The organism is Streptomyces sp. NPDC052910 (genome assembly GCF_055585605.1).
In genome coordinates, this window is the sequence record NZ_JBVJJR010000009.1 from 1 (window position 1) to 114,646 (window position 114,646).

The window sequence follows — 114,646 nt, forward strand, 5'->3', positions numbered from 1 at the left end:
TCAAGGAACGGACGCTTCCTTTGTACTCACCCGAGAGACTCTCTCAGGCTTTCCTCCGGGCGCTTCCCTTCGGTGTTTCCAACCTTACCAGATCCTTTTCCGTTCCGTTTCCGGCCCGGATTCGAAATCCGATCCCCGTTGGAGGGGGGTTCCCGCCGTGGTGCGGCTATTTGTTACTGCCGCGCCTTCCGGCGTGATCACTACTTTACCGGATTTCCCCCGCGGCTCCTAATCGGAGCCCCGGGCTCGAATGGAACCGAATTCCGGCATGCCGAAATCGATCCCGTTCAAGGGCCGTGCAGTAGAGGATCCCGCCGAGTGGCGTGAAGTGCCGCCTGAAACCGTATGGCTTCGCGGCAGCTCGGAGTACATTACGGATCCCCCGCACCCGTGTCAACCCTCGTCCCGCGCCGCGTGGCTGACGGGTCAGTCGAGGTCCCTGAGGCGTCCGCCGGCGTCCGGCTGGGCCGTTTCGACGCGGCGGAGCAGCCGGATCAGGAGCTCGCCGAGCTTGCCGCGGTCCTCGCCGGAGAGGTCCTGGAGGAGTTCCTCCTCGAAGACGGAGGCGAGCCGCATCGCCGCGAGCCACTTCTCCCGGCCGTCCTCCGTGATGCCGACGATGACGCGGACCCGGTTGCTGCCGTCACGCTCCCGGGTGACGAGGCCCTCCGCGACCATGCGGTCGATGCGGTGGGTCATGGCGGCGGGGGTCAGGCCCAGCCGCTTCGCCAGGTCGCCCGGACCGAGCCGGTAGGGATGGCCGGCGAGGACGAGTGCCTTGAGGACCTCCCACTCCGCGTTGCTGATGCCCAGCTCGGCGGTTTGCCGGCCATAGGCGACGTTCATGCGTCGGTTGAGCCGGCTGAGGGCCGAGACGACCTTCTCCACCTGGGGATCAAGGTCCTGGAACTCGCGCTGGTAAGCGGCGATCTGCTCTTCGAGGCTCGGCTCGGCGGAGCCGGGGGTGTCGGCCATGGGCCGCAGTATGACACGGCCCCTTGCCGCTAAAGCCCTTTGATGTGTACTCTTTAGCTTCGAAGTTTACGTCTGAAGTCTTCAGGCCTGGACTGTTGCCCCTTGGGTCATCAGGACCGTCCGGTCCCCGGCCCAAGGGGCTTGGTCTGGGCCCGTTTCACGTGATCAAGGAAAAGGAAGGTGAGTGTGACCACCGCGATGGGCGCGGCACTGCGCCGGATCCAGTTGGGCAACGCGCTGAGCGCGTTCGGCAACGGCTTCACGGTCCCGTTTCTCTTCATCTATGTGTCGCAGGTGAAGAACCTCGGTGCGAGTACGGCGGGTGTCGTGCTCGCGACGTTCGCCGTGGCCGCGTTGTTCGTGCTGCCCTTCGTCGGGCGGGTGATCGACCGACGGGGCCCCCTGCCCGTCGCCGTCGCGGGTACGGTGTCGGCCGCCATCGGCTCCATGGGGCTCGGTCTGGCCGACGGCGAGTTCCTCGTGGTCGCGGCCGCCGCCGCGCTCGGTGCCGGTATAGCGGTCGTCCAGCCGTCGCTGGCCACGATGATCGTCTGGTGCTCGACGACGACCACCCGTTCGCGGGCGTTCGCCACGCAGTTCTTCCTCAACAACCTCGGCCTCGGCGTCGGCGGTCTACTGGGCGGTCAGCTCGTGGACACCTCCGACCCGTCCAGCTTCGTGCGGCTGTTCGCCATCGAGGCCGTGATGTTCCTGGTGCTGGGCGCCACCGTGGCCACCGTGCGGCTGCCGAAGGCGCCGCGGGTGGAGGACGCGGTCCCGACGGACGGATCCGCGCGGAACGGCTGGCGGGCACTGCTCGCCGACCGGGCGATGGTGCAGCTTTGCGTGCTGGGCTTCGTGATGTTCTTCGCCTGCTACGGACAGTTCGAGTCGGGCCTGTCGGCGTTCGCCGTGGAGGTCACGCGGATCTCGCCCGCGACGCTCGGCATGGCCCTCGCGGCGAACACGATGGCGATCGTGCTGACGCAGTTCGTGGTGTTGCGCCTGGTCGAGCGGCGCCGGCGGAGCCGGGTCATCGCCCTGGTGGGTGTCATATGGACGGTGGCCTGGGTGGCCGCCGGGATCTCCGGTCTCGTACCGGGGGCGCACGCGGTCGCGATCACGCTGCTGATCTCGACGTACGCCCTCTTCGGCATCGGTGAGTCGATGCTGGCGCCGACGATGGCCCCGCTGGTCGCGGATCTGGCCGCGCCGGGGCTCGTGGGTCAGTACAACTCGGCCTTCGCCCTGGTGAAGCAGTTGGCGCTGGCCGCGGGGCCGGCCGCCGGCGGGTTGATGGCCGGCTCTGCCCTCTACGCGCCGTACATCGTGCTGCTGGTCGCCTGCTCGCTGGGCATCTCGGTGCTGGCACTGCGGCTGGGGCGGCGGCTCACGCCCGCGCAGGAGAACCCGCTGCGGGCCCACGAGCGGACGCTTGAGCAGCGCGCGGTGGCCGCGCGCGTCGTCCCGCAGGAAGAGCGGGCCACGGTCGGGGCCTGACGGCGGGCAAGGGGTACCGGCGGCGGAGCGGTGCGGCGGAGCGGTGAGCTCCGGCCGTGCCGCTCCGCCGTTGTGGTCGGGGCACCCGGCTCGTCGTGTGGCGGCGTGTGAGCCGGCCTTTCGTGGGTCGCCCTGGTGGTTCGTGAGTCGCCCTCGTTGATCGGCCGGCGGCCGGTCGCGGTCACACGTGCGCGTGCTTCGTGGGCAGCGCGAATTCGCACCAGACGGCCTTGCCGCCGCCGGGGGTGCGGCGGGAGCCCCAGGACGAGGCGATGGTGGCGATGATCGAGATGCCGCGGCCGGCCTCGTCGGCGGGTTCCGCGCGGCGGCGGCGCGGGAGGTGGTCGTCCCCGTCGGTGACCTCGATGATCAGGCGGCGGTCGGTACGGCGCAGTCTCAGCTTCATCGGGGGCGTGCCGTGCTGGAGGGAGTTGGCGACGAGCTCGCTCGCGGCGAGGACGCCCAGGTCACGCAGGTCCGGTGGGAAGCGCCAACTGGCGAGGACGCCGGAGGCGAAGGCGCGGGCGCGGGGGGCGGCCTCGACGCCGCCGAGGAGTTCGAGCGCCGCGTTGTGGAACAGCTCGGCGTCGTGGCCGGTGCGGGCGGGGTGCTGGAGGACGAGGACGGCGACGTCGTCGTCGTGTTCGTCCGTGATGCCGAGGGAGCGGATGAGGCGGTCGCACATGACCTGGGGCGTGCCGGTGGCGCCGGCGAAGGCGCGTTCCAGGGCGGCGACGCCGTCGTCGATGTCCTCGTCGCGGCGTTCGACCAGGCCGTCGGTGTAGAGGACGGCGCTGCAGCCGGGGCCGAGCGGGACGCTGCCCGAGGTGTGCACCCAGCCGCCGGTGCCGAGGGGTGGGCCGGTGGGTTCGGCGGCGCGGTGGACGGTGCCCTCGGGGTCGCGGACGAGGATGGGCAGGTGGCCGGCGGACGCGTAGACCAGGCGGCCCTCGTTGGGGTCGTGGACGGCGTAGACGCAGGTCGCGATCTGGGTGGCGTCGATCTCGGCGGCCAGGCCGTCGAGGAGCTGGAGGACCTCGTGGGGCGGCAGGTCGAGGCGGGCGTAGGCGCGGACGGCGGTGCGGAGCTGGCCCATGACGGCCGCGGCGCGCACCCCGCGTCCCATGACGTCGCCGATGACCAGGGCGGTACGGCCGGCGCCGAGGGTGATGACGTCGTACCAGTCGCCGCCGACGGCGGTGTCCTGGCCGCCCGGCTGGTAGGTGGCGGCGACGCGGAGGTCGTCCGGTTGTTCGAGCTCCTGGGGGAGCAGGCTGCGCTGGAGGGTGACGGCGGCCTCGCGCTGGCGGCGTTCGCTGGTGCGCAGGCGCTCGGCGGCTTCCACCTGGTCGGTGACGTCGGCGGCGAAGACGAGGACGCCCGGCTGGGTGGTGGCGGCCGGCTGCGGTCCGTCGTCACCGGGGGCGCCTGCGCCGGGGACGCCGACGCGGAGCGGGGTGCAGGTGAAGGTGTAGTAACCGTGCCGGGGGCGGGTGGCGGTGCCGGCCGGGTCCGCGGGGGCGTCGGGGGTGGTCACGCGACGGGACTTGACGGTGCGGGGTTTGCCGCTGCGCAGCACCTGGTCCATGAGGGCGAGGAGACCGAGCCCTTCCAGCTCGGTGAGGGCCTCACGGGCGGGGGCGCCGGGAGTGCGGGGGCCGAAGAGGGCGGCGTAGGCGTCGTTCACATACGCGATGCGGTGGTCGGGGCCGTAGACGACCGCGACGAGGGCCGGGAGCTGGCCGAGGACGTCGTGCACGGAGAGCCCGTCGAGGGTGGCGACCGGGCCGTCGGGCGCGGGAGGCATGCCGGAGCCGGCGCGCGCGGCGGGGACGGATCCCGTGGCGGGCGTCGCCGCGGCGGGGGCGGCCGGGGCGTTGCGGTCGGCGCGCGTCGCGGCCCGGCGCTGTGTGCCGGGGAGCCGGGCGCTCCAGCGGGTGAAGTTCACTGAGGATTACCTCGCGGAGTCGGTCCGGATCGGCTCGGCGACGCGTGGTGGCCGAGCCGCGCGCCCTGCGCGGGGGCGCGGTGGTCGGTGCGGGGGCCGGCCCCCGAGGGAATGCGACAAACGTCTGAATCCTTTGAATCCTCGCGATCGTTCGAATCCGCGCGATCGTCACTCTTCGGAAGTGCGAACCCACCCATGGTCACACGACCAGTGTGGCCGACCGGACTGACATCCGTGAGACGTCGGGGCCGGCGGCGGGAGTTCCCCGCTCCGGCACCGGCGTGGCGCGTGCGTCACCCGGCCTCCGGATGGCGTCCGGTGCCCGCGGCGAGTTCGAACTCGGCGCGCGGGTTCTCCAGCGAGCCGAGCGAGACGATCTCCCGCTTGAAGAGCCCGGCGAGGGTCCACTCGGCGAGGACGCGGGCCTTGCGGTTGAAGGTGGGGATGCGGCTCAGGTGGTAGGCGCGGTGCATGAGCCAGGCGGGGTAGCCCTTGAGCTTCTGCCCATAGACATGCGCGACGCCCTTGTGCAGCCCGAGCGAGGCCACCGAGCCGACGTATTTGTGCCGGTAGTCGGTGAGGGAGTGGCCGCGGAGGGAGCAGAGGACGTTGCCGGCGAGGACCTTGGCCTGGCGGACGGCGTGTTGCGCGTTGGGGGCGCATTCGACGCCCGGTTCGTGCGCCGTGAGGTCGGGGACGGCGGCGGCGTCGCCGGCGGCCCAGGCGTGGTCGACCCCTTCGACGCGCAGGTCGGGTCGGCACTTCAGCCGCCCGCGGGCGTTCAGCGGCAGGCCGGTGACGGCGAGGAACGGGTGCGGTTTGACGCCCGCGGTCCACACGAGGGTCCGGGCGGGGTGGCGGGAGCCGTCGCTGAGCACCACCACGCGGTTCTCGCAGGATTCGAGGCGGGTGTCGAGGCGGACGTCGATGTTCCGGCCGCGCAGCTCGCGGACGGCGTAGCGGCCCATCTCCGGGCCGACCTCGGGGAGGATGCGCCCGGTGGCCTCGACGAGGATGAAGCGCAGGTCGTCCTGGGTGATGTTGTGGTAGTAGCGGGCGGCGTAGCGGGCCATGTCCTCGAGCTCTGCCAGGGCCTCCACACCGGCGTAACCGCCGCCGACGAAGACGAAGGTGAGGGCGGCGTCGCGGACCTCCGGATCACGGGTGGAGGAGGCGATGTCCAGTTGCTCCAGGACGTGGTTCCGCAGGCCGATGGCCTCCTCGACGGTCTTGAAGCCGATGCCGTGCTCGGCGAGGCCGGGAACCGGGAGGGTGCGGGAGACGGAGCCCGGGGCGATGACCAGCTCGTCGTAGGGGACGGTGAGGGCACCCGCGCCGGACTCCTCGGTGGCGGCCGTCCGGACGGTGGCGGACCGGCCCGCGTGGTCGAGGGCGGTCACCTCGCCCACGAGGAGCCGGCAGCCCTTGAGGACGCTGCGGAGCGGGACGACGACGTGCCGGGGCGAGATGGAGCCGGCCGCGGCCTCGGGGAGGAAGGGCTGGTAGGTCATGTAGGGGTCGGGGCTGACGACCAGGACCTCGGCCTCGCCCTTCCGCAGCTTGCGCTGGAGGTGCAGTGCGGCGTACATGCCCACGTAGCCGCCCCCGACGACCAGAATGCGCGTCGCTTCCTTCACCGCCGGTTCTTTGGCCAAGGCTGTCCCTTCGCATCCTCGTGGTCACACGACTCTCTTCCATGACGCACCGGGACTCGGGGTTTGTCCACAGGGCCGGGCGAAACGTATGACCGGAGGCGTAGCCGGAAGGCGGACCTTCCGCTTGCCCCGCCTGGGCCGAGGTATGCAGGTCAGCGCGGATCCGCCGGGGTGGTGAGGTGGTGCGTAATCAACCGCGGACCGGCGCGTACTCCTATTGGGGGTGGGCTGTGCGGAACTACCCTCTTCTTTCTTGACCTGGGCTCAACTATGTTCGTACTTCGTCGGGGTTCAGGCAGCGGCCTGCTCCGGCAGTCAGGGCGGGGAGTCTCCGGGGGGAGACGTCATAACCGGGGGAACGTATGCACATTCAGGGCTCTCATTGGTCTACCGCTGTCGCGCCCTCCGACGGGAGCGGCGGCCGTAGTACGCCGCTGCGCGTGGACGCTCAGCGCAATCTCGAACATGTGCTGCGGGCGGCTCGCGAGGTCTTCGGCGAGCTGGGGTACGGAGCGCCGATGGAGGACGTGGCGCGCCGGGCCCGGGTCGGCGTGGGAACGGTCTACCGACGGTTCCCGAGCAAGGACGTGCTGGTCAGGCGGATAGCCGAGGAAGAGACGGCACGGCTGACCGAGCAGGCGCGGACGGCGCTGGGCCAGGAGGAGGAGCCGTGGTCGGCGCTCTCCCGGTTCCTCCGCACCTCGGTCGCCTCGGGCGCCGGGCGGCTGCTGCCGCCGCAGGTGCTGCGGGTCGGCGTCGAGGGCGAGTCGTCTCCGGAGCCGGTGGCGCCCGTGGCGCCCTCGCAGGCCCGGGTGCCGCAGCAGCGGCAGCCGGGAGCGGCCGGAGGCCAGCTCCACGAGCTGCGCCTCGTCGAGCAGCGGCCGGTACCGGGGTCCGAGGGACAGCGGGACGGCTCGGGCGCGGCGGCGCTGCTGGAGGTCGTCGGGCGCCTGGTGGACCGGGCCCGGGCGGCGGGCGAGCTGCGGCCGGACGTGACCGTGGCGGACGTACTGCTGGTCATCGCCACGGCGGCGCCTTCGCTGCCGGACGCGGCGCAGCAGGCGGCGGCGTCCTCGCGGCTGCTGGACATCCTGCTGGAAGGGCTGCGCTCGCGGCCGGCGGCCTGAGGGCGGACGGCTCGGTGCTCGCCTGAGGGCGGGGGCTCGGTGCCTGCTTGAGGGCGGGGGCTCGGTGTTCGTCTGAGGGCGGAGGCCCGGTGTTCGTCTGAGGCGAGGCCGGTGCTCGCCGAGACGGGGCCGGTGCCCGCCCTGCGGGTGGGGCGGCGGGGCCGGTGGGGGTGGTGCGCGAGAAGTCGTGCCTGCTCGGGTCGGCTCCGTCCACTCGGTCGGTTGCTGCGAGTTGGCCGGCTTCGGCGAGTTGGCCGGTTTCTGGGAGTCGGTCGGCTTCGGCGAGTCGGTCGGCTCCTTCGGACTCAACCGGCCCGTTCGGCTGGTGGCGGCTTGACCGGCCGGTGGCGGCTCGGCCGGCTCGGGTTTGATTCGGCCGACTCGTGGGCCGGCCGACTTCGAGCGGCCGTGGTGTGCCACTCCGCGTCGACTCCGAGTGCACCCGAACGGGGGGTGGGGCTTCGGGAGGTTGTTCCCGTTCACGTAGCCCCGAGGACGGCGAAAGCCGGTGCGGGGCCCGGGTTTTCCGGCGCTCCGGTGTGCGAAGGCTCCTCGGACGAGTGGTTGCCGTTCGTGCGTCTGCCAACGCCGTGCGCGTCTGTGCCACGCTGACCCCTGTTTTGTTCGGTGTCCGGCGTGCACGGGAGCTTCCGCTATGGGTCGTGACGGGCGGGAAGAGCCGTACGGGAACGAGGAGGCGGGCGCGGGGGCGTCGCACCGGACGCCGCCCGGGGTGCCCGGGCAGGGCGGGCCGCACGGTCGCGGCCGCGGGCGGCGCGGAGGGTCCAGGGCGAGCGTTCCCCAGCAGCGCGGTGGCGCGTGGGGCGGCGCGTTCGACGCGGCCATCGCGCATCCCACGGCCGGGAAGCCTCTCTCGCGGCCGTCGACTCCCGCCGCGCTGCCCGGGCCCGCCCGCCCCGTCGATCCCGTGGGCGCGCCTGACGCGGTCGACGCGACCGGTGGACCTGATGCCGGTGGGCCGGACGCCGGTGGACCTGACACATCCGCCGCGTCCGTCGGGGCGGGGGAAGCGGGAGGGCCCGCGGAGGGTTCCGGTGCCGCGCCGGGTGCGGACGTCGAGAGGACCGTCGAGCTTCCGGCCGTCCTCGCGGACGGCGGGGAGGCGGACGCTGCCGACGGCGCCGAAGACGGTTCGCCGCTCTCGGACACGGAGTTGGTGGCGCGGCTGCGGGACGGGGAGGACGCCGGCGGGGAGGCGTACGCCCTGCTGTACCGGCGGCACGCCGCCGCGGTCCGGGGCTACGCTCGGAGCTGCTGTCGCGACGTCCACACCGCCGAGGACCTTACCAACGAGGTCTTCGCCGCCACGCTGCAGGCGGTGCGTCGGGGCTCGGGGCCCGACACGGCCGTACGCGCCTACCTGCTCACCACCGTGCGGCGGGTGGCCGCGGCCTGGACGAAGACCGCGCGTCGGGAGCAACTGGTCGAGGACTTCGCGGTGTTCGCCGTGTCCGCGGCCGGGGCCGCCGTGGCGCCGGAGGACGCTCCGGTCGATCCGGGCGCGGACGTGCGCGCGATGCGGCAGGCCGAGACGTCCCTCGCCGTCCAGGCGTTCCGCAGCCTGCCCGAGCGCTGGCAGATGGTGCTCTGGCACACCACCGTCGAGGAGGAGTCGCCCAGTCAGGTCGCCCCGCTGCTGGGGCTGAGCCCGAACGCCACCGCCGTCCTGGCCCACCGGGCCCGCGAGGGGCTGCGCCAGGCGTATCTGCAGGCGCATGTCAGCGCGTCGCTGACGTCGGCCGGGAGCTGCGCACAGTACGCCGACCGGCTCGGGGCGTACGCGCGCGGCGGGTTGCGGACGCGGGCCGAGCGCGGGCTGCGCAAGCACCTGTCGGAGTGCGCCCGGTGTCGTACCGCGGCGCTGGAGCTGGCGGACGTCAACGCGCGACTGCGGGCGGTGCTGCCGGTGGCGGTCGTCGGGTGGTTCACCGCCGGCGCCTCGGTCAAGGCCGTCATCGGCCTGGCGGCCGGTACGGGGGCCGCCGCGGGCACCGGGGCGGCGGTGACCGGTGGAGCCGTGACCGGTGGAGCGGTGACCGGTGGCGGGGCGGCGGGTGGCGGCGGCGCGGCGGGAGCGGCCGGAGCCTCAGGGGCCGCCGGGTCGGCCGGAGCGTCCGGTTCCGGTGGGGGCGCCGCGGTGGGCGAGGGCCTGGGGGCGCCCGCGAAGGTGGCGCTCGGGGTGGGGGCGGCGGTCGTCGCCGCGGGAGTCGCCCTCGCCTGCGTCCTGTCGGGCGGTTCCGCCGAACCGCCTGCCACACCGCGGGCCATGCGTTCGGCGCCGCCTGTCGTCCCGTCCCATCCGGCCCGGTCGTCCCCGCCGGCCCACTCCCCCGCACCGCCCGTGGGGGCGAAGGTGGAGCACACCGCGAAGCGCGCGGTCGTGCCGACGTCGCACCCGCCGGCGTCGCCCACCCCCCGGCCGACGCCGTCGCCGGTCCGGCGGCCGACGCCTCCACCCACGTCCCGGCCCGCCCGGCCGCCCGCGCCCCCGTCGCGAAAGCCGTCGCCCGTCCCGCCGCCGGCGTCGCCGGTCCCCGCCGTCTACTCGCTCGACGCCCTGGACTTCGACGTGTTCGGGGACGCGCACGAGCCGCGCGTGCGGATCGACGAGGGCAGCCTGGTGTGGCAGCGGGACGGCCTGCGGATCGGTGGCGTCGCCTACCGCCACGGTGTGAGCGTCGGCCCGACGTCGTCCGTCGCCATCGATCTGAACCGCTCCTGTACCGCCTTCGACGCGGTGGTGGGCGTCGACGACCTGTCGCTCGGGCATCCGTCGCTGCGGTTCTCGGTGCTCGCGGACGGGCAGCCCGTATGGCGGTCGGGCGTGGTCCGCGGGGACGGTCCGGCCGTGCCCGTCCACGCGGCGCTGACCGGCCACCGGTCGCTGCGACTGGAGGTACGGACGGTGGCGCCGCCCGAGGACGCGGCGTGGACGCCGACGGAAGCGGCCGAGGCGGCCGGCCACGGGCCGAACCGGTGGTGGGGCCGCCGGCCGCTCGGACGGCCGGGGGGTGTGGGCCTGGTGCCCGCGGCCCGGCGGGCGGCGCTCGCACCGGTCGCGGAACTGGCGCTCGCGGACTGGGCCGCGACACGTATCACCTGCTAGCGGTCACCCGCCAACGGCCGGCGCTGTCGCCGGGCGGGCGTCGGTGACCGCCGGGCCGGCACGACCGCCGAGCCGCCGAGGCGTCGGGCTTGCGCGACCGGGCCGTCCCCACCCCACCGCCGAAGCGCCTCTCATGACACCGCGTCGCCGAACCGGCGCTCGCCGGGGGCCGTCGACAACCGGCCGCCCCCGCGGCGGTCGTGCCCGGACGGCCGGCCCGCGCGGGAAGGGCCCCTCACCGGCGGACCGGCTCTCGCCGCCCCCGGTGGCACACACCGGTCGAGCCGCCCACCCACCCGGGCAGCGGCGCCTCGGCCCGTCCGGACGGGCCGTGGACCAGCCCCGCTAAAGACTCGGCCGCGGCACCACTCCCCCCGCCACCGCCCGCATCCGCGGTGCCGCCGGGCCCGTCCAGCAGGTGCCGCGGCGGGCGAGCAGGCGGCGGAGCCACACCTCCGTGGCGATGAGTTCGGCGAGGCCGTCCAGGGGCAGGGCCGCGCCCTCGGCCGCGGACCGGACGGCGTCGCGGACGACGCCGGCCTCGATGAGGCCGGCGTCCGCGAGCAGGGGCGCGTCGAAGAGGCGGAGGAGGAGCGCGGCGTACCCGCGCAGGCCCGCGCGGGCCGCTGCCGCGTGGGCCGCGTGGGTGGGCGCGCCCCAGCCCGGCGGCAGTTCGCGGATGCCCGCTCCCGCGAGGACGGAGCACAGGACGGTGGCGCGCGCCCCGGGTTGGACGCGGAGCGCCTGGGGAAGCGCGCGGCAGGCCCGGACGACCTGGTTGTCGAGGAAGGGGGCGTGCAGGCGTTGGCCGCGGATCTCCGAGGCCTGTTCGAGGACGCGGTGGTCCGCCGCGTGCCGGGCGAGGGCGGCGGCGGCCCTGCGTTCCCCGGGGCGCTGTGGGGCCCCGGTCGGCCGGACGGCGGCGGCCTGGAGCCGGACGGAGACCTCCGCGAGCGCCGCTCCGGTGAGCCAGCGGGCGGCGGGGCCGGGCCGGCACCAGGTGAGGGCGGCGAGGGAGGCGTCCACGGCGCCGGTCGCGCCGGTGAGGTGCTCGGCCGTGACGAAGTCCGGGGCCAGGAAGCGCGCCGCCGCGCCTTCCAGGCCCTCCCGGTAGGAGGTGCGGGCGAGCCGGCGTGCCGCCCGGTAGACGGTGAAGGGGACGGAGGCCGAGAACCCGGCGAGTGCCGGCGTGCCGTCCGCGCGGGCCAGGGCGGAGACCGGACGGAGGAGGTGGCGGCGCCGCCGGCCCAGCAGGAGGTCGGCGAGGCGTGCCGGGTGGGCGTCGAGCACCTGGCGGGCGCCGTGTCCGGTGAAGTGGTCGGCGCTGCCCGCCGCGAGCCGGTGGCGGTGGCGGACGGCGGTGACGAGGGCGGGCGAGGGTTCGTCGGTGAGCGGTCCGTCGAGGAGGTCGGCGTAGGGCAGGGCCTCCTCGCCCGCGGCGACGACGACGTGGTGCAGGCGCGGGTCGGCGGCGAGCGCCCGGGCGCGTTCCAGCTCGGCCTCGCGGGCGCCGCCGCGGTCGGCCACCAGGTCGTTGAAGGTGACGACGAGCAGTCGTTCGCCGGCGCCGGTGCCGTGGCCGAGGGGGGTGCCCGGTGGGCCGGGGAGGCCGGCGGCGAGCAGCGCCAGGGTGGCGGAGGCGCTGCCTCCGGAGAGGTCGGCGCCGATGCCGGGGGCGGGGCCGCCGCGGGCGGCGCGCCGGAAGGCGGGACCCATGCCGGGTACGGGGCCCGGGTCGGGTTCCGGGGTGCGGGAGAAGCCGTTCGGGGCGTGGCGGGGGGCGGCGAAGCGGGTACGGACCGCCTCCACGAGAGCCTCGCGGATGCCGTCCACGGCTTGGGCGGGGTCCGGTTCGGGGGCGGCGACGACGAGCGAGGCCGTCGGCTCGTAGCTCGTCACGTCCCGCGCGCCGTCGCGCACCACCAACGCGTGCCCGGGCGGGACGCGCCGTACGCCGGTGTAGGGCGTGCTGTCGCCCAGTGCCTCCGGGGAGTCGGGGCAGGCGAGGAGGGCCGCGAGGTGACCGATGTCGAGCTCCGCCTCGACGAGGTCGGCGAGGGGCAGGGCGGCGGTGGCGTAGGCGGTGCCGCCGGCCCACGCGGCGTGGAAGACGGGCCGGGCGCCGGCCAGGTCTCCGGTGACGGTGATGCGGCGGCCGATCTGGGCGACGGCGGTGTAGCTGCCCGGCCAGGCGGTCAGGGGGCGCAGGGCGCCACCGCGGGTGGCGAGGAGGCCGGTGCGCAACTGCTGGTCGTCGGCGCCGCAGCGGCCGAGGACGGCGAGGCGGGCGACGGGCGGCGGCGCGGTGGTGTGCCGGGTGCCGCCGGAATGCGGGCCGGCGTGGGGTGACCCGCTGTGGTGCGGTCCGGCGTGATGCGGTCCGGCGTGGATGACGCGTACCTCGTCGGGGCGCCAGTCGCCGACCGCCCACAGCGGGTCCGGGTCCTCCCACAGAAGCCGGGCGCCGACGGGCTGGACCGCGGGCGCGGCGGGGACGCCGGGCCGGGAGCCGGCGCGGCTCCACCCCACCAACCAGCGCATCGCCGCCTCCACAGGCTGTGGACAACCATCGGGTAGCAGTCATCATGCACAGCGGGACGGGCGGTGTGACATCGATCGGGCCACTCGGGGCCGTCGACTTGGTCACCGAGAACCGCCGGCAGGCGGCTCAACCGACGGGAAAACAGGGCCTATAGGGCATTGGCGACGTCACACCGTGGCGCATGCGCACCCCATGCTGCCACGGCCCCACCGGACTTGGCCGTTCCGGGCGGCTCTCCGGCCATGCGGCACCTTCGCCCTACGGCGGGTTTCGGCCGTTTCCCGCACGCCCCGCGTGCGACCCCGGACGGCGCGCCCCGGCAGCGACGTTCCCGCTCGCGAACGCTTCGGAAGCCGGCCTCCGGCGCGATCCCGGCCGTCGCCAACGCCACCGGGCGGACGGGGCGTTCGGCTCCGAACGACCGGGAACCCGCCGCGGCCGGCCCCGTCGCGGCACCCCGATACGCGAGTTCGCGCAGCCCGGGAGGCACGAGCCGTGCCCCCCGGGCCGGTCCGCCGCCCGCGGGGAATGGGGCGACGGCTTCCCCCAGCCCACTGGATCCAGTACAGCGGGCCAACCCACGCAGAACCATGGAACCGCCCCGCCGATGGCGTGTACAAGGCGCACAGCAGGCGCACGGCCACACTCTGCCGGAGCACGTGCCCCTCCGTGCACGCGCATGCGGACCAGAATCCCGCCATCCGGGACAACGCCCCTTAACGGTCGGGATGTGGGGAACTACGCTGGGTTTACGAATGCCCCGCGCCTATGCCGGGGCGGGCATCGTTGTTGCCGAGGGGTGCGCATGTCCAGGGAGCCACGCGGACCGAACGAGAAGCTGGGCACGGTCCTCGCTCTCGCGGGGATCAGCAACGCCGGTCTGGCGCGGAGGGTCAACGACCTCGGTGCACAGCGGGGATTGACGCTTCGGTACGACAAGACGTCGGTCGCCCGGTGGGTCAGCAAGGGCATGGTGCCGCAGGGCGCCGCGCCCCACCTGATCGCCGCCGCGATAGCGGGCAAGCTGGGCCGGCCGGTGCCGTTGCACGAGATCGGCCTCGCCGAGTCGGATCCGGCGCCGGAGGTGGGCCTCGCGTTCCCGCGCGATGTCGGCCAGGCGGTGCGGTCGGCGACGGAGCTGTACCGGCTGGATTCCGCCGGTCGCCGCGGTGGCGGCGGGATCTGGCAGAGTCTCGCGGGGTCGTTTTCCGTCAGCGCGTACTCCACGCCCGCCTCGCGGTGGCTGATCACGCCCGCCGACAGCTCGGTGGCGCGCGAGCCGCAGCAGGCGGCCCGGGAACGCGAGGCCGGTGCGGTACCCGACTGCGGTTTACCGCAACGGGTCGGCCACAGCGACGTGGCCAAACTGCGGGAGGCGGCGGAGGACGCGCGCCGCTGGGACTCCAAGTACGGCGGCGGGGACTGGCGTTCGTCCATGGTGCCGGAGTGCCTGCGCGTCGACGCGGCGCCACTGCTGCTGGGGGCGTACAGCGACGAGGTGGGGCGCGCGCTGTTCGGCGCGACCGCCGAACTCACCCGGCTCGCCGGGTGGATGGCCTTCGACACCGGCCAACAGGAGGCGGCACAGCGCTACTACATCCAGGCGTTGCGTCTGGCCCGCGCGGCGGCCGACGTACCGCTGGGCGGCTACGTGCTCGCCTCGATGAGCCTCCAGGCCACCTACCGCGGCTACGCGGACGACGGCGTCGACCTCGCCCAGGCCGCGCTGGAGCGCAACCGCGGGCTGGCCACCGCGCGGACGATGAGCTTCTTCCGGCTCGTCGAGGCGCGAGCCCAGGCCAAGGCCGGCGACCAGCCGGCCTGCGGGGCGGCGCTCAAGGCCGCCGAAGGCTGGCTGGAGCGGGCACGGCCGGGCGACCCGGACCCGTCCTGGCTGGACTTCTACACCCAGGAGCGGTTCGCCGCCGACGCCGCCGAGTGCTACCGCGACCTGGGCATGCCGCGCCAGGTCCAGCGCTTCACCGAGCAGGCGCTGTCCCGGCCGACGGAGGAGTTCGTGCGCTCCCACGGGCTGCGGCTGGTGGTGTCGGCGGTCGCGGAGCTGGAGTCGGGCAACCTCGACGCGGCCTGCGCGGCCGGCGTGCGGGCGGTGGAGGTCGCGGGACGGATCTCGTCCGCGCGGACGACGGAGTACGTCCGCGACCTGCTGCACCGCCTGGAGCCGTACGGGAACGAGCCGCGAGTGGTGGAGCTGCGTGAGCGGGCGCGGCCGTTATTGGTGGCCACGACGGCGTGAGGGGGCGGGAGCGGACGACGGGCGCTTCGTCGTCCGCTCCCGCCGCGACGGGTGTGGCGGCTGCGTGGGGGCGGGCGGGGTGGCCGGGGTGAGGACGCCTGTCGCTCGTGCGGTGCGTCTTGTGCGGTGCGTCGCGGTGTTGTCTCGTGCGGTGTGTCTTCGGTGCGTCGCGGTGCGTACCGTGCGTGGGAGGGGTGCCGGACGGGTGCTGTCGCCGGGGTGTCCGTCACGGCGCTCGGCCGCCGTCCGCTGAGACTTTCCGGGGCGCTCGGCCGCCGACCTCCCGCTTTTCTCGCAACGCTCGGCCGGAGCCCTCCCGGCCTTCCCGCAACGCTCGGCCGCCGTCCTCCCGGCCTTCACGTGGCGTTCGCCCGTACTTCTCGCGCCGGTTTCCCGGCTCCTCGCGGCGCCCGCCCGGCCGCCCGCTCCGGCCGTCTCACGGGACGCGCCCGGCCGCGTCACCGGCTCGGTCCCCGGAGATCGTTCCGGCCTTTCCCCCTGGTCCGACGATGTTTCGGCCCATTGTCAGTGGCGCACGACATGATAGGAGCCGTTGAGCCGGCCGCAGCGGAGACGGCCGGTGGTGCGGGAGGGCGGGGAGGTGAGCCCATGGGGACGTACGACTGCGACGTGCTGGTGATCGGCGGCGGCATCGTGGGCCTGTCGACGGCCTACGCGGTCACGCGCGCCGCGCCGGGTACGAGCGTGGTCGTGCTGGAGAAGGAGCCCGGCCCCGCGCGGCACCAGACGGGACGCAACAGCGGAGTGATCCACAGCGGGATCTACTACCGACCTGGTTCGTTGAAGGCCGAGTTCGCGGTGCGGGGCGCGGCGGAGATGGTCAAGTTCTGCACGGAGCACGGCCTGCCGCACGAGGTCACCGGAAAGCTGATCGTCGCCACCGACCGGGCCGAACTGCCGCGGCTGCACGCCCTGGTGCAGCGCGGGCGGCAGCACGGCATTCCCGTTCGCGAACTGGGCCCGGCCCAGATAGCCGAGTTCGAGCCGGACGTACGGGGGGTGGGGGCGATCCACGTCGCCACCACGGGCGTCTGCGACTTCGGCGCGGTCGCCGCCCACCTGGCCCGGCTCGCCGAGGACGCGGGGGCGTCGGTGCGGTACGGCGCGGAGGTCCGGGTGGTGGGCCGGCGCGGCGAGGCCGTCGCCGTACGGACGGCGGACGGCACGGTCGTACGGGCCCGGGCCCTGGTCAACTGCGCGGGGCTGTACAGCGATCGGCTGGCCCGGCTCGCGGGGGACGACCCCGGCGTGCGGATCGTCCCCTTCCGCGGCGAGTACCACGCCCTGGCACCCACCGCCGGGGCGCGGGTACGCGGCCTGGTCTACCCGGTGCCGGACCCGGCCTTCCCGTTCCTGGGCGTCCACCTCACGCGAGGTGTCGACGGCACGGTGCACGTGGGCCCCAACGCGGTGCCGGCCCTGGCGCGCGAGGGGTACGCGTGGCGCACCGTACGGCCGTCGGAGCTCGCCGCCACGGCCGCGTTCCCCGGCACGTGGCGGCTGGCGCGCCGGCACTGGAGGTACGGGGTGGACGAGGCACGCCGCTCCCTGTCGAAGGCGGCTTTCACCGCGGCCGTCCGCCGTCTGCTGCCGGGCATCACGGAGGACGACCTGATACCCGCGCCGTCGGGCGTCCGCGCCCAGGCGGTGCTGCGTGACGGCACGCTGGCGGACGACTTCCTGTTCGCGAGCTCACGGCGGATGGTGCACGTCCTCAACGCGCCGTCGCCGGCGGCGACGGCCTCGCTGCCGATCGGACGGGAGGTGGCGCGGAGGGTGCTCGCGGAGTTGCGCTGAAGGCTCGGGGGCCGGGCCGGGCCGGGCCGTGGACGGGCGGGTGAGGGCGAGCGGGTGGTGGCCGAGCGGGTGAGGGCGGGCCGGACGGTGGGCGGACGGACACGTCCGCACCGCTCGGCTGACATGTACGGATCCAGCCGCCGCGGGCCTCGCCCGTACTATGGAAGAACTGTGTCCGAGAAGTCCGTGAACCCCGCACGCCACGCCGTCCCCGCCGCGCCCGCGGCCGAGGACGCCCTGGTCACCGAGCCCACCGCCGATCGAGCCGCCGAGCCGGCCACCGAGCCGATGGTCGGAGAAGCCGCCGCGCCGGTCCCGGCCGGGACGCGTGACCGCGTTCGTGCCCGGGACCGCCGGGAGCCGATGTTCCCTGACGGCCCCGCTCCGGACCCGGCGGGCTCGCACCACGAGCGGCGTATCCGCTCGTTCCAGCCGCGTCGCAGCCGCGTCACGACCGGGCAGGGCGAGGCGCTGCGCCGGCTGTGGCCGGTGTGGGGCCTCGACATCGACGGTCTGCGCCGGATCGATCTCGGTGAGCTCTTCGGCGATCCCGGGCTGCCGGTGGTCCTGGAGATCGGCTTCGGCATGGGCGAGGCCACGGCGGAGATGGCCGCCGCGGACCCGGGAACGGGCATCCTCGCGTGCGACGTGCACACCCCGGGCCAGGGCAACCTGCTCGCGCTGGCGGAGCGGAAGGGCCTGAAGAACGTCCGGGTCGCCAACGGGGACGCGATCATCCTGCTCCGCGAGATGCTGGCGCCCGACGCGCTGGCCGGCATGCGCGTGTACTTCCCGGACCCGTGGCCCAAGAAGCGGCATCACAAGCGGCGGCTGATCCAGCCCGAGTTCCTGTCCCTGGCGGCGACGCGGCTGGCGCCGGGCGCCGTGCTGCACTGCGCGACGGACTGGGAACCGTACGCGGAGCAGATGCTGGAGGTCCTGACCGCCAGCCCGGACTTCGAGAACACCCAGGCGGACGGCGGCTTCGCCCCGCGCCCCGACTTCCGCCCGCTGACCCGCTTCGAGGGCCAAGGGCTGGACAAGGGGCACGCGGTGCGCGACCTCCTCTTCCGCCGCCGCGGCTAGCGACACGGGACAGGGCGGGACGGAACGGGACGGCGGAAGCCGGCCCCCGCGCGCCCCTCCCCCGCTCCCCTCCTCGCCCGCGAGGCAAACCGCTCCGCCCACGCCGCCGGCTTGGCTAGGGTCGTCAAGTGCATGAGTCCCAGCCTCACTCGTCCCCGTCCGCCGACCCGGGCCCGATACCCGCTCCCGGGGCCCCTGGGGTGCCCGGGATCGCGCCGGGCTTCGGCGCCCTGTCCGCACCGGCCCGCCGGCACTACCGGCCGCGTCGCGCTCTCTGGGACAACAAGGTGGTCCGCGCGGGCACGGTCGTCCTCCTCCTGGCCCTCTGCGGCCTGCTGATCCTCGCCCTCGTCCGGGAGCAGACCGGCACCCAGGGCTTCCTGGTGGGCCTGGGGCTGGCGGTGCTGCCGGTGCCGCTGCTCATCGCCGCGTTCCGCTGGATGGACCGCGTCGAGCCGAAACCCTGGAAGGACTTGGTCTTCGCCTTCGCGTGGGGCGCCTGCGCGGCCACTCTGGTGGCGCTCGTCGCCAACAGCTACGCGACCGAGTGGATCATGAACAGCGTCGACACGGCCCACCGTGAGGACGCCGGCACCTTCGGCGCCGCGTTCGTCGCCCCGGTGGTCGAGGAGAGCGCCAAGGGGGTGGCCCTGCTGCTCCTCTTCCTCTTCCGGCGCCGGGACTTCAACGGCATCGTGGACGGCGTCGTCGTCGCGGGCATCACCGCCACCGGTTTCGCGTTCACGGAGAACATCCTCTACCTGGGCAACGCGTACGCCTCCGACCAGAGCTTCGGCGCCTCGGGCTTCTCGACGACGGCGGCCACGTTCTTCGTCCGCGTCCTGATGTCCCCGTTCGCCCACCCCCTCTTCACCTCCATGACGGGCCTGGGCTTCGGCATCGCCGCCAGCCTCCCCACCCGCCGCCGCGTCCTGCGCGCCCTGGTCCCCGTCGCGGGCCTGCTGACGGCGATGGTCCTGCACGGCGTCTGGAACGGCTCGGCGTCCCTGCCGGGCCTGGGGTTCCTGGCCGTCTACTCGCTCTTCATGCTCCCGGTCTTCGGCACCCTCACCTGGCTGACGATCTGGTCCCGCCAGACCGAGCTCCGCACCGTCCGCGCCCACCTCCCGGAGTACCAGGCGGCCGGCTGGCTCACCCCGCCGGAACCCCTCGCCCTCTCCTCCCTGCGCGCCCGCGCCATCGCCCGCGACGTGGCCAAACGCACCGGCGGCCGCCCCGCCGCCCGCACCGTCGCGGAGTACGTCTCCTTCGCCACCTCCCTCGCCTTCCTCCGCCAACGCGCCTACGCGGGCCGCCTCACCCCGGACTTCACCGCCCGCGAACAGGAACTCCTCCACCACCTCTGGCAACGCAAAGAAGTGGCGCAGCCAGCTCTGGAACGGGCGGCGTTGTCGGTCAACCAGCCGTCTGCGGGGACGTACGGCGGAGCGATGGTACCGAGGCCGTACAGCAGCTCAGCCACCCCTTGGTACGGCTCCCAGAGCTTGGGTCCACAGTCGCCAGGCCACCATGGAGCCGGGCCGGTATGGCCTCGATAGCAGTGTGGGTCAGGTCGGCAGCCCAGCCTCACAGGAAGGAGCACTACCCTCTCTAGCGTGGCTGATGAGACCGACTGGACACCGCCGGAAGGATCTTGGGCTTCCTCGGCTGCGCGTCGCCGCAACATGCAGGCGATCCGCAGCCGGGACACCAAGCCCGAACACCTGATCCGTCGTCTTGTGCACGCACAGGGACTGCGCTACCGGGTAGCAGCGAGACCTCTGCCGGAACTCCGCCGGACAGCAGATCTTGTCTTCGGGCCGGCCAAGGTGGCCGTGTTCATCGATGGCTGCTACTGGCATGGATGCCCTGAGCACTACGTACCGCCCAAGACCAACCCCGGTTACTGGTCGGACAAGGTCGCACGCAACATGGCGCGCGACCGTGACACGGACGAACGGCTCACTGAGGCAGGGTGGTGCGTGCTCCGCTTCTGGGAGCACGAACCCTCAGATGCTTGCACCCTCAAAATCATCGACACGGTCCGGAGCCGTCGGGATGAGTTCGGCCTCAAGGGCCGCAGCAGCCGGGATTAGCTTCCGCTCCGCCGGCTCGGCGGTCCTGGGGGTCGTCGACGCCAGCCTGTCATCCGGCTGAAGTACAGCGGCGATGGCCTCGCCCACCGCTTTGGCAACCGGTGGCGGGAATGCGTTACCGACCTGACGGTACTTAGCAGTCTTCCGCCCGCTAAATTTCCAGTCTTTGTCGAACCCCTGAATAATTGCCGCCTGCTCCACAGTGAGCATAGGGCCGTTCTTGAAAAGGTCGCGCTCCGGAACCACGTTCGTCGGGTCATCGGAGTCGTTAGCCACCCCCAAGGCGTTAACCCCCAGCGCAGCCCACGCTTTTTTTGCGCGCGTGGGCCCCAGGTCGGCCCCTCCGTGCTTCTTTGACCCACCGACAAGCGTAGGCGCCTCCGAGTTAGCCTCGCTCGCTTTCTCGTACCAGCGCCGGAAAGCCTCATCACCCCGGGCCCCATAGGGAGCAAAACGCTTCCGCATGGACTCCTCGAGCGCCTCCGCTACCGTCGTGACATCGTCACTTCCGGCCGGCCATTCGAACTCTGCATCCTTGAGAACATCCTCGCGGATCATCACAAGAATCGCACGGGGGCGAAGCTGGGGAACTCCAAACCTGCGAGCCTCGATCAGTTTCCAACCACAAAGCTTGTACCCAAGAAGATCGAGCTCCTCGACGATCTCTTCCCGGTAAGACTTGAATTTATCATCCAAAATCCCCTTGACGTTTTCGATCATAATCGCCTTGGGTTCCAGCTCCTTCGCGAGCCTGAGCACCTCGGGAAACAAGTCCCGCTCGTCTTCTGCTCCAAGCTGCCGCCCTGCCACCGAAAACGGCGGGCACGGAACTCCCCCGGCGAGAAGATCCAATTCGCGCGGCTTGAGACGGAATTTCGCCATCTGTGCGTGCCCGAAGGGGTCGAACTCCTTCAAGTCCGCTTCGATCACCTCACAGCCGGTCCAGTCAGGCAGTCGGCTCACGTTGTCGCGCAACGTCTGGCAAGCATGCTTGTCGATCTCAAGGAGAGCCAGATGCCGGAAGCCGGCATGATGCAAGCCGTAGGCCTGTCCGCCGGCTCCCGCGCAGATCTCGATCGAGGTCAACGGCCCAGTGACTGGCGCTGCTCCGCCGCCAACACTCATTGGTACACCCTCCCGTACGCCGAACACAGATGCTCAAGTTTCGCAGAGACACCAGTGTGCTGCCTCGCTCTCGTACCGGAGTCTCGCAGTAAGGGCTGGTGCCCGGGTCCTGAGACCCGGGCACCAGCCCCCGAGAACTTGCGTTCTAGTGCAGGTGATGAAGCAAGGCGGCTACATCGCTTGGCGCCAGACCGGCCGCTACCGAGGGCTCTTCCTCCAAGTCCCCCAGCCTCTGGACCGACGGATCGTCCAGAACGTGTCCCATGAAGGCCAGTTTTTGATCAAGGCGGTTCTCAACCACCCCATCAATTGTGCCCCTCACCGCAAGTACCGTGACCCTCGTCTCAGTCCCCGGCGCGAGTCCAAGCCGATGAATGCGGTCAAGGCTCTGCAGGTAGCGTCCCGCCATGAAGTCACGGTCCACGTACACAGCGTCGTGGCACACGTGATGCAAGCTAATCCCCTCGCCCAGGGTGGCCGGGTTGGAAATCAGGACCATACAGTCGGGATCCTCACGAAACCGTCTGATCTGCTCCTCTCGGTCAGGAGTACCCCCATGCACTACAGCCGGCCCGAACCCGCGCATCAGTCTTTCCAGCGTTGTGAGGCTGCGCACGAAGGTCGTCCAGACCAGCGTCTTGCGCCCCTTCGCCGCGTTGTCAGCGACGATGGCCACGGCTTCTTTGTACTTGGGTGACAGCTCATAATCAGGGAGTTTCTGCATCAGATGGAAGAGTGAATCACCCTGAGGCACCTCAAGCGGCGGCAACTGGTAAGCAAGCGGTTCGTAGCGACTAGCGCCTTCCAGCAGCAGCGCCGGACTCGTGGCAGCCATGAGCAGACGCAGGGCGGTCTTGCCGAGAGAGCTGAGGTCGTCTCGTGAAGCGTTTTCGCCGGCCTTCTTTGTCAGAGCGCTGTAGATCTGGCCGTGGAGGTCAGGCATGTCCAGATAACGCACCCGCGGTTCCATGGGGGGCAGCCCCAGTTCCTCCTTGGTTGTCCGGGTGAACAGCGGTCTGAGCACGGAGCTGGCGTGAGCGAGGTCCCCTCCGTCCACAGCCCTCGAGACCGTTCGCTGGCCGTGCCCCGGCCATACAAACCCGAGGAGATTCTCCAGGTCCTTGGCACCATTCGGTGCCGGCGTTCCGGTAAGGATCAAACGCCGGCGCGCGAGCGGCCCCAAGGCCATGCAGGCCGCCCCATAGGTACCGCGCACGCCGAGCTTCATCCGGTGGGCCTCATCCAGGATGATCACCGAAGGTACGGCCTTCAGCCAGGCCGCTAGCACCCCGAGCGAACGGTCTAGGCGCTCGTAGTTGACGATCAGCACCTCAGCGGCTGGGTCCAGAGCTCCCCCGTCAAGGACGTAGGTACGGAGCTTTTCCCTAAAGCACGCCCCCGCCTCGTAGTGCCACGATTCGTAGGCAGATTTCGGACAGACCACCAAGGCCCGGCGAACCTGGCCCGCAGCTTTCTCCGCCGCGTACACCGCCAGCGCCACGCGAGTCTTACCGGCGCCGGGGACACTGAAATTCGCCCCATGCCGCAGCGAAAGGAGTTTGGCGATGTCGCGTCGCTGGAACTCCCCCAGCTCGGCCGTCCAGTCCTCACCCAGCATCGCCTGGACATCATGAGGCTCCACTTCGCCATCGGCCGCCGGATCACTGAGACGGTTCCTGACAGTTTCGGCATCTCTGGCAACGCTGACCACCAGGTCGCGGAGTTCCGGAGCCCACTCCACACCCGCATGGTCCGGCCAGCCGCCGAGAAGGCTTAGCCCGGTCAGCAGATCCTCAAGCTCTACCGAAGCGGAAAGCCGGCCGAGCTGGCCGCCCGTACGGAAACGGGCAGCCAGATGGACAAGGTCTTCCCGGTACTGCTCGGTGGTCCGCAAGACGACCTTGGTCCGCGTTTCGTCGAAACCCAGCTTCAGGGACACGGTTTCCGCAGATGTCGTCATCAGGCACCCTCGGCAGCGGTGGCTTCGACGAGCCAGGCCACACCGTCGCCGGGGTGCGGAAGGCCTCGGCCCGCCTGTTTGGCGAGCTTGCGCAGACTGGACCTGAGCTTCAACACAGCTTCGTCGAAAGCCTCTTCGTCCAGGCTGCGGGAAGCACGAGCCTGGACCAGGTCCACTACACACTGCTCGATGTCCACACAGGCTTCCGCGAGGCGGGCGGGAGCCATCTGCTGGCGCTTACGGACGCGGGCGTTGGCTTCCTCCCGGTCGATCGCGGTCCCAAACGCTGCCTTCGCCTCTGCCACAAGGTCCTGGTTCTGGCTCTCGTCGCCCAGGTCAGACTGGCCGTTCAGGGCGGCCTTCGCCCGCAGGATCCGGTCGTTAAGGGCTCGTGCCGCGGCTACGGCAGGTACGGCTCCCGGCACGCTGACCCCCAGCCCCGGGATGGCAACGGACTCCTGCTCTTCCACGGCTCTCAAGTCTTGCCAGCTTGCCGGCAGTGCCTCCCCCAGATAGCCCTCTTTGAGGAAGTTCTCATTGATATTCCGGATGGCCGTTTTGGCGAAACCAAGCAATATGGCGGCCAGCCGCCATTCCTTCAGGATTTCAGCCGTGTCCTGGTCTGCCTTCTCCAGCTTCTCGTACAGCCGGTGGAGCTCCTTCAGCTTCTCCTGGTCGTTCTCGAAGTCCACCAGTCGCAGCGCAACGCCACTTCCGCTCTTGCTGCGGTCGATCAGTTCGCGGATCGTGCTCAGGATCCAGCGTTCCTGATGGTACGTCGCGGTCCGGACCCGGAATGCCTTCGCGATCTCATCCGGTGTGCGGCCAAGCTCAGCCTGTTCCTCCATGGCAAGGAGCCGGTTGATGTAGGAATAATCACGCCGGTGATCCTCGCGGAGCTGAAGCGACAGCTCTACTGCGTTGATATCGGCCCAGGTGAACGACTCCGGGAGGATGCCTACGCGCATCGTCTGCTTGCCCAGCTCGCGCAGAGCTGCTGCACGGGTATTCGCGTTGACGATCACTCCGTGGTGAGTGATCAGGCCGGGGTCGTTCTGGCCGAACTTCTGCAGGTCCTCCTTCAGCTTGTCGAATGCCGGGTCACGCCGGCCCGGATTCGCCGGGTCCGCCTGTAGCAGGAAGGCCAGGTAAGCCTGGCTCTCATCGCTCCACGCGTCCTTGTCAATCGCTTCATCGCGCACCGGGTCATGCGTTCGCTGAACCCGGATCCGGTGCGTCCCCGGGTTGTAGTACAGCCCGCTCAGGGGAAGGTCGATCACCTCGACATGCAGCGGCTGGCCGTTCCAGTCAACCGTTACCGTCTCGCGCGTCCCCCCGGAGCTGCGGACCTCCTCCAGTCGCTTCTTGACCAACTGGCTGAACTCCTCCGCACGCGGCGGGGGCGGAAACTCCTTCATGCTGCCCAGACCTCCCTCTCTGTTTACTCGCCGTTGCCGGTCTCAATGGCCTGCTTGACAGCCTCGCGGGCCTCTCCGGGCAGCGTCCGGTACACGCCCCAAAGCCGTTCCAGCTTCCCTGGCTTACGCTCGTCCGCCTCAACCCACGCAGCGAAGACCTTCTGCTCAAGTGGAGCCAGGTTCTTCCACTCGCCGACAATCGCGCCAAGATCGACCACTCGGCTTCGCCCGCCCACACGGCACCTGTTGCACTCGGTCACGAACAGGACCTGCTCGCTACCGTCCTCCAGCAGAACCTTGCGGCGCGCGATGTCGAGCTGAGAATCCTGCCCGCCGTCGCCGAAGGATTCACCAGCGCCAATGCCGCATGACCGGCAGAGGAAACTGTCGGCCATCATCACCTTTGTCCGCTGAGCAGCCGTCAGCAACGGCTTTGACTTATCAGTCTTGGCCTGCCCCGGGAGCCAGATCTCCGCTCCCTTCTTGACGTACCGCTGTTCCTCCTGCTTCAAGGAGGGGTCCTCACGCTTCGTGTGGATCGTCCACCCATGGTCACGAAGATCACGCATACGCCGGTCGATCTGAGCGACATCGGGGAACGCTTCCCGCAGCCGCGTCTTTGTGAAAACGTTCCCCTCCCCCACCTCGGTCTCCAGCCACAGGGCCGCACGGACCTTGCTTCCGAACTTCTTGTCCTGCCACGACGGCAGCGTCATCAAGTGCCTCCACTCAGTCATGCGCGCCGAACCAACCGGTGCCGCATGGATGCGGCCCGGCCTCCCCGGAACGGCGACGAATCCATTAACCCCCTCTGCGGAGCAGAAAATCCAGCGCAAATCCTGTTGCAGATGATCTGGCAACAAGCGGGTGTTGCAGACTGAAGAGGAACAGGACCGGCAGGGCAAAGGAGTGGGGGGCCTCGATGGCCGAACAACAGCGGCGCAGCATCACCATCTGGTCCGGTGCGGCACCTGGGAGGCGAGCGCTCGCTCTCGCCCTCGGTGAACTGCACGGGATGCTCAACCCGCCCCGGCCACCGGTGCGCCAGCTCACCGAGCGGCTCAACGAAGAAGGGGCACACGATGTCGGTCACACCGCCGTCTACCGCTACTTGAACGGCCGACTGACCGCTCCCATATGGTTCGTTGAACTGATGCACCGACTGGCCACAAAGGACTCGAGCGGCCCTGCAGGGCGGGTTGCCGCCCTCAAGCCGCTTGAATACTTCACTGACCTCCAACTGCAGGCGGAGCAGCGAGCGTGCACTGGTTGTATCGAGTTGCGACGCGAAGTCCACAGGCTGGAAGGGGATCTACAGGAGCTGCAGGGAGCGCGGAAGATGACGTTCCGCGATGCCTCGGCAGTGTCCAGAGCCGGCCTCACCGAGGCTCCGGCTGCCGCCATGGGGACACCGCCACACTTGCCGGTCCCCCCCGAAGCGGGTGACCGGCAGCAAGATGCGGCTGACGTCGCTGCCGCTATCCAGATCGCAAAAAGGGCGAAGCAGCTTCATTTCGACAAGGAAGATAAATCCGCTGATATCCTCGCTCTGCTTCGGGGAACATTTGAAATCCTCACTCCCCTGGAGAGCGCCGCTAGCCTGGTCCTCATCGGGGAACAAGCCCGGGGCCTGGCCGCGACAGCCCTTCAGATCTTCGGACGTGACCAGCCATCGTCAGCCGTGGTGGAGCTCGCCCTGCACTTGCATGAGTACGGCATGCCGGATTTCGCACGAGCGGTGCTGCAGGCTTCCGCCCGGTGACACGCACGTTCCCTGCGATCCGTTTGGGGCCTCGGCGTGTTTAAGCGACCGTGGGCTGCGCTGCCCTGCTGCCGTTCTCCGCGTCCACGGCGTCCGGTGCCGTGCGGCGGCTGATTGCCGGGCTCAGGGCGCCCACGCCGAGGGCCGCCGCTGTGCCCGCAACCGCGCTGAACCACCAGAGGGTGGCGGGGCCGGCGGTGGCGTAGGCGGTGGTGCCGAGGGAGAGGGCGGTGAAGCGGGCGGTGCCCCAGGTCCACTGGTAGGCGCCCTGGTAGCGGCCTCGGGCGTGGTCGGGGGCGAGGGCGGCGACGAGGGAGCCGGCCACGCCGCCGATGGTGGCCTCGCCGAGGGACCAGAGGACGACGGTGGCGGCGTAGGCCCAGGGGGTGTGGGCGACGCCGGTGAGGGCGACGCCGAGGGCGACGAGGATGCTGCCGGCCACGTAGACCGGGATCTGGCGGAAGCGGGCCAGGACGGTGATGGCGAGCGGCTGGAGGACGACGACCAGGGCCGCGTTGAGGGTGGACATCAGGCCGAGGGTGGTCGTGGAGAGGCCGTCGTCGCGGATGGCGAGGGGCAGGGCGACCTCGGTGAAGGTGTAGATCACGAGGGCGACGTAGAAGAGGGGGAGCAGGAGGCGCATCAGCGGGTCGCGGAAGACGACGCCGTAGCCCGCGCCGTCGGTCCGCGGGGTGGTGGGCCGGGTGCGGCCCGCCGGGAGGAAGGACGCGGCGATCAGCGCGTACGTGAGGGTGCTCACCACGTCGACGGCGAAGAGGAGCCAGTAACCGCGGGCCGCCAGGAAGCCGCCCAGCATGCCGGCGACCGCGGTGCCGATGTTGACGGCCCAGTGGAACAGGGAGAACGCCGCCCGGCGGCGGTCGGCGGTGACCGAGTCCGCGAGGAGCGCGCTCGCGGCCGGGCCGACCATGCTGCCGGCGCCGCTGAGCAGGATGGCGGCGAGCGCCAGGGTGACGGTGTCGGGGGCGGTGAAGAGGAGGCCCTGGCCCGCCGCGGTGCCGAGGAGGCCGGCGATCATCGTCGAGCGGCGGCCGACGCGGTCGGCCAGCAGGCCGCCGAGGGCGGGGCCGATCAGGTTGCCGGCGCCCAGCGCGCCGAGCACGTAGGGGATCTGTTCGGTGGGGATGCCCCGGGAGCCCAGGAAGAAGACGAGGAACGGGGTGACGAGGTAGCCGAGTCTGTTGACGACGGTCCCGGTGAAGACGATCCAGGCGGCGCGGGGGAGTCCGCTGAAGGTGGAGAGCATGCCCTGACTTTCGCCCGGTGACCGCGCGGCCACCATTGATTAAGCTCAGGCCGAATGCAACCGGACGACGGGGGTGTCCGTGCTCTCCGAACTCGCCTTTTCCGCTGACGATCTGGCGCTCACCCGCTTCGCGGTCTCACCGATGTGGGAGGTGGTCGCCGGCTTCCGGCTGCTCGTTTCGCGGGCCGCCCACCCCGTCCACCGGCCCTGGACCGACCAGGTGCGGAGCCGGGTGGACGACGCCGGGCTGACGGCCGGGTGGCTGGCCGAGCTCGTCCCGCCGCAGAACTACCTCTGCGACTTCCTCACGCCGTTCCCGGCCGAGCCCGCGCCGTCCCTCGACACCGAACTGGCGGCAGTCCGGGCCACGCCCGCCGCGTCCGTCCGTCTCGACATCGGCAAGCTCGGCCGGGACACCGCGCGGATCCGGGCGCTGCGCGCGGACCCGGAACGGTGGCTGCCGCAGATCACCGAGGAGATCGAGACCTTCTGGGAGCTCGCGCTCGCCCCCTACTGGGCGAAGATCCGCGCTGTCCTGGACGCGGAGGTCTTCCACCGCGCCCGCCAGGTCGCCGAGCACGGCGCCGCGCACCTCTTCAACGACCTGCACACCACGGTGAGCTGGGACGACAACACGCTCCGGCTGGTCCGCCGGTGCTGCGTGCTGTCGCGGCAGACCACCGGGCCCGGCCTGCTGCTCGTCCCGTCCGTGTTCGCCACCGGTGTGCTGACGTGGATGCGGCACCCGGCCCCGCCGCAGCTCGCCTACCCCGCCCGGGGGACCGGCACCCTGTGGGAGCGGCGGCCGCCGGCCCGGGCCGAGGCCATCGCCGCGGTCCTCGGCCGTTCCCGGACCCGGCTGCTGACCGAACTCGCGGCCCCCGCCTCCACGACCGAACTGGCCGGCCGCACCGGCATCTCCACCGCCGGCGTCTCCCAGCACCTCGCGGCGTTGCGCGGGGCGGGGATGGTCAGCGCGCACCGCGCCGGGCGGTCGGTGCTCTACGCCCGGACGGCCGTCGCCGAGACCCTGCTCACGGCGGCCGGCTGAGGCCGCATGCGGGGGCGGCTGAGGCCGCAGGCGGGGGCGGCTGAGGCCGCAGGCGGGGGGGTGGACGTCCACGAGAGGCGGAGGGACGGCTTCCGGGCGCTCGCCGGCCGGCCGCGCAACCGGGCGGGTTAGTGTCGGGACAGACGTACGCGTCTCTTGATGTCTTTGATGCGGAGGTTGCCGCTATGGCAGCGATGAGTGCAGTGACACGAGTTCCGGCGTCCGTGGTGGCCGCGGCCGGGCTCGTCGGCGGGTACGGCGTGGCCCGGCTGACCAAGAAGCGGCCCCTCGGCGGGCTCGCCCTCGGTGTGGCCGGTACCGTGGCGGCCCGCCAGTGGGCCGGCAAGGTGGGCTCCGGCAAGGCCGCCGCCCTGACCGGGCTGTACGTGGCCGCGTTCGCCGGCTCCCACCCGCTGGCCAAGAAGGTCGGCGCCTGGCCGTCCGTGCTGGGCGTGGCCGGCACCGTCGCGCTCGCCTCCTGGGGCGTGGAGCGCACGGCGGCCCGCGAGAGCTGAGCGGCGCGCGAGGGCTGAACAACGCGCGAGGAGTGCGCGGTGCGCGAGCAGTACGCGGTGCGCGAGGGCTGAGCGACGCGCGTGGGAGCTGCGACGCGCGAGTGGGGTCGTGGCGCCTACGGCGTGCGCGGAGCACGAGCTGTGCCGCGACGCCTGCGGGGCGCGCGGCGCGCGAAGGGTGCGCCCTCGGGTCGCACCTCTCGCGGGGACCGAGCGCCCGCCGGAACCGAGCACTCGCTGGAACCCAGCACTTGCCGGAACCGAGCACCCGCCGGAGCCCAGCACCCGCCGGGACCCAGCACTCGCTGGAACCCAGCACTTGCCGGAACCGAGCACCCGCCGGAGCCCAGCGCCCGCCGGGACCGAGCACCCCCCGAAACCGAGCACTCGCGGGGGCGCGGCCGGCCGTCCGGGAGCGCGCCCCCGCCAAGCCAGCCGCTACGCCGACGCCTCCGTCAGCCGCGTCAGCTCCTCCTCCGTCAGCCGCAGGTCCGCCAGCGCCAGCAGCGGCGGCAGTTGTTCGACGGTGCGGGCGCTGGCCAGTGGTGTGGCGACCGTCGGGCGGCTCGCCAGCCAGGCCAGGGCCACCGTCGCGATCTCCGCGTCGTGTGCGGCGGCGATCTCGTCGAGGGCGGCCAGCACGCGCGGGCCGCGTTCGGTCTTGAGGTGCTTGGCGGCACCTTCCGCGCGGGCGCTGTCGACGGTCGTGTCCGGCCGGTACTTGCCGGTCAGGAAGCCGGAGGCGAGGGCGTAGTACGGGACGGCGGCGAGGCCGTGCCGGGTGGCGACCTCGGCGAGCGGGCCCTCGTAGGTGTCGCGTGAGACCAGGTTGTACTCGGGCTGGATCGCCACGTACTTGGCGAGTCCGGCGGAGTCGCTGAACTCCAGTGCGCGGGCGAGCCGTTCGGGAGTGACGTTGGAGGCCGCGATCTCGCGGACCTTGCCCTCCTTCACCAGGCCGTCGAGCGTGGCGATGTAGTCCTCGACGGGCAGCGACGGGTCGTCGTAGTGCGTGTAGTAGAGGTCGATGTAGTCGGTGCGGAGCCGGCGCAGGGAGCCCTCGACGCCCTCCTTGATGACGGCCGCGGAGAGGCCCGGCCGGTCCGGGTAGCCCGCGCCCACCTTGGTGGCGACCACGATGTCGTCGCGGTTGCGGCGGGAGGCCATCCAGTCGCCGATGATGGTCTCGGACTCGCCGCCGGAGTTGCCGGGGACCCAGGCCGAGTAGGCGTCCGCGGTGTCGATGAAGTTGCCGCCGGCCTCGGTGTAGGCGTCCAGGACGGCGAACGACCGGGCCTCGTCGGCCGTCCAGCCGAAGACGTTGCCGCCGAGGGCGAGCGGGTGGACGGACAGACTGCCGATCTTCCGGGTGTGGTGACGGTGCTTGTCGGTCATGTCCTGTTCCAGCGTGCCGTGTCCGGAGCGTATTCCTCCGGACGTCGGCCGGCCCCTTCTCCCTCCCCTTGCCTGCTCCTCCGGCACCACGTCTTCCCTACTCCTCCGACACCGGCGCGGTCGCCGGTTCGCCGCCCGCCCCGGCCCGGAGGGTGCTGCTCCAGCGCGGGGCGGCCGGCAGCGGTTCGGGCTGGACGGAGAGCGGGGTGGCGATGTCCTCCAGGGAGCGCCCCTCGGCGCGTACCGCCAGGAAGGCGGCGGTCACACCGGCCACGCACATCAGTGCCGCGCCGATCCGGAAGGCCAGCACCGCGTCGCTCACCACGCCGGTGGACGTGAGCTGGGCGAACAACAGCGGCCCGCTGATGCCGCCGGCCGCCGTGCCCACCGCGTAGAAGAAGGCGATGGCCATCGCCCGCGTCTCCGTCGGAAAGACCTCGGACACCGTCAGGTAGGCGCTGCTCGCGCCCGCCGAGGCGAAGAAGAGGACGACGCACCAGCAGGCGGTCAGGGTGTTCGCGGTCAGGTGGCCCGCGTCGAAGAGCCACGCGGTGACGAAGAGCAGCGCTCCGGACAGCAGGAACGTGGACGAGATCATCACGCGCCGGCCGACGGTGTCGAACAGTTTGCCGAGGAAAAGCGGGCCCAGAAAATTGCCCAGCGCCATGACCGCGAAGAAGTAACCGGTGTGCGCGGTGGCGACACCGAAGAACTTGGTGAGAATCTCCCCGAAACCGAAGGTGATGGCGTTGTAGAGGAACGCCTGGCCGATGAAGAGGACGAGGCCGAGCACGGCGCGCCGCCGGTAGTCCGTGAAGACCGTGCGGGCGATGGCCCGGAATCCCGTGCGCTTGCGCTGGCGAATGGTGATCCGGCCGGCGGGCGGGGCCAGCTTGATGCCCCGGTCCGCCTCGATCCGCTGCTCGATGGCGTCGACCAGCCGTTCGGCCTCCTCCGCCTTCCCGTGGATGAACAGCCAGCGCGGGCTCTCCGGGACCTGGCGGCGGACGACCAGGATGACGAGGCCGAGCACCACGCCCAGCCCGAACGTGAGCCGCCAGCCGACGTCCTTGGGGAAGACGCGGGTGTCCAGGAGGACGATCGACAGCAGGGAGCCGGCGATGGCGCCCAGCCAGAAGCTGCCGTTGATCATGAGGTCGACGCGGCCCCGGTAGCGGGCCGGAATCAGCTCGTCCACGGCCGAGTTGATGGCCGCGTACTCGCCGCCGATGCCGAATCCGGTGAGGAACCGGAAGGCGAAGAACCACCAGGACGAGTACGAGAAGGCGGTGAGTGCCGTCGCCCCCAGGTAGACGACGAGGGTCACCATGAACAGCCTTTTACGGCCGAACCGGTCGGTCAGCCGGCCGAAGAACAGGGCTCCCAGACAGGCACCGGACACATAGAGCGCGGCAGCCACGCCGGTCACCTGCGCCCCGGTGATGGGCAGCCCGCTCCCGTGTTCGGAGAGGCGCCCCGCGATGTTCCCGACGACCGTGACCTCCAGGCCGTCCAGGATCCAGACCGTGCCCAGTCCGATCACCACAGTCCAGTGCCACCGGGACCAGGGCAGCCGGTCCAGGCGCGCGGGCACAGAAGTGCTGATGGTCGCGGTCGTCACACAATCTGAGTTCCCGATCGCACTCGGAACATTCGCGGCAAATTTCCGGATTGGGGTGCGGCGGACGATCACGGCGCGCGGCCGGCTCTTCGAGCCCCGGGCCCGCGCGGGCGGCTCCGGCCGTCGGCGAGCGGGGAGGCGGGGCGGGCGGAGGGAGTGGGGAGCGGCCTCCTGGGGGAGGGGTGGTACGGACCCGTAGAGGAGGAGGCGCGCCCACTCCCCTACGGGCGCGGGTCCTTACGGGCGCAGCCCCTTCGACCGCAGCCAGTGCAGCGGATCGACGGGGTGGCCGCCGTGCGGCCGGACCTCCAGGTGCAGGTGCGGCCCGGTGACGTTGCCCGTCGCCCCGACACGGCCGATGACCTGTCCCGCGGCCACCTTGCCCTTGGTGACGACCATCGAGGACAGGTGACAGAACCACAGCTCCGTCCCGTCGTCGAGGCGCAGGACGATGCGGTAGCCGTACGAGCCCGCCCAGCCGGCGTGGGTGATCCGGCCCCCGTGCACCGCCTTGACCGGGCTGCCGGTGGGAGCGGCGAAGTCCGTGCCGGTGTGCCGGTGCGACCACATGCCGCCGTGCTGGCCGAAGCGGGCGGTGATCCGGTACGAGGAGACCGGCATGACGTAGGTGCGCTTCGCGCGCGCGGTGTTGATCCGCTCGGCGGCGCGCCGCGCCTCGGCCTGGGCTTGGCCCGCGCCCTTGGTCACCGAGGTCTGCGCACCGGCCGCGGCCCCGGCCCGGGCCTTCGCCGTCTGCCCGGCGGCCTGCCCGGCGGCGTGCGGGTGCCCGGCGTGCGCCGCGCCGTCGGCACGCTGCGACGCCGTGGGGTGCGCGGCGGTGGAACGGCCGGTCGCGGCATGCGCCGTCTGCGCCGCGGCTCCGGCCTTCCGCTCCGCGGTGGCCCGCGCCGCGGCCATCCGCTGGGCGTCCGCCGCCGCCCGCTGCTGCGCCTCGTGCGCGGCCTCGGTGCGGGCGGTCTCGGTGTGGGCGGTCTCGGTGTGCGCGGCCTCGGTGTGCGCGGCCTCGGTGTGGGCGGTCTGCTGCCGGTGGTCGGCCTGTTGGAGGATCCGGGCGCGCAGGGCCTCCCCCGCGTCGGAGGAGTCCGACGCGTCGGCGGGGTCGGACGCGCCCTGGGGAGTGGCCGGCGCCGGTGCGGCGGAGGCCTGGGGCGCGACGGGTGCCGGTGCGGCGGGCCCGTCGGCCGTGGTGTGGTCGGCGGCGGACTCCGGAGCGCCGCCTTCGTCGTCGTCCCCGTCGTCGATCAGGTACGGGCCGACGCCCGGCAGGTGGGAGACGTCCGGCACGGATATCGCCGCGGGGCGCTCCTGCGCGCTGGCCATGCCGCCGGCGCCGACCGCGGCGATCACGCCGACGCCGAGCACCGCGCCGCTGCGCGCCATGGAACCGCCGCGCTGCTTGGGCACCCGGTGCCGGCCGCGGACGGGAGGCTCGTACTCCTCGCCCGGCCCGGATGGAGACGCGGATTCCGCGCTCGCTCCGGCCTCCGCCGCGGGTGCCGCCACGGGTTCCGTCACGGCCTCCGCCACGGGCCGGGTGGCGTCCCCTACGGTCCCGGCATGCCCGTACGCCCCCGGGGCGTCGAACGTCTCGTAGCCGCCATGGGCGTCGTAGGCGTCGGTGGTGTCGTATGAGCCGGTGGTGTCGTGGGCGCCGGTCGTGTCGTAAGAACCGGTGGTGTCGTAGGCGCCGGAAGCGCCGTAAGAGCCGTAAGAGCCGGTGGCGTCGAAGAAGTCGTACGCGCCAGGGGGATCGAGCGGGCCGTCGACACCACCGTGAGGGGGCGGGACGGGGGAGGAGCCGGGTTCGTCCCCGTAGGGGGACTCCGCCCAGGAGCCGTGCGAACCGTCTCCGCCTGCGGACCTGTTGGACGCCACGGGGGCGCTCTCCTTTCCTTCCCTCTCGCCTGCCGCGTCGGCGGTGGGAGTCCCCGGGTCGTTCGGGAACGGGGAGGGACAGGGCGGGAAGGCCCCTGCGGGCCGGGCGCGGCCCGGTGCGATCCCGAGGGCTGGTGGTTCCCCGGTCCCCTCTCGTGCCCACGGGCCCGTACCCACGGGATTCGGCGAAAGCGCGCGGTGCCGCTTTGTGCGGCGGTGTGAGGAACGCGCTGCGTTATCGAACGTTAATAGACAGGACAGGTTGTTTCCAAGCCGAAAGCGTGAATCCACGGGCCGGTTGGCAAGATCTGCGGACGATATCGACTGATGGTGTGTCACTCGTTATGCAGCGTGGCCGCAGTGCGGCGCGGTGCGGAGGGGTGGTGGTGCTCGGCGGTGCGCCGTACGGCCAGCAGGGCCATGTCGTCGTCGCCGTGTCCGCCCGTGTGCCGGTCGACGTCCGTCACGAGGTGATCGAGCAGGGCGTCCGGGCTCCGGAACCGCCGACCGGCGAGCCGCCGCAGCGGGTCGTAGAAGTCGCCCGCCGCGTTCCGGGCCTCCGTCACCCCGTCGGTGAACAGCAGCAGCGTCGCCCCCGGCGGGAACGGGCGTTCCTCCACCCGGTCCGGCCACTCCCCCAACTCCCCCATCCCCAGCGGCAGGGCGTGCGCGCTCGGCGGGGCCTCGGTCACCGTCCCGTCGGGGTGCACCAGCAGCGGGGGCGGATGGCCGCGGTTCACCAGGCGGACGACGGGGGCGTCGCCGTGCGGCACCTCCGCCATGACGGCGGTGGTGAACCCCTCGAACTGGTCGATGCCGGCCCGCCGGCCGCCCTCCCGCAGCAGCGCGCGCTCCAGTCGGAGCGCGACCCCGGCCAGCGTCGGTTCCCCCTCCGCCGCCTCACGGAACGCGCCGATCAGCACGGCCACGGCCTCCACCGCGCCCAGGCCCTTGCCGCGTACGTCGCCGACCAGCAGGCGGACGCCGTGCGGCGTGTCCTGGACGGCGTAGAGGTCGCCGCCAATCCGGGCGTCGGCCTGCGCCGCGACGTAGCGGGCCGCGACGCGCAGTCCGTCGAGCCGGGCCGGCGGGGCGGGCAGCACGGCCCGCTGCGCGGCCTCGGCGATGCCGCGGGCGGAGCGGAGGCGGCTGTCGCTGCGGCGCACCACGCGGTTGATGCCCAGGGCGAGCAGGGAGACGGTCAGCACCGTGACGTTCTCGGTGACCGACTCGCCGGTGCTCGCGGAACCGCGGTGCACGGTGATGTCCACGGACGCCACCACGGCGATCACCGCCGTCACGGCGGTGGCCCGGGCGGAGAGCAGGGAGGCGGCGACGAGCGGGGCGGCGGAGAAGAAGGGGGCGGAGTTGTAGTTGGGAGGGGTGAGGAAGGCGAAGACCTCGCCCGCGACGAGGAGCAGGGCGGGCAGCCAGCAGGCCGCGCGCCACAGCGCGTTCGGCGCGGTGTGCTCCGGGCGCTCCGACCCGTCTCGCTTCCCCACCGTGCGCTCCCTGACCCGGCCGACGCCCGACCCGGCCGGCCTCCGCTGCTCCCTCCCAGCCTCGGGGCGGGGAGGGGTGGCGTCCATCGGGGGTGGGCCGTGTGGGGCCCGTGGAGCCTTCTTCGCGAGGGGCGGCGGGCCCGTAAGGGAGCCTGCCCGTCAGGGGCGGGGCCGTAGGGGCTCCCCGTCAAGGGCAGGCCGATAGGGGTCTGCCCGTCAGGGACAGGCCCGTATGGCCTCCCTGCCAGGGGCAGGCCCGCAGTGTGCCTGCCCTTCAGGGGCGGGGCCGTAGGGGCTCCCCGTCAAGGACAGGCCGACAGGGGTCTGCCCGTCAGAGACAGGCACGTACAGCCTCTCTGCCAGGGACAGGCCCGCAGTAGCGCCTCCCCGGCGGGGACAGCCGGTGCGGCCGTCAGCCCGCCGACGGGCGTCGGCTGCGGCCTCCGCCACGGGACGCCGCCGGGGCGGCACCGTCCGGGCGGGGGCGCCGGCGCGGTCCGCGTGCGCCGGTGGTGCCCGGCTCGGTGCCCGCCTCCGGGTTCGCGCCGGAGCGTCCGCGGCCACGCCCGCGCCGGGAGCGCGAGGCCCCGGAGGACGAGCCGGACGAGCCGGACGAGGGGGAGGGGCCGGACGAGCCGGAGGACGCCTTGCGGGCCGGAGCCGGCTGCGGCGGCGGAGCGATCACCACGGGCACACCGCTGGGCTCACGCGCCCCGGTGATCCGGGTGACCTCGGCGTCCGCGGGCTGCACCCGGGACACCTGCGGCGAGATCTTGGCGTCCACCATCATGCGGGTCATCTCGCGCCGCTGCTCCGGCAGCACCAGGGTGACCACCGTGCCGGACTCCCCCGCGCGGGCCGTCCGGCCACCGCGGTGCAGGTAGTCCTTGTGGTCCACGGGCGGATCGATGTTGACGACGAGGTCCAGGCCGTCGATGTGGATGCCACGGGCCGCGACGTTGGTCGCGATCAGCGCGGTGACCTGGTCGGTCCGGAACTGCTCCAGCGTCCGGTTGCGCTGCGGCTGGCTCTTGCCGCCGTGCAGCGCCGCCGCGCGGACGCCCTGCGACAGCAGCCGCTTGGTCAGCCGGTCGGCCCCGCGCTTGGTGTCCACGAACATGATCACCCGGCCCTCGCGGGCGGCGATCCGCGTCACCGTGTCCTTCTTCGTCGTCTCGTCCGCGAGGTGGAACAGGTGGTGCTCCATCGTCACCACCGCGCCCGCCGACGGGTCCACCGAGTGGGTGACGGGGTCGGTGAGGAAGCGGCGGACGAGCCGGTCGACGTTGCGGTCGAGCGTCGCGGAGAAGAGCATGCGCTGACCACCCGGGGCGACCTGCTCCAGCAGCCGGGTGACCTGGGGCAGGAAGCCCATGTCGGCCATCTGGTCGGCCTCGTCGAGGACGGTGATCGCCACGTCGGCCAGGGAGCAGTCGCCCCGCTGGATCAGGTCGGCCAGCCGGCCCGGCGTGGCCACGAGCACCTCGGCGCCGCGGGCCAACTGGTTGGCCTGGCGGCCGATGGACATGCCGCCGACCACGGTGGCCGTCCGCAGGTTCACGGCGGTGGCGTACGGGGCGAGCGAGTCGGTGACCTGCTGCGCCAGCTCACGGGTGGGGACGAGGACGAGCGCGAGCGGCCGACGGGATTCGGCGCGCCGGCCGGCGGTACGGGCCAGCAGGGCCAGTCCGAAGGCCAGCGTCTTGCCGGAGCCGGTGCGGCCGCGGCCGAGGACGTCGCGGCCCGCGAGCGAGTTCGGGAGGGTGGCGGCCTGGATCGGGAAGGGCGCGGTGACGCCCTCGCGGGTCAGGGTCGCCAGCAGCCCGCCGGGCAGGCCGAGGTCCTCGAAGGACTCCACCGGCGGCAGCGCGGGCGTCGTGCTCACCGGGGTCTCGAACTCCGCCGGGCCGTCGGCGGACGGGGCCGGCCTGCGGCGCGCCGACTGGCCGCCGCGCGTACCGGTGGAGCGGGGCGGACGGGCGGGGCGGGCGGAGCGAGGCATTCAGGACCTTCCCAGGTGGTGGCGTGAGGTAAAGCGGGTGCGGATGGGGCGCGGCGGGCCGGAGCCGGGCGGGCCGGCTCACGGCGCGCCGTGCGGCCGTAGCGACAATGGGGCCCGCACCCAGTGGTGCGGGCCCCATGGCCTCGTGCGTCGGGCCGCGTCCCGCGCGACGAGGGCCGCCCGCCACCAGGACGGGGCCGTTCGTCACGCGGGCGTCGCCCGTGCGTCGAGAATCGTCCGCCGGCGGCCGGAGCCGCCGGACGGTGACGAGAGTCGTCAGATGTTGACGATGTTCTCCGCCTGCAGGCCCTTCTGGCCCTGCGTGACGTCGAAGGACACCTTCTGGCCCTCGAGGAGCTCACGGAAGCCGGTGGAGGCGATGTTCGAGTAGTGGGCGAAGACGTCCGGGCCGCCGCCGTCCTGCTCGATGAAGCCGAAGCCCTTTTCCGAGTTGAACCACTTCACGGTGCCAGTAGCCATGTCTATCTCCTTAGGAATGGGATGGGCCCCACGCCGGAATAGACCGGCAAAACAAAAATGCGCCTTCGGCTACATGGCCGAGGCGCACACGAGTTCATGGGTACCACAACTGCAACTTCGTTGACAGTAGCACACGGGAAGGGAACCGTGCTGTGACCCCCGTCTCACCCGCACCGACGAGCGGGCGAGGGGGCGGCCGACACGGACCCGCCCACCCCGCCTCACCCTGCCCGAGCCCTGCACGAGCCCCGCGACGAGCCCCCTGGCGAGCCCCGTGACGAGCCCCGGCGCAAGGCCCTATAACTCCACCCCCAGCGCCCGCGCGTGCCGGTCCGCCGCCACCTCCGCGTCCGCCTCGTCCAGGTACACCTCGCACACCAGCCGCCCGTCGGACGTCATGTTGTGCTCCAGCTCCCACAGCGACACCTCGCCGCCGCCCTCCAGCAGGAACGCGTGCTCGTAGAACCGGCACCAGGTGGCGTCCCGGCCGGGCCCGCGCCGGCGCGGCTTGGTGATCAGAGCGATGTGGTGGCCCAGGGCGCCCCGGAGGATCTCGCCGACGACCTCGCCGGGTCCGTCCGTGTTCTCGGCGCGCCGCAGCAGCCGCCGGGCGTGGTCGGGGGACGCCTCGGAGACGTACTCCCGGCGGGGCCGCACCGGGCCCATGGCGAGCAGCAGCTCCTCGGCCAGCCAGGCCGGCAGCTCCTCGTCCTCGGCGCCGGGGCCGATGCCGCCGCCGATCCGCTCGTGGACCCGGCTCTCGGCCTCGTCGAGGGCGTCCTCGCGGGCGTACAGCTCGTAGAGCAGGTCCTCGCTCGGCCCGGTGTCGTGCTCCAGCTCGTACAGCAGCAGGCTGCTGCCGTCCGCGAGGAGGAAGACGTGCCGGTACGTGTTGCACCGGAGCGGACGGTCGCCGTCGTTGCGCTGCCGGTACGAGCGGAGCTCCGCCTGGTGCATCAGCGCGGTGCGCAGCCGCTCCAGCAGCGGCTCGCCGATCTCGAACCCGTTCTGCGCGCGTGCGAGCAGCTCGGCGACGTGTTCGGCGGGCGTCGGGCCCCCGCCCCGGTTCTCTCCCCCGCCCGTGCGCATCTGCTCCATGCCCCTCGACCTCCCGGCCTTCTCCTGCCCACCCCGCGCACTTACGGTAGCGGCGCGAACACGGGGCAGGGGCGGGTTCGCCGCATCCGCCGGGGCGCCCGTCTGCCCGTCGAACGCGCGCCCCTCGGGACCCCGGCCTACAGTCGAAGGCGTGTGCCGGGTGCCGTACGGGCCCACTGGCACGCCCCACCGGGACCCGACGCGCAGGAGGCCGCCGTGACCGCCGCCCCGCCCCCCGAGGAACTCAGCGAGCCGGTCGTCCGCGCGCTCGTCGTCGCCATGCGCGACGGCGACCGGGACACCTTCTACGCCGCCTTCGCCGAGGGCGCCGAGCTCACCGACGACGGCGCCCTCCAGGACCTGCGCTCCTGGGCGGAACGCGAGGTGTTCGAGGCACGCGGACGACTGGAGGTCGCGGAGGAACGGCAGCACGGGCGGTACCTGCTCGGCCGGTTCCGCTCGGACCGCGCGGACCTCCACGGCACGTACTGGCACTTCCAGATCGCCGACGGGCGGGTCACCCGGCTGGACGTCGGCCAGGGCTGACCGGGCCCCGGCCCGCGCCGCGGGAGGGCACAGGAGCCGCCAAGCGTGAGGATGTTGTGCACACGGCCGGCGCCGGGCAACCCGCGCGCCGGCCGCCTCTTCTTACCGCCGGTGGGAGGCGACCGCCTCCCCGGGGTCAGAGGAGGATCGAGATGTCCCCGCACGAGATGCCCCTGCGCTCCCCGCGGACCCTCAGTCGTCCGCCGCGCTCCGCCGTGCTCACCGGCCGGCATCCGGCACCCGCCCGGGTCGCCCTCGACTACCGGCGGCGCGCGGCCGTCGTCGACGGCCGGGAAGTCCGGCTCACCGGGCGTGAGTTCGAGCTCCTCGCCCACCTGGTCGGCCGCCCGCACCAGGTGCACACCCGCCGTCAGCTCCTGGTGTCGGTGTGGGGCCCGACCTCCGTCGGCGGCGGGCGCACCGTGGACGTCCACATCGCCAGGCTCCGCCGCAAGCTGGGCCCGGACCACCGCGGGACCATCGTGACCGTGCGGCACGTCGGCTACGCGTACGAGCCCTCGTACGCAGCGGCGTGACCCCGCGGGCACCCCGGCCGCGCGGCGGCCGGCGCGGAGGGCCCCGCGCCGGTGGACGTCATCACCCGCACCTCCCGCCTCTTTCCGCGCCCGGCGAGTGACCAAGCTCACGGCCGTTCCATAGGGCCTCGCACATCCACCCGGCGGGAAAGCCGCGTCATCCCGGCCAATCGGCGTGAATGCGGAGGCCACAACTCCGAGACCCGCACCGGGCGGGCGCGGGTGTTCCGCGCCCGCAAGCGGCGGGCGCTCCGGCCCGGGCCGCGCGCGATTCGGCGGAGAGGAGGCCGGGGTAAGGGGCCGGGTAATGGCCCGGGAAGCGGTCCGGGCATGCGAAAGGGCCCTACCCGGCGGTGTTTCCGCAGGTAGGGCCCTTGCTGTCGCGTAGGCCGTGTGGGACTCGAACCCACAACCAATGGATTAAAAGTCCACTGCTCTGCCAATTGAGCTAACGGCCCGCACCCCGCAGCATAGCCCGGCAGAGCGCCGGATCCCGAGTCGTTATCCCCGGCACTTTTCCGGAAGGGCTCCAGGAAGGAGCCCTTCCGCTACTGACGCGCCGTACGGACCCTCAGTTCCGCTGGTGGGAAGGGTGCTTGCCGTACTGCCGAATGATCAGCCGTTGCGCTTCCAACGCGGCTTCTCGGCACGGCGGTCGAACGTCGAGCCGGCGCCGCGGTGGTCGTCACGACGGCCGTAGGGGCGGTCGCTCGCACCACCGGAGCGGTAACCGCCGGAGGGGCGGTCGTCGCGGCGGTCGCGGTTGAACGGACGGTCGCCGCCACCCGAGCGGTAGCCGCCCGACGGACGGTCGTCACGGCGGAAGCCGGAGGACGGACGGTCGTCGCGGCGGAAGCCACCGGACGGGCGGTCGTCGCGACGGAACCCGCCACGGTCGCCACCGCGGTCGCCGCCGCGGTCGTCACGGCGCTCGTCACGGCGGAAGTCGCCGCGGTCACCGCGGTCGTCGCGGCGGAAGCCACCCGACGGACGGTCGTCGCGACGGAACCCACCGCGGTCGCCGCCACGGTCACCGCCACGGTCGTCACGACGCTCGTCACGGCGGAAGCCACCCGACGGACGGTCGTCGCGACGGAAACCGCCACGGTCACCGCCACGGTCGTCACGACGCTCGTCACGGCGGAAGCCACCCGACGGACGGTCGTCACGGCGGAAACCGCCACGGTCGCCACCTCGGTCGCCACCGCGGTCGTCACGACGCTCGCGGTCGTCGCGGCGGAACCCGCCGGACGGACGGCGCTCGAAGTTGCCCCGCTCGTCACGGCGCTCGGTCTGCGCGGGCACCGCGGCGGCGGCAGCGGCCTGCTCCGCGATCCGGGCGGCCTCGGCGGCGGCCTCCTCCGCGGCGGCGGCCACGGCGGCCTCCGGGTCCTCGCCGCGCTCACGGGCGGCGCGGGCCAGCAGGCGGTCGGCCTCCTCGCGCAGCTCGGTGGCACGGCGCTGGGCACGCTCGAGCTGGCGGTTGAGGTCCGCCAGGTCGCGCTCGGCCTGCTTGGCGGCGTTCGCCGCCGAGTCGGCCTGCACCTCGGTGAGGGAGCGGGCGCCGGTGATCTCGGCGACCTCGGGGTCGAAGGCGCCGGCGCCGCCGACGATGTGGCGCGAGGCGTCCACGCCCGCGTCCTCCATCAGGCGGAAGATCTGCCGGCGCTGGTGCGGCAGGGCCAGCGAGACGACCGTGCCGGACTGGCCGGCGCGGGCCGTACGGCCGGAGCGGTGCAGGTAGTCCTTGTGGTCGCCGGCCGGGTCCACGTTGAGGACCAGGTCGATGCCGTCCACGTGGATGCCTCGGGCGGCCACGTCGGTGGCGACCAGGACGTTGACGCGGCCGGCCTTGAAGTCCTCCAGGACGCGGGTGCGGGCGCCCTGGGTCATGCCGCCGTGCAGCGCGTCCGCGCGGACCCCGGCGTCGAGCAACTGCTCGGCGACGCGGTCGGCGCCCATCTGGGTGCGGACGAAGATGATGGTGCGGCCCTTGCGGGCGGCGATGGCGGCCGTGACCGGCGCCTTGTCCTTCGGCTTCACGACGAGGACGTGGTGGGTCATGGTGGTGACCGCGCCCTGTGCCGCGTCCACCTCGTGGGTGACCGGGTCCACCAGGTAGCGCTTGACCAGGGTGTCGATCTCGTTCTCCAGCGTCGCGGAGAACAGCAGGCGCTGACCGCCGGCCGGCACCAGGTCGAGGATCTCGGTGACCTCGGGCAGGAAGCCCATGTCGGCCATCTGGTCGGCCTCGTCCAGGACGGCGACCTGGACCTTGTCGAGCGAGGCGGCACCACGGTTGATGATGTCGCGCAGGCGGCCCGGGGTGGCGACGAGGATGTCGACGCCGCGCTCCAGGGCGTAGATCTGGTTGCCCATGGACGTACCGCCGCAGACGACCTTCATCTTCAGGCCGAGGACGTCGCCGTAGGGCTGGAGGGCGTCGGCGACCTGCATCGCCAGCTCGCGGGTCGGGGTGAGGATCAGACCGCGCGGACGCTTCTTCTCCGTGCGGCCCTCCGCGAGGATCGACAGCAGCGGCAGACCGAACGAGAGGGTCTTGCCGGAGCCGGTGCGGCCGCGGCCCAGGATGTCCTTGCCGGCCAGGGCGTCCGGGATGGTCGCCGCCTGGATCGGGAAGGGGGTGGTGACACCGTTCTGGGCGAGCTTGCGGACGATCGCGTCGTCCAGGCCCAGGTCGGCGAAGGTGATCGTCGGCTCGGCGGGCTCGGCGGGCTCGGTGGCCTCGACGGCTTCGGGGGCCTCGGTGGCGACGTCGGTCGTGATGGCCTCGACGGCCTCGACGATCGTCTCGTCAACCTCGGGCATAACGGTCTGGTCAGTGGAAATGGACATGCGAAATGCGAAACCTTCCGGAGTTTCGGCACGCGCCCAAGCTCCGTGTCGGCTTCACAAATGACCGCCTCGATGCGGTCAGCCACGGCAAGGTAAGGAACGCGCCACACGGCGCGCATCTGACAGGCGCCGGGCAAATGGGATCAAACGATCTACCACCATACGCACTCCACCCCGCCGAGCGCAACCCCGCCTTCTCCCCCCACCCCTGTGGCCCGCCCCACAGCCCCCGACGGCATCGCCTTTTCCGTGCGCCCGCCCGCCTAGGCGACCGGCCCGGCCTGCGGCGTCGGGTGCGGGGCGGGGGCGTCGGTGGTGGGTGCGGGCGGTGACGGTGGAGGCGTCGGCTCCGGGTCGGGGGCCTGCCGGGTGGGCGGCGCGGGGGAGGCGGGCGGCTTCGCGGGGGCGGGGGACGCGCCCGGCGCGGGCGGCTTCTTCCGGTCCCCCGGCTTGGCGGGCTTCCCCGGCGGCGAGGGCGCGGACGAACCCGGGTCCGCACCGGTGGACGGAGCGGCGCTCGACGACCCGTCGCGCGCCTCCTTGGTCCCGGGACTCCCGGTGACGCCCCGCGCCCCCTTGGCGTCCGCCCGTTCCGGCCGCCCGTCCGGCGCCGTCTTGCCGCCGTCGGGGCGGGCCCCGGCCTCGCGCTGCCGGCCGGACGCGGCGGGGGCCGGCCGTCCCGGCTCGCTCACGCTCATGCAGCCGCCGAGGGCCAGAGTCGCGACGGCCACCGCCGCGAGGCGGGCGGCCACCGGACGCAGCCGGGTGGACGCGGGGTGCACCCGGCCCGCGGGGGGTTCGGGGTGCACGGGGATCGCGTGCATGGGAGGGACCGCCTTAGGGACTCGCGGGGACAGGCTCCCTGCCCAACTGGCCCCGCGCCGCGCAGGACACGCGCCCCGCGCCACCGGCCCGAGACGGAACGCACGCCTCCGGCGATGCGCGCGCCGCGCGGCCCTCCGGCCTCAGCCGTACCCGAGCGCGTGCAGCCGCTCGTCGTCGATGCCGAAGTGGTGCGCGACCTCGTGCACCACGGTGACCTCCACCTCCGCCACGACCTCCTCGCGCGTCGCGCACATGCGCAGCGTGGGACCGCGGTAGACGGTGATCCGGTCGGGCAGCACCCCCGCGTACCACTCGCCGCGCTCCGTGAGCGGCGTCCCCTCGTAGAGCCCGAGCAGCTCCGGGTCGTCCGCCGGGGGCTCGTCCTCGACGAACACGGCCACGTTGTCCATCAGCCGCGTCAGCTCCGGCGGGATCCGGTCCAGCCCCTCGGCGACCAGTTCCTCGAACTCCTCGCGCGTCATCTCCAGCACCCGGCCATTGTCCGCCACGGCGGGCCCCGGCGCGGGGCCGCGAACGGGACCTTCCCCGGCCGCCCACCGGCCTCCCACGGGCCGGCCGCCGGCCGCCGCGAGCCCCGCCGCCGCCGACCTCGGCAAACCGTTTTGGCGTTCCCTCCCGACATCCCATATGCTTCTCACGTCCCCGAGGCGCCGCAAAGCGCCCAGGTGGGCCATTCAGCCCTCATCGTCTAGTGGCCCAGGACGCCGCCCTTTCAAGGCGGTAGCACGGGTTCGAATCCCGTTGGGGGCACGCTGTACCGTGTGCGAGACTAGTGCTCGCACATAGCAAGGTCCTGTGGAGCAGTTTGGAGTGCTCGCCACCCTGTCAAGGTGGAGGCCGCGGGTTCAAATCCCGTCAGGACCGCTGCAGGCATTTCGGTGCCTGCGTGGCTGGGTAGCTCAGTTGGTACGAGCGTCCGCCTGAAAAGCGGAAGGTCGCCGGTTCGACCCCGGCCCCAGCCACCGTCAGAAGGCCCCGATCCCCGGATCGGGGCCTTCTTCGTGTGCGTGGGGCGCCGGCCGCCCGGGGAAATGCGTTCGCCGCTTCGTCCCGCCTGGTGCGATCCTGGGGTCCGTATGTCTACGCAGCCTGCCCTCACCCCTGCCGGCCTCGCCGCGCGTCTGTCCGAGCTGTCCCTGCGCGACGCCCAGCGGCTGGGCCGCAGGCTGGACGGCGCCCGCCGGATCCGCAAGCCCGAGGCCCGGGAGGCCGTCCTCGCCGAGATCGACGCCGAGATCGGCCAGGCCGAGGAGCGCGTGGCGCGCCGCGCGGCCCGGGTGCCGGCCGTCACCTATCCCGAGCAGCTCCCGGTCAGCCAGAAGAAGGACGACATCCTGGAGGCGATACGCGACCACCAGGTCGTGATCGTCGCGGGTGAGACGGGTTCCGGCAAGACCACCCAGATCCCGAAGATCTGTCTGGAGCTCGGCCGGGGCGTCCGGGGTCTGATCGGGCACACCCAGCCCCGCCGGATCGCCGCCCGTACGGTGGCGGAGCGGGTCGCGGAGGAGCTGCGGACGCCGCTGGGCGAGGCCGTCGGCTGGAAGGTCCGCTTCACCGACCAGGTGGGGCCGGACACCATGGTCAAGCTGATGACCGACGGCATCCTGCTGGCGGAGATCCAGACCGACCGCGAGCTGCGCCAGTACGACACGATCATCATCGACGAGGCCCACGAGCGCAGCCTCAACATCGACTTCATCCTGGGCTACCTCGCCCAGTTGCTCCCCCGCCGCCCCGACCTCAAGGTCGTGATCACCTCGGCGACGATCGACCCGGAGCGCTTTTCCCGGCACTTCGGCGACGCCCCGATCATCGAGGTCAGCGGGCGGACGTATCCGGTGGAGGTGCGCTACCGGCCGCTGCTGGAGGAGCAGTCCGAGGACTCCGACCGCGACCAGATCACGGCGATCTGCGACGCGGTGGACGAGCTGCAGCGGGAGGGCGACGGCGACATCCTGGTCTTCCTCTCCGGCGAACGCGAGATCCGTGACACGGCGGACGCGCTGGAGAAGAAGAAGCTCAGGTCGACCGAGATCCTGCCGCTCTACGCGCGCCTCTCCCACGCCGAGCAGCACCGCGTCTTCCAGCGCCACACCGGCCGTCGCATCGTCCTCGCGACGAACGTGGCCGAGACGTCGCTCACCGTGCCCGGCATCAAGTACGTCATCGACCCCGGTTTCGCCCGGATCTCGCGCTACAGCCACCGCACCAAGGTGCAGCGGCTGCCGATCGAGCCGGTCTCGCAGGCCAGCGCCAACCAGCGCAAGGGCCGCTGCGGACGCACGAGCGACGGCATCTGCGTCCGGCTGTACTCGGAGGACGACTTCCTCTCCCGGCCGGAGTTCACGGACGCGGAGATCCTGCGGACGAACCTCGCCTCCGTCATCCTCCAGATGACCGCCGCCGGGCTCGGGGACATCGAGAAGTTCCCGTTCATCGACCCGCCGGACCGGCGCAACATCAAGGACGGCGTCGACCTGCTCCAGGAGCTGGGCGCGCTCGACCCGCAGCAGAACGATCCCAAGAAGCGGCTCACCCCTCTGGGCCGCAAGCTGGCGCAGCTCCCCGTGGACCCCCGCCTCGCCCGCATGGTGCTGGAGGCGGACCGCAACGGCTGTGTCCGCGAGGTGATGGTGATCGCCGCCGCGCTGTCCATCCAGGACCCGCGCGAGCGGCCGTCGGAGAAGCAGCAGCAGGCCGACCAGCAGCACGCCCGGTTCAAGGACGAGACGAGCGACTTCCTCGCCTTCCTCAACCTGTGGCGCTATGTGCGCGAGCAGCAGAAGGCGCTGTCGTCCTCGGCCTTCCGGCGCATGTGCAAGTCGGAGTTCCTGAACTACCTGCGGATACGCGAGTGGCAGGACATCTACACGCAGTTGCGTACGGTCGCGAAGTCGATGGGCGTGCACCTGAACGACGAGGACGCGGCCCCGGAGCGCGTCCACCAGTCGCTGCTGGCGGGTCTGCTCTCGCACCTCGGACTCAAGGACACCGAGAAGAACGAGTACCTGGGCGCCCGCAGCGCCAAGTTCGCGATCTTCCCCGGCTCCGCCCTCTTCAAGAAGCCGCCGCGCTGGATCATGTCGGCGGAGCTGGTGGAGACCTCCCGGCTGTGGGCCCGGGTGAACGCCCGGATCGAGCCGGAGTGGATCGAACCGCTCGCGCAGCACCTGGTGAAGCGCACCTACAGCGAGCCGCACTGGGAGCAGAAGCAGGCGGCCGTCATGGCGTACGAGCGGGTGACGCTCTACGGCGTGCCGATCGTGGCGCAGCGCAAGGTCAACTACGGCCGGATCGACCCGGAGACCAGCCGCGAGCTGTTCATCCGCAACGCCCTGGTCGAGGGCGACTGGAAGACGCACCACCAGTTCTTCCACGACAACCGCAAGCTCCTGGGCGAGGTCGAGGAGCTGGAGCACCGGGCGCGCCGCCGGGACATCCTGGTGGACGACGAGACGCTGTTCGACTTCTACGACCGGCGGCTGCCCGAACACGTCGTTTCGGGCGCGCACTTCGACTCGTGGTGGAAGCACAAGCGGCGCGAAGAGCCGGAGCTGCTGAACTTCGAGCACTCCATGCTCATCAACGAGAACGCCGAGGCGGTCACCAAGGACGACTATCCGGACTCCTGGCGGCAGGGCCGGCTGAAGTTCCGGGTGACGTACCAGTTCGAGCCGGGGGCGGACGCGGACGGCGTGACCGTTCACATCCCGCTCCAGGTGCTCAACCAGGTCACGCCGGAGGGCTTCGACTGGCAGATCCCGGGTCTGCGCGCGGACCTGGTGACGGAGCTGATCCGCTCGCTGCCGAAGCCGCTGCGCCGCAACTGCGTGCCGGCGCCGGACTACGCGCGGCGCTTCCTCGACAGCACGGTTCCGGTCCAGGAGCCGCTGACGACCGCGCTCGCCCGCGAGCTGCACCGGATGACGGCGGTCCGGATCGAGCCGGACGACTTCGACCCGAGCCGCGTCCCCGACCACCTGAAGATCACCTTCCGGATCGTCGACGAGCGCAAGCGCAAGATCGCCGAGGACAAGGACCTGGAGGCGCTGCGCACCCGGCTGAAGCCGAAGACGCAGGCGGCCATCACCAGGGCCTTCGAGAAGGCCGCCACAGCCCCCGGGAGCAGCGCGGGGCCCGAGCAGCGGTCCGGGCTCACCCAGTGGACGATCGGGGCCCTGCCGCGCGTCTTCGAGACCCGGCGCGCGGGGCAGCCCGTCAAGGCGTACCCGGCGCTGGTCGACGAGGGCGCCTCGGTCGCCGTCCGCCTCTTCGACACCGAGGAGGAGCAGCGGCAGGCCATGTGGCGCGGCACCCGCCGCCTCATCCTGCTCAACCTGCCCTCCAACCCCGCCAAGTTCGCCCAGGACAAGCTGAGCAACCAGCAGAAGCTCGCCCTGTCCCGGAACCCGCACGGCTCCATCCCGGCCCTCTTCGAGGACTGCGTGGCGGGCGCGGCGGACAAGCTGATCGCCGGCCGCGGTGGTCCCGCCTGGGACGAGGAGGGCTTCCGGAAGCTGTTCGACGCGGTGCGGGCGGACATCGTGGACGTGACGCTGGACACCATCCGCAAGGTCCAGGAGGTGCTGGCCGCCTGGCAGGCGTGCGAGCGCCGGCTGAAGGCCACCACCAGCCCCGTGCTGCTCACCTCCCTCACGGACGTCAAACAGCAGCTCGCCGAGCTCGTCAAACCCGGCTTCGTGACCGAACACGGTGTGCGCCGGCTGCCCGACCTGCTGCGCTATCTGGTGGCGGTGGACCGGCGGCTGACCCAACTGCCCACCAACGCGGAGCGGGACCGCGCCCGGCTGGCCAAGGTCAAGGAGATGCAGGACGAGCACGCCTGGCTGCTGGAGCAGTTCCCGAAGGGGCGCCCGGTGCCACAGGAGGCCCTGGACATCCGCTGGATGATCGAGGAGCTGCGGGTGAGCTACTTCGCGCACGCGCTCGGTACGGCGTTCCCGGTGTCGGACAAGCGCATCGTGAAGGCCATCGACGCCCTCGCGCCCTGACCTCGACCGGCTCTCGGACGGCTCCCGGCCGTCTCCGGCGAGCCCCTCGGGAAGGCGAGTTCGACCGCACCCCCTGACCTGCTGTAGAGTCTTGCCACGCAGCACCGCGAAGGCGGGAAAGCAGCAAGGTCCTGTGGAGCAGTTTGGAGTGCTCGCCACCCTGTCAAGGTGGAGGCCGCGGGTTCAAATCCCGTCAGGACCGCATCGGAAGAGGCCCGTTCTCCGCGAGGAGAGCGGGCCTCTTCGTGTCGATGGCGACGCGGCCCGGTCCGTGGGGACGCGGGCGGGACGGTCCGGCCCCGGTCCACCGTGGCCGAAAAACATCCACGCGGTCGCGGGCCGGCGGGTGGCCGACGCCGCCCTCCCGCCCCGCACCGCTCCTTGACGGCGACACGTGCCAGGGGTACCCAGTCAGTGGGAGGTGTGCGCCCGATGACGACGACCGGCCCCACCGCGAGGCCCCGGCACGAGACCGGGGCGCTGCTGCGAGCCCACCTCTCGGCGTCCGTCCGCTACCGCCATCTGACGCGCCACTGCGCGGTCTGCCACCGGCTCCTGCGGCTGGCGCTGGAGGCCGCGCCCACGGCCGTCCAGGGCGGTCCGGGAGCCCCGGGCGGCCCCGCGGAGGGTTCGACGGCATGAGGGACGGCGTGGGTCCCCGAAACGGCGGACGCCCGGCCGTACGGTACGGACGTACGACCGGCCGCGGCGCACCGCGACCGGCCTTTCCCGGGAACAGACGGGATGGTCGGCTTCTCTATCGCAGCCTGACGACGGGCGGCAAGCTCGGGATGCTGTGACGGGAGTCACCGAAAGAGTTACGGAGACGGGGGAACCCGCGCCCCGGTCATCACCGGTCAATTTAATATGTGCAATTGCACCGACTGCTCAACCATTCCGGAATGGGAGACCGCGGTACATCCGGGGGGTTCGTCACGCGAAGGGCCCCGTCGGCGGGGCCGGACCGGCCGGCGCGACGCGCGGCGCGCAGCACCGGAAAAGGCGGTGCGGGCACAAAAAAAGACCGCGCTGGACCCGGCGGAGCCCAGCGCGATCGACGACGTCACCCGTTCCGGGTGCGGATTCCTGTTGGGGGCAGGTTTCCGCAGTCGTGTGGTGCCTGGTGGAACGTGTGGAGCTGAGGGTGGGCGGTCACCGGGTTGGGGGCCCCGGAAAACGCCCGGTCATACGGTGGTTCAGGACTCGCTGCGCTGCTGCGGGATGCCTGCCAGCAGCGCCCGGACCTCCGCCTCGCGGTAACGGCGGTGGCCTCCGAGCGTACGGATGGACGTGAGCTTGCCTGCCTTGGCCCACCGCGTGACCGTCTTCGGGTCCACGCGGAACATCGTGGCAACCTCAGCCGGGGTCAACAGCGGCTCGGCATCAGGGGTGCGAGCGGTCATGAGCGGCCTCCTCGGGAGAACCGAGTTCAGGATCGGTTCTTTCCTCTAAATTCTGCACCTTGACCCGCGTTGCCCGAAATGGCGGACGCGGGCCGAGTCGGTTATAGGACGAACGGCTTGTCCTCGGCACTACAACTACACCATCTGTCCAGCCACGTCGGCCAAACCGATGGAATTGCCCTCTCAGGTGTTCAACCTCGACGGAAGCCGATGGACCATGCCATAGCGGACAGTCACGCCACCGTGACGATCAGTCACAGCGGGATCAGGGGTCACCAGACCCGCCAAGGAGTGCAATACCGATCCATCCACCCTTACTCGGACGGAAGGAGTCCTTCCCGGACTCCTTGTCCTATTTTGCCACGAGGGTGGGTGATGGGCGCAAGACCTGACGTAAGTGCGTTAGATCACGGTTGTGGCAATTGGCCGGATCAGGACCTAGGTCCTGGGACCCCCAACGCCGCGCTGCCCTGGCTCAGTTGGCGAACTGCCGGTCCCGTACCGCGCGCCAACGCTCCGTCAGCCGCTCGTACGCCTCCCCCGCCCGGACGCCGTCGCCGGCCCGGAGGGCGGCCAGCCCCTCCGCCGTGTCCGCCGCGGAGCGGTCGTCGGCGAGCCGCGCCTCCGGCACCATATGCACCAGCCCGCCGTAATCCAGCTCCACCAGCGACCGCGGATGGAACTCTTCCAGCCACCGGCCCACGTCGACCAGGCCGTCGATCAGCGGCCCCTCCTCGATGGCGTCCCGCAGCGTGCGCAGCCCGCGGGCCACCCGCCGCCGGGCCTCCACCATGGCCGTCCGGTAGCGCAGCACCAGCCCCTCCCGCACCGGGCCGCCGGGGCCGCCGGCCGTCTCCGACCCCTTGCCGTACTCGCGCTCCTCGTCGGAGAAGAGTACGAACCAGCGCAGCGGCACCTGCCAGGTGGCCGTCCTGATCCACGGCCGGGCGTCCGGGTTGCCCTCCAGCCACCGGGCGTAGTCCGCCTCCGCCTGGCGCCGCACCACCGGCGGCAGCACCGCGTCGAGCACCGGCGCCGGGAACCGCTCGGCGAGCTCCTCCAGGGCCAGCCAGCCGCGCAGCCGGGTGCGCCAGGGGCAGACGCAGACCACGCCGTCCCGGACGGCCACGAAGGCGTCGCCGCTCTCGTGCACAGGCACCGCCACCGGCGGGGTGGGCAGCAAGTCGGCGAGCGACCGCCGGAGTTCGTCCTGGGCCGTGGGGAGCGTCGCGCGCCGGGCGTACTCCTCCCAGTGCCGCCGCTCCGCCCGCGGGAACGCGCTCAGCGGCTCGTAGACCCGCAGATAGGCCGCGTACGGGACGGTCACCGACGACGCCAGACCCACGCTCGCTCCCTCAAGCAGCAGGACACCTCGGGGAGCCGTGCGGACCTCCCCGTACGGAGCGAATCGTCCCACGGGACGGGGGCCCGGGAGAGTGATCCTCGGCACCGGACCCGTACACCGGGCCGTCAGGCCCTACCCTCGTGCCAACCGGCCCTCCTCCACCCCCGGGAGGGCGACACCGCGAGACATATGGAGTCACCACCGTGACTGACGTACGTCCCACCTCCCCGGCCGAGTCCGAGAGCGTGCTGCACACCCTGTTCGGCTCCGAACTCGGCGGACACGAGCAGGTCGTGCTCTGCCAGGACCGCGAGACCGGCCTCAAGGCCGTCATCGCCCTCCACTCCACCGCCCTGGGCCCGGCGCTCGGGGGCACCCGCTTCCACGCCTACGCCTCCGAGGAGGAGGCGGTCCGTGACGCCCTCAACCTCTCGCGCGGCATGTCGTACAAGAACGCGCTGGCGGGTCTGGAACACGGCGGCGGGAAAGCCGTGATCATCGGCGACCCCGACACGATCAAGAGCGAGCAACTCCTGCTGGCCTACGGTCGATTCGTGGCCTCCCTCGGCGGACGCTATGTCACCGCGTGCGACGTCGGCACGTACGTGCGGGACATGGACGTGGTCGCCCGCGAGTGCCGCTGGACCACCGGCCGTTCCCCCGAGAACGGCGGCGCCGGCGACTCGTCCGTGCTCACCGCGTTCGGCGTCTTCCAGGGCATGCGGGCCGCCGCGCGCGTCCAGTGGGGCGAGCCCACGCTGCGCGGCCGGCGGGTCGGCGTCGCCGGGGTCGGCAAGGTCGGGCGCTACCTGGTGCAGCACCTGGTCGAGGACGGCGCGGAGGTCGTCGTCACCGATGTGAAGCAGGCCGCCGTCGAGGCGATCATCGAGAAGTTCCCGCAGGTGACGGCGGTTTCGGATGTCGACGTTCTCGTGCGCTCCCCGCTCGACGTCTACGCTCCGTGCGCCCTCGGCGGGGCCCTCGACGACGAGACGGTGGCCGCCCTCACGGCGACCGTCGTCTGCGGCGCGGCCAACAACCAGCTCGCCCACCCCGGGGTGGAGAAGGACCTCGCCGACCGCGGCATCCTCTACGCCCCGGACTACGTGGTGAACGCCGGCGGCGTCATCCAGGTCGCGGAGGAGCTCAAGGGCTTCGACTTCGACCGGGCGAAGGCCAAGGCGGCGAAGATCTACGACACCACACTGGCCATATTCGAACGGGCGGCCGCGGACGGCATCCCGCCCGCGGCGGCGGCCGACCGGCTCGCCGAACAGCGGATGGCGGAGGCGCGCGGAACCGGGACGGCCGGGGTGCCGCGTCAGGTACGGCAGTGACGGCCGGGACGGCAGGGAGGTAACCGGCGATCGGCCGACCCGCTCTGGTGGTCGGGGCCCGTACAGCGGTCCTTCACCGACCCGACAGAGCGGCCGCCGGGGGTGACAAGGGAGACATCCCTCACCACCCCTCGGCGGGTCGCCGCTCTTTAGGGGTTAAAATCGCTGCTGACCAGCGGGGACGGGGCGCCTCGCGGGTTGTGCTCCGTGGCACGTCATGCGGGCGACGTACCGTATGGCCGCGGAAGCAGGTACCGTTGAAGTCCTACAGGCCGGATTCCCCTGCGGGAATCCGCTCTGACTCATGACAGTGAACGCGTGTCAAGACTCTGGGGCCGTCGAGCCCCGTAATTGAGGGGGTCGAGCCATGGGGCGCGGCCGGGCCAAGGCCAAGCAGACGAAGGTCGCCCGCCAGCTGAAGTACAACAGCGGTGGGACCGACCTCTCACGCCTGGCCAATGAGCTGGGCGCATCGCCGACGAAGCAGCCGCCGAATGGTGAGCCGCTCGACGATGAGCTGGACGACGACCCGTACGCTCAGTACGCGGCGCGTTATAACGACGAGGACGACGACGACGAGCAGCAGCCGTCAGGTCAGTCCGCCTACCGTCGCCGCGCTTGACGCGATAGCTTTATAGCTTTCTCCGACCCGGTCCGGGGCCCCGCCCCGGACCGGGTTCTGTGCTGCCCGGGACCGTTCAGGCCGCCGTGCCGTCACCGTAGTCACCGGACAGCAGGACGGTCTCGGCGCGGTCGCCCCGCTCGACGATCTCACCGGCCACCCAGGAGTCGACACCCCGGTCGGCCAGCGTGGTCAGCGCGGCGTCGACCGACTCCGCGGGCACGACGGCCATCATGCCGACGCCCATGTTGAGGGTCTTCTCCAGTTCCGCCCGCTCGACCGAGCCGACCTCGCCGACCAGGCCGAAGACCGGGTCCGGCGTCCAGGTCGCGCGGTCGACGTCCGCGTGCAGGTGGTCGGGGATCACCCGGGCGAGGTTGTTGGCGAGCCCGCCGCCGGTGATGTGCGAGAACGCGTGCACCTCGGTCGTCCGGGTGAGCGCCAGGCAGTCCAGCGAGTAGATCCGGGTCGGCTCCAGCAGCTCCTCGCCGAGGGTGCGGCCGAGCTCCGGGACCTCGCGGTCCAGCGTCCAGCCGGCCCGGTCCAGGAGCACATGGCGTACCAGCGAGTACCCGTTCGAGTGAAGTCCGGAGGAGGCCATCGCGATGACGACGTCACCCGCCCGGACCCGGTCGGCGCCGAGCAGCCGGTCGGCCTCGACCACGCCGGTGCCCGCACCGGCCACGTCGAACTCGTCGGCACCGAGCAGTCCCGGGTGCTCGGCGGTCTCGCCGCCGACCAGGGCGCAGCCCGCGAGGGTGCAGCCCTCGGCGATGCCCTTCACGATCGCGGCGACCCGCTCGGGGTGGACCTTGCCGACGCAGATGTAGTCGGTCATGAACAGCGGCTCGGCGCCGCAGACCACGAGGTCGTCGACGACCATGCCGACCAGGTCGTGGCCGATGGTGTCGTAGACGCCCATGCGGCGGGCGATGTCCACCTTGGTGCCGACGCCGTCGGTGGCGGAGGCGAGGAGCGGTCGCTCGTAGCGCTTGAGGGCGCTCGCGTCGAAGAGGCCGGCGAAGCCGCCGAGGCCGCCGACGACCTCGGGGCGGCCGGCCTTCTTCACCCATTCCTTCATGAGTTCGACGGCGCGGTCGCCCGCCTCGATGTCGACGCCCGCGCTTGCGTAGCTGGCACCGGTGGTCTCTGCAGACATGTGGGTCTCGAGATCTTTCGTGTCGTTCTTACGGGCGGCGCAGGGCGTCCGCGGCGTCGTGGCCGCCTGCGAGCTCGGTCTCCAGCAGATGCTTGCCGAGCAGCTCGGGGTCGGGCAGGTCCATCGGGTACTCGCCGTCGAAGCAGGCGCGGCAGAGGTTCGACTTGGGGATGGCGGTCGCCTCGATCATGCCGTCGATGGAGATGTACGCCAGGGAGTCGGCGCCGAGGGACTTGCCGATCTCGTCGACCGTCATCCCGTTGGCGATCAGCTCGGCGCGGGTGGCGAAGTCGATGCCGAAGAAGCAGGGCCACTTGATCGGCGGGGACGAGATCCGGATGTGGACCTCGGCGGCGCCGGCCTCGCGGAGCATCCGGACGAGGGCGCGCTGGGTGTTCCCGCGGACGATGGAGTCGTCCACGACGACCAGGCGCTTGCCGCGGATGACCTCCTTCAGCGGGTTGAGCTTCAGCCGGATGCCGAGCTGGCGGATGGTCTGGCTGGGCTGGATGAAGGTCCGGCCGACGTAGCTGTTCTTGACCAGGCCCGCGCTGTAGGGGATCCCGCTGGCCTCGGCGTAGCCGACGGCTGCCGGGGTGCCGGACTCCGGGGTCGCTATCACGAGGTCGGCCTCGGCCGGGGCCTCGGCGGCGAGCCTGCGGCCCATCTCGACCCGGGAGAGGTAGACGTTGCGGCCCGCGATGTCGGTGTCGGGGCGGGCCAGGTAGACGTACTCGAAGACGCAGCCCTTGGGGCGGGCCTCGGCGAACCGGCTGGTCCGGACGCCGTTCTCGTCGATGGCGACGAGCTCGCCGGGCTCGACCTCGCGGACGAACGCCGCGCCGACGATGTCCAGGGCGGCGGTCTCGGAGGCGACCACCCAGCCGCGCTCCAGCCGGCCGAGGACCAGCGGGCGGATGCCCTGCGGGTCGCGGGCGGCGTAGAGGGTGTGCTCGTCCATGAAGACGAGCGAGAAGGCGCCCTGGACGGCGGGGAGGACCTTGGCGGCCGACTCCTCGACGGTCAGCGGCTTGCCGTCGTCGTCGGTCTGGCCGGCGAGCAGGGCGGTGACCAGGTCCGTGTCGTTGGTCGCGGCGACCTGGGTGGCCCGGCCGCCGTCGCGCGGCAGCGCGGCGACCATCTCGGCCAGCTCGGCCGTGTTGACCAGGTTGCCGTTGTGACCGAGGGCGATGGAGCCGTGGGCGGTCGCGCGGAAGGTCGGCTGGGCGTTCTCCCACACCGAGGCCCCGGTGGTGGAGTACCGGGCGTGGCCCACGGCGATGTGGCCGCTCAGTGAGCCGAGGGAGGTCTCGTCGAAGACCTGGGAGACCAGGCCCATGTCCTTGAAGACCAGGATCTGGGAGCCGTTGCTCACCGCGATGCCCGCGGACTCCTGTCCACGGTGCTGCAGCGCATACAGCCCGAAATAGGTGAGTTTGGCGACCTCTTCACCCGGAGCCCAGACACCGAAGACGCCGCAAGCGTCCTGGGGGCCCTTCTCGCCGGGGAGCAGGTCGTGGTTGAGTCGTCCGTCACCACGAGGCACACCTCGAGTCTATGGCAGGGACGAGGTTCATCCGAACCGGGGACGGCCGGGGATGGCTCACACCACGGACAGCCACGCCCCGTCACACAACGGGCGGCCGAACGCCCGGGCGCTCAGCCGAACAAAGGGAGTTGTCCGGACAGATCGGCCCGTTCGCCGCTCGCGGTGACCAGCGCGTCCTCGACCGCGTCCGCCCAGCCCGCACGGCCGGAGGCCAGCCGGATCCAGGTCAGCGGGTCGGTCTCGACGACGTTCGGCGGGGTGCCGCGGGTGTGCCGGGGGCCCTCGACGCACTGGACGACGGCGAACGGCGGGATCCGGACCTCCACCGAGCCGCCGGGCGCCGCGGCGGCCAGCGCGTCGGCCAGCATCCGGGTGACCGCGGCCAGGGCCTGCCGGTCGTGGGTGAAGGGGACTCCGGTGGCCGCGGCCAGGTCGTCGGCGTGGACGACCGCCTCCAGGAGCCGGGTGAGCGTGTAGTCCCCGACGGTCATGGGGCCGAGCACGGTGGCGAGCGGCGCGGCGGGGTCGGCGGCCGCGACGGCGGCGGAGAGCCGGCCGGCCGCTTCGTCCAACCGTGCCGCCACGGCGCCCGGTTCGTCGCCCAGGGCGCGGGCGGCGGCCGGCGCGGCGGCCGCGACGGGCTCGGCCCCGGACCGCATGGCGGACAGGTAGCCGCGCAGGTCCACCCGGGATGCGGCGGGGCCGGGCGCGGGCTCGGCGAGGCGGACGGGCAGGGACTCCAGGGCGAGGGCGATATGCGCGATCAGGTCGCGGACCGTCCAGTCGCCCAGGGGGGTGGCCGCCGCCAGGGACGCGGCGGCGTCCGGGCCCGCGCAGAGTGCGGTCACCGCCCCGCGCAGGGAGGTCAACTGCCCGTCCAGGGCGGCCCGGACCTTGGCGGGGTCGTAGGTGCGGGGCTTCGGCTTGCGCTGCGCGGCGGTCATGGGGTGAGCGTAACCAGCACGGGCGGGCGGACCGATGACGTGGTCAGCCCGCCGTGGCCGGCCGCTCCACTCCATAGTCGCCGAGGCCGAACTCCAGCATGTCGAAGGCCCGTTCCGCCAGCTCCCGGGCCTCGCCGGCGAAGGAAGCGGCGGTCTCCCCGGCCAGCATCCGCCGCTGGTTGAGGGCCACGAGGCCGTACCGCAGCCCGATGATCTGGCCGGCGACGACGCGGGCCATGGCCGGGTCGCCGAAAGCGGCCAGTTCGTCGGCGAGCAGCCACTCGCTGCGGTGGGCGATCTCCCGGGCGCGGGCCAGCAGGACGGGGGTCTCGACGATGATCCGGCGCAGCCGGAGGGCGAAGGGGGCGTCGGACATGCCGACCGCCGGGTCGGAGGCGTCGAAGGCGTCGAGGTACTGCCGGCGGACCGCGCGCACCACGGACTCGCCGGGGGCGCGTTCGCGGACGGCACGGGCGACGTCGTCGACGTGGTCCTCCAGGGCGCCGACGAGGATGTCCTCTTTGCTGCCGCAGTAGTTGAAGACCGTCATCTTCGAGACCTCCGCGGCGGCGGCGATCTCGGCGACGGAGACCTTGTCGTAGCCGCGTTCCTCGAAGAGTTCGACGGCGACCCGCATCAGCTTCTGGCGGGTCTGGAGCTTCTTGCGTTCCCGCAGCCCCGGCTGCCCTTGCGTCATACCGGAACTGTACCAGGATGAATTTTGAGCCGAACCAAAGTATTGACTGAGTACACATTCTTGCTCCAGGCTGTCCCCCATGACCACACCCATGACCGCCGCCCGGCGGCGCATCGGCTTCGTCGTCTGCCTGGTGACGATGCTGCTGGCCGTGCTCGACCAGAACATCGTCTCGGCCGTCACCGTCCCCATCGCCGAGGACCTCGACCCGGCCCACGGCATCGACCGCATCCCCTGGCTGATCACGGCGTTCGCCCTCGCGGCCACCGCCGCCCTGCCGCTGTACGGCAAGCTCTGCGACACCCTGGGGGCCAAGCGCGTCTTCCTGGGCGCGGTGACGGTCTTCCTCGTCGGATCGGCGCTCTGCGGCATGGCCGGCTCGATGGAGCAGCTCATCGCCTTCCGGGCCGTGCAGGGCATCGGCGGCGGTGGGCTGATGAGCGTCACCATGGTCGTCATCGCCCAGTTGAAGGACCCCGCGAAGCAGGGCGCCGGCAAGGGCTCCGCCGTCGGCGGTCTCGTCGCCGGCGCCGGCATGGCCGTCGGCCCGCTGCTCGGCGCGTACCTCGCCGCCCACGCCGACTGGCGCTGGATCTTCTACGTCAACCTGCCCCTGGGCATCGCCGTGCTCACCGTCTCCGCGGTGGTCCTCCGCCTCCCCGCGCCCGGCACCCGGCACCGCCTCGACTACCTCGGTGCCGCGCTGGCCGCCGCCTTCTCCACCACGCTGCTGCTGGTCACCGAGTGGGGCGGCCGGAAGTACGCGTGGGGCTCGCCGTTGGTGCTCGGACTGATCGGCGGGGCGGTGGTCCTGCTGGCCCTCTTCGTATGGCGGCAGGCCACGGCGGCCGAACCGGTGCTGCCGCTCGGGCTGTTCCGCGTCCGGACGGTGCGGCTCGCCTTCGCCGTGCAGGCCCTCTCGGGGGTGGCCTTCATGGGCTCGATCGTCTACGTGATGCTCTACCTGCAGATCGCCCGGGGCGTCACACCGACCGACGCCGGCCTCTTCATGCTCCCCCTGGCCTTCGGCATGACCGGCGTCGGACTGCTGGTCGCCCGGTTCGGCCGGGCGCCGCGGACCACCGTGCTCTCCGGCACGGTCTGCGCCGGCGTCGCCGTGGGGCTGCTCGCACTGTCCGGCACGGGCACCGACCTGTGGGCCGTGCGCGGCGAGATGCTGCTGCTGGGCGTCGGGTTCGGGCAGCTTCTGGGGCAGCTCATCGTCATGGTGCAGCAGGCCGTGCCCCGGCACCGGCTCGGGGTCGCCACCACGGGAATCCGCTTCTTCCAGACGCTGGGCAGTGCGCTGGGGACCGCTTTGTTCGGGACGGTGCTGGCGCGGGTGTACGCGGCGGAGGGGCCGGGTGGGTCGGCGAGCGGGATCGCGTCCCTGCGTGGCGGCGAACGCGTCGATGCGGTCGCGGCGTTCACGTCCGCGGTGGACGTGGTGTTCCTCTGCGCGGCGGGGGCGATGGTGCTCGCGCTGGTTCTGGCGGTGCGGCTGCCGCGGGGTGCGGCCACCGAGGAGTCGAGCCCCGGTCCCTCCCCCAGAGGGGGGACCCCCACTTCGCCGATTCCTGGGGCTGAGCCCCAGACCCCCTTGTCGCGGCTCCGCCGCTCGTCCTCAAACGCCGGACGGGCTTGATAGCGCGCCCGGGCGCACCACTCAGCCTGTCCGGCGTTTGAGGACAACCGCGCGGAGCGCGGTTTGGGAGACCTCCTACCCGAACAGCCCCGGCAGCGTCGCCTCGTGCGCCTCGCGCAGCTCCGCCAGCGGCAGCGTGAAGTGACCCTGGACCTCGACGGAATCACCGTCCACGACACCGATCCGCGTCGCGGGCAGGCCCCGCGCCCCGCACATGTCCGTGAACCGGAGCTCCTCGCTGCGCGGCACGGAGACGACCGCCCGTCCCGCCGACTCCGAGAACAGGAAGGTGAACGCGTCCAGGCCGTCCGGGACGACGAGCCGCGCGCCCTTCCCGCCGCGCAGGCAGGACTCCACGACCGCCTGGACGAGGCCGCCGTCCGACAGGTCGTGCGCCGCGTCCACCATCCCGTCGCGGGAGGCCGAGATGAGGATCTCGGCGAGGAGCTTCTCCCGGGCCAGGTCCACGGCCGGCGGCAGGCCGCCGAGGTGGTCGTGGATCACCTGGGACCAGGCGGAGCCGCCCAGTTCGTCCTTGGTGTCGCCCAGGAGGTAGAGGAGCTGGCCCTCCTCGGCGAAGGCCATCGGCGTACGGCGGGCGACGTCGTCGATGACGCCCAGCACGGCGACGACGGGCGTCGGGTGGATGGCGGTCTCACCGGTCTGGTTGTACAGCGAGACGTTGCCGCCGGTGACGGGCGTGCCGAGCTCCAGGCAGCCGTCCGCCAGGCCGCGGGTGGCCTCGGCGAACTGCCACATGACGCCCGGGTCCTCCGGGGAGCCGAAGTTGAGGCAGTTGGAGATCGCCAGCGGGCGGGCGCCGGTGGCGGCCACGTTGCGGTACGACTCGGCCAGCGCGAGCTGCGCGCCCGCGTACGGGTCGAGCTTGGCGTAGCGGCCGTTGCCGTCGGTGGCGACGGCGACGCCGAGGCCGGTCTCCTCGTCGATCCGGACCATGCCGGAGTCCTCGGGCTGGGCGAGCACCGTGTTGCCCTGGACGAAGCGGTCGTACTGGCCGGTGATCCAGGACTTGGACGCCTGGTTCGGGGAGGAGACGACCTTCAGGACCTGGGCGCGCAGCTCCTCGGCCGTCTCCGGCCGGGGCAGCTTGTCGGCGCCGTCGGCCTGGAGGGCGTCCTGCCACGCGGGGCGGGCGTACGGGCGCTCGTAGACCGGGCCCTCGTGGGCGACGGTGCGCGGCGGGACGTCGACGATCTGCTCGCCGTGCCAGAAGATCTCCAGCCGCTCGCCGTCGGTGACCTCACCGATGACGGTGGCGATGACGTCCCACTTCTCGCAGATCTCCAGGAAGCGGTCGATCTTGCCGGGTTCGACGATCGCGCACATGCGCTCCTGCGACTCGCTCATGAGGATTTCCTCGGGCGAGAGCGTGGCGTCGCGCAGCGGGACGGTGTCCAGCTCGACGCGCATGCCGCCGGAACCGGCCGAGGCCAGCTCGCTGGTGGCGCAGGAGAGGCCGGCGCCGCCGAGGTCCTGGATGCCCTCGACGAGGTCCTCGCGGAAGAGCTCCAGGGTGCACTCGATGAGGAGCTTCTCCTGGAAGGGGTCGCCGACCTGGACGGCCGGGCGCTTGGCGGGGCCGGTCGAGTCGAAGGTCTCGGACGCGAGGACGGAGACGCCGCCGATGCCGTCGCCGCCGGTGCGGGCGCCGTAGAGGACGACCTTGTTGCCGGTGCCGGAGGCCTTGGCGAGGTGGATGTCCTCGTGCTTCATCACGCCCACGCAGAGCGCGTTGACCAGCGGGTTGCCCTGGTAGCAGGGATCGAAGACGACCTCGCCGCCGATGTTGGGCAGGCCCAGGCAGTTGCCGTAGCCGCCGATGCCCGCGACGACGCCCGGCAGGACGCGCTTGGTGTCGGGGTGGTCGGCGGCACCGAAGCGCAGCGGGTCCATCACGGCGACCGGGCGGGCGCCCATCGCGAGGATGTCGCGGACGATGCCGCCGACGCCGGTGGCCGCGCCCTGGTAGGGCTCGATGTACGACGGGTGGTTGTGCGACTCGACCTTGAAGGTGACCGCGTAGCCCTGGCCGACGTCCACGACGCCGGCGTTCTCGCCGATGCCGACGAGGAGGGCATCGTTCTCCGGGGCCTTCTCACCGAACTGGCGGAGGTGGACCTTGCTGGACTTGTACGAGCAGTGCTCGGACCACATCACCGAGTACATGGCGAGCTCGGCGCCGGTGGGGCGACGGCCGAGGATGGCACGGATGCGCTCGTACTCGTCCTGCTTGAGACCGAGTTCGGCCCAGGGCTGCTCGGTGTCGGGAGTCTCGGCGGCGTGCTTGACGGTGTCGAGAGTCATCAGGCGTTGACCAGCTTCTTGAGGAGCGAGGTGAAGAATCCGAGCCCGTCCGTGCCGCCCGTGCCGATCAGCGGCTCGACCGCGTGCTCGGGGTGCGGCATCAGGCCGACGACGTTGCCCGCGGCGTTGGTGATGCCGGCGATGTCGCGGAGCGAGCCGTTGGGGTTGCCGCCCAGGTAGCGGAAGACCACCCGGCCCTCGGCCTCCAGCTCGTCCAGGGTCCGCTCGTCGGCCACATAGCGGCCGTCGATGTTCTTCAGCGGGACGGAGATCTCCTGGCCGGCCTCGTAGTCGGCCGTCCAGGCGGTGTCCGCGTTCTCGACGCGGAGCCTCTGGTCGCGGCAGATGAAGTGCAGGTGGTTGTTGCGGAGCATCGCACCGGGCAGCAGGTGGGTCTCGGTGAGGACCTGGAAGCCGTTGCAGATGCCGAGGACCGGCATGCCGGCCTTCGCCTGCTCGATGACGGTCTCCATCACCGGCGAGAAGCGGGAGATGGCACCGGCCCGCAGGTAGTCGCCGTAGGAGAAGCCGCCGGGCAGGACGACCGCGTCGACCTGCCTGAGGTCCTTGTCGCGGTGCCAGAGGGGTACGGGCTCCAGGCCGGCGATGCGGACGGCGCGCTGGGTGTCGCGGTCGTCGAGGGTGCCGGGGAAGGTGACGACCCCTACTCGGATGTTGCCGCGGCCCGAAGGGCCTCCGTGAAGGGTGGCGGTGGGCGACGGGCGGGACGTCACGAGTCGACCCGCACGGTGAAGTCCTCGATCACGGTGTTGGCGAGAAACGTTTCCGCCATCTCGTGGATCCGGGCGAGGGCGGCGTCGTCGACCGGGCCCTCCACCTCGAGTTCAAATCGCTTGCCCTGACGGACATCGGCGATCCCCTCGAAGCCCAGGCGTGGCAGCGCGCGCTGCACCGCCTGCCCCTGCGGGTCGAGGATCTCCGGCTTGAGCATGACGTCGACTACGACGCGTGCCACTGGCACTCCCGGTGGTGTGGTGCGTGAGCTGAAGCGGTGAAGCCAGCGTACCTGGCTCGAAAATCTACGCGGGTAGATATCACGGACGGTCCGGGCGCTTTACCCCGCCCTCTCCACCGGCCTCCGTCGAAAAAATCCGGGAAAAACACCGGAAGACCACACGGTTCCCATTGCACCCGGGCGGGCTGACGGAATTAACTGGGCCCCGTCGGGCAATATCCTTTGCGCAACGCCGGAAAAGGCATTGCCCGAGAACCACCTAAACCCATGCATCGCCGCAGGTCAGCGTGGCGATACAGGCTGAAAGGACCCATTCCGTGGCGCAGCGTGTGGTAGTGACGCTCTTTGATGACATCGACGGGGGCGAGGCCGCGGAGACCGTCACCTTCGGCATCGACGGCAAGTCGTACGAGATCGACCTCAGCACCGCCAATGCGAAGAAACTCCGGCACGCCCTGGAGCCTTACCTGGAGGCCGGCCGGAAGCGCTCCCGTTCCGGGAAGGCGTACCGCCGGACCTCCGTCGAGCCGGACCCGGCGGCCGTCCGGGCCTGGGCCCGTTCGCACGGCATGGAGGTGCCGCCGCGCGGGCGGATCCCCAAGAAGGTCTACGAGGCGTTCGAATCGGCGAACTGAGCCGCCCACCGGCTCCCGGGGCGGGAGGGGCAGGAGGGGCGGAGAGGCCGGCCGCGCCGGCTCAGCCCCCCTCCGGCCCCTGAGGGGCGCCCCCCTCAGGAGTGAACCGCGCCCCCCTCCCCCGGAGCGGGGCGGACGGATCCGGCCACCCCTCAGATTCCGGCCCCCGCACCGGATTTGCATTCCCCCCCACATGATCCGCTAGAGTCTGGAACACGCCGAGGGGCGAGGCCGAAAGGCCGAAGCCCACGAGACGCGCGGGTGTAGCTCAGTAGTAGAGCGCCCCCTTTCCAAGGGGGAGGCGCAGTGTGCGATCCCTGTCACCCGCTCTCGCCGTTCGTCGGCCGCTTCGGTGGCCGGACGAGTGGACGCGCGGGTGTAGCTCAGTAGCAGAGCGCCCTCTTTCCAAGAGGGAGACGCAGTGTGCGATTCCTGTCACCCGCTCCAGCCGTTCACCGGCCACGTTCGTGGCCCGGGGAATGGTCGCGCGGGTGTAGCTCAGTAGTAGAGCGCCCCCTTTCCAAGGGGGAGGCGCAGTGTGCGATCCCTGTCACCCGCTCTCATCGCTCGTCCCGACCACCTTGGTGGATCAGGTAGAGTGGTGTTCGCACCGCACGGAAGCGCGGAGCACATGCGGACGTAGCTCAGTTGGTAGAGCGCAACCTTGCCAAGGTTGAGGTCGCGAGTTCGAGCCTCGTCGTCCGCTCCATGAAAAGACCCCGGTCCCCGTGACCGGGGTCTTTTTCGTGTCCGACGACCAAGGGGATGATCATGGGGGCCGGGGGGGCCAAGGGCGTCACAGGGGTACGGACGCGCGTCGGCGGCTGGCGGGGACGGAGCAGGATCGCCCAGGTCGACAGCTACATGCGCTGGACGCTGTACCTGCTGCCGGGTGTCTTCCCGCTCACTCCCACGCTCGCCCTCTTCGGCGACTCCGACGACTTCCGCACCGGTGACATCGTCCTGCTGCTGCTCGGCTGGGCGCAGTGCGGCGTGGGCGCGGTGCTGTTCCGGCGGGCGCTGGAGCACTACCGGATGCGGCACCCCGCGCCCTGGCGGTGGATGGCGTTCTCCGGCGTGCTCCTCTTCCTCTCCGTCGTGCAGTTGGTCGCCCTGGTGCGGACGGACGGGCCGGAGCACCTCACCTCGCGCCCTATGGCGCTGATGGGCGGGGAACTGGTCTTCTTCGGCTCGCTCAGCCTGCTGGCGCCCCGGGTGCGGACGTACCTGTGGTGGTGCCTGCTGGGCGGCGTCGCGGCGGCCCTCACCATCCTGCCGTTCGGCGGCCGGCCCGTCGGCGCGGCGATCACCATGGTGATGGTCTGGTTCGCCGCCCTGTGGGCGCTGGCCACCGTGCGCAGCACGGGCTGGATGCTGGCGGTGATGTGGGAGGCGGAGAACGCCCGGACCGTCCAGGCGCGGCTGGCCGTCGCGGAGGAACGGCTGCGCTTCGGCCGGGACATGCACGACGTCCTCGGACGCAACCTCACCGTGATCGCCCTCAAGAGCGAGCTCGCGGCCGAGCTCGCCCGCCGGGGTTCGCCGGCCGCGCTGGAGCAGATGGCCGAGGTGCAGCGCGTGGCGCGGGACGCGCAGCGCGACATGCGCGAGCTGGTGCGCGGCTACCGGCGGGCGGACCTGCACACGGAACTGGTCGGGGCGCGCGGGGTGCTGGGCGCGGCGGGGATCGTCTGCCGCATCGACGACGGCTCCCAGGGCACGCTGCCGGACGCGGTGCAGTCCGTCCTGGCGTGGGTGGTGCGCGAGGGCACGACGAACGTGCTGCGGCACGCGGACGCCCGGCGCTGCGCGGTACGGCTGCGGGTCGTCGGGGCGTCGGCGGTGCTGGTGATGGAGAACGACGGGGCCTCCGGCGACCGGAGCGGCTCGGGCCGTGCGGAGGATGCCGACGGTTCGGGCGGCTCGGGGTTGGCGGGACTGCGCGAGCGGGTGACGGCGCTTGGGGGCACGCTGGCGGCCGGGCACCGGGGCCGGGGGGCGTTCCGGCTGACGGTGGAGGTGCCGCTGACGGCGGTGGAGGTGCCGCCGGTGGTGGAGGAGAGCCCTGCGGCGGGTGTGACGGAGGTAGGTGCTCCGGTGGCCGGCGGTGTGGAACGGGGCATTTCGGTGACCGGAGGTCCGGTGACCGACGGGCCGGCGGCGGGCGATCCCAAGGCCGGGGCCCCGGCGGCCGGCCGCTCGGCGGCGGACCTTCCCCCGACCGACGTCCCGGCGGCCGGGGACGGCGGGCGGGGCGTGCCGGCCGTCGGGAAACCCGGGGCCGAACGGGCCGCCGACGGGGAGGCCGGGGAGCCGGGTGCCCCGCCGGAGCCCGCCGGACTCACCCGGGACCGTGGAGGAAACGCGTGATCACCCTGCTGCTCGCCGACGACGAACACCTCATCCGGGGCGCGCTCGCCGCCCTGCTGGGGCTGGAGGACGACCTCCGGGTGGTCGCGGAGGCCGCCTCGGGGACGGAGGCGATCGCCATGGCCCGGGCGTACCGGCCCGACGTGGCGGTTCTGGACCTCCAGATGCCGGGAGCGGACGGTGTGACAGTGGCCACAGCCCTGCGGGCCGAAGTACCGGACTGCCGCACCATGATCGTGACCGGTCACGGGCGGCCCGGGCACCTGAAGCGGGCCCTGGAGGCGGGCGTCCGGGGGTTCGTCCCGAAGACCGTCTCGGCCCGGCGGCTCGCCGAGATCATCCGTACCGTGCACGCGGGAAGCCGTTATGTCGACCCGGAGTTGGCGGCCGACGCGATCAGCGCGGGCGACTCGCCGCTGACCGCCCGGGAGGCCGAACTGCTGGAACTGGCGGAGGACGGGGCGCCGATCGCGGAGATCGCGGAGCGGGCCCGGCTGACGCCGGGGACGGTCCGGAACTACCTCTCCGCGGCGGCCGCGAAGCTCGGTGCGGAGAACCGGCACGCGGCGGCGCGCATCGCACGGGCTCAGGGTTGGCTATAGTGGTACCCGCGCCGCCCGGTGAAGCCGGTCGGAAGCACGCGGACGTAGCTCAGTTGGTAGAGCGCAACCTTGCCAAGGTTGAGGTCGCGAGTTCGAGCCTCGTCGTCCGCTCAGTGTGAAGGCCCCGGTCCTGTGACCGGGGCCTTCGTCGTGTCCCGGTTGCCGGGGGCATGCGGCCGGTGGTCCCCTGCCCATGCCGGCGGTTCACTCCCTATGCCGGTGGTTCACTCCCCGTCCGGGAAGCGCAGGCGGAAGAGGGCGCCCGGCCCGTTCTCCGGCCGTTCCGCCGTGAGGTCCGCGCCGTGCGCGCGGGCGATCTGCCGGGCCATGGCCAGGCCGAGCCCCGAGCCGGGCAGGGCGCGGGCCTGCCGGGACCGGTAGAAGCGGTCGAAGACGTGCGGCCGGTCCTCGTCCGAGATGCCGGGCCCGTGGTCCCGGACGGTGAGCTCCACCGCGTCCGGGCGCCGGTCCAGGCGCACCTCGACGGCGGCGCCGGGCGGACTGAACTTGGCCGCGTTGTCCAGGAGGTTGGCCAGCAGCCGGGCGAGGCGGGCGGGGACGCCCGGCACGGTGACGTCCGCCGCTCCCCCGGCGTCCAGGGCGAACGGTGTGGCCGGCCAGTGACCGCGCGCGGCGGCCACACAGCGTTCCGTGAGCAGGTCGAGCCGTACCCGCTCGACGAGTTGGCGCGGCTCCTCGTCGCGGGCCAGCTCGATCAGGTCGTTGACGAGGCCGGTCACCTCGCGGAGCTGGCGGCCCAGGGCGCCGGCCGCCCGGTCGCGCTGGGCGGGAGTGAGCCGTTCGGCGCGGGCGAGGAGTTCGGCGTTGGTACGGAGGGCGGTGAGCGGGGTGCGCAGTTCGTGCGAGGCGTCGGCGACGAGCCGGCGCTGGGCGGCGACCGCGTCCTCCAGCTCGGCCAGCATGGTGTTGAAGCTGGTGGCGAGCCGGGTGATCTCGTCCCGGGAGCGCTCCTCGTCCGGTGGCAGGGTGATCCGGTGGGCCGGGTCGCGGGTGGCGGCGATGCGCTCGGCGGTGGCGGTGAGCCGGGAGACCGGGCGCAGGGCGGTCCGCGACGCGGCGTAGCCGAGCCCGGCCGCCAGCAGCACTCCTCCGCCGCCGACCGCGCCGAGCAGCAGCCCGGCCTGTTCGACGCCCTTGTCGACGGTGTCCGAGCGGACCGCGACCTGCAGGGCCCGGCCCTGACCGAGTGGGGTGGTGAGCATCCGCAGCGAGCGGCCGTCGCGGACGATGTCGCTGTAGTGGGCGCCGAGCGTGCCGGCGGCGACGCGGCGGGTGGCGCCGGTGACGGGCAGCACCAGGCCGCGCTGCCCGGGCGCGGCCGGATCGGCGGGGACGACCTGGGCGCAGGCGGGCGCGGCCAGCCAGGCGCACTCGGCGTAGAGCACGCCGGTGCCGCCGGCGCGCGCCTGCTGGACGAGGGTGCCGGCCTGCTGCTTGAGCTGGAGGTCCAACTGGTTCCGGATCTCGTAGCGGATCACCACGTACGCGGCGGCCAGCACGCCCAGCGCGACGAGCGCCACGGCGGCGGAGGTGACGACGGCCAGCCGGGTGCGCAGCGGGCGGCGGCGGAGGCGGGTGAGGGGGCCGGGGGTCACTGCGCGGCCAGCCGGTAGCCGACGCCGTGCACGGTGTGCAGCAGGCGGGGCGCGCCGCCCGCCTCCAGCTTGCGGCGCAGGTAACCGATGTAGACCGAGAGCGAGTTGGACTCGGGGCCGAAGTCGGCGCCCCACACGTGCTGCTGGATGGTGTCGCGGGGCAGTACCTGGCCCGGGTTGCGGAGGAACAGCTCCAGCAGGGTGAACTCGGTGCGGGTGAACTCCAGGGGCACTCCGCCGCGGTCACCGGTCCGGGTGACGGGGTCCACGGTGAGGTCGGCGTACCGCAGGCGCTCCGCCGCGCCGTGGTGGGCGTCGGCGCCGCCGGCCGGACCGGGGGCGGCACGGCGCAGCAGGGCGCGCAGCCGGGCCAGCAGCTCGTCCAGGGCGAACGGTTTGACGAGGTAGTCGTCGGCCCCGGCGTCGAGGCCCGCGACCCGGTCGGAGACGGCGTCCCGGGCGGTGAGGACGAGGATCGGCGTGCGGTCGCCGAGATCGCGCAGCCGGCGGCAGACGGCGAGGCCGTCGAGGACGGGCATGGCGAGGTCGAGGACGATCACGGCGGGCTGGGCGGCCGCCACCGCGGAGAGGGCCGCGAGCCCGTCGGCGGCGGACCGGACGTCGTACCCCTCGACGGCGAGACCGTCGACGACGGCGGCGCGGACCTCGGGGTCGTCGTCGACGACGAGCACGGCGGGGCTGACGGGCGGGACAGGAGCGGCCATGGTGTCCCACTGTGGCAGAGGGAGTCTGAGAGATCTCTTAGGACTGCGCCGTGGGGGCCGGGTCCGCGCCGTGAGCGCCGGGACCGCGCCGCGGCCAGGGGGCTCCCTTGTGGGCGTCGGGTGCGCTGTGGGTGCCGGACTGCACTGTGCTCACCCCGGGTTCCACCGTGAGCTGCCGGTTCCGCTGCGAGCACCGAGCCCGCCGTGAGCACCCGGGTCCACCGTGAGCTGCCGGTTCCGCTGCGAGCACCGGTTCCGCCGCGAGCACCGGTTCCACCGCCAGCGCCGGGCCCGCTGCGAGCACCGGTTCCACCGCGAGCGCCGGGGCGGGCGGGCCCCGAGGGGCCCGCCCGGGGGCGTCACGTCCAGCGGGTGAGCGTCAGCCGCTCGTACGCCTCCACGTAGCGGGCGCGCGTCTGCTCGACGACGTCCTCCGGCAGCGGGGGCGGCGGGAGTTGGCCGTGCCGGTCCCAGCCGGCGGCGGGCGAGGTGAGCCAGTCGCGGATGTACTGCTTGTCGAACGACGGCTGCGGGCGGCCCGGCTGCCACTGGTCGGCGGGCCAGAAGCGGGAGGAGTCGGGGGTGAGGACCTCGTCCGCGAGGACCAGCTCGCCGTCCTCCGCGCGGCCGAACTCGAACTTGGTGTCGGCGAGGACGATGCCCCGGTCGCGGGCGATGGCGCGGGCGCGGTCGTAGACGGCGAGGGTGATCTGGCGGAGTTCGGCGGCCGTCTCCGCGCCGACGCGCCGGGCCACCTCCTCGTACGAGACGTTCTCGTCGTGCTCGCCGACCTCCGCCTTGGTGGCGGGGGTGAAGATCGGGGAGGGGAGTTCGGCGCCGTCGGTCAGGCCCTCGGGCAGGGCGAGTCCGCAGACGGTGCGGTTCTCCTCGTACTCCCGCAGCCCGGAGCCGGCCAGGTGGCCGCGGGCCACGCACTCGACCGGGAGCATGTCGAGGGAGCGGCAGACGAGCGTCCGGCCCGCCCAGTCGGCGGGGGCGCCGGGCGGCAGCTCGGTGGAGAGGACGTGGTGCGGGACGAGGTCGGTGAGGCGGTCGAACCACCACAGGGACAGTTGGGTGAGGATGCGGCCCTTGTCCGGGATCTCGGTGGGCAGCACCCAGTCGTAGGCGGACATGCGGTCGCTGGCGACCATCACCAGTCGGCCTTCCGCGTCGCGGTAGAGGTCGCGCACCTTGCCGGTGTGCAGATGCACAAGGCCCGGCACCTCGACCGGTTCGGGCTTCTCGACGAATCCGGACACGCGTCCTCCTGGTGGTTTGTCCAAACGCCTTGATTCTGCCGTATGCGCCTGCCCGCTCGGAGTGGGGGTCAGGCCCGTTTGCAGATGTGGTCCAAGAGGTTGGCGGTGGCGCGCTGGACGCGTGGGTCGGTGTGGCCGGGCCGGTCCAGGGCGGGTGCCCAGCCGGAGGTGCCCGAGGCGAAGACCAGGGCGCCGCCGGGCGCCCGGTAGAGCGAGGTCTCCTGGTGGCGGCGGACCCCGTCGGCGTCGCGGTACGGGGAGTGGGCGAGCAGGATCCGTTCGGTGTGCGGGGGGAGGGCGGTGCGCGGGTGGTAGCGGTCGGCGTCGCCCGCGACCAGGCCGGGCAGCTCGTCGCCCTCGGCGGCGCCGGTGCACTCCCACAGCCAGTGATCGGTGTTGCGGACCACGAGGGGGGCGGGACGGGGGACGTGGCCGGCGTGCTGGATGCCGAGGAGCTGCTGCTCGGGGGCGGTGTCCCGCCAGGGGACGGCACGGCCGCCGGCGCGCTGCCTGCGGCAGGTCAGCAGCCGGTCGGGGCCGGCCGGCGAGGGCGCGGTCCCGATCTGCCGGGCCAGGGCGCCGGCGCCGAGGAAGACGAGTGAGGTACCGGCGTCGCGGGCGGCCTCGACGGCGCGGCGCAGGGGGGCGGACCAGTACCGGTCCGGGCCGGGGAAGACCAGGCCGCGGTAGCGGGTGGGGTCGACGCGGCCGGCGTGCAGGTCGGTGGCGTGGGCGTAGCCGAGGTCGTAGCCGTAGCGCTCGGCCCAGCGGATGACGTCGTAGACGTGCCCGACGTCGGGCGGCAGGCCCGTGCCCGCGTACGGGCGGTCGGCGCTGACGGTGACGGCCGCGCCCTCCTCGCCGAGCAGCCGTCCGCGCTCGTCCCAGGCATGCCGGAGCCCGGCGCCGGTGCGGCCGTCCTCCGGGTAGACGTTGTGCGCCTGCCAGGTGAGGTCGGGGAGGACCACCAGCAGGTCGGCGGCGGTGCCGTCGCGGACGGTGAACGGCACGTGCGCCCGCTGCCCGTCGCCCGTGGCCAGCACGGCGACGTAGGCGCCCGGCGGCCAGTGCGGGGGCACGTCCAGCCGCCAGGAGATCCACCAGTGGTGACACGACACGGCCCGCTCCGCGACCAGCGGCGGGGGCTGCACCAGCCCGTCCAGCGGCGGACTGGCCGCCATCCGCGCGGCCCCGTGGCCCGCGTAGTGGCCGACCCGGTACACCTCGACGGTGAACGGCCTCGGAGGCTCCACGGTGACCCGGAAGGCCACGGACTCGCCGGGCGCGACGGCCGCGTCGGACGTGAAGCCGCGGATCGGGCGGTGGACGTCGTCGGCCGTGGCGTACCAGGGGCGGCCGCCGGCGGTGGCGGTCAGCCAGGTGAGCGGGGGTTGGGGGAAGGGGTCGGAGGCGGCCCGCGCCATGGCGGCGGACTCCCAGGGATGCCGGGGGGCGCGATCCGCGGGGGCCTGGCCGGGCCCGGACGGCTCGCGGGCGCCCGGGACGCGCGGGCCGTGTGGGGCACGGCCGGGCACGGGGGACCCGGCGCCCGGGCCGGCCGCCGTGCCGGGACGGACGGCGTCCGCCCCGGCCGGGCGGGGGGCACGCGGTGTCCGGTCTTCCGGACGCCGGCCGGCACGGTCGGCCGCGGCAGGGCCGTCCGAGCCGCCCCGAGGCGACGGACGCCGGTCCGCACGGCCTTCCCGGCCCCGCCGCCCGGGCTCCTCCGCGTCGTACCGGCCGCCCCGGTCACGCCGGGCGCGGTCGGCGCCGGACCCGGCCGTCCCTCCCCGGTCGGTCTCATCCGTCAGGTCGCGGCGTCTCCCGGCCGGAGGGGGCGGGGGCGGGTCCCGGTCGGTCCGGCCGGGGGTGGTGGGCGGTGCGCCCCGGGGACGTCGCCGGGCATTCCCGGGCGCCGGATCGTCCGGCCGGCGGGTCGCTTCCCCCTGGTCCACGCGGTTGTCCCCCAGCGTCCTCAGCCCAGCCGTACGGGTTTCTCCGGGCGCACCCCGACCTCGCCCAGCCAGGCGCGCAGGGGCTCGCCGTCACCGTCCTCGACCAGGCTGAGGACGGTGCGGGCCAGGTCGGCGCGGCGGGCGCCGCCGACCAGGAGGGCGGGGCCGTCCAGCCAGTCCAGGCCCGGGGTGGCGCCCGCCGTGTCGACGGCGGCGCAGCAGATCATGGCCGTCACGTGGTCGGTGAGCAGCTCCCGGCCGCTGCGCGGGGGCTGGAGCGGGAACAGCGGGGCGAGCCCGTCGAGCCCCGGCTCGCAGGCCGCCGGCGGGCCCTCGGGGCCGGCCGGGCGGGACCCGTCACGGCCGGCCTCCCGGGCGATCTCGGCGCTGAGCCGCAGGCCCAGTCGCTCCCCCACGCCCGGGCCCGCCGGTCCGGTGAGGCGTTCCAGGACCCGGTCCACGGTGGGCGGGACGGGGGTGGCGGCGCTGCCGGGGGCGGGCGGGCCGGCGGTCGGGGCGCCGGCCGGGGCGGGTTCCGTGACGTCGTCGAGGACGTCCTCCAGGACGCGGTGCAGCCGGGCGGCCTCCACCCGCCATTTGCGGTCCACGACCTCCTCCGGGTACTGGCTCCAGCTCACCGGCGACCAGTCGGGCCCGGGCTCCGGCGGCCCACCGTGGAACAGCCGGGCGGCCAGCAGGGAGGCGGCCTCGTCGATGACGCCCGGTTCTTCCAGGAGGTCGCAGGCGGGCCGTTCGCCGAGGCGGGAGGCGAAGCCCTCCGCGAGCCGGTCCCGGCGGGACAGCTCGGTCAGCGCCGAGACGACACCCGCGTCCAGCCGGGACGGCCAGCGGCCCATCCGCCAGGCGGGCAGGGCGACCCGGTTGAGCAGCCGGTCCCAGCCCGCGTAGGCCAGGCCGACCTGTTCCTGGGCGACGACCCGCAGGCCGTAGTCGACCGTCTGGGCGCGCTCGGAGGCCGCCGCGGCGACGCCGCGCTCCATCTCGGCGGCGTGCTCGCGGCAGGAGCGCAGCAGGATCCGCGCCGTCCAGCCCACGAAGGCCAGCAGGGGGCGGCCGGCGGCCACCGCGACGGCCGCGTCGAGCCCGCGGACGAAGCGGCGGGCCGCCGCTATGTCCGGCTGCGCGGCCGGGCCGGTGCCCGCGACCACCGGGGCCAGCAGGGCACGCAGCTCGGCGACGCGCATCCACCACAGGAACGGCGAGCCGATCACCAGGACCGGCGCGGCACCCGTCCTGCGGCGGGGCAGCGGGCCGGTGCGGCCGGGCCCCGGGCCGGCGGTGCGGTGCGCCGGGTGGGTGCGGTCCTCCAGCCAACTGTCGCAGTCCGGGGTGAGCGCTATGGCCGAGGGGGCCGGCACGTCCATCCGGTCCGCCAGGTCGCGCACCAGGCGGTAGAGGTCCGGGGCGGTCTCCTCGGGGATGGGGACGGTGGGGCTGAGCGCGGGCCGGGCCCGGGCCACCACCGCGGCGACGACCCCGGCGAAGGCCAGCGCGGCCAGGGCCGCGGCGACGACGGCGGGACGGGCCACGTCCCCGACGCCGCCGTCCGGGATCCGGCCCATGAGCGTGCCGGCCAGCAGCACCACGGCGGCCGCCGCGGGCAGCAGGGCGACGGCGAGCGCGGTGCTGCGGACGCGCAGAACCGCCAGGGCGCGCAGGCGCGCGGCGTGCGCGCCGGCTTCCGTTCCTGCCACGAGACCGATCACCCCCAGTCGCCTGTAGTGCTCCGGCCGCCAGTTACCACCCCCCACTGTGGCACCGGCCTCTGACATCGCAATGCCGGTGGGCCAGTTGCCGGACGTTCGGCGGTCGGCCTGCGCGGCACCCTAGTGGGGCGTGGGGCGTTCGTCAGCCGGTTGGCGGATCGGTCACTCGATGGAATGGCTTTGCCCAAGGGTTCGGGCGCGGACCGGTTCGCGGTGGGCGGGGGGCACCCCCAACGGGCTGATTCAGCCCGTTGGGGGTGCCCCCTCTGGGGGAGTTTGAGGACTGGGGGTACCCCCTCTGGGGGAGCCCGAAGGGCGCTTCGGGGGTGCGGGGGCTCGCCCCCGCAAGAAACGGTGAAAGGGCGGGGCCGGGGCCTACTCCTTGCCCGCCGCGATGTCCGTCCGGTACTGCGCCCCGCGCATCCGCACCCGGGCCACCGCCTCGTACGCCCGCTCCCGCGCCTCGGGGATCCCGGCCCCCGTGGCCGTCACGGACAGCACCCGCCCCCCGGCGCTGACGACAGCGCCCGAAGCGTCGTGGGCCGTGCCCGCGTGCAGGACATACGCGTCGGAGACCGCGTCCGCCTCGTCCAGGCCCTCGATGACGTCTCCGGTACGCGGCGTCCCGGGGTAGTTGTGCGAGGCGACGACGACGGTGACGGCCGCGTCCTCGCTCCAGCGCAGAGGCGGGAAGGTCCCAAGAGCCCCCGTCGCGGCAGCGTGCAGCAGCCCCGACAGGGGCGTCCGCAGCCGAGCGAGAACCACCTGCGTCTCCGGATCCCCGAAGCGCGCGTTGAACTCGATCACGCGCACCCCCCGCGAGGTGATCGCCAGCCCGGCGTAGAGCAGGCCGGAGAACGGCGTCCCGCGCCGCCGCAGCTCGTCGACGGTCGGCTGGAGCACGGTCCGGAGGACCTCGTCCACCAGGCCGGGCTCGGCCCAGGGCAGCGGCGAGTAGGCGCCCATGCCGCCGGTGTTCGGGCCCTGGTCGCCGTCGAGGGCGCGCTTGAAGTCCTGTGCGGGCTGGAGCGGGACGACCGTCTCGCCGTCGGTGACGGCGAACAGGGAGACCTCGGGGCCGTCCAGGAACTCCTCGATCACCACCTGGTCGCAGGCGAGCGCGTGGGCGCGGGCCACGTCGAGGTCCGAGGTGACGACGACGCCCTTGCCGGCCGCGAGGCCGTCCTCCTTGACGACGTAGGGGGCACCGAAGGCGTCGAGCGCGGCGTCGATCTCGGCGGGGGTGGTGCAGACGTAGCTACGGGCGGTGGGCACGTTCGCCGAGGCCATCACGGACTTGGCGAACGCCTTGGAGCCCTCCAGCCGCGCCGCCTCGGCGGACGGCCCGAAGGCGGGGATGCCGCGGGCGCGGACCGCGTCGGCGACACCGGCGACCAGCGGGGCCTCCGGGCCGACGACGACGAGGTCGGCGTCGAGGGAGGCGGCCAGTTCCGCCACCGCCGAGCCGTCGAGGGCGTCGACCGGGTGCACCTGGGCGGTCTCGGCGATGCCGGCGTTGCCGGGAGCGCAGTGCAGGGCGGTGACGTCGGGGTCGAGGGACAGGGAGCGGCACAGGGCGTGTTCGCGGGCGCCGCCGCCGATGACGAGGACCTTCACGGGTGTCACCCTATTGCCTTCCGGAACGATCAACGCCGTGCGTCCCGGCTCCCCCACCTCTCCCGTCAGGCCTCGTCAGAACGTTTCGCCGCACCTGCCCCGTCACGTCCACACAGGCCACCCACTCTTTCGGGTGAGGGGGATATCGCCCCCTATACCCGATTCCCTGGCACTTACGGGCGGCAAAGGAGCGATCCGGCACACAAGGCCAACCGTTCGGCGGTAGGAAAGAGGCGGTGACAGGGGTACGGAGCAGCAGCGGTGAAGAGGGAGTGCAGGGGTGAGCCAGCCTGAGATGCAGCCCGAGGGGCTCCCCAAGGAGCAGGACGGGAGGCACCGGGGAGACCTGCGCGGCCGGACCTTCCCGCTCGGCGACTGGGGGGAGCCCGCTCAGCGGCTCGACGAGCTGTACCGGTGGGTGGAGAGCGGCGCGCTCCTCCTCGCCGACTGGTATCTCGCGGACCGCGCCTGGAAACGCCGTTGGGCCCGCGCCCTGCGGGTGGCCGCCGCGGTGTTCGCCGTCGTCGGCGCGGCGCTGCCGCTGCTGGAGCTGACGAAGGCCATCCGCACCGGCTCCACCTGGGCGTTCCTCGCCCTGCTGGGGGCGGTCGCGTGTGTCGCCTGCGACCGGTACTTCGGGCTGACGACGGGCTGGATGCGCGCGGTGTCGACGGCGCAGGCGGTGCAACGGCGGCTGGAGGCGCTCCAGTTCGACTGGGCGTCGGAGTGTGTGCGCGAGGTGCTGGGCCCCACGGAGGGCACGGCGAGCGAGGCGGCCGAGCGGTGTCTGACGGTGCTGCGCCGCTTCTCCGAGGACGTCTCGGAGCTCGTCCGGGCCGAAACGGCCGACTGGATGGTGGAGTTCCGTGCCGGGCCCGCTCCTCTGCTGACGCAGTCGCTGGTCGCGTGGGGGCCGCGGGGGGAGAACGGCGGGCCCGTCGGCCGGTTCCCGCTGCCGCCCGGCTCGCGGCCGAACATGCCGCGGCAGCGCCCGCCGGAGTCCCCGCGCTGACGACGGACGGCGGGTCCGGCCCGGTACGGCACAGCCGCCCGTACCGGGCCGGACCCGTTCCCGAAAGCTTTCCGCACCCGGCCGGGACGGCCCCGGCCGACCGAACCCCGGCCCCGGCTGCGGCTCCGGCTCCGGCTCCGGCTCCGGCTCCGGCTCCGGCTCCGGCTCCGGTCAGCTAAACACGATCATCGAGCCCTGCCCCAGGCTGCGCGTGACCGCCGCGTGCAGCCCCAGCCACACGTGCCGCTCGCGCGCGAACGGGCCGTCGTCCGCCGGCCCCGGCGCGGCCCGTTCGTCCAGGGCCGTGGGCTGCCGCGGTGCGGCGGGGGCCGCGGGCGGATTGGCCGGATCGATACCCAGCACCGGCGCCACGGACAGCAGTTCGCGCAGCAGGCCATGGCTCGACCCCAAGGGGCCCCCGCCCTCCAGGAGTTCGTCGCTCGTCAGCGGGTGGGCGAAGTCCACGGGAACGTAGGCGCCCGCGTGGTCGTAGTGCCACACCAGGTGCGACCGCTGGGCCGTGTCCTCGAACATCTCCAGCAACTGCTCGTAGTCGCCGCCCAGTTCGTCGACGGGCGTGACCGTCAGCCCGCACAGGTTCAGCAGGTGGGCGCGGCGGAGGAAGTGGAGCGCGTCGTAGTCGAAGCCCGCGACCGGGGCCACGTCCCCGGAGAGGCCCGGCATGTAGCCGAAGACGGGGACGGGGGGCAGACCGGCCGCGCCGAGGGCCCGGTCGTAGACGGCGATCTCTTCGGCGAAGGGGTTGTCGGGGCTGTGGCACAGCACGTCGACGAGGGGGACAAGCCAGAGGTCACATGCCACGTGAGCTCACTCTCTGTTCGCCTTCGGTGCGATGGTCGGGCCAGGGTAGTGCCGCCGAGCTGGTTGTCACACAGGGGCGACGGACATGGACGTGGGGATTCCGTCCGGTTTCGGGCACGCCCGTGATCCCCCCGGCACGTCCGCCACCCCACGCCTGCGATCCCCTGTCACACGCCCGCCGTCCCGCGGGCGTGCCCGCGTTCACACCCCGCGGCGCACGTCCCACACCCAGACTCCCCCGACCCACCGCGGCGGGGTCCCGGTCAGCCGCTCGACGGTCTGCCGCAGCGGATCCGCCCGGTCCTGCGGCGGCAGGACGATGGCGTCGGCCCGCCAGTCGGCCAGGTCCCGGCCGAACGCGCGGCGCGTCCCGGCGTCGACGTCCGCGGCCCGGCCGGTCTCGCGCACCTTCTTCAGCAGCTCGGCGGTGACGGTGGGCACGGGCCCGTAGATCCCGCGCCGGTCCTTTCCGTAGGGACCGTTGAAGTAACCCCCGGGCAGCGTGAAGCCGAAATCCGCCCGCACCTGCCAGCCCAGCGCCGTGACCTGCCCCGGGTCCGGCACGGGCACCGGCACCAGCGACCGTCCGGGCCGTACGTACTCCCGCCAGTGCCCGTCCGCGACGAACGCCGGCACCGGCGCCCGCTCGACGGTCGGGTACGGCGTGGGCAGCAGCGGCACCAGCGCCACGGCCAGCGCGGCACCCGCCGCGAGCCGCCGGCCGTCCGCCCGCTCACCGCGCGGGCGGCGGGCCGCGAGCCGGTCGCAGGCGAGGGCGAGGAGGACGCCGAGGGCCGGGGCGCAGACCATGGCCGTACGGGACTCGATGACGGACTCGAACAGCGGCAGCTCGCCCACGACCCGCCACGGGCCGGGCAGCGTGTGGACCGTGCCCGGCAGCGGGATGTCCCGCCCGAGCGAGAGCACGGCGGCGGCCAGGGCGGTGAACCCCAGGGCGCGCACCAGCGGGCGCCGCCACATCCGCACGACGAGGACGGTTGCGAGCAGCACCAGCGGCCAGCCGAAGAACGCGTTCTCCTCGGTCCGGTTGAGGGACAGGGACGCCGCCTTCCGTTCGTCCCCGGCCAGTGACCGGGTCGGGAACTCCAGCAGGGCCATCGGGTTGTTGCCGACCGGCCCGTGCAGCACGCTGTGGTAGCTCTGCGCCCCGAAGAACTGCCGGTACAGCGGCACGGCCAGCAGCACCACCGCCACCAGCGCCGCCACGCCCAGCCCGCGCAGCAGCGGCCGGGCGGCCTCCCGCGCCGTGCCGGGCGCGGCGACGGCGTACGCGAAGGCGAAGAGGAGCAGCCCGGTCACGGCCAGCAGCAACACCTCCTCGCCGAGGAACACCTGGTAGACGAGGAGCAGGCCGAGCACCACGCCGTCCCGGACGGTCCGCCCGCCCTCGCACAGCCGCAGCGCCCGCTCGATGATCAGCGGGATGACGAAGAGCACGGCGAAGTTGGGGTGCGCGGTGCCGTGCGAGATCATCGGCGGCGCGAAGGCGCAGAACCCGCCGCCCACGGCCGCCGCCCACCGGGCGCGGACGAAGCGTTTCGCCAGCAGCCGGTACCAGGCCCAGGCGGTTCCGGCCAGTCCGCCGGTGAGCACCACCGCCCAGGTGACGTGCGGGCCCAGGGCCAGCGTCAGGGGCGCGAGGGGGACGGAGACACCCATCATGGTCGTGTTGGCCATGAGGTTGACGCCGTAGGGGTGGTTCTGGAGATCGGTGAAGAACGGGTCCCGCAGGTGCGCGACGTTGTCCGCGGTGACCGCGAAGAACCACTCCCACTGCTGCTGGTCCGAGGCCGAGTCGACGAGGTACGCGGTGCCGGGCGCCGCCCACAGCCCGCCGTACAGGAAGAAGGCGAGCAGCAGGAAGCAGGCGGCCGTGACCGGCCCGGCCGGACCGGCGGCCCGGATCCGCAGCCGGACCAGGTCGCCGAGGACGGCGGCGTACGCCGGCGGGCGCAGCTTGGAGCCCGGCCGGTGGTCCCAGCGGACCGGCACCTCCGCGACCTCCCAGCCGTTGCGGCGGAAGAGGCTCAGGATCTCGACGTCGAACGCCCAGCCGTTCAGCCGGGAAGCGGCGAACGCCGTCCGGGCCCGCTCGCCCTCGAAGAGCTTGAACCCGCACTGGGTGTCCCGCACCCCGGGCGCGGCCAGCGCCCGGATCACCCCGGCACCCGCCCGTCCCAGGGCCTCGCGCAGGGCGTGCTGGCGGATGCCTATCCGAGACCCGGGCAGTGCCCGCGAGCCGACGGCCGCGGCGGCACCGGCGTCCAACCGAGCAATCAGGAGCGGCAGTTCGGCCATGGGGGTGGCCAGGTCGGCGTCGGTGACCAGGACGCGCCTGCCGCGCGAGGCCAGGACGCCGGTGCGGACGGCGTGGCCCTTGCCGCGGTTGGCGGGCGAGCCGAGCAGCCGGACGCGGGGGTCCTCGGCGGCGGCGGCACGGACCACGTCGGCCGTGCCGTCCGTCGACCCGTCGTCGACGACGATCAGCTCCCAGGTGTCCGTCCCCTCCTCGTCGAGGTGGGCCCGGATCGCCTTGAGGCTGGGGGCGAGGCGGTCCTCCTCGTTGTAGGCCGGAACGACCACGGACAGGCCTACGGTGCCGGCGTGCCGCCCCTCTGCGGGCGGCCACGGCGGTTTCTCGGACGTCATGTCCTCAAGACGGTCCGGCTGATCGTTGGGTTGCACATCCAGTCTCCGATTCCCGGGCGGAGTGACCGGGATTACCCGCGCCGGCCCCTCCGCCCGCGCCTTCGGACCGGCGGCCCCCGTCAGCCGGTCAGCGACCTGATCAGCGTCAGCGCGTGCGTGTTGTACCCGGTGATGATCCGCTGCACCGCGCCGCCCTCGCGGCGGGCCAGCGCCTCCACCATCTCCACGTGGCCGCACCACAGCCGCCCGCGCAGGTCGCCGACGCGGCGCAGCAGCGGGACCATGAAGACCCAGCACTGCACCCGGACCCGGTCCAGGAAGTCGGAGATGTACGGGTTGCCGACGAGACCCGCGAACTCGCGCCAGAAGCGCAGGTCGTAGCCGATGAGGATGTCGAGGTCACCGGCGTTGGCGGCCCGGGCGGCCTCCTCGGCGCGCCGCCGGACGGAGGCCAGGACGGCCGGCGTGGCGGCGCCCAGCGCCTGTTCGGTGGCGTGCCGGTACATCCCCTCCAGCATCATCGTCCGCGCCTCGACCATGGCCAGGAAGTCCGCGTACGAGAACTCCCGCACCCGGTAGCCCTTGTGCAGCTCGACGTGGAGCAGCCCCTGGGAGCACAGGTCGAGCAGCGCCTCGCGGACGGGGGTGGCCGAGACGCCGTAGCTCTCGGCTATCTCCTTGACGGTGAACTGGCGTCCCGCCGGGAGCCGGCCCGCGATGACCTCCTCGCGCAGGGCGTCGGCGATCTGTGAGCGCAGCGTCGTGCGCTTGACAGCGTCGCTGCCGGGCATTGGTGTCCGTCTCCCCTTCCGTGACCGCGCGCCGGCGCGCGAACGGCCCTCGCAACAAGATAGGCGAGGGCCGTCGGGGAGCGTACCGGCCGTCGGCGCGGGGGCGGGGCGGCGGGCCCGGTCAGACGGTGTGCGCGTCGGCCGCGGTGAGCGCCTCGTCCAGCAGGGCGAGGCCGTCCTTGGCCTCGGCCTCGGTGATGGTGCAGGGCGGGACGGCGTGCGTCCGGTTCATGTTGACGAAGGGCCACAGGCCGGCGGCGCGGCAGGCCGCGGTGAAGGCGGCCATCGGGGCGTTGTCCTCCCCGGAGGCGTTGTACGGCACCAGGGGCTCCCGGGTGGCGCGGTCGCGGACCAGCTCCAGCGCCCAGAAGACGCCGGTGCCGCGCACCTCGCCCACCGACGGGTGGCGGTCGGCGAGCTCCCGCAGCCCGGGGCCGAGGACCTCCTCGCCGATGCGGGCGGCGTTCTCGACGATGCCCTCCTCGGCCATCGTCCCGATGGTCGCGACCGCGGCGGCGCAGGCGAGCGGATGCCCGGAGTATGTCAGTCCGCCCGGGTAGGGGCGCCGGTCGAAGGTCGCGGCGATCTCCGCCGAGATGGCCACGCCGCCGAGCGGGACGTAACCGGAGTTGACGCCCTTGGCGAAGGTCAGCAGGTCGGGGACGACGTCCCAGTGGTCGGCGGCGAACCAGCGGCCGGTGCGGCCGAAGCCCGCCATCACCTCGTCCAGGACCAGGACCACGCCGTACTTGTCGCACAGCTTCCGCACCCCGGGCAGGTAGCCGGGCGGCGGCAGCATGATGCCCGCGGTGCCGGGGACGGTCTCCAGGACGATCGCCGCGACGGTCGCCGGGCCCTCGAAGACCAGCACGTCCTCCAGGTGGCGCAGGGCGCGCTCGCACTCCTGCTCCTCGGTCTCCGCGTGGAACGGGGAGCGGTAGCGGAAGGGCGTCCAGAAGTGCACCACGCCGGCGGCGCCGGTGTCGGACGCCCAGCGGCGCGGGTCGCCGGTGAGGTTGATCGCGGCGGCGGTGGCGCCGTGGTACGAGCGGTAGGCGGCGAGCACCTTGGGCCGGCCGGTGTGCAGCCGGGCCATGCGGACGGCGTTCTCGACGGCCTCCGCGCCGCCGTTGGTGAAGAAGATCTTGTCGAGGTCGCCGGGCGTCCGCTCGGCGATCAGCCGGGCCGCCTCCGCGCGCACGTCCACGGCGAAGCCGGGCGCGATCGTGCAGAGCCGCCCGGCCTGCTCCCGGATCGCCGCGACGACCTTGGGGTGCTGGTGGCCGATGTTGGTGTTGACGAGTTGGGAGGAGAAGTCGAGGTAGCGGTTGCCGTCGTGGTCCCAGAAGTAGGAGCCCTCGGCCCCCGCGACGGCGAGTGGGTCGATAAGGGCCTGGGCGGACCAGGAGTGGAAGACGTGGGCGCGGTCGGTGGCCTTGACGGCGGCACCACGGGACGGATCGGGCTGCGTACTCACGGCGGCGACCTCGGCGGTTCGACGGTTCGGCGGGCCGTCGGCCGGCGGTGCCCCGGCCGTCGCGGCCACGGAACCGTCCTGCGCCGACGCGGCCCCAGCGTACGGCGGCCGGCCGGCCGGAGGCACCGGCACACTGTCCGGAACCCGGCGCGCACGGCGACACAGTGCCGGACCGGCGGGCGCCCCGGGGCCCGCGAATCACCGCGGCGGAAATCCCGATTCGCCTCGGTTTCGCATGCTACGTTCTTCGCCAGTTGCAGTGGTGGTACCCATATGACATGTGCGCCCGACGGTCTGTGACCTCGGGCGCACTTCTCTTTCCGGGCCTCGGGAACACCCTCCCGGCCCCCGTCCTCCCACACATTCCGCACCGCGCGGGGAATCCCCGCGCACCCGCCTATCGAGGAGTCACCTTGGCTACTGGCACCGTGAAATGGTTCAACTCGGAGAAGGGCTTCGGCTTCATCCAGCAGGACGGCGGCGGCGCCGACGTCTTCGCGCACTACTCCAATATCGCGACCACCGGCTTCCGCGAACTGACGGAAGGCCAGAAGGTCACCTTCGACATCACCCAGGGGCACAAGGGCCCGCAGGCGGAGAACATCCTCCCCGCCTGAACCGGGCGCACCGCATCCGGAGGGCCGGAGCCCCCGCACTTTCCCGCGGGGGCTCCGGCCCTCTTGCCGTCCGGATATCCTCCCGCTCTGGAACAACGGGGGAAATACGGGGGGAAGGAGTGCTGACGGCATGGATGCCCTGTCGCCCGAAGACCCACGCACACTCGGCGCCTACCGGCTGCTCGGCCGGCTCGGCGCGGGCGGCATGGGCCGGGTCTATCTGGCCCGCTCGGACCGCGGCCGTACGGTCGCGGTCAAACTGGTGCAGCCGGAACTGGCCGGGCAGGAGGAGTTCCGCCGCCGCTTCCGGCGCGAGGTGCAGGCGGCCCGGAAGGTCGGCGGCGAGTGGACCGCCCCCGTACTGGACGCCGACACCGAGGCGGAGGTGCCCTGGGTCGCCACCGGCTACATCGCCGGGCCCTCCCTGCGCCAGGTGGTCGGACGCGACTTCGGCCCGCTGCCCGAACGTTCCGTCACGATCCTCGCGGCCGGGCTGGCCCGAGCCCTCCAGGCCGTCCACGCCGCGGGCATCGTCCACCGCGACCTCAAGCCGTCGAACGTCCTGATCACGCTCGACGGCCCGCGCGTCATCGACTTCGGCATCGCGCGCGCCCTGGAGGGCGTGACCGAGGGCGACCTCACCCGCACCGGGGCGGCCGTCGGCTCCCCCGGCTTCATGTCGCCCGAGCAGGTGCGCGGCCGGGAGGTCACGCCCGCGAGCGACGTGTTCTGCGTGGGTTCGGTGCTCGCCTACGCGGCCACCGGCCGGATGCCCTTCGGAACCAACGACAGCGGCGCCCACGCCCTGATGTTCCGCGTCGCCGAGGAGGAACCGGACCTCACCGGCGTTCCGGAGCCGCTGCTCCCGCTGATCACCGACTGCCTGGCCAAGGACCCCGCCGCCCGGCCCACCACCGACCAGGTGCTGGAGCGCACCGGTGCCCGCGAGGAGCTGACCGACCTGCGGTCCGCCGAGCCGTGGCTGCCCGCCGGGCTCGTCGCCCAGTTGGGCCGGCACGCCGTGCGGCTGCTCGACACCGAGGACCCGGCCGAGACCGAGCCGCCGTCGGGCTCCGTACCGGCGTCCGAGCGGCCCACGGACGTCGTCCCGCGGCACACCCCCGGGAACACCCCGCCGCCCCCGGTCGCGGACCCGCCGACGATGACGGCCGTCACCACCTCCAGCGGCTCCCACACCCCTCACATATCCACCGGCTCCTTCGGCCATCCGCCCCCGCCGCCGCCCGGCTACGGCTACCCGCAGCACCCCGTCGCGTACGGCCCGCCGCCCACGGGATACCCGCCGCAGCCGGCGTCCCGGTCCCGCAAGCCGCTGCTCCTCGTCGCCATCGCGGCGGCCGGGCTGCTGGCCGGCGCCGGAGCCGTCTACCTGTTCAACCTCCGGACGGACGGCGGGCCGGATCGCGTCAAGACCGCCGCGACTCCGCGGCCCGGCCCCTCCGGCGCCGCCGCTCCCACGCCCAGCCGGAAGCCGACCGGCTCCCCCAGCACGGCCGCCCCCTCACCCGCCGGCGGATTCGACGACTACCGCGGCGTCTGGACGACGAGTTTCGGCACCAACGAACGCAAACTCTTCCTCTACCCGGGCATCGGCGGCGACCAGGCCGAGATCACCGGCACGGGCACGCTGGACGACGGCACCCGCTACAAGTGCGTCTGGCGGGCCTACGTGGAGGACAGCAAGTCGTCCCCGCTGCGCCTCGGCCCGTCCAAGGTCATGCAGGCCGAACCCACCAGCGCCTGCCAGCCCGGGGGCGCGTCCACGCTGGTCATGCTGGAGGACGGGCGGATGCGCCGCGACTTCGCCGACTCCGGGACGAAGGACGCGTCGCTGACCTACAGCAGGACGCGCTGAACGACGGGCGCCCCGGAGGTCCATGACCTCCGGGGCGCCCGCGCGTACCTGTGGCGTCCTACGACAGGAACGAGTTGATCTCGATCGTCTCGGTGCGGCCCGGGCCGACGCCGATGGCGGAGATCGGCGCGCCGGACATCTCCTCCAGCGCCTTCACGTACGCCTGGGCGTTCTTCGGCAGGTCGGAGAAGGTCTTGGCCTTGCTGATGTCCTCGGACCAGCCCGGCAGCATCTCGTAGACCGGCTTCGCGTGGTGGAAGTCGGTCTGGCTGTAGGGCAGCTCCTCGACGCGCTTGCCGTCGATCTCGTACGCGACGCAGACCGGGATCTGCTCCCAGCCGGTGAGCACGTCGAGCTTGGTGAGGAAGAAGTCCGTGAGGCCGTTGACGCGGGTCGCGTAGCGGGCGATCACCGCGTCGAACCAGCCGCAGCGGCGGTCGCGGCCGGTGGTGACACCGCGCTCGCCGCCGATGGTGCGGAGCTTCTCGCCGTCCTCGTCGAACAGCTCGGTCGGGAACGGACCGGCGCCCACGCGGGTGGTGTACGCCTTGAGGATGCCGATCACCCGGTTGATCTTCGTGGGGCCCACGCCCGCACCCGTGCAGGCGCCGCCCGCGGTCGGGTTCGAGGAGGTCACGAAGGGGTACGTGCCGTGGTCCACGTCCAGGAGGGTGCCCTGGCCGCCCTCGAAGAGGACGACCTTGCCCTCGTCGATGGCGTTGTTCAGGATCAGCGTGGTGTCGGCGACGAACGGCTTGATCTGCTCGGCGTAGCCGAGCATCTCCTCGACGATGCGGGCCGGCTCGATCGCGCGGCGGTTGTAGAGCTTCGCCAGGATCTGGTTCTTGAAGTCGAGGGCCGCCTCGACCTTCTGGGTCAGGATCGACTCGTCGTAGAGGTCCTGGACCCGGATGCCCACGCGGTTGATCTTGTCGGCGTAGGTCGGGCCGATGCCCCGTCCGGTGGTGCCGATCTTGCGCTTCCCGAGGAAGCGTTCCGTCACCTTGTCGACCGTGGTGTGGTACGGCGTGATCAGGTGCGCGTTACCGCTGACCAGGAGCTTCGACGTGTCGACGCCGCGCTCGTTCAGCCCGCTCAGCTCGGAGAGCAGGACCGCCGGGTCGACGACGACACCGTTGCCGATGACCGGGGTACACCCCGGCGAGAGGATCCCGGAAGGGAGGAGATGCAGCGCGTATTTCTGGTCACCGACGACCACCGTGTGACCGGCGTTGTTGCCGCCTTGGTAACGCACCACATAGTCCACGGAGCCACCGAGCAGGTCGGTGGCCTTTCCCTTGCCCTCGTCACCCCACTGAGCACCGAGCAGCACAAGTGCGGGCACAGGCGTACACCCCTTCCGGGCGGGGCATGTCCAACGTGCGCGCGGGTGGCGTGAGCCCGGGATACAGGGCGTCCACCACCGCTAGAGCCGTCGAACCGGTGCCCCGGATAGACGAAGCCCCTGGCGCAACAGCGACAGGGGCTCTTGCACCGAGAGGTTACCTGAGGAAGGACGAACGTGTCGGCTCCAGACCCGACCGGACAGCCGCTGCTGATCGTCGTCGACCCGGTCGCACGGCGTGTGGACGGTGAATCCGTGCGGATCGCCAAGGACGTGCTGACGGCCGGGTCGATGGCCAGAATCTGTCTCCCGGACGGCCCCGGCGAGGTCGCGCGGGCGGTGGCCCGGCGCGGCCGGCGGCGGACGGTCGTCGTCGGGGACGACCGCGCCCTGCTGCGGGTCGTCGGGCTGCTGCACCGGCAGCGGGAGCTCGCGGACGCCCCCCTCGCCTGGGTGCCGGTCGGCCCGCTGCCCGCCGTCTCGGTGGCCCGCGCCCTCGGGGTGCCCCTGGGGACCGTGGCGGCGGCCCGGGCCGTGCTGGACGGCGTGGAACGGCGGCTGGGCCTGCTGGCGGACGAGGACGACGGCGTGGTGCTCGGCGGGCTCTGGGCGCCCGCCCGGCGCCCCCGCGACCGGGCCGGCTACGTGGCGGCCGCCCGCCCGGCGTACCGCCCGTGGTGGTCCCCCGCGGCCCGGACGGCCCGCACCGCCCTGGCCCTGCTCTCCCGCCCGGCGGCCCGGCCCGGGGTGGGCACCCGGCTGCGGGTGGAGGCGGACGGGGTGCTGCTGGCCGACGAGGAGCACCCGCTGGAGCGGGTGGCCGTCACGGCGGCGGACGGCCTGGCGGAGGTCTCCGTCCTCCCCCAGGGCGCTGCCGCCGCGCTGCGCTGCCGCGCCCGGTCCGTGACCCTTTCCGGACCCGACTTCCGCTACCGGGCCGACGAGCGGCTGCGGGGGCCGGTGGCGGAGCGGACGTGGACGGCGGTGGGGGAGGCGTGGCGGCTGACGCTGCCGGGGTAGGGGTAGGGATGCCCCGGTCCCTCCCCCAGAGGGGGCACCCCCACTTCGCCGATTCCTGGGGCTGCGCCCCAGACCCCCTTGTCGCGGCTCCGCCGCTCGTCCTCAAACGCCGGACGGGCTGGATTCGGGCTGAGCCCGCACTTCAGCCCGTCCGGCGCTTGAGGACAACCGCGCGGAGCGCGGTTTCAGGGGTGCGGGCCCTCCCGCGGAAACGGTGAAAGGGCGGGGCCGGGGCACAGCCCGCCGCAGGCGCCCCCGCCCGCTACCCGCCCGGCGTGATCAACCCCGCCTCGTAGGCGAACACCGCGGCCTGCGTCCGGTCCCGCAACCCCAGCTTCACCAGGATCCGGCTCACATGCGTCTTGACCGTCGACTCGGCCACCACCAGATACGCAGCGATCTCCGCGTTCGACCGCCCCTGGGCGACCAGCACCAGCACCTCCGTCTCCCGCTCCGTGAGCTCCCCGATCCGCTCCTGCGTCGGCTGACGCGGCGTGCCGAGCCGCGAGAACTCGTGGATGAGCCGCTTGGTGACGGTCGGGGCGAGCAGCGCCTCGCCGGCGGCGACGACCCGGACGCCGTCGGCGAGCTGCCGGGCGGACGCGTCCTTGAGCAGGAAGCCGCTCGCCCCGGCGCGCAGCGCCTGGTAGACGTACTCGTCGAGGTCGAAGGTGGTGAGTACGAGCACCTTCGCGTCCGCGTCCGCGGCGACGATCTCCCGGGTGGCGTCGATCCCGTTGAGCCCGGGCATCCGGATGTCCATGAGGACGACGTCGGGGCGCAGCTCCGTGACCCTCTCCAGCGCCTGGCGTCCGTCCACCGCCTCGCCGACGACCTCGATGTCGGGCTGGGCGTTGAGCAGGACGGAGAAGCCCTCGCGGACCATCATCTGATCGTCGACGATCAGCACCCGGATGCTCACGCGGCGGCCTCCGCCCGGATGTCGACGGGCAGGAAGGCGCTGACCTCGTAGCCGCCGTCGGCGGTGGGCTCGGCGGTCATCTCGCCGCCGAGCATGCCGACGCGTTCGCGCATGCCGAGGACGCCGTGGCCGGCGCCGGGCGACGGCTTGGCGGTCCGGTCGGGCGGGCCGTTGACGACGCGCAGGCCGAGCCCGCCGAGGACGTAGGCGATCTCGACGCGCGCCGTGGCGCCGGGCGCGTGCCGCAGGACGTTGCTCAGCGCCTCCTGGACGATCCGGTAGGCGGAGAGCTCCACGCCCTGCGGCAGCGGGCGCACGGAGCCCGTGACGACGTGCTCGACGGTGAGACCGGCCTGCCGGACGTTGGCGAGCAGCCCGTCCAGCGCGTCCAGGGTGGGCTGCGGGGCCTCCGGGGCGTCGAAGACGTCGGAGCTGTCGGAGCGGATGACACCGAGGACGCGGCGCAGCTCGGTGAGGGCGGCCACGGCGTTCTCCCGGATGGTGGCGAACGCGGCGGCCAGCTCGGGCGGCGTCTCCTGGACCCGGTAGGGGGCCGCCTCGGCCTGGATGGCGACGACGGACATGTGGTGGGCGACGACGTCGTGCAGCTCGCGGGCGATGGTCGTCCGCTCCTCCAGGACGGTCCGCCGGGACCGCTCGACCTCGGTGACGGCCGCCTGGACGGCCACCTGCTGCCGGGAGTCGCGCAGTACGCGCAGCGCGAGGACCGCGAAGAGCAGGACACCGGAGACGACCAGGTACTGGAAGAGCGAGGAGCCGGCGAGGATCGGGTGGACCACGGTGAGGAAGAGCGCGATGCCCGCGGTCAGCAGCCACATCTCGCCGGCGACCCGCGGCCGGCTGCGCATCGCGACGAGCAGCATGACCAGGACGTGGACGCCGAACGGGACCGACATCGACAGGTCCGGCCACGCGAAGCCGGACAGGAAGATCACGCCGACCGAGCACCACCACGCGCCGATGGGCCGGACCAGGGTCATGAGCAGGGGGACCCCGACGAGCAGCGACGTCGCCGGCGACCCGCCCTGGATCAGCGCCTGCCACATCAGGAACAGGGTGAACGTCACCAGCGCGGTGTGCGGCAGCCACCGGACGTAGCGGCGGGTCGCGCGCGGCACCACGGCGAGGAACCGGCTGTCGTCCGCGAGCGGTGCCAGCGGCCGGAAGGCGAAGGCGTCGGTGAAGAGGTCGCGGTGGATGCCGTCGAGGGCACTCTTCAGCATGAGCAGCTCACTGCGGAGGGTCGTCCCGGGGGAATGGTTCACGCGTTCCACCGTAAGCATCCGGACGGCGTACGTCGTCCTCGTTCATGGGGATCCGTCGGCGTCCGTCTCAAGTACTACGCGGAGTACCGAGCGGCCCCTGCCCGGGCCCGGCGCCGGGCGGGTGGCGTCGGCCACGAGGGTCAGCAACGTGTCGCACGCCGGGGTGCCGGGCGTGACGGGCGCGTAGTGCCCGGTTCCGGGCAGGACGCGCAGCCCGGCGGAGCCGAGCAGCCGGGCGGCGACGACGTAGCGGTGGGACAGCTCCACCGGCACCTCGGGGTCGGCCGAGCCGTGCAGCAGGGTGACGGGGACGCGGGGACGCAGCAGCGCCGGGTCGGCCTCCGCCGCCGGCCGGTCGCCGAGCAGCGCGTCGACGGCCCCGCCGCCGGTGCCCAGGGCCCGGGCGCGGGCCAGGTCGGCGACGGGGGCGACGGCCACGACCGCGTCCACGCCCGTGTCCTCCCGCGCCGCGGCGCACAGCGCGAGGTGGCCGCCGGCCGAGTGCCCGACGAGCACGTGCGGCCTGGCCGGACCGCCGACGGTGACGGCGAGGGCCGCCCGCACGTCCTCGAACGTGGCGGGCCAGCCGCCCCCGCCGCCGACCCGCCGGTACTCCGCGAGGACGGTGTCGTACCCGCGCGTGGCCAGCGCGGCCGCCAGCGGGGCGAGGTGCCGCCGGTCGTACGCGGCGCGCCAGAAGCCCCCGTGCAGCAGGGTGACGCGGACGCCGTTGGGCATGCCGGTGGGCAGGTAGTGGTCGACGAGCTGGTCGGGGTGCGGCCCGTAGGCGGTGGTGGCGTCGGGCGGGACGTACGGGAGCCCGAACAGTGCCGCCTCCTCGTCGTGCGCGCCGCTCACAGCACCTCCGCCAGTGTCCGCGCCGCCCGCTCGGCGTCCGCGAACGTGGTGTACAGCGGCGCGAAGCCGAACCGGAGGACGTCCGGGCGGCGGAAGTCGCCGACGACACCGCGCCGCACCAGCGCGGCCATGACGTCCTCCGCTCCCGAGGGGCAGCGCAGCGACACCTGGCTGCCGCGCTCGGCGTGGGCGGCGGGCGTGACCGGCTCCACCCGGCCCGCCGGCACCAGGGCGGCCACGCGGCGCAGGAAGAAGTCGGTGAGGGCGAGGCTCTTGGCCCGGACGGCGTCCAGGCCGACGTCGTCCCACACGTCCAGCGCGGCGTCCAGGGCCAGCAGGGAGAGGATGTCCGGGGTCCCGGTCCGGCCGCGGGACGCGCCGTCGGCGGGGGTGTACGCGGGGTCCAGGCCGAACGGGTCCGCGTGCGAGTTCCAGCCGGGCAGCGGCGAGTCGAAACGGGCCTGGTGGTCGCGGCGGACGTAGAGGAACGCGGGTGAACCGGGGCCGCCGTTCAAGTACTTGTACGTGCAGCCGACCGCGAGGTCCACGCCGTGCTCGTCCAGCCCCACGGGCAGCGCGCCCGCGCTGTGGCACACGTCCCAGACGGCGAGCGCGCCGGCCGCGTGCAGGGCGGCGGTGGTGCCGGGCAGGTCGTGGAGCCGTCCGGTGCGGTAGTCGACGTGGTTGGCGAGGGCGACGGCGGTGCGCGGGCCCGCCGCCGCGCCGAGGTCCGGCGCCGGGACGGCAAGAATCCGGCAGCCCGTCAGCCGGGCCGCCGAGGCCGCGATGTAGCCGTCCGTCGGGAACGTCGCGGCGTCGACGAGGATCTCGTCGCGGCCGTCCCCCGCGAGGCGGACGGCCGCGACCACGGCCTTGAAGACGTTGACGCTGGTCGAGTCGCCCACGACGACCTGCCCGGGCGCGGCGCCGACCAGCCGTCCGACCCGGTCGCCGACCCGCTCGGGCGCGGCCCACCAGCCGGACTCCTCCCAGGAGCGGATCAGCAGCCGCCCCCACTCCCGGCCGACGACGTCGGCGAGGCGGGGGGCGACGGCGCGCGGCAGGGCGCCGAGCGAGTTGCCGTCGAGGTAGACGGTGTCGTCGTCCAGGTCGAACGCGGCGCGCTTGGCGCGCAGTTCGTCGGCGGCATCCAGGCGGGCGGCCTCGGCGGCGGCACCGTCGGCGGCCTCGGCGGGGGTGGAGGCAGGGGCGTCAGACACGGCCGCGTGCCGTCCACAGCTCCGGGAACACCGTCTTCCGGGCCCGCTTCTCCAGCCAGGCGACACCCGCCGAGCCACCCGAGCCGGGTTTGGCGCCCATCGCCCGCCGGGTGGCCACCAGATGGTCGTTGCGCCAGCGCCACACCTGTTCGGCGATATCGGTCAACTGCTCACCGAGCCGGCACTCGTCGCTGTCCTGGTCACCGGCGTAGACGCGCTGCCACACGTCCTCGACGCCCGGGTCCGGCTCGTGGCGCGCCGTCACGTCCCGTTCGAGCACCGCCCGGGGCACCGGATGGCCGCGCCGGGCCAGCCAGCGCAACGCCTCGTCGTACAGGGAGGGTTCGTGCAGCGCCTTCTCCAGCCGGGAGTGGACGTGCGGCACGTTGCGGTAGGGCGCCAGCAGGGACACGGACTTCTCGCCGAGCAGGAACTCCACCCGGCGGTACATGGCCGACTGGAAGCCGGACGCCTCGCCGAGCGCCGGGCGGAACCGGTTGAACTGGGCGGGCGTCATCCGGGCGATGGGCTCCCAGGAGGCGTTGAGCGACCCCAGCTCGTGCACCGACCGTTCGAGCGCGGCGAGGGCCGCGGGCAGGTCGTCGCGGCGCAGCGCGCCGGCGGCGGTCTCCCACTCGTGGACGAGGAGGGTGAACCAGAGCTCCATCACCTGGGTGGTGACGAGGAACGCGAGCTCTCCCGGGTCGTCGGTGACCGGTTGCTGGAGGCTGGAGAGGACCTCGGCGCGGACGTAGTCCTCGTAGGGCGTCGTGGCCTCGAACTCGAGGTGGGGGGGTGTGGGCGGCTGCGGCATCGTGGCTCCTCGGCACCGAACGCGGCTTCCGGGTAGCGGTCCGCCCCTTTCCGTCGCGTGGAGCCCCGGTCCCCTGTTCGCATCATGCGTCCCTCGGGACGCGCCCGCAAGAGGCAGGCGCCGGACGGGCAGTTCAGCCCGTCCGGCGTTTGAGGACAACCGCGCGGAGCGCGGTTTCAGGGGGTCCGGGGGCTCGCCCCCGGGAATCGGCGAAGTGGGGGCGCCCCCTCTGGGGGAGGGGCCGGGGCACAGCCCGCCGCGGGCGACTCAGCCCAGCGTGCTGGCCGCCGTGGGCGAGCTCTCCCGCAGGAACGCCGAGCACCGCTCGTACTCCTCCTGCTCCCCGATCGCCTGCGCGGCCCGCGCGAGCGCGTGCAGCGCCCGGAGGAACCCCCGGTTGGGCTCGTGCTCGAACGGCACCGGCCCGTGCCCCTTCCAGCCGCTGCGGCGCAGGGCGTCGAGGCCGCGGTGGTAGCCGGTGCGGGCGTAGGCGTACGACTCGACGACCCGGCCGGCTTCGAACGCCTCGTCGGCGAGCTGCGCCCAGGCGAGCGAGGAGGCGGGGTACTTGGCCGCGACCTCGGAGGGCGCGGCGCCGGAGGCGAGCAGTTCGCGCGGCTCGGGGTCGTCGGGCAGGTGGGTCGGGGGCGGTCCCCCGAGCAGGTTCTCGTGAATGGCCATGAGCTCCAGTCTGCCCTGTCGCCGCACGGGCGCCAGGAGAGGACCGGCCCGGGAGCCCGCGGCCGGCCGGGTCAGCGTTCGCCGGGGTCCAGCGGGGGCGCGGTCACCCCGCAGTGGTAGTCGCACTCGGGGTGGCAGCCGCCGCGCCGGGATGCCCGGATCGTCGTCCAGGCCAGGACCGCGCCCACCACGAGTGACCCGGCGCACCAGGCCATGGCCCGCCGGAAGGCGCCGCCGAACGCGCCGGGGTCGCGGTACGCCTCGGGGCCCATCCCGGCGAGCAGCGGCAGCGCCGCCACCGCGACCAGGCCGGCGGCCCGGGCGGCGGCGTTGTTGATGCCGCTGGCGAGACCGGCCCGGCCGACGTCGACCGAGGCCAGGACGGTGGCGGTGAGGGGGGCGACCAGGAGGGTCATGCCGAGGCCCAGGACGACGAGGGCGGGCAGCACGTCCCGCCAGTAGACGGCGCCCGCCCCGGCGCGGGTCATCAGCAGCATGCCCGCAGCGCACAGCAGCGGTCCGACGGTGAGCGGCAGCCGGGGGCCCACGGCCTGCCCGAACCGGCCCGCGCGGGAGGAGAGCAGCAGCATCAGGACGGTGGTGGGCAGCAGCGCGGTGCCGGCGGCCAGCGCGGACCAGCCGGCGACGATCTGGAGCTGGAGCACGGACAGGAAGAAGAAACCGCTGAACGCCGCGTAGACACAGACGGTGACCGCGTTGACCGCCGAGAACGTCCGGATCGCGAAGATGGCGGGCGGCAGCATCGGGTCGGCGAGGCGCCCCTCGACGTACACGAAGAGGACGCCGAGCAGCACACCGGCGACGGCCGGGCCGATCACCCAGGGGGACGCTCCCTTGTCGGGCGCGGCGATCAGGGCGTAGGTGACCAGGGCGAGGGCCAAGGCGCCGAGGGCGGCGCCGGTCGCGTCGAAGCGTCCGTGGGCCGTGGGGTCGCGGGTCTCGGGGACGTGGCGCAGGGCCACCGGGACGCAGAGGGCCGCGACCGGCAGGTTGATCAGGAAGACCCAGCGCCAGCCGGGCCCGTCCACCAGCCAGCCGCCCACGAACGGACCGATCGCGGAGGCCACCCCGCCCAGCCCCGACCAGGCGCCCACGGCGGCGGCCCGGTCGTCGGGCCGGAAGACGGACTGGAGCAGGGCGAGGGAGCCGGGGGTGAGCAGGGCGCCGCCGACGCCCTGGAGCGCGCGGGCGGCGATGAGGACCCCGGCGTTCGGGGCGATCCCGCAGAGCAGGGAGGCGAGCGCGAACCACACCACGCCGACGACGAACACCCGCCGCCGCCCGAACCGGTCGCCGAGCGAGCCGCCGAGCAGGATCAGCCCGGCGAGGGTGAGCATGTAGGCGTTCACCGTCCACTGGAGGACGGCCAGGTCCGCGCCCAGGTCGGCGCCGATGTGCGGCAGGGCGACGTTGACGACGGTGCTGTCCAGCATCGCCATGCCGGACCCGAGGACGGCCGTGAGCAGCACGAACCGTCCGGTGGCGGTGCCCATCCGGATCCCGGGGCCGACATCGGCGTCCGGCACCCCGGGCGCGGTGGTCGCGCGCTCGCGCTCGGACTCGCTCATGTTCCGATGGTCCCCCGGGGCACCTGAGGAGGCCACGCGAAAAGGGCCCGGCATGGAACGCCGGGCCCTTCCTGTGGTTCGCCGTACGACTACTTGAGCTTGGTGCCCGTCGAACGCAGGTCGGCGCAGGCCTTGGTGACGCGCTCGGCCATGCTCGCCTCGGCCAGCTTGCCCCAGGTGCGCGGGTCGTAGGTCTTCTTGTTGCCGACCTCGCCGTCGACCTTCAGGACGCCGTCGTAGTTCTTGAACATGTGCGCCGCCACCGGGCGGGTGAAGGCGTACTGGGTGTCGGTGTCGAGGTTCATCTTCACGACGCCGTTCTCCAGCGCGGTGCGGATCTCCTCCTCGGTGGAGCCGGAGCCGCCGTGGAAGACGAAGTCGAACGGGTCCTGCTTGCCGTGCTTGGCGGCGATGCCGTCCTGGAGCTCGCGGAGCAGCTCGGGGCGGAGGACGACGTTGCCCGGCTTGTAGACGCCGTGGACGTTGCCGAAGGAGGCGGCCAGCAGGTAGCGGCCCTTCTCGCCCAGGCCCAGCGCCTCCGCGGTCTTCTCGACGTCGGCGACGGTGGTGTAGAGCTCGTCGTTGATCTCGTGGGTGACGCCGTCCTCCTCGCCACCGGTCGGGGTGATCTCGACCTCGAGGATGATCTTCGCCTTCACGGCCTCGGCGAGCAGCTCCTTGGCGATGGCCAGGTTCTCGTCGAGCTTCTCGGCGGAGCCGTCCCACATGTGGGACTGGAACAGCGGGTTCTGCCCGGCGGCCACGCGCTCCTGGGAGATCTTCAGCAGCGGGCGGACGTAGCCGTCCAGCTTGTCCTTGGGGCAGTGGTCGGTGTGCAGGGCGATGTTGACCGGGTACTTCTTGGCCACGACGTGCGCGAACTCGGCCAGCGCGACGGCACCGGAGACCATGTCCTTGCTGTACTGGCCGCCCAGGAACTCCGCACCACCGGTGGAGATCTGGATGATGCCGTCGCTCTCCGCCTCGGCGAAACCGCGCAGCGCGGCGTGCAGCGTCTGCGTCGAGGTCACGTTGATGGCCGGGTAGGCGAACTTGCCTGCCTTCGCCCGGTCGAGCATCTCGTTGTAGACCTCGGGGGTTGCGATGGGCATCTGTCCGCTCCTTGTGATGTGCGGTTGAAGCTACGGATGGGCCCTGACCTAGGGGCGACGTTCATCGTCGTCCCCATCTTCCCAGACTCCCCGATTCGCTCCACACGGTGCGTCCCGGCCGGACGGGGGCGGACATGCGTCGGCGGGTGCGAGGTTTCACGTGAAACCTCGCACCCGCCGTCGACGCCCGATGGGAAACCGCAGGTCAGGCCAGGTCAAGGTCCCCGAGCTGGTAACCGGTGACATAGCGCAGGCCGGCGTCGGCGATGGCCTGGGCGGCGCCGCGGTCGACGATCGTCGCCACGGCGACGACCTCGGCGCCCGCCTCGCGGGCCGCCTCCACGGCGGTCAGCGGCGAACCGCCGGTGGTGGAGGTGTCCTCGACGACGAGCACCCGGCGGCCCGCGATGTCCGGGCCCTCGATGCGGCGCTGCATGCCGTGCGTCTTCTGCGCCTTGCGGACGACGAAGGCGTCGAGCTTCCGGCCGCGCGCGGCGGCGGCGTGCAGCATCGAGGTGGCGACCGGGTCGGCGCCCAGGGTCAGCCCGCCCACGGCGTCGTACTCCAGATCGGCGGTGGCGTCCAGCATCACCTGGCCGACCAGCGGGGCGGCCTCGGCGTCGAGGGTGATCCGGCGCAGGTCGATGTAGTAGTCGGCCTCCTTGCCGGAGGAGAGGGTCACCTTGCCGTGGACCACGGCCTTGTCCTTGATCTGCTGCAGCAGGGCGTCACGCGCGTTCATGGGCATGAGCCTATGCCAGGCTCCGCCAGCTCCACGTGGTGGAGATCTCCAGCGGGTCGATGGGGGTGACGAGGCGCGGCAGGGTGTTCAGCCCGTTGGGCGGGCCGGACTGCGGCTCGACGCAGACGGCCTCGTCCTGCTCGTCGTAGACGACGACCCACTCGGCGCGGCTGGTGACCTTGAGTTCCAGGGCTCCGGGCCAGGTCAGCGTCACCGCGACGCCGTCCGGCATGCCGAAGCAGTCGTCCCACGGGCCGGGAAGCGGGTCGATCCGCCGGCCGGTCGGCAGGTGGTCGTCACCGCGCTCCTCCTGCCAGGCGGGGGCGAAGTCCAGCTCGACGTCGCCGCCGGTGCCGAGGTTGCGCAGGAACCAGGGGTGCCAGCCGGCCTGGGCCGGGAAGGAGTCCGAGGCCGCCTCGACACCCAGGGTGAGCGTCAGCGAGTCCTCGGACAGCTCCGCCAACTGGGTGACGCGGCCCGGGTACGGCCAGGGGTCGGTGAGGTCGTAGGTGAACGCGGCGAAGGAGTCCTCGGCCCGGGAGACCCGCCAGGCGGCGTCGCGGCCGGTGCCGTGGATCGCGTGCGGAGGGTGGTTCACCGGCATCTGGTGCGTCGTGCCGCCGTCGCGGAAGCGGCCTTCGGCGATCCGCCCGCACCAGGGGACCATGGGGAAGGACCCGTACTTCGGGCCTTGGCGGAGGAGTTCGGTCCCGTCGATCCGGAGGCTGGAGAGGCGGCAGCCGTTCTCCGCGTCCACGGTCGCCTCGGCCTTGCCTGCGGTCAGTGTCGTCTGAGCGTTGGTCACCCTCCCGACGATAGGCGGGCCCCGGCGCGGGCACGCGGCGGCGTCCCGCCGCGGGGCGGACGGGGGAAGGCGGCGCGGTACCCGTCGTCAGCGCCTGCGGCGCAGTACCCGCCCGACGACCACCGCGGAGGCGAGGGCCACGGCCGCGGCGGGCGCCGCCCAGCGCAGGGCCGCCCGGCCGGAGGTGGTCTCCGGCGCGGGGATCGGCGCGTACCGGCCGCGCGGCGGGGCGTGGTCGACCTCCTCGGCGCTGCGGCCGATCATCGTCCGGCGGGCGTGGGCCGCCTCGGCCGGCGGCTCGTCGTCCGGCAGGACCTCGGAGGGCAGCGCCTCGGGAGGCAGCACCTCGGAGGCGGCGGCGAACGCCTCGTCGTCCAGGGGCGGCAGTTCGTCGCGGAGCGCCGCGTCCCGGACGTCCTGGGCCAGTTCCTCGGCGAGCGCCGTGGCGAAGCGGTCCAGCAGTCTGCGGGCCGTGCCCTCCGCCGTCCGGGTGTCGAACTCGGCCAGCCGGCCGGCCCGGGAGACCGTCCCCGAGCAGGCCACCCGGGTGCCGCCGGGGGCTTCCTCGGGCAGGGCGCTCAGAGTGAGCGACACGGTGGCCGAGCCGCGTGCCTCGGTGCCCTCGGCCGACAGCTCGTACGCGCCGTCGTGCTCGGTCAGCCGCAGCGATCCCCGGTAGGTGATCGTCGACCCGCCGATGCGCAGGCGCAGCCGGCCGGCCACCGTGATGCCGGTGCCCGCCGGCGTGCCAACCGCGTCGTCCGCGCCGTCCGTCCCGCCCTCGTCCGGCTGGAGGCCCGGAACGCACCGGGCCACCCGTGCGGGGTCGGCCAGCGCCCGCCGGACGTCGCCGACGGGGAACGGAACGAAAACCTCGTGCTCCATGGCAAGCGAGCCTACCCACCGGGTCCTTCACCAGGGACTCCCCGGTCGAATCCGATCGAACTTTCCGATGAGCGTGCCCTGGGTGGTGTCAGTCGGCGACCGTGAAGCGCTCGCCGATGTGCTGCGGCTTCTCGATCTCGTCGACGAGGGCGACGGCGTAGTCCTCGGCGGAGATGCGGCTCTTGCCGTTCTCGTCCACGACCAGGTCGTCCAGGCCGGTGCGGTAGGCGCCGGTGCGCTCGCCGGGTTCGATCAGGCCGGCCGGGCTGAGGTTGGTCCAGCGGACGTCGGTGACCGTGCGGTAGAAGTCCAGCGCGTCGCCGTGGGCGTGCATGATCTGGAGCAGGAACTCGGGCAGTCCCTCGGCGTCCCAGACCCGCTTGCCGTCCGGCGTGCGCAGCGAGCCCGCGCCGCCGACCGCGATCAGCCGCGGGGCCGCGTCGCCGAGCGAACGCAGACCCTCCACCAGGGACTTCGCGGCGGGAGCGATGGTGGCCACGTGCCCCGGCCCGTCGCCGCCGCCGACCGCGCTGACGACGACGTCCTGGCCCTGGGCCGCGGCGGCGACGGACCGCGGGTCGAGTACGTCACCGGTGGTGACCGTGAGGTTGTCGTGCCGCTCGGTGAGCTTGGCGGGGTCGCGGACGACGGCCGTCACCTGGTGTCCGCGGTCGAGGGCCTCGCGCAGCACGCGGCTGCCGATGGTGCCGTTGGCGCCGAAAAGGGCGATCTTCGCCATGAGGTTCTCCTGGACTTTCGTAGGGACTTTCGTAGGGAAGTGGGGGGTCATGCGCCGGTTCCATGCTCATCGAGGGCACGGGTGAGCGCCTGCGCGGAGGCCGTGGGGCCGCCGAGCCGCCGGACCCCGCCGTCGGCGGTGTGCAGCAACAGGGTGGGAAAGCTGTCCACACCGAGCCGCCGGACCTCGCGGAAGCCGGCCAGCGCCTCCTGGCGGACCTCGGGCCGGGCGTAGGCGGCGGCCGCCTCGTCCGCGTCCAGGCCGGCCTCGGCGGCGACGGCCTTGAGGGTGGCCGGGTCGGAGAGGCCGCGCCCGTCGCGGTACCAGGCGCCCTGGAGCGCGCCCGCCAGCTCGAGCGTCCGCTCGGGCGCCTGCCGGGCGAGCGCGACCAGCGCCGTCGCCGCGTCGGCGGAGTCGAGCACGGTGGTGCCCTCGGCCACCGCGCGGGAGTACGCCGCGCCGAAGACCGCACCCGTCAGTTCGGCGATCCGGGCGTCCGACCGCGGGATGTACGAGGCGTACGCGCCCACCGGCTGGGCCCGGGCGCCGGTGAACAGGCCGCCGCTCAGCACCCGGAGGTCGAGCCGGTCGGCGTTCACTGCCGCGAACTCGCGGACGGTGGGGCCGTAGCCGTAGCACCAGCCGCAGTAGGCGTCGAATGCGTAGGTGACGGTCTGCCGGGGCCGTGCCATGGCGTTCACCTCGTTCTCCTTCAATAGTTGCCTGCGAAATCACTGTGGTGACTGATGTCAACGCTACGAGGGAGGGACGGACGCGACCAGGTACGCTCGGGTCCCGTCATGGTGAAAAAGCGACACGAGTGCACGGAGACCGTCGGCAGCGCCAGTGCCCCCGACGGCATCGTCGAGCTCACCTACCGGCCGCCGCCGGGCACACCCCGGGGCGTCGAGGTGATGACCGTCGCCGAACTGCGGTCCCGGGCTCCCGAGGGGCTGCTGCCCCGGCCGCAGCGGCTGGACTTCCACCAGCTCGTGGTCGTCGACTCGGGCGCCACCTCGCACACCGTGGACTTCACGGGCTACTGGCTGACCGAGGGATCGGTGCTCTGGGTGCGCCCCGGCCAGGTGCAGAGCTTCGGGGACGCGGACCGGATCGAGGGCACGGTGATCCTCGCCCAGCCGGGCTTCCTGCCCTCCGGCTCACCCGTCGCGGCGCTGGCCGACGATCCGTTCCGTCCCGTCCTGTGGCAGCCGGTCGGTACCGACCGCGAGGCGGTGACCTGCGCGGTACGCCACCTCGCGGCCGACTTCCGCACCGGCGAGGGCCTGCCCTCGGACGTCCACGCCGACGTCCTGCGCCACCTGCTGTCCGTGCTCGTCCTCCGCCTGGCGCACCTCACCGCGCCGGTCGGCAGCCGCGTCCCGGCGCCGACGGACGCGTTCCTCCGCTTCCGCGCCGCGGTGGAACGCGACTTCGCGACCACCCACCGGGTCGCCGACTACGCCCGCGCCCTCGGCTACGCGCCCCGCACCCTCTCCCGCGCGACCCTGGCGGCGGCCGGGGTGGGCGCCAAGGAGTTCATCGACCGGCGGGTGGTGCTGGAGGCCAAGCGGCTGCTGGTCCACAGCGACCTGGCGGTCGTCCGGGTCGGGGAGCGCCTGGGCTTCGAGGACGCCGCGAACTTCTCGAAGTTCTTCCAGCAGCGGGCCGGGGTGACGCCGGGGGCCTTCCGCGAGGAGGCCCGGGGGCCGGAGCGGCAGGGGCGGGGCGGCAGGGCCGGAGGCGCGGGGTGAGGGGTGCGCACGGGTGCGGGGTCGCGCACCGGGTGTGGGGGTGTGCGCGGCGGCCTGGCGCGCGGGTGGGTCGCGGGTGGGATGCGCGCGGGGTGCGGTGCGCGTCCGGCGTCCCGGTGCGCGAGTACGCCGCGGGGGCGGCGTCGAGGACTGGCCCGTGCGGCCGTCGCCGGGCGCCCGCGCCTCACTCCCCGTACCGCGGACGCATCAGCGTCGACGGCGGCTCGGCCGCGCCCTGGGGCCGCGGTACGCTCCGGGCGCCCACGCCGGACGCCTCGGGCAGGCCCGAAAGCGGACCGCCCGCGGCCCCGGACCGGCCCGATTCCGGCGCCTGGTCCCGCGACCGCTCCGTTCCGAGTCCGCGGGCGGCCAGCAGAAATCCCCACTCCTCCCCCGACGCCCCCACCCGGTACGCCTCGGTCGTGAGGCCGACGGAGCGCAGGCTCGCGTCCACCGTCCAGAAGTCGTGCGCGTTCCCGGACACGCGCCCCGCGTGCACCACCAGGCGCCCGTCGGCCGTGAGGCGCCGGGCGGCCAGTCCGTAGAACTCCTGCGAGTACAGCTTGGTCCCCCCGGGCCCGTCCGGCCCGGGCAGGTCGCAGATCTCCACGTCGTAGGGGCGCGCGTCGGCCGCCGCGCGCCGCAGCCAGGTGAAGGGGTCGGCGTGCGCGACGGTCACCCGGGGGTCCGCGTAGGCGTCCCGGTTGAGGCGGCGCAGGCCGGGGTCGGTACGGGCGAGCCGCACCACCGCCGCGTCCGGCTCGACGACCGTCACCTCCGCCACCCCGGGCCGGCGCAGCACCTCGCGCAGGGCGATGCCGTCACCGCCGCCGAGCACCAGGACGCGGCGGTGCGGGCCGGCCGTCGCGGGCCGCACCAGGGCCTCGTGGTAGCGGGAGGGCTCACCGGTGACACGCAGCCGTCCGTTGAGGAAGAGCGTGAGCGGACGGCCGCCGCTGCCGCCCCCGGTGAGGACGAGCTCCTGGAGCTCGGTGTGGACGGCGATCCGTACGTCCTCGCCGTAGACCGCGTTCCGGGCGGCCCGCTCGAACGGACCGGTGAGCGCCGAGCAGAGCGCGAGCAGGGCGAGGACCAGCACGTTGGCCGCCGTCACGGCCCGGCGGGCGCGGGCGCTCAGGTCACCCCGGAACACCCAGAGCACCAGCGCACCACCCGCCACGGCGTTGATCGCGCCGGTCACCAGGGCGCCGGTCAGTTGGCCGAGCATCGGCAGCAGCAGGAACGGAAAAGCGAGCCCGCCGACGAGGGCGCCCACGTAGTCGGCGGCGAAGAGGTCGGCGACGGCGCAGCCTGCGTCCTGCCGCCGCACGCGCTGGATGAGGATCATCAGCAGCGGCACTTCGGCCCCGATGAGCACCCCGATGACCAGCGAGAACACCACCAGGGCGGGCCACGCCCGGCCGTACCAGGCGAAGCAGGCGTAGAGCGCCATCGCCGACAGCCCGCCGACCAGGGCCAGCACCGCCTCCACGGCCGCGAAGCCGAGCGCGGCACGCCGCCGCAGCCGTTTGGCCAGCAGCGATCCCACGCCCATGGCGAAGACCATCACGGACAGGACGACGGACGCCTGGGTGACGGAATCGCCGATGAGGTACGAGGCCAGGGCGACCAGTTCCAGCTCGTACACCAGGCCGCAGGCGGCGCAGACGAAGACCGTGATCAGCACGAGCAGACGGCCGAGCCCGGCCGGTACGGGCAAGCGTGCGGGTACCGGTCGGTAGATCATGCCGGAACGCTACGTCACGATCCGGCCACGTCATGTCACCCACACGAGTTCAATGCGGGTGACGCAGGAGCTAGTTGAGGGACGGCCCGTTCGCCAGGGGGCTCGCGCCAGGGCGGAGGGCGGCGCTCCGCGCGCCCGCCGGCGCGCAGTCGGCGCGCACGCCCACCCGCGTGCGGGTGACGACCAGCCGCCCCTCCTGGGGATACGCGTGCCAGGTACGCCAGCTCACCTGCCCCTCCCGGCGCTGGGCGAGCAGGGCGGTGAAGGCGAGCGGGTCGCCCGGAAACGTTCCGGCGAGCCCCTGGGGGTGCTCGGCGACCAGGGCCAGCAACTCCTGTGCCCGCCCGGCGAAGGAGCACCGGGACAAGGTCTCGACACGGGCCGCGAATTCGTACTCCCAGCAGCCGACGCGCTTGGCGACGCCCAGGGGCAGCGGGGTGCTGCTGCCGGGTATGCAGGCGACCGTCTCCGAACAGCTTCCGCTGTCCTCCTCCAGAAGGACCTGGTGGGAGGCGCCGAGCAGCCGCAACTGTACGAACGCCGCGTCGAGTTGGAGATCCAGTACGGCCAGTGCCGGCAGCGGCTCCCGGCCCAGGCACCAGGCGAGGTCGGCCGCGCGGGTGTCGGTGTAGCTGGTCTTGAGGGTGGTGAGCATGGGTGGGCTCCGCGAGCGAACAGTGGGGGGATGGCCGGCCCGCCCGAGGAGGACCAGGTCTTCGGGGCACCGGCTCATGCCCACTTTGGAGGCTCCCGGATCCGGCGGAGTCGATTCCGAGGAATCCCAGGAGTTTTCTCTGAACGTGGCTCTGATCGAGAGGAAATCATGAAGCCAGGGGCGCCCACAGCATTTTTACCCATCATCGTCGATTTTCCATCCACGCGTGGGCCGGACAGTTCACATGTTCAACGAAACAACGCCCGGCGGTAGTTGGCACCGCCGGGCGCATATGCGGTCAAGCATGGGCCACTTGCAAATCCCCAGATCAAACGGCCATTGCCAGGGGTTTCCCGGCCTGTTCGCCGGGGGCCAGGCGACGGTTTCGCCGGGAAAGACAGGAGCCGGGCGGGGGCGCCCCGGCGCCCGCCGGGCGCGCGTCAGCGCTCGTCAGAGCGCTGACGCGGCCTGCCGAGCCCGGCACTCCGGGGGTCAGCGCGGGCCTTCCGCCGCCCGTTCCAGCCGTTTCACGGCGTCGCGCACCGCCTCCTCGGTCTTGCAGAACGAGAATCGCACCAGATGGGACGGGGCGCCCGGGCGCACAAAGAAGGCGGATGTCGGAATGGCCACCACCCCGGCGCACAAAGGGAGTTCACGGCAGAATCGCACGCCGTCCTCATACCCCCATGCGCGGATGTCCACCTGAACGAAATACCCGGCGTCCGCCCGGTAGGGGCGCAACCCGGCGCGCACCAGTCCGTCGCTCAACAGATCGCGATGGCGCCCCAGCGTCCGCCGCAGCTCCGCCGCCCACTCCTCCACGCCCCCCAGCGCCCGCGCCAGCGCGTCCTGGAAGGGCGCGCCCGAGGTATAGGTGAGAAACTGCTTCACTCCCGCCACCGCCGCCACCAACGACGCGGGCCCGCAGACCCAGCCGACCTTCCAGCCGGTCACCCCGAACGTCTTGCCGGCCGACGAGATGATCAGCGTCCGCTCCCGCATGCCCGGCAGCGTGGCGATCGGCCGGTGCACGGGCCCGCCTGCGCGCCGGCCGCCCTCCGGCTCCCCGCCCGCCCCTCCGCCCGGCTCCTCGCCCGACCGCGCGCCCGGCTCCTCGCCGAACACCAGGTGCTCGTACACCTCGTCCGTCACCACTGTCAGCCCGTGCTCCCGGCACACCTCGGCGACGGCCGCCAGCTCCTCCGGTGTGAACACCTTGCCCGTCGGATTGTGCGGCGTGTTCAGGACCAGGACCCGGGTCCGCGGCGTGACGGCGGCCCGCAGCGCGTCCGCGTCCAGGACGAAGGCGTCTCCTTCCGTGACCAGCGGCACGGGCACGAGCTTCGCACCCGCGAAGCGGGCCACCGCCGCGTAGGCGTCGTAGCAGGGATCGAAGGCCAGCACCTCGTCGCCGGGGTCGCACAGTCCCAGCAGCGCCCCGGCGAGCGCCTCGGTGGCGCCCGTGGTCACCAGCACCTCGTCCCGGGGGTCGTACTCCAGCCCGTACCGCCGCCGCTGGTGCGCGGCCACCGCCTCGCGCAACGCGGGCGTGCCGTGTGCCGGCGGGTACTGGTTGGCGCCGGCCAGCACCGCCGCCGCCACGTCCTCCAGCAACGCGCGCGGACTGCCCAGCTCCGGCACACCCTGCCCCAGGTTCACCGACCCCGTGCTCCGGGCCAGCTCGGTCATCTCCGTGAACACCGATGTGCCCAGCCCCGCGAGCCGCGCCGCGGGTTCCCACGCCCCGTTCCGCCCTCCGCCCGGCACCCCACCCGGCACCGCGTCCGCCGCTCCGCTCGCCGCCACCCTCGGCGCCCCGCCGTGTTCCGCGCTCATCCGCGCCCCCTCCGGTCGTCCTCCGGACTGTCCGTGACCCGGCCCACCCTAGGCCGACGCGAACACCCGTGCCCGGATGGCGCCGCGCGTACCGGCCGGAGCGCTCCGGCGCGCCGTCCGGGTGCGCCAGCCGGGTGGAAGCCACGCCCCGTACGGGCGTGACGCGCCATGCGCGCGAGGCCCCCGACGCATGGTCGGTATGCCGCACGTCCAAGCACCGTCCGTACCGGCGCCGTCCCCGGCGCTCCGACCGGTCCCGCCGCCCGGCCCGTCCCCGCGGGGCCCGGCCGCACCGTCCCCGGCCGGCCCGGGAGGTGCCCCGAGGAGGTCCCGTGTCCGCCGACACCGCCGTGCCCGTCCGCGCCCCGGAGCCGCGCCGCGCCCCCGCCGGCGGCCCGGCCCGCCGCGCGGAACGGGTGCGCGAGGCCCTGCGCCGCGCCCTGCCCGCACTCACGCTCTACGCCGCGGCCCGGCTGGCCGGCGTGGCCGTGATGGCCACCTGGGCCTGGTCGACCGGCCGCCACCCACGCACCCTGCTCGGCCACTCCTGGGACGCGATCTGGTACGCGGGCATTGCCGAGGACGGCTACGGGCTGATCGTCCCCTCCCCCACCAGCCACACGGTGATCTACAGCGACTACGCCTTCTTCCCGCTCTTCCCCGGCCTGGTACACGCGCTCACCCTGCTGACCCCGTTCTCGGTCGTCTCCGCCCAGCTCGTCGTCGCCTGGACCGCCGCGGCCTGCGCGGCCTGGGGGATCTACGCGGTCGGCGAGCGGCTCTACGGACGGCGGGCGGCCACCTGGCTGGTGCTCCTCTGGGGACTGCTGCCGCACTCCATCGTGCAGACGATGGGCTACACGGAATCCCTGATGACCGCCCTCGCCGCGTGGGCGCTCTACGCCGTCGTCACCCGCCGGCACCTCTGGGCGGGCGCTCTCGCGCTGGCCGCCGGGCTGTCCCGGCCCAACGCCATCGCCGTCGCCGCCGCCGTCGGCTGCGCCACGCTGGTCGTCCTGCGCCGCGAACCGCGCTCCCGCGCCGACTGGCGGCTGTGGACCGGTCTCGCGCTCGCCCCGCTGGGATGGGCCGGCTACGTACTGTGGGCCGGCTACCGCTCGGGATTCGGCCCGCTGGGCTACTTCACCGTGCAGCGACGGTGGGGGTCTCGGTTCGACTTCGGCGCGGACGCGTTCCGGTTCGTCCGCCACCTGTTCACCGGCCGCGACGGCATGGCCTACTACGGCTCCCTGGGCGTCCTGGTCGTCGCGCTGGTCGCGCTGGCCTTCCTCGTGCTGGAGCGCCCACCCGCCCCGCTGCTGGCCTACACCCTCGTCCTGTGCGTGATCGCCCTCGGCGGCTCCAGCTACTTCGCCTCCAAACCGCGCTTCCTGCTGCCCGCCTTCCCGCTGCTGATCCCCCTGGCCCTGGGCATGACGAGAGCCCGGTCGCGCACCGTCGTGGTGACGGTCGGCGCGCTGGCCGGGCTCTCGTTCGTGTACGGGACCTACCTGGTGACGGCGGCCCGGCTGCCCATGTAGGCCCCGGGGCCGGCGCCCTCCGGAGGATCAGGCCTCGGCGTCGGGCTTGTCGTCGCCCTCGCCGTCGCCGGACTCGAGGTCCTCCTCCAGGCCCAACTGCTCCACCAGCCAGCGGTCGAACTCGACCGAGGCGCGGACCCAACTGACGGTGCTGGACACGAAGTGCTCCAGCGACACCCCGACGCCGATCAGCATCTGGGCCTCGCCGATGAGGCGGACCGTGCCGTCGTCGTTGGTGTGGGTGTAGACCTTCGGCCACAGGGTGCGGCGGTTCCAGTCGTCGATGACCTCGAGCAGCTTGCCCTTGTCGTCGATGCCGTGCGGCCGGTCGTAGAACGTCCGCACCGAGAAGACCTGCTGCTCCTCCTCACCGCGGAACATGAAGTACGTACGGAACTGCTCCCACGGAGCCGCGAGGTCACCCTCGTCGTCCACGAGGTACTTCAGCTCCATCTGCTCCAGGAGCTGCTTGACCAGGTCCTGGTCGGGGATGACGGGACCGGCCGGGCCCGTCTCTTCGGGCTGCGGCTCGGGCTGGCCCCCGAAATTCGGAATCGAGGACGGGTCGATGCTCACCGTGGATTTCCCTTCGTACGGTTGCGGCCATCCTCCCCCACACCAGCCCCTGCCCCGCAACCCCTGGCGCATGCGTCGCCCACCGACCACGCCCCAGGAGGTGCGGTCACGGCCCGTTCGGCCCGATCCGCCCCACTCCGGGCGGCTCGGGGCGGGGCGGGCCGGGCCGGGTCAGGCCTGATCTGGTCAGGCCGGGTCAGGCCGGGGCGAGTCAGGTCGGGCCGGGTCGGGTCAGCCGATCCCGGCCCCGTGAGCTTTCCGCAGAGGGGTCGGTGGACGTCAGCCCCGGGCGGCCGCCCGTACCGACAGCCCTTCCTCGCCCGGAACCCGTTCGACGCGGACCGTGTCGCCGTCCCGCACCTCTCCGGCCAGGATGGCGCGCGCCAGCCGGTCGCCGATCGCGGTCTGCACCAGCCGGCGCAGCGGCCGGGCGCCGTAGGTGAGGTCGGTCGTCTCCTCCGGGCCGTCGTGGCCGAGCGTGGCCAGCCAGCGCAGCGCGGACTCGTCGACGTCCAGGGCGAGCCGCCGGTCGGCGAGCCGCCGCTGGAGCTGATCGATCTGGATCCGGGCGATCCGCTCCAACTGGCCGGTGCCCAGCGGGTGGAACACCACGATGTCGTCGAGCCGGTTGAGGAACTCCGGCCGGAAGGCGGTCCTGACCGTCTCCAGCACCTTCTCCCGCTTCTGCTCCTCCTTCAGCAGCGGGTCGACCAGGAAGGTCGAACCCAGGTTGGAGGTCAGGATGAGGATGGTGTTGCGGAAGTCGACCGTCCGCCCCTGACCGTCGGTGAGCCGCCCGTCGTCCAGCACCTGGAGCAGGATGTCGAAGACCTCGTGGTGGGCCTTCTCCACCTCGTCCAGCAGCACCACGGTGTACGGCCGGCGCCGCACCGCCTCCGTGAGCTGGCCGCCCTCCTCATAGCCGACGTAGCCGGGAGGCGCGCCCACCAGCCGGGCGACGGAGTGCTTCTCGCCGTACTCGCTCATGTCGATGCGGACCATCGCCCGCTCGTCGTCGAAGAGGAAGTCCGCCAGCGCCTTGGCCAGCTCGGTCTTGCCGACGCCGGTCGGGCCCAGGAAGAGGAACGAACCGGTGGGCCGGTCGGGATCGGCGATCCCGGCGCGCGAGCGGCGTACCGCGTCGGAGACGGCCCGGACGGCCTCCTCCTGTCCGATCAGCCGCTTGCCCAGCTCCTCCTCCATGCGCAGCAGCTTCTGCGTCTCGCCCTCCAGCAGGCGGCCCGCCGGGATGCCCGTCCAGGCGGCCACGACCTCGGCGATGTCGTCGGGGCCGACCTCCTCCTTGACCATGAGGTCGCGTGACGCCGCCTCCTGCTCGGCCTCCGCCTCCGCGGCCTCCTCCAGCTCCCGCTCGACGGCCGGGATCTCGCCGTAGAGCAGCTTGGACGCGGTGTCGAAGTCGCCGTCGCGCTGGGCGCGCTCGGCCTGCCCGCGCAGGTCGTCGAGGCGTTCCTTCAGCTCACCGACGCGGTTGAGGGACTGCTTCTCCTTCTCCCAGCGCGCGGTGAGCCCGCGCAGCTCCTCCTCCTTGTCGGCCAGGTCGCGGCGGAGCTTGTCCAGCCGCTCCTTGCTCGCCTCGTCCGTCTCGTTGCGGAGCGCCAGCTCCTCCATCTTCAGCCGGTCCACGGCCCGCTGGAGCTCGTCGATCTCCAGCGGCGAGGAGTCGATCTCCATCCGCAGCCGGGAGGCGGCCTCGTCGACCAGGTCGATCGCCTTGTCCGGCAGGAACCGGGAGGTGATGTAGCGGTCGGAGAGGGTGGCGGCGGCGACCAGCGCCGCGTCCGCGATCTGCACCTTGTGGTGCGCCTCGTAGCGGCCCTTGAGCCCGCGCAGGATCGCGATGGAGTCCTCCACCGACGGCTCGGCGACCAGCACCTGCTGGAAGCGCCGCTCCAGGGCCGGGTCCTTCTCGATCCGCTCCCGGTACTCGTCCAGCGTCGTCGCGCCCACCATGCGGAGCTCGCCGCGGGCGAGCATCGGCTTGAGCATGTTGCCCGCGTCCATCGCCGAGTCCCCGCCGGCGCCCGCGCCGACGACGGTGTGCAGCTCGTCGATGAAGGTGATGATCCGCCCCTCGCTGGCCTTGATCTCGGCCAGGACGGTCTTCAGCCGCTCCTCGAACTCGCCGCGGTACTTGGCGCCGGCCACCATCGCGCCCAGGTCCAGCGAGACCAGCCGCTTGTTCTTCAGCGACTCGGGGACGTCGCCCTTCACTATCCGCTGCGCCAGCCCCTCGACGACGGCCGTCTTGCCGACGCCCGGCTCGCCGATGAGCACCGGGTTGTTCTTGGTGCGGCGGGAGAGGACCTGCACCACGCGGCGGATCTCGTGGTCCCGCCCGATGACCGGGTCGAGCTTGCCGTCCCGCGCGGCCGCGGTGAAGTCCGTGCCGAACTTCTCCAGCGCCTTGTAGGTGCCCTCGGGGTCCGCGGTCGTCACCCGCTGCCCGCCGCGCGCCTTCTCGAACGCGTCGAGCAGCCGCTTGGCGGAGGCCCGCTGCTGCTCCAGCAGCTCGGCGATCCGGCCGCCCTTCGCGGCGAGTCCGATCAGCAGGTGCTCGGTGGAGACGTACTCGTCCCCCAGGTCCCGGGCCCGCTCCCCGGCGTCCACCAGTACGGCCTGCAACTCTCGGGTGGGCTGAGGCGGCGCCACGGTCGACCCCTGCACGCTCGGCAACCCGGCCAGCACCCGCTCGGCACCGCCACGCAGCACGGCGGCGTCCGCCTCCACGGCGGCCAGCAGGTCGAGCAGGTTCTCGTTCTCCTGCCCGGCCAGCAGGGCCAGCAGCAGGTGGGCGGGGGTCATATCGGCATGCCCGGCCGACACGGCCCGCTCATGGGCGGCGCTCAGCGCCTCACGGCTCTTGTTGGTCAGCTCGGCATCCACGACGGGGAGCTCCTCCTCGGGTTCGCTGCTACGTCCTGCTTCCATCAACGTGCGATAAGTTGAGTCTATTCCACTCAACCCTTGCCCCGGTAGTCCGCCCGGACTCCCCCTCTTGCGAGTGAACCGGTACGACGAAACGGCCCGCCACCGGTGGGAGGGGGCGATGCTGGCGTTCGACCACGGGGAGGTGCAGCATGACGGCCATGGCACAAGAGCCAGGGCTTATGACGCCGGAAGAGACCCTCCTGGACTACTTCCTGAACCTGGAGACCCCTGAGGGGTTCCGGGCACAGCTCATCGAGGGGGAGATCGTTGTGTCACCGGCACCGGATGGCAATCACGAGCATGCCTTCAGCCGTCTCGTCAGGCAGATCCTGCGCAAGTCGGCCACAGAGATGGACGTCTCCGGCAACAAGGGACTGAAGCTCCCTCGCGGTGGCCTGTGCCCCAAGAACTACGCGATCCCCGACGCGACGTTCACACCCGAGGAGCTCAACCTCTTCCGCGGCGCCCCCGACTGGATGCCTCCCGACGGCGTCGCTCTTGTCGTGGAGGTGACCAGCACCAGGTCCGAGCGCGACCGCACCGCCAAGCGCCACTGCTACGCCCGCGCAGCCATTCCCCTCTACCTCCTCGTGGACCGCGACGAGAGCACGGTGACCCTCTTCGCCGAGCCGGCGCGGGAGGACTACGCGGAAGTGCACAGCGTCCCCTTCGGCAAGTCGCTCCCCCTCCCCGCTCCCTTCGACTTCGATCTCGACACCACCGATTTCCTCTGAGCCCCGGCCCACTACCCTGGCGGCCATGGCCTACGACCTCCACAACCTGCCGGACGCCTATGTCGCGTTCTGGCGCGAGCGCCATTTCCCGACCCTCACCACCCTCCGCCGCAACGGCACACCGCACGTCGTGCCGGTGGGTGCCACGTTCGACCCGGAGGCACGCATAGCCCGGGTGATCACCCGCAAGCAGAGCGTCAAGGTCGGCAACATCCTCGCCGCCGGCCCGGACGGCCTCCGCGTCGCGCTCTGCCAGGTCGCTCCGGGCGGGCAGTGGGCCACCCTGGAAGGCACGGCCGTCGTCCGCACGGAGCCGGACGCCATCGCCGACGCGGTCGCCCGGTACGCCGAACGCTATGAGCGGACCCCGGAGCCCAACCCCGACCGCGTCCTGATCGAGATCGCGGTCAGCCGCGCGATGGGTTCCCAGCGCATCTCCTGAAGGCCCGCAATTCCGCACCCTCTCCCCGGAGTTGAACATCGCCCGATATCGCCGCCGCGCCACGCCGGCCCGCGATTTAGGATGCCCCGCATGGTTCCCGTGCACTGCGAGCCCGTCACCGCCGACACCTACGAGGCGGTGATAGCCCTCGACGTCCTGCCCGGCCAGCGCGACTACGTCGCCCCGAACGTCCGCTCGCTGGCGGACGCGTGGGCCTGCCCGGCGGCGGAGCCGCTCGCGCTCCGCCAGGGCTCGGAGCTGATCGGGTTCGCCCTCCTGAAGCCGGTGGACGAGGCTCCCGGGACCGTCACGCTCTGCCGGTACATGATCGACCACCGCTTCCAGGGCCGTCGACTCGGCCACGCCGGCCTCGCCGCCGTCCTCGGCCGCGTCCGGGCGGCCGGCCACACCCGCGTCCGGCTGACCGTCGTCCCCGGCAACCACGTCGCCTTCCGCCTCTACCGCGCGGCGGGCTTCGGCGAGACGGGCGACCTGGAGGACGGCGAGATCGTCCTGACTCTGGACCTCACCCGGGGCGCCGCCCCTCGGCTCCCCCGAAGCGCCGCCTCTCGGCCCGGGCGAGGTGCCACCCCGCCGCCCGAGTAGTCGTCGCACCCGGTGGCTCCACCGCCTCACGAAGCCGGCCCCCATCCCACCGTCACCCCGCTCCCCACATGCGCCGCACTCCCAACGCCTCCAGCGCCTCCAGCGCCTCCAGCGGTTTCCAAGGCCCGCCGGACGGTCCGGACCATCGTCACCGGTCGGAGGAAGACGTCGTCGGCCGTGAACCGGAGGACCCGCCGTACCTCGGGGCAGCGCACCAGCTCGTTGTACCGGGTGGTGTCCCGCTGGTGCCGGGCCCGGTCGCCGTGCCAGGCGTAACCCTCGATCTCCACCACCAGGCCCCGGCCCCTGAAGAAGAAGTCCGGATACACCCTGCGCCCGCCGGGAAGCGCCAACTCGGCCTGCGATTCCGGGTGCAGTCCCGCGTCGTGCATCCGCAGCCGGGCGATCGTCTCCGCCGGGGAGCCCGCCCGCTCGTCGGCGAGGGCCAGCCAGTCCAGGGCCCGTCTCCCCCCGCGCATCCCCGCACCGTCCCGCACCGCGTCCCGGACGGCGTCGAGGACGGTGAGCGGCCCGCGCGAACCCCCGTCGCCGTCGGGCCGGCGGCTCACCGCGGACTCCACCGCCACCAGCGCGTCATCCCGCGGCCCGGCCCGTAAGAGGTCGGCCAGGGTGCGCGGGACCGTCGTCACGGCCAGCCCGTCCCGGAGCGTCACCTCGTCCGGCCGGAGCCGCAGCCGGTGCAGCGCTCCCCGGCCGGCGGGCAGGCCGCCCCCGCCCGGTCCGATGAACTCCGGCCGCGCCGCCCGCCGCTCGATCCCGTGCACCACCGCCGCCGCCCAGTGGCTGACCACCAGCTCGGGCCGGGCCAGTTGATACGCCCACAACCGCTCCCACAGCCCGATCGTCCGCCCCGGCTCGGCGAACACCCCGGGGCACACGGTCCGCCAGCCGTCCCTCCGCAGCCGGCTCCGCAGCCCGGACCGGGACCAGCCCAGTCGTTCCGCCTGGGCCAGCGCCACCACACCCCGCTGCTCTCCCGCCAACGCCCCCACCGCCGCCACCGCCGCCCGCTTCCGTGACTCTCCGCACTTTTTCGCACTCATACTCACTGAGTGTGACGGTCTTCGAGAGCGGCCACCAGCCCTGTGGAAAACCCCCTGTGGGAGAAACGTTCACGCAGCCCCGGGAAATCGCCCCACGCCAAGCGCCCGCCCCCGCAAGCAGCCCAACCCCCCGAAAACACCGGCGGAACACCGGCGGACACAGCGAAGAGGCCCACCTCCCTCACGGGCGGTGGGCCTCTCACGGGCTCCCGGGGAACGGACGGATCAGCGCTCCCGCTTCGGCGGATGCCAGACGACCAGCGCACTCGTCTGCTGCATCTCCTGGTACGGGACCAGGTCCCGCCGGTACGAGGCGTGCACCGCCGCCTCGCGCTGCCGCATCGCGGCGGCGGCGCCGTCGACGACGGACTGGAGCTCGGCGACCCGCGCCGACAGCGCGGCCACCTGGTTCTCCAGCTCGATGATGCGCTTGATGCCGGCCAGGTTGATGCCCTCGTCCTGCGACAACTGCTGCACCTGCCGGAGCAGTTGGATGTCACGGGCCGAGTAGCGGCGGCCGCGCCCGGCCGTGCGGTCGGGCGAGACCAGGCCGAGGCGGTCGTACTGGCGCAGGGTCTGCGGGTGCAGGCCCGAGAGCTGAGCCGCGACCGAGATGACGTACACGGGCGACTCATCGGTCAGCTCGTACGGCTGAGCGGGTTCGAAGCGCCGACGGGTGCGGCCGTCGCCGTTCATCACGGTCACTCTCCCTTCGCCGCCCGGAACAGCTCCGCGCGCGGGTCCTCACCCGCCGTGGCGTCGCGGAAGGTCTCCAGGGCGTCCCTGGCCTTGTCGTCGAGATCCTTGGGAACCACGACCTCCACGGTGACCAGCAGGTCGCCGCGGGTGCCGTCCTTGCGGACCGCGCCCTTGCCGCGGGCCCGCATGGTGCGTCCGTTGGGCGTGCCCGGCGGGATCCGCAGGGTGACCGGCGGTCCGCCGAGGGTGGGCACCTTCACCTCGCCGCCGAGCGCCGCCTCCGGGAAGGTGACGGGCACGGTGACCGTGAGGTTGTCGCCCTTGCGTCCGAAGACCGGGTGCGTGCCGACGTGCACCACGACGTACAGGTCGCCGTTGGGCCCGCCGCGCTCGCCCGGTGCTCCCTTGCCGCGCAGCCGGATCCGCTGGCCGTCGGAGACGCCCGCCGGGATCCGGACCTGCATGGTGCGGGAGGAGGTGGCCCGGCCGCTGCCCTTGCAGACGTCACAGGGGTTCTCGGGGATCAGCCCGCGGCCCTTGCAGTCCGGGCAGGGGTCGGTGAGCGAGAAGCCGCCGCCGGCGCCGCGCGACACCTGGCCGGTGCCCACGCAGGTCGGGCAGACCCGCGGGGTGCCGGCCTTGTCGCCGGTGCCGGAGCACGCCTTGCAGGCCGCCGAGGAGGACATCCGCAGCGGGACCGTGGCCCCGTCCACCGCCTCGGTGAAGCTGAGCGTCACCTCGGACTCGATGTCCTGCCCGCGGCGCGGCTGGGTGCGCGTGGTGCCGCCGCGGTTGAACAGGCCGCCGAAGACATCGCCCAGTCCGCCGCCGAAGCCACCGGCCCCCGCCCCGCCCTGGGCGCCCCCGAAGAGGTCGCCCAGGTCGAAGTTGAAGGAGCCGCCGGCACCACCCGGACCGGGCCGGAAGCCACCATTGCCGAAGAGCGCCCGCGCCTCGTCGTATTCCTTGCGGCGCTTGGGATCCGCGAGGACGTCGTACGCCTCGGAGATCTCCTTGAACCGCTCCTCGGCCGAGGCGTCGCCCTTGTTGGCGTCCGGGTGGAACTCGCGGGCGAGCTTCCGGTACGCCTTCTTGATGTCGGCCTCGGCCGCGTCCTTGGGCACGCCGAGGACCTTGTAGTAGTCCTTCTCCACGAAGTCCTTGGTGCTCATCCCCGGCGTCCCTCCTCCCGGTGCGTGCGGTCAGTGCCGTGCGTCATCGCGT

The 114,646-nt window shown here is 72.9% G+C and carries 92 protein-coding genes and 10 tRNA genes (1 of these 102 cut by a window edge); 40 read left to right on the forward strand and 62 right to left on the reverse strand.

Annotated features, from left to right (window positions below; all coding sequences use genetic code 11):
- Positions 1-426: 426 nt before the first annotated feature.
- Positions 427-975 (reverse strand): MarR family winged helix-turn-helix transcriptional regulator, encoded by a 549-nt coding sequence (locus ACZ6X9_RS27220; protein WP_469780658.1) that lies wholly within the window; start codon positions 973-975, stop codon positions 427-429.
- Between the two features lie 186 nt (positions 976-1,161).
- Between ACZ6X9_RS27220 and ACZ6X9_RS27225 the strand changes: the two genes are divergently transcribed.
- Positions 1,162-2,475, forward strand: coding sequence for an MFS transporter (locus tag ACZ6X9_RS27225; RefSeq protein WP_469780836.1), 1,314 nt, complete (start codon positions 1,162-1,164; stop codon positions 2,473-2,475).
- Between the two features lie 181 nt (positions 2,476-2,656).
- On the opposite strand, the gene ACZ6X9_RS27230 is transcribed toward ACZ6X9_RS27225, so the two are convergent.
- Both ACZ6X9_RS27230 and ACZ6X9_RS27235 read right to left on the reverse strand, forming a co-directional pair.
- Entirely contained in the window at positions 2,657-4,423 is a 1,767-nt protein-coding gene (locus ACZ6X9_RS27230; protein WP_469780659.1) for an ATP-binding SpoIIE family protein phosphatase, read from the reverse strand.
- 293 nt (positions 4,424-4,716) lie between these two features.
- Positions 4,717-6,078: an NAD(P)/FAD-dependent oxidoreductase gene (locus ACZ6X9_RS27235; RefSeq protein ID WP_469780660.1), complete on the reverse strand. Its 1,362-nt coding sequence runs from the start codon at positions 6,076-6,078 to the stop codon at positions 4,717-4,719.
- Between the two features lie 362 nt (positions 6,079-6,440).
- On the opposite strand from ACZ6X9_RS27235, the gene ACZ6X9_RS27240 reads away from it, so the two are divergent.
- The 3 genes from ACZ6X9_RS27240 (at position 6,441) to ACZ6X9_RS27250 (ending at position 10,332) form a co-directional block, all read left to right on the forward strand.
- Positions 6,441-7,205, forward strand: a complete 765-nt coding sequence (locus ACZ6X9_RS27240) for a TetR/AcrR family transcriptional regulator (protein WP_469780661.1) — start codon at positions 6,441-6,443, stop codon at positions 7,203-7,205.
- 187 nt (positions 7,206-7,392) lie between these two features.
- Entirely contained in the window at positions 7,393-7,542 is a 150-nt protein-coding gene (locus tag ACZ6X9_RS27245) for a hypothetical protein (protein ID WP_469780662.1), read from the forward strand.
- A gap of 840 nt (positions 7,543-8,382) precedes the next feature.
- Positions 8,383-10,332: a sigma-70 family RNA polymerase sigma factor gene (locus ACZ6X9_RS27250; protein ID WP_469780837.1), complete on the forward strand. Its 1,950-nt coding sequence runs from the start codon at positions 8,383-8,385 to the stop codon at positions 10,330-10,332.
- Between the two features lie 345 nt (positions 10,333-10,677).
- Here ACZ6X9_RS27250 and ACZ6X9_RS27255 read toward each other — a convergent pair whose 3' ends face one another.
- Entirely contained in the window at positions 10,678-12,873 is a 2,196-nt protein-coding gene (locus tag ACZ6X9_RS27255) for an asparagine synthase-related protein (protein ID WP_469780663.1), read from the reverse strand.
- Between the two features lie 806 nt (positions 12,874-13,679).
- On the opposite strand from ACZ6X9_RS27255, the gene ACZ6X9_RS27260 reads away from it, so the two are divergent.
- The 5 genes from ACZ6X9_RS27260 to ACZ6X9_RS27280 all read left to right on the forward strand — a co-directional run bounded on the left by ACZ6X9_RS27260 (position 13,680) and on the right by ACZ6X9_RS27280 (position 20,131).
- A complete protein-coding gene (locus tag ACZ6X9_RS27260) occupies positions 13,680-15,131 on the forward strand; it encodes an MFS transporter (protein WP_469780664.1) in 1,452 nt (483 codons plus the stop codon).
- Between the two features lie 609 nt (positions 15,132-15,740).
- Positions 15,741-16,949: an L-2-hydroxyglutarate oxidase gene (gene lhgO, locus ACZ6X9_RS27265; RefSeq protein ID WP_469780665.1), complete on the forward strand. Its 1,209-nt coding sequence runs from the start codon at positions 15,741-15,743 to the stop codon at positions 16,947-16,949.
- Between the two features lie 171 nt (positions 16,950-17,120).
- On the forward strand, positions 17,121-18,035 hold the full coding sequence (gene trmB, locus ACZ6X9_RS27270; protein WP_469780666.1) for a tRNA (guanosine(46)-N7)-methyltransferase TrmB: 915 nt from the start codon (positions 17,121-17,123) through the stop codon (positions 18,033-18,035).
- Between the two features lie 128 nt (positions 18,036-18,163).
- Positions 18,164-19,594: a PrsW family intramembrane metalloprotease gene (locus ACZ6X9_RS27275; RefSeq protein WP_469780667.1), complete on the forward strand. Its 1,431-nt coding sequence runs from the start codon at positions 18,164-18,166 to the stop codon at positions 19,592-19,594.
- Between the two features lie 57 nt (positions 19,595-19,651).
- Positions 19,652-20,131, forward strand: a complete 480-nt coding sequence (locus ACZ6X9_RS27280) for a very short patch repair endonuclease (protein WP_469780668.1) — start codon at positions 19,652-19,654, stop codon at positions 20,129-20,131.
- On the opposite strand, the gene ACZ6X9_RS27285 is transcribed toward ACZ6X9_RS27280, so the two are convergent.
- From ACZ6X9_RS27285 to ACZ6X9_RS27300, 4 genes are all read right to left on the reverse strand, one after another.
- Positions 20,045-21,256, reverse strand: coding sequence for a DNA cytosine methyltransferase (locus tag ACZ6X9_RS27285; protein WP_469780669.1), 1,212 nt, complete (start codon positions 21,254-21,256; stop codon positions 20,045-20,047). The genes ACZ6X9_RS27280 and ACZ6X9_RS27285 overlap by 87 nt on opposite strands.
- Before the next feature lie 145 nt (positions 21,257-21,401).
- On the reverse strand, positions 21,402-23,216 hold the full coding sequence (locus tag ACZ6X9_RS27290; RefSeq protein WP_469780670.1) for a DEAD/DEAH box helicase: 1,815 nt from the start codon (positions 23,214-23,216) through the stop codon (positions 21,402-21,404).
- Positions 23,216-24,634: a hypothetical protein gene (locus ACZ6X9_RS27295; protein WP_469780671.1), complete on the reverse strand. Its 1,419-nt coding sequence runs from the start codon at positions 24,632-24,634 to the stop codon at positions 23,216-23,218. The genes ACZ6X9_RS27290 and ACZ6X9_RS27295 overlap by 1 nt, the downstream gene beginning before the upstream one ends.
- Before the next feature lie 23 nt (positions 24,635-24,657).
- Entirely contained in the window at positions 24,658-25,350 is a 693-nt protein-coding gene (locus ACZ6X9_RS27300) for a hypothetical protein (RefSeq protein WP_469780672.1), read from the reverse strand.
- A 206-nt stretch (positions 25,351-25,556) separates the two neighbouring features.
- Here ACZ6X9_RS27300 and ACZ6X9_RS27305 point away from each other — a divergent pair, with 206 nt between their 5' ends.
- On the forward strand, positions 25,557-26,396 hold the full coding sequence (locus ACZ6X9_RS27305) for a hypothetical protein (protein ID WP_469780673.1): 840 nt from the start codon (positions 25,557-25,559) through the stop codon (positions 26,394-26,396).
- A 40-nt stretch (positions 26,397-26,436) separates the two neighbouring features.
- On the opposite strand, the gene ACZ6X9_RS27310 is transcribed toward ACZ6X9_RS27305, so the two are convergent.
- Positions 26,437-27,663 carry an MFS transporter gene (locus tag ACZ6X9_RS27310; protein ID WP_469780674.1) on the reverse strand — a complete coding sequence of 409 codons (1,227 nt, stop codon included), beginning with the start codon at positions 27,661-27,663 and terminating at the stop codon, positions 26,437-26,439.
- Between the two features lie 73 nt (positions 27,664-27,736).
- Between ACZ6X9_RS27310 and ACZ6X9_RS27315 the strand changes: the two genes are divergently transcribed.
- Both ACZ6X9_RS27315 and ACZ6X9_RS27320 read left to right on the forward strand, forming a co-directional pair.
- Complete coding sequence (locus ACZ6X9_RS27315; RefSeq protein ID WP_469780675.1) at positions 27,737-28,714, forward strand: ArsR/SmtB family transcription factor; 978 nt, start codon at positions 27,737-27,739, stop codon at positions 28,712-28,714.
- A gap of 194 nt (positions 28,715-28,908) precedes the next feature.
- Positions 28,909-29,229, forward strand: coding sequence for a hypothetical protein (locus ACZ6X9_RS27320; RefSeq protein ID WP_469780838.1), 321 nt, complete (start codon positions 28,909-28,911; stop codon positions 29,227-29,229).
- A 438-nt stretch (positions 29,230-29,667) separates the two neighbouring features.
- Here ACZ6X9_RS27320 and ACZ6X9_RS27325 read toward each other — a convergent pair whose 3' ends face one another.
- The 7 genes from ACZ6X9_RS27325 to ACZ6X9_RS27355 all read right to left on the reverse strand — a co-directional run bounded on the left by ACZ6X9_RS27325 (position 29,668) and on the right by ACZ6X9_RS27355 (position 39,223).
- Positions 29,668-30,624 (reverse strand): aldo/keto reductase, encoded by a 957-nt coding sequence (locus tag ACZ6X9_RS27325; protein ID WP_469780676.1) that lies wholly within the window; start codon positions 30,622-30,624, stop codon positions 29,668-29,670.
- A gap of 97 nt (positions 30,625-30,721) precedes the next feature.
- On the reverse strand, positions 30,722-32,263 hold the full coding sequence (locus tag ACZ6X9_RS27330; RefSeq protein WP_469780839.1) for an MFS transporter: 1,542 nt from the start codon (positions 32,261-32,263) through the stop codon (positions 30,722-30,724).
- 219 nt (positions 32,264-32,482) lie between these two features.
- Entirely contained in the window at positions 32,483-34,141 is a 1,659-nt protein-coding gene (locus ACZ6X9_RS27335) for a M23 family metallopeptidase (RefSeq protein ID WP_469780677.1), read from the reverse strand.
- Positions 34,142-34,476: 335 nt separating this feature from the next.
- Positions 34,477-35,643 carry a PP2C family protein-serine/threonine phosphatase gene (locus ACZ6X9_RS27340; protein WP_469780678.1) on the reverse strand — a complete coding sequence of 389 codons (1,167 nt, stop codon included), beginning with the start codon at positions 35,641-35,643 and terminating at the stop codon, positions 34,477-34,479.
- A 412-nt stretch (positions 35,644-36,055) separates the two neighbouring features.
- Complete coding sequence (locus ACZ6X9_RS27345; RefSeq protein WP_469780679.1) at positions 36,056-37,645, reverse strand: DEAD/DEAH box helicase; 1,590 nt, start codon at positions 37,643-37,645, stop codon at positions 36,056-36,058.
- 276 nt (positions 37,646-37,921) lie between these two features.
- On the reverse strand, positions 37,922-38,125 hold the full coding sequence (locus tag ACZ6X9_RS27350; RefSeq protein ID WP_223772130.1) for a cold-shock protein: 204 nt from the start codon (positions 38,123-38,125) through the stop codon (positions 37,922-37,924).
- Between the two features lie 297 nt (positions 38,126-38,422).
- Positions 38,423-39,223, reverse strand: a complete 801-nt coding sequence (locus tag ACZ6X9_RS27355; RefSeq protein ID WP_469780680.1) for a DUF6227 family protein — start codon at positions 39,221-39,223, stop codon at positions 38,423-38,425.
- Positions 39,224-39,439: 216 nt separating this feature from the next.
- On the opposite strand from ACZ6X9_RS27355, the gene ACZ6X9_RS27360 reads away from it, so the two are divergent.
- A complete protein-coding gene (locus tag ACZ6X9_RS27360; RefSeq protein ID WP_469780681.1) occupies positions 39,440-39,769 on the forward strand; it encodes a nuclear transport factor 2 family protein in 330 nt (109 codons plus the stop codon).
- A 152-nt stretch (positions 39,770-39,921) separates the two neighbouring features.
- Positions 39,922-40,305 (forward strand): winged helix-turn-helix domain-containing protein, encoded by a 384-nt coding sequence (locus tag ACZ6X9_RS27365; RefSeq protein WP_469780682.1) that lies wholly within the window; start codon positions 39,922-39,924, stop codon positions 40,303-40,305.
- Between the two features lie 385 nt (positions 40,306-40,690).
- On the opposite strand, the gene ACZ6X9_RS27370 is transcribed toward ACZ6X9_RS27365, so the two are convergent.
- The 4 genes from ACZ6X9_RS27370 to ACZ6X9_RS27385 all read right to left on the reverse strand — a co-directional run bounded on the left by ACZ6X9_RS27370 (position 40,691) and on the right by ACZ6X9_RS27385 (position 44,477).
- Positions 40,691-40,763: transfer RNA gene (locus tag ACZ6X9_RS27370), tRNA-Lys, on the reverse strand.
- A gap of 157 nt (positions 40,764-40,920) precedes the next feature.
- Positions 40,921-43,161: a DEAD/DEAH box helicase gene (locus ACZ6X9_RS27375; protein ID WP_469780683.1), complete on the reverse strand. Its 2,241-nt coding sequence runs from the start codon at positions 43,159-43,161 to the stop codon at positions 40,921-40,923.
- A gap of 263 nt (positions 43,162-43,424) precedes the next feature.
- Positions 43,425-43,985, reverse strand: a complete 561-nt coding sequence (locus tag ACZ6X9_RS27380; protein WP_469780684.1) for a hypothetical protein — start codon at positions 43,983-43,985, stop codon at positions 43,425-43,427.
- A gap of 141 nt (positions 43,986-44,126) precedes the next feature.
- A complete protein-coding gene (locus ACZ6X9_RS27385) occupies positions 44,127-44,477 on the reverse strand; it encodes a metallopeptidase family protein (RefSeq protein WP_004947857.1) in 351 nt (116 codons plus the stop codon).
- A 207-nt stretch (positions 44,478-44,684) separates the two neighbouring features.
- On the opposite strand from ACZ6X9_RS27385, the gene ACZ6X9_RS27390 reads away from it, so the two are divergent.
- The 6 genes from ACZ6X9_RS27390 (at position 44,685) to ACZ6X9_RS27415 (ending at position 49,664) form a co-directional block, all read left to right on the forward strand.
- A tRNA-Glu gene (locus ACZ6X9_RS27390) sits at positions 44,685-44,757 on the forward strand.
- 39 nt (positions 44,758-44,796) lie between these two features.
- Positions 44,797-44,871: transfer RNA gene (locus ACZ6X9_RS27395), tRNA-Asp, on the forward strand.
- Positions 44,872-44,895: 24 nt separating this feature from the next.
- Positions 44,896-44,969: transfer RNA gene (locus tag ACZ6X9_RS27400), tRNA-Phe, on the forward strand.
- 114 nt (positions 44,970-45,083) lie between these two features.
- Complete coding sequence (hrpA, locus tag ACZ6X9_RS27405) at positions 45,084-49,022, forward strand: ATP-dependent RNA helicase HrpA (protein ID WP_469780685.1); 3,939 nt, start codon at positions 45,084-45,086, stop codon at positions 49,020-49,022.
- A 127-nt stretch (positions 49,023-49,149) separates the two neighbouring features.
- Positions 49,150-49,224, forward strand: a tRNA-Asp gene (locus tag ACZ6X9_RS27410).
- Between the two features lie 230 nt (positions 49,225-49,454).
- Complete coding sequence (locus ACZ6X9_RS27415; RefSeq protein ID WP_469780686.1) at positions 49,455-49,664, forward strand: DUF6274 family protein; 210 nt, start codon at positions 49,455-49,457, stop codon at positions 49,662-49,664.
- 554 nt (positions 49,665-50,218) lie between these two features.
- Here the strand turns inward: ACZ6X9_RS27415 and bldC are convergent.
- Both bldC and ACZ6X9_RS27425 read right to left on the reverse strand, forming a co-directional pair.
- Complete coding sequence (gene bldC, locus ACZ6X9_RS27420; RefSeq protein WP_003980577.1) at positions 50,219-50,425, reverse strand: developmental transcriptional regulator BldC; 207 nt, start codon at positions 50,423-50,425, stop codon at positions 50,219-50,221.
- Positions 50,426-50,900: 475 nt separating this feature from the next.
- On the reverse strand, positions 50,901-51,770 hold the full coding sequence (locus ACZ6X9_RS27425) for a DUF8083 family protein (RefSeq protein WP_469780687.1): 870 nt from the start codon (positions 51,768-51,770) through the stop codon (positions 50,901-50,903).
- Between the two features lie 203 nt (positions 51,771-51,973).
- On the opposite strand from ACZ6X9_RS27425, the gene ACZ6X9_RS27430 reads away from it, so the two are divergent.
- Together ACZ6X9_RS27430 and ACZ6X9_RS27435 are read left to right on the forward strand one after the other, a co-directional pair.
- Positions 51,974-53,107, forward strand: a complete 1,134-nt coding sequence (locus tag ACZ6X9_RS27430; RefSeq protein ID WP_469780688.1) for a Leu/Phe/Val dehydrogenase — start codon at positions 51,974-51,976, stop codon at positions 53,105-53,107.
- Between the two features lie 367 nt (positions 53,108-53,474).
- On the forward strand, positions 53,475-53,729 hold the full coding sequence (locus ACZ6X9_RS27435; protein WP_469780689.1) for a DUF3073 domain-containing protein: 255 nt from the start codon (positions 53,475-53,477) through the stop codon (positions 53,727-53,729).
- Positions 53,730-53,805: 76 nt separating this feature from the next.
- On the opposite strand, the gene purM is transcribed toward ACZ6X9_RS27435, so the two are convergent.
- The 4 genes from purM to ACZ6X9_RS27455 all read right to left on the reverse strand — a co-directional run bounded on the left by purM (position 53,806) and on the right by ACZ6X9_RS27455 (position 58,078).
- On the reverse strand, positions 53,806-54,888 hold the full coding sequence (gene purM / locus ACZ6X9_RS27440; protein WP_469780690.1) for a phosphoribosylformylglycinamidine cyclo-ligase: 1,083 nt from the start codon (positions 54,886-54,888) through the stop codon (positions 53,806-53,808).
- Between the two features lie 28 nt (positions 54,889-54,916).
- On the reverse strand, positions 54,917-56,434 hold the full coding sequence (gene purF / locus ACZ6X9_RS27445; protein WP_433021039.1) for an amidophosphoribosyltransferase: 1,518 nt from the start codon (positions 56,432-56,434) through the stop codon (positions 54,917-54,919).
- A gap of 113 nt (positions 56,435-56,547) precedes the next feature.
- A complete protein-coding gene (locus ACZ6X9_RS27450; RefSeq protein WP_469780691.1) occupies positions 56,548-57,381 on the reverse strand; it encodes a sterol carrier family protein in 834 nt (277 codons plus the stop codon).
- Positions 57,382-57,424: 43 nt separating this feature from the next.
- Positions 57,425-58,078, reverse strand: a complete 654-nt coding sequence (locus tag ACZ6X9_RS27455; RefSeq protein ID WP_469780692.1) for a TetR/AcrR family transcriptional regulator — start codon at positions 58,076-58,078, stop codon at positions 57,425-57,427.
- Positions 58,079-58,157: 79 nt separating this feature from the next.
- Between ACZ6X9_RS27455 and ACZ6X9_RS27460 the strand changes: the two genes are divergently transcribed.
- Positions 58,158-59,723, forward strand: coding sequence for an MFS transporter (locus ACZ6X9_RS27460; RefSeq protein WP_469780693.1), 1,566 nt, complete (start codon positions 58,158-58,160; stop codon positions 59,721-59,723).
- 75 nt (positions 59,724-59,798) lie between these two features.
- Here the strand turns inward: ACZ6X9_RS27460 and purL are convergent, their stop codons facing one another.
- Genes purL through purS form a run of 3 tightly spaced genes read right to left on the reverse strand, consistent with a single transcriptional unit; the run spans position 59,799 to position 63,024 of the window.
- Positions 59,799-62,048 carry a phosphoribosylformylglycinamidine synthase subunit PurL gene (gene purL / locus ACZ6X9_RS27465; protein ID WP_469780694.1) on the reverse strand — a complete coding sequence of 750 codons (2,250 nt, stop codon included), beginning with the start codon at positions 62,046-62,048 and terminating at the stop codon, positions 59,799-59,801.
- Entirely contained in the window at positions 62,048-62,722 is a 675-nt protein-coding gene (gene purQ, locus ACZ6X9_RS27470; protein WP_469780840.1) for a phosphoribosylformylglycinamidine synthase subunit PurQ, read from the reverse strand. Before purQ ends, purL begins: the two co-directional genes overlap by 1 nt.
- Before the next feature lie 56 nt (positions 62,723-62,778).
- On the reverse strand, positions 62,779-63,024 hold the full coding sequence (gene purS / locus ACZ6X9_RS27475; protein ID WP_006604673.1) for a phosphoribosylformylglycinamidine synthase subunit PurS: 246 nt from the start codon (positions 63,022-63,024) through the stop codon (positions 62,779-62,781).
- Between the two features lie 317 nt (positions 63,025-63,341).
- Here purS and ACZ6X9_RS27480 point away from each other — a divergent pair, with 317 nt between their 5' ends.
- From ACZ6X9_RS27480 to ACZ6X9_RS27515, 8 genes are all read left to right on the forward strand, one after another.
- Entirely contained in the window at positions 63,342-63,659 is a 318-nt protein-coding gene (locus ACZ6X9_RS27480) for a histone-like nucleoid-structuring protein Lsr2 (protein WP_469780695.1), read from the forward strand.
- Positions 63,660-63,916: 257 nt separating this feature from the next.
- Positions 63,917-63,988, forward strand: a tRNA-Gly gene (locus tag ACZ6X9_RS27485).
- Between the two features lie 43 nt (positions 63,989-64,031).
- Positions 64,032-64,106 (forward strand) — tRNA-Gly (locus ACZ6X9_RS27490).
- Between the two features lie 40 nt (positions 64,107-64,146).
- Positions 64,147-64,218 (forward strand) — tRNA-Gly (locus tag ACZ6X9_RS27495).
- 74 nt (positions 64,219-64,292) lie between these two features.
- A tRNA-Gly gene (locus ACZ6X9_RS27500) sits at positions 64,293-64,368 on the forward strand.
- A gap of 62 nt (positions 64,369-64,430) precedes the next feature.
- Positions 64,431-66,029, forward strand: coding sequence for a sensor histidine kinase (locus ACZ6X9_RS27505; RefSeq protein WP_469780696.1), 1,599 nt, complete (start codon positions 64,431-64,433; stop codon positions 66,027-66,029).
- A 5-nt stretch (positions 66,030-66,034) separates the two neighbouring features.
- On the forward strand, positions 66,035-66,631 hold the full coding sequence (locus ACZ6X9_RS27510; RefSeq protein ID WP_469780841.1) for a response regulator: 597 nt from the start codon (positions 66,035-66,037) through the stop codon (positions 66,629-66,631).
- 38 nt (positions 66,632-66,669) lie between these two features.
- Positions 66,670-66,742: transfer RNA gene (locus ACZ6X9_RS27515), tRNA-Gly, on the forward strand.
- 113 nt (positions 66,743-66,855) lie between these two features.
- Here ACZ6X9_RS27515 and ACZ6X9_RS27520 read toward each other — a convergent pair.
- From ACZ6X9_RS27520 to purD, 6 genes are all read right to left on the reverse strand, one after another.
- On the reverse strand, positions 66,856-68,247 hold the full coding sequence (locus ACZ6X9_RS27520) for a HAMP domain-containing sensor histidine kinase (protein ID WP_469780697.1): 1,392 nt from the start codon (positions 68,245-68,247) through the stop codon (positions 66,856-66,858).
- Positions 68,244-68,972 (reverse strand): response regulator transcription factor, encoded by a 729-nt coding sequence (locus ACZ6X9_RS27525; RefSeq protein WP_469780698.1) that lies wholly within the window; start codon positions 68,970-68,972, stop codon positions 68,244-68,246. The genes ACZ6X9_RS27520 and ACZ6X9_RS27525 overlap by 4 nt, the downstream gene beginning before the upstream one ends.
- A 359-nt stretch (positions 68,973-69,331) precedes the next feature.
- Positions 69,332-70,234: a phosphoribosylaminoimidazolesuccinocarboxamide synthase gene (locus ACZ6X9_RS27530; RefSeq protein ID WP_469780699.1), complete on the reverse strand. Its 903-nt coding sequence runs from the start codon at positions 70,232-70,234 to the stop codon at positions 69,332-69,334.
- A 68-nt stretch (positions 70,235-70,302) separates the two neighbouring features.
- Complete coding sequence (locus ACZ6X9_RS27535; protein WP_469780700.1) at positions 70,303-71,658, reverse strand: N,N-dimethylformamidase beta subunit family domain-containing protein; 1,356 nt, start codon at positions 71,656-71,658, stop codon at positions 70,303-70,305.
- Positions 71,659-72,209: 551 nt separating this feature from the next.
- On the reverse strand, positions 72,210-73,913 hold the full coding sequence (locus ACZ6X9_RS27540) for a hypothetical protein (protein ID WP_469780842.1): 1,704 nt from the start codon (positions 73,911-73,913) through the stop codon (positions 72,210-72,212).
- 378 nt (positions 73,914-74,291) lie between these two features.
- Entirely contained in the window at positions 74,292-75,533 is a 1,242-nt protein-coding gene (purD, locus tag ACZ6X9_RS27545; RefSeq protein WP_469780701.1) for a phosphoribosylamine--glycine ligase, read from the reverse strand.
- A gap of 295 nt (positions 75,534-75,828) precedes the next feature.
- On the opposite strand from purD, the gene ACZ6X9_RS27550 reads away from it, so the two are divergent.
- Positions 75,829-76,545 (forward strand): SLATT domain-containing protein, encoded by a 717-nt coding sequence (locus ACZ6X9_RS27550; protein ID WP_185944428.1) that lies wholly within the window; start codon positions 75,829-75,831, stop codon positions 76,543-76,545.
- Between the two features lie 171 nt (positions 76,546-76,716).
- Here ACZ6X9_RS27550 and ACZ6X9_RS27555 read toward each other — a convergent pair whose 3' ends face one another.
- From ACZ6X9_RS27555 to ACZ6X9_RS27570, 4 genes are all read right to left on the reverse strand, one after another.
- Positions 76,717-77,367 (reverse strand): hypothetical protein, encoded by a 651-nt coding sequence (locus tag ACZ6X9_RS27555; protein WP_469780702.1) that lies wholly within the window; start codon positions 77,365-77,367, stop codon positions 76,717-76,719.
- A gap of 201 nt (positions 77,368-77,568) precedes the next feature.
- On the reverse strand, positions 77,569-80,037 hold the full coding sequence (locus ACZ6X9_RS27560) for a glycosyltransferase (RefSeq protein WP_469780703.1): 2,469 nt from the start codon (positions 80,035-80,037) through the stop codon (positions 77,569-77,571).
- A 119-nt stretch (positions 80,038-80,156) separates the two neighbouring features.
- Entirely contained in the window at positions 80,157-80,828 is a 672-nt protein-coding gene (locus ACZ6X9_RS27565) for a GntR family transcriptional regulator (RefSeq protein WP_469780704.1), read from the reverse strand.
- Positions 80,829-80,949: 121 nt separating this feature from the next.
- Entirely contained in the window at positions 80,950-82,305 is a 1,356-nt protein-coding gene (locus ACZ6X9_RS27570; protein WP_469780705.1) for an aminotransferase class III-fold pyridoxal phosphate-dependent enzyme, read from the reverse strand.
- 413 nt (positions 82,306-82,718) lie between these two features.
- Between ACZ6X9_RS27570 and ACZ6X9_RS27575 the strand changes: the two genes are divergently transcribed.
- The gene (locus ACZ6X9_RS27575; RefSeq protein ID WP_469780706.1) at positions 82,719-82,922 is read left to right on the forward strand and encodes a cold-shock protein; all 204 of its coding nucleotides are present in this window, start codon (positions 82,719-82,721) and stop codon (positions 82,920-82,922) included.
- Positions 82,923-83,052: 130 nt separating this feature from the next.
- The gene (locus ACZ6X9_RS27580; RefSeq protein ID WP_469780707.1) at positions 83,053-84,798 is read left to right on the forward strand and encodes a serine/threonine-protein kinase; all 1,746 of its coding nucleotides are present in this window, start codon (positions 83,053-83,055) and stop codon (positions 84,796-84,798) included.
- 58 nt (positions 84,799-84,856) lie between these two features.
- Here ACZ6X9_RS27580 and ACZ6X9_RS27585 read toward each other — a convergent pair whose 3' ends face one another.
- Entirely contained in the window at positions 84,857-86,143 is a 1,287-nt protein-coding gene (locus ACZ6X9_RS27585) for an adenylosuccinate synthase (protein ID WP_469780708.1), read from the reverse strand.
- A 177-nt stretch (positions 86,144-86,320) separates the two neighbouring features.
- Between ACZ6X9_RS27585 and ACZ6X9_RS27590 the strand changes: the two genes are divergently transcribed.
- Entirely contained in the window at positions 86,321-87,163 is an 843-nt protein-coding gene (locus tag ACZ6X9_RS27590) for a diacylglycerol kinase (RefSeq protein ID WP_469780709.1), read from the forward strand.
- A gap of 262 nt (positions 87,164-87,425) precedes the next feature.
- Here ACZ6X9_RS27590 and ACZ6X9_RS27595 read toward each other — a convergent pair whose 3' ends face one another.
- From ACZ6X9_RS27595 to ACZ6X9_RS27655, 13 genes are all read right to left on the reverse strand, one after another.
- Positions 87,426-88,085, reverse strand: a complete 660-nt coding sequence (locus tag ACZ6X9_RS27595) for a response regulator (RefSeq protein WP_469780710.1) — start codon at positions 88,083-88,085, stop codon at positions 87,426-87,428.
- The gene (locus ACZ6X9_RS27600) at positions 88,082-89,329 is read right to left on the reverse strand and encodes a sensor histidine kinase (protein WP_469780843.1); all 1,248 of its coding nucleotides are present in this window, start codon (positions 89,327-89,329) and stop codon (positions 88,082-88,084) included. Before ACZ6X9_RS27600 ends, ACZ6X9_RS27595 begins: the two co-directional genes overlap by 4 nt.
- Positions 89,330-89,413: 84 nt before the next feature.
- The gene (locus tag ACZ6X9_RS27605) at positions 89,414-90,229 is read right to left on the reverse strand and encodes an alpha/beta hydrolase (protein ID WP_469780711.1); all 816 of its coding nucleotides are present in this window, start codon (positions 90,227-90,229) and stop codon (positions 89,414-89,416) included.
- Entirely contained in the window at positions 90,226-91,449 is a 1,224-nt protein-coding gene (kynU, locus tag ACZ6X9_RS27610) for a kynureninase (RefSeq protein ID WP_469780712.1), read from the reverse strand. The genes ACZ6X9_RS27605 and kynU overlap by 4 nt, the downstream gene beginning before the upstream one ends.
- On the reverse strand, positions 91,442-92,263 hold the full coding sequence (locus ACZ6X9_RS27615; RefSeq protein ID WP_469780713.1) for a tryptophan 2,3-dioxygenase: 822 nt from the start codon (positions 92,261-92,263) through the stop codon (positions 91,442-91,444). The genes kynU and ACZ6X9_RS27615 overlap by 8 nt, the downstream gene beginning before the upstream one ends.
- Before the next feature lie 267 nt (positions 92,264-92,530).
- Positions 92,531-92,944, reverse strand: a complete 414-nt coding sequence (locus ACZ6X9_RS27620) for a DUF3151 domain-containing protein (RefSeq protein ID WP_469780714.1) — start codon at positions 92,942-92,944, stop codon at positions 92,531-92,533.
- Positions 92,945-93,015: 71 nt separating this feature from the next.
- Complete coding sequence (locus ACZ6X9_RS27625) at positions 93,016-94,533, reverse strand: DHA2 family efflux MFS transporter permease subunit (RefSeq protein WP_469780715.1); 1,518 nt, start codon at positions 94,531-94,533, stop codon at positions 93,016-93,018.
- 89 nt (positions 94,534-94,622) lie between these two features.
- Complete coding sequence (gene fbaA, locus ACZ6X9_RS27630) at positions 94,623-95,645, reverse strand: class II fructose-bisphosphate aldolase (protein WP_398267171.1); 1,023 nt, start codon at positions 95,643-95,645, stop codon at positions 94,623-94,625.
- A 205-nt stretch (positions 95,646-95,850) separates the two neighbouring features.
- Positions 95,851-96,387 (reverse strand): orotate phosphoribosyltransferase, encoded by a 537-nt coding sequence (gene pyrE / locus ACZ6X9_RS27635; RefSeq protein WP_152262990.1) that lies wholly within the window; start codon positions 96,385-96,387, stop codon positions 95,851-95,853.
- Between the two features lie 10 nt (positions 96,388-96,397).
- Positions 96,398-97,192, reverse strand: a complete 795-nt coding sequence (locus ACZ6X9_RS27640) for an aldose epimerase family protein (protein WP_469780716.1) — start codon at positions 97,190-97,192, stop codon at positions 96,398-96,400.
- Between the two features lie 87 nt (positions 97,193-97,279).
- The gene (locus ACZ6X9_RS27645; protein WP_469780717.1) at positions 97,280-98,077 is read right to left on the reverse strand and encodes a CoxG family protein; all 798 of its coding nucleotides are present in this window, start codon (positions 98,075-98,077) and stop codon (positions 97,280-97,282) included.
- Between the two features lie 88 nt (positions 98,078-98,165).
- A complete protein-coding gene (locus ACZ6X9_RS27650; protein WP_469780718.1) occupies positions 98,166-98,816 on the reverse strand; it encodes an NAD(P)-dependent oxidoreductase in 651 nt (216 codons plus the stop codon).
- 47 nt (positions 98,817-98,863) lie between these two features.
- Complete coding sequence (locus ACZ6X9_RS27655) at positions 98,864-99,508, reverse strand: DsbA family protein (protein ID WP_469780844.1); 645 nt, start codon at positions 99,506-99,508, stop codon at positions 98,864-98,866.
- Between the two features lie 108 nt (positions 99,509-99,616).
- Here ACZ6X9_RS27655 and ACZ6X9_RS27660 point away from each other — a divergent pair, with 108 nt between their 5' ends.
- Positions 99,617-100,570, forward strand: coding sequence for a helix-turn-helix domain-containing protein (locus ACZ6X9_RS27660; protein ID WP_469780719.1), 954 nt, complete (start codon positions 99,617-99,619; stop codon positions 100,568-100,570).
- A 184-nt stretch (positions 100,571-100,754) separates the two neighbouring features.
- Here ACZ6X9_RS27660 and ACZ6X9_RS27665 read toward each other — a convergent pair whose 3' ends face one another.
- The 3 genes from ACZ6X9_RS27665 to ACZ6X9_RS27675 form a co-directional block, all read right to left on the reverse strand.
- The gene (locus ACZ6X9_RS27665) at positions 100,755-102,317 is read right to left on the reverse strand and encodes a polyamine aminopropyltransferase (RefSeq protein WP_469780720.1); all 1,563 of its coding nucleotides are present in this window, start codon (positions 102,315-102,317) and stop codon (positions 100,755-100,757) included.
- 70 nt (positions 102,318-102,387) lie between these two features.
- The gene (locus tag ACZ6X9_RS27670) at positions 102,388-102,972 is read right to left on the reverse strand and encodes a DUF2617 family protein (protein ID WP_469780721.1); all 585 of its coding nucleotides are present in this window, start codon (positions 102,970-102,972) and stop codon (positions 102,388-102,390) included.
- Between the two features lie 492 nt (positions 102,973-103,464).
- Positions 103,465-104,808 carry an aminotransferase class I/II-fold pyridoxal phosphate-dependent enzyme gene (locus ACZ6X9_RS27675; RefSeq protein ID WP_469780722.1) on the reverse strand — a complete coding sequence of 448 codons (1,344 nt, stop codon included), beginning with the start codon at positions 104,806-104,808 and terminating at the stop codon, positions 103,465-103,467.
- Positions 104,809-105,140: 332 nt separating this feature from the next.
- Here ACZ6X9_RS27675 and ACZ6X9_RS27680 point away from each other — a divergent pair, with 332 nt between their 5' ends.
- Positions 105,141-106,349, forward strand: coding sequence for a hypothetical protein (locus ACZ6X9_RS27680; RefSeq protein WP_469780723.1), 1,209 nt, complete (start codon positions 105,141-105,143; stop codon positions 106,347-106,349).
- A gap of 27 nt (positions 106,350-106,376) precedes the next feature.
- Here ACZ6X9_RS27680 and ACZ6X9_RS27685 read toward each other — a convergent pair whose 3' ends face one another.
- Together ACZ6X9_RS27685 and clpB are read right to left on the reverse strand one after the other, a co-directional pair.
- The gene (locus ACZ6X9_RS27685) at positions 106,377-106,925 is read right to left on the reverse strand and encodes a YbjN domain-containing protein (RefSeq protein WP_469780724.1); all 549 of its coding nucleotides are present in this window, start codon (positions 106,923-106,925) and stop codon (positions 106,377-106,379) included.
- 279 nt (positions 106,926-107,204) lie between these two features.
- Complete coding sequence (gene clpB / locus ACZ6X9_RS27690) at positions 107,205-109,832, reverse strand: ATP-dependent chaperone ClpB (protein WP_469780845.1); 2,628 nt, start codon at positions 109,830-109,832, stop codon at positions 107,205-107,207.
- 194 nt (positions 109,833-110,026) lie between these two features.
- On the opposite strand from clpB, the gene ACZ6X9_RS27695 reads away from it, so the two are divergent.
- From ACZ6X9_RS27695 to ACZ6X9_RS27705, 3 genes are all read left to right on the forward strand, one after another.
- The gene (locus ACZ6X9_RS27695; RefSeq protein WP_469780725.1) at positions 110,027-110,611 is read left to right on the forward strand and encodes a Uma2 family endonuclease; all 585 of its coding nucleotides are present in this window, start codon (positions 110,027-110,029) and stop codon (positions 110,609-110,611) included.
- Between the two features lie 25 nt (positions 110,612-110,636).
- The gene (locus tag ACZ6X9_RS27700; protein WP_469780726.1) at positions 110,637-111,053 is read left to right on the forward strand and encodes a pyridoxamine 5'-phosphate oxidase family protein; all 417 of its coding nucleotides are present in this window, start codon (positions 110,637-110,639) and stop codon (positions 111,051-111,053) included.
- 90 nt (positions 111,054-111,143) lie between these two features.
- Positions 111,144-111,659, forward strand: coding sequence for a GNAT family N-acetyltransferase (locus ACZ6X9_RS27705; RefSeq protein WP_469780727.1), 516 nt, complete (start codon positions 111,144-111,146; stop codon positions 111,657-111,659).
- Positions 111,660-111,685: 26 nt separating this feature from the next.
- Here ACZ6X9_RS27705 and ACZ6X9_RS27710 read toward each other — a convergent pair whose 3' ends face one another.
- The 4 genes from ACZ6X9_RS27710 to grpE all read right to left on the reverse strand — a co-directional run.
- On the reverse strand, positions 111,686-112,723 hold the full coding sequence (locus ACZ6X9_RS27710; RefSeq protein ID WP_469780728.1) for an endonuclease domain-containing protein: 1,038 nt from the start codon (positions 112,721-112,723) through the stop codon (positions 111,686-111,688).
- 225 nt (positions 112,724-112,948) lie between these two features.
- Positions 112,949-113,419, reverse strand: coding sequence for a heat shock protein transcriptional repressor HspR (locus ACZ6X9_RS27715; protein ID WP_469780729.1), 471 nt, complete (start codon positions 113,417-113,419; stop codon positions 112,949-112,951).
- Positions 113,420-113,424: 5 nt separating this feature from the next.
- Positions 113,425-114,594 carry a molecular chaperone DnaJ gene (gene dnaJ, locus ACZ6X9_RS27720; RefSeq protein ID WP_469780730.1) on the reverse strand — a complete coding sequence of 390 codons (1,170 nt, stop codon included), beginning with the start codon at positions 114,592-114,594 and terminating at the stop codon, positions 113,425-113,427.
- A 51-nt stretch (positions 114,595-114,645) separates the two neighbouring features.
- Position 114,646: a 1-nt sliver of a nucleotide exchange factor GrpE gene (gene grpE, locus ACZ6X9_RS27725; RefSeq protein ID WP_469780731.1), read on the reverse strand. The gene runs 635 nt beyond the window's last position; just 1 of its 636 coding nucleotides falls inside the window; the start codon falls outside the window, past its right edge — the gene reads right to left on this strand; its stop codon straddles the right edge of the window (only 1 of its three bases is visible, at position 114,646).

Excerpts from the sequence above, each read along its gene's own strand:
- purM (WP_469780690.1), bottom strand. The coding sequence starts at position 54,888 with ATGTCTGCAGAGACCACCGGTGCCAGCTACGCAAGCGCGGGCGTCGAC.
- ACZ6X9_RS27670 (WP_469780721.1), bottom strand. The coding sequence starts at position 102,972 with ATGCTCACCACCCTCAAGACCAGCTACACCGACACCCGCGCGGCCGAC.
- ACZ6X9_RS27450 (WP_469780691.1), bottom strand. The coding sequence starts at position 57,381 with ATGACCGCCGCGCAGCGCAAGCCGAAGCCCCGCACCTACGACCCCGCC.
- ACZ6X9_RS27645 (WP_469780717.1), bottom strand. The coding sequence starts at position 98,077 with ATGGAGCACGAGGTTTTCGTTCCGTTCCCCGTCGGCGACGTCCGGCGG.
- ACZ6X9_RS27660 (WP_469780719.1), top strand. The coding sequence starts at position 99,617 with ATGGTGAAAAAGCGACACGAGTGCACGGAGACCGTCGGCAGCGCCAGT.
- ACZ6X9_RS27505 (WP_469780696.1), top strand. The coding sequence starts at position 64,431 with ATGGGGGCCGGGGGGGCCAAGGGCGTCACAGGGGTACGGACGCGCGTC.
- ACZ6X9_RS27695 (WP_469780725.1), top strand. The coding sequence starts at position 110,027 with ATGACGGCCATGGCACAAGAGCCAGGGCTTATGACGCCGGAAGAGACC.
- ACZ6X9_RS27300 (WP_469780672.1), bottom strand. The coding sequence starts at position 25,350 with ATGACGCTGCCGTCGTGGCAGGACAAGAAGTTCGGAAGCAAGGTCCGT.
- ACZ6X9_RS27260 (WP_469780664.1), top strand. The coding sequence starts at position 13,680 with ATGTCCAGGGAGCCACGCGGACCGAACGAGAAGCTGGGCACGGTCCTC.
- ACZ6X9_RS27700 (WP_469780726.1), top strand. The coding sequence starts at position 110,637 with ATGGCCTACGACCTCCACAACCTGCCGGACGCCTATGTCGCGTTCTGG.
- ACZ6X9_RS27655 (WP_469780844.1), bottom strand. The coding sequence starts at position 99,508 with ATGGCACGGCCCCGGCAGACCGTCACCTACGCATTCGACGCCTACTGC.
- ACZ6X9_RS27455 (WP_469780692.1), bottom strand. The coding sequence starts at position 58,078 with ATGACGCAAGGGCAGCCGGGGCTGCGGGAACGCAAGAAGCTCCAGACC.
- ACZ6X9_RS27600 (WP_469780843.1), bottom strand. The coding sequence starts at position 89,329 with ATGCTGAAGAGTGCCCTCGACGGCATCCACCGCGACCTCTTCACCGAC.
- ACZ6X9_RS27365 (WP_469780682.1), top strand. The coding sequence starts at position 39,922 with ATGTCCCCGCACGAGATGCCCCTGCGCTCCCCGCGGACCCTCAGTCGT.
- ACZ6X9_RS27580 (WP_469780707.1), top strand. The coding sequence starts at position 83,053 with ATGGATGCCCTGTCGCCCGAAGACCCACGCACACTCGGCGCCTACCGG.
- pyrE (WP_152262990.1), bottom strand. The coding sequence starts at position 96,387 with ATGAACGCGCGTGACGCCCTGCTGCAGCAGATCAAGGACAAGGCCGTG.
- ACZ6X9_RS27240 (WP_469780661.1), top strand. The coding sequence starts at position 6,441 with ATGCACATTCAGGGCTCTCATTGGTCTACCGCTGTCGCGCCCTCCGAC.
- purL (WP_469780694.1), bottom strand. The coding sequence starts at position 62,048 with ATGACTCTCGACACCGTCAAGCACGCCGCCGAGACTCCCGACACCGAG.
- ACZ6X9_RS27550 (WP_185944428.1), top strand. The coding sequence starts at position 75,829 with ATGCAGCCCGAGGGGCTCCCCAAGGAGCAGGACGGGAGGCACCGGGGA.
- ACZ6X9_RS27255 (WP_469780663.1), bottom strand. The coding sequence starts at position 12,873 with ATGCGCTGGTTGGTGGGGTGGAGCCGCGCCGGCTCCCGGCCCGGCGTC.
- ACZ6X9_RS27710 (WP_469780728.1), bottom strand. The coding sequence starts at position 112,723 with ATGAGTGCGAAAAAGTGCGGAGAGTCACGGAAGCGGGCGGCGGTGGCG.
- ACZ6X9_RS27675 (WP_469780722.1), bottom strand. The coding sequence starts at position 104,808 with ATGAGCGCGGAACACGGCGGGGCGCCGAGGGTGGCGGCGAGCGGAGCG.
- ACZ6X9_RS27285 (WP_469780669.1), bottom strand. The coding sequence starts at position 21,256 with ATGAGTGTTGGCGGCGGAGCAGCGCCAGTCACTGGGCCGTTGACCTCG.
- ACZ6X9_RS27615 (WP_469780713.1), bottom strand. The coding sequence starts at position 92,263 with ATGCCGCAGCCGCCCACACCCCCCCACCTCGAGTTCGAGGCCACGACG.
- ACZ6X9_RS27435 (WP_469780689.1), top strand. The coding sequence starts at position 53,475 with ATGGGGCGCGGCCGGGCCAAGGCCAAGCAGACGAAGGTCGCCCGCCAG.
- ACZ6X9_RS27705 (WP_469780727.1), top strand. The coding sequence starts at position 111,144 with ATGGTTCCCGTGCACTGCGAGCCCGTCACCGCCGACACCTACGAGGCG.
- ACZ6X9_RS27535 (WP_469780700.1), bottom strand. The coding sequence starts at position 71,658 with ATGGCGCGGGCCGCCTCCGACCCCTTCCCCCAACCCCCGCTCACCTGG.
- ACZ6X9_RS27650 (WP_469780718.1), bottom strand. The coding sequence starts at position 98,816 with ATGGCGAAGATCGCCCTTTTCGGCGCCAACGGCACCATCGGCAGCCGC.
- ACZ6X9_RS27415 (WP_469780686.1), top strand. The coding sequence starts at position 49,455 with ATGACGACGACCGGCCCCACCGCGAGGCCCCGGCACGAGACCGGGGCG.
- ACZ6X9_RS27290 (WP_469780670.1), bottom strand. The coding sequence starts at position 23,216 with ATGACGACATCTGCGGAAACCGTGTCCCTGAAGCTGGGTTTCGACGAA.
- ACZ6X9_RS27525 (WP_469780698.1), bottom strand. The coding sequence starts at position 68,972 with ATGGCCGCTCCTGTCCCGCCCGTCAGCCCCGCCGTGCTCGTCGTCGAC.
- ACZ6X9_RS27355 (WP_469780680.1), bottom strand. The coding sequence starts at position 39,223 with ATGGAGCAGATGCGCACGGGCGGGGGAGAGAACCGGGGCGGGGGCCCG.
- bldC (WP_003980577.1), bottom strand. The coding sequence starts at position 50,425 with ATGACCGCTCGCACCCCTGATGCCGAGCCGCTGTTGACCCCGGCTGAG.
- ACZ6X9_RS27565 (WP_469780704.1), bottom strand. The coding sequence starts at position 80,828 with ATGCCCGGCAGCGACGCTGTCAAGCGCACGACGCTGCGCTCACAGATC.
- ACZ6X9_RS27345 (WP_469780679.1), bottom strand. The coding sequence starts at position 37,645 with ATGCCTCGCTCCGCCCGCCCCGCCCGTCCGCCCCGCTCCACCGGTACG.
- dnaJ (WP_469780730.1), bottom strand. The coding sequence starts at position 114,594 with ATGAGCACCAAGGACTTCGTGGAGAAGGACTACTACAAGGTCCTCGGC.
- ACZ6X9_RS27625 (WP_469780715.1), bottom strand. The coding sequence starts at position 94,533 with ATGAGCGAGTCCGAGCGCGAGCGCGCGACCACCGCGCCCGGGGTGCCG.
- ACZ6X9_RS27620 (WP_469780714.1), bottom strand. The coding sequence starts at position 92,944 with ATGGCCATTCACGAGAACCTGCTCGGGGGACCGCCCCCGACCCACCTG.
- ACZ6X9_RS27375 (WP_469780683.1), bottom strand. The coding sequence starts at position 43,161 with ATGTCCATTTCCACTGACCAGACCGTTATGCCCGAGGTTGACGAGACG.
- ACZ6X9_RS27380 (WP_469780684.1), bottom strand. The coding sequence starts at position 43,985 with ATGCACGCGATCCCCGTGCACCCCGAACCCCCCGCGGGCCGGGTGCAC.
- ACZ6X9_RS27665 (WP_469780720.1), bottom strand. The coding sequence starts at position 102,317 with ATGATCTACCGACCGGTACCCGCACGCTTGCCCGTACCGGCCGGGCTC.
- ACZ6X9_RS27320 (WP_469780838.1), top strand. The coding sequence starts at position 28,909 with ATGAGTGCAGTGACACGAGTTCCGGCGTCCGTGGTGGCCGCGGCCGGG.
- ACZ6X9_RS27325 (WP_469780676.1), bottom strand. The coding sequence starts at position 30,624 with ATGACCGACAAGCACCGTCACCACACCCGGAAGATCGGCAGTCTGTCC.
- ACZ6X9_RS27350 (WP_223772130.1), bottom strand. The coding sequence starts at position 38,125 with ATGGCTACTGGCACCGTGAAGTGGTTCAACTCGGAAAAGGGCTTCGGC.
- ACZ6X9_RS27460 (WP_469780693.1), top strand. The coding sequence starts at position 58,158 with ATGACCACACCCATGACCGCCGCCCGGCGGCGCATCGGCTTCGTCGTC.
- ACZ6X9_RS27305 (WP_469780673.1), top strand. The coding sequence starts at position 25,557 with ATGGCCGAACAACAGCGGCGCAGCATCACCATCTGGTCCGGTGCGGCA.
- fbaA (WP_398267171.1), bottom strand. The coding sequence starts at position 95,645 with ATGCCCATCGCAACCCCCGAGGTCTACAACGAGATGCTCGACCGGGCG.
- ACZ6X9_RS27310 (WP_469780674.1), bottom strand. The coding sequence starts at position 27,663 with ATGCTCTCCACCTTCAGCGGACTCCCCCGCGCCGCCTGGATCGTCTTC.
- lhgO (WP_469780665.1), top strand. The coding sequence starts at position 15,741 with ATGGGGACGTACGACTGCGACGTGCTGGTGATCGGCGGCGGCATCGTG.
- hrpA (WP_469780685.1), top strand. The coding sequence starts at position 45,084 with ATGTCTACGCAGCCTGCCCTCACCCCTGCCGGCCTCGCCGCGCGTCTG.
- ACZ6X9_RS27560 (WP_469780703.1), bottom strand. The coding sequence starts at position 80,037 with ATGACGTCCGAGAAACCGCCGTGGCCGCCCGCAGAGGGGCGGCACGCC.
- ACZ6X9_RS27715 (WP_469780729.1), bottom strand. The coding sequence starts at position 113,419 with ATGAACGGCGACGGCCGCACCCGTCGGCGCTTCGAACCCGCTCAGCCG.
- ACZ6X9_RS27220 (WP_469780658.1), bottom strand. The coding sequence starts at position 975 with ATGGCCGACACCCCCGGCTCCGCCGAGCCGAGCCTCGAAGAGCAGATC.
- ACZ6X9_RS27295 (WP_469780671.1), bottom strand. The coding sequence starts at position 24,634 with ATGAAGGAGTTTCCGCCCCCGCCGCGTGCGGAGGAGTTCAGCCAGTTG.